General features: G+C 41.4%; 117 protein-coding genes, 1 pseudogene and 1 other annotated feature (2 of these 119 cut by a window edge). Of the genes and pseudogenes, 34 read left to right on the plus strand and 84 right to left on the minus strand.

The genetic code is table 11. The features are described from left to right. From G476_RS0110850 to G476_RS0110875, 6 genes are all read right to left on the minus strand, one after another. Nucleotides 1–26, minus strand: the 5' end (the start) of a protein-coding gene (locus tag G476_RS0110850; protein WP_026690138.1) for a gamma-glutamyl-gamma-aminobutyrate hydrolase family protein. 697 nt of this gene lie to the left of the window's left edge; only the first 26 of its 723 coding nucleotides appear in the window; the start codon lies at nt 24–26; the stop codon falls past the left edge of the window. Between the two features lie 135 nt (nt 27–161). Further along, complete coding sequence (locus tag G476_RS0110855; protein WP_026690139.1) at nt 162–1,817, minus strand: peptide ABC transporter substrate-binding protein; 1,656 nt, start codon at nt 1,815–1,817, stop codon at nt 162–164. Between the two features lie 86 nt (nt 1,818–1,903). Then, a complete protein-coding gene (locus tag G476_RS0110860; protein ID WP_026690140.1) occupies nt 1,904–2,896 on the minus strand; it encodes an ABC transporter ATP-binding protein in 993 nt (330 codons plus the stop codon). Nucleotides 2,897–2,899: 3 nt separating this feature from the next. Further along, nucleotides 2,900–3,847 (minus strand): ABC transporter permease, encoded by a 948-nt coding sequence (locus tag G476_RS0110865; RefSeq protein WP_026690141.1) that lies wholly within the window; start codon nt 3,845–3,847, stop codon nt 2,900–2,902. Between the two features lies 1 nt (nt 3,848). Beyond that, a complete protein-coding gene (locus G476_RS0110870; RefSeq protein WP_026690142.1) occupies nt 3,849–4,781 on the minus strand; it encodes an ABC transporter permease in 933 nt (310 codons plus the stop codon). Nucleotides 4,782–5,289: 508 nt separating this feature from the next. Beyond that, nucleotides 5,290–6,198 (minus strand): glycine betaine ABC transporter substrate-binding protein, encoded by a 909-nt coding sequence (locus G476_RS0110875; RefSeq protein ID WP_026690143.1) that lies wholly within the window; start codon nt 6,196–6,198, stop codon nt 5,290–5,292. Nucleotides 6,199–6,347: 149 nt separating this feature from the next. On the opposite strand from G476_RS0110875, the gene G476_RS0110885 reads away from it, so the two are divergent. Beyond that, entirely contained in the window at nt 6,348–7,040 is a 693-nt protein-coding gene (locus tag G476_RS0110885; protein ID WP_026690144.1) for a hypothetical protein, read from the plus strand. Nucleotides 7,041–7,115: 75 nt separating this feature from the next. Here the strand turns inward: G476_RS0110885 and yjcZ are convergent, their stop codons facing one another. Continuing rightward, nucleotides 7,116–7,241: a sporulation protein YjcZ gene (gene yjcZ, locus G476_RS24175; protein ID WP_084405705.1), complete on the minus strand. Its 126-nt coding sequence runs from the start codon at nt 7,239–7,241 to the stop codon at nt 7,116–7,118. Between the two features lie 92 nt (nt 7,242–7,333). Then, nucleotides 7,334–8,401 carry an acyltransferase family protein gene (locus tag G476_RS21740; protein WP_051314746.1) on the minus strand — a complete coding sequence of 356 codons (1,068 nt, stop codon included), beginning with the start codon at nt 8,399–8,401 and terminating at the stop codon, nt 7,334–7,336. Between the two features lie 206 nt (nt 8,402–8,607). On the opposite strand from G476_RS21740, the gene G476_RS21745 reads away from it, so the two are divergent. Continuing rightward, nucleotides 8,608–9,330: a LysE family translocator gene (locus G476_RS21745; protein ID WP_084405706.1), complete on the plus strand. Its 723-nt coding sequence runs from the start codon at nt 8,608–8,610 to the stop codon at nt 9,328–9,330. 77 nt (nt 9,331–9,407) lie between these two features. Here the strand turns inward: G476_RS21745 and G476_RS0110900 are convergent, their stop codons facing one another. After that, nucleotides 9,408–10,403 (minus strand): zinc-binding dehydrogenase, encoded by a 996-nt coding sequence (locus G476_RS0110900; protein ID WP_026690145.1) that lies wholly within the window; start codon nt 10,401–10,403, stop codon nt 9,408–9,410. Nucleotides 10,404–10,594: 191 nt separating this feature from the next. Between G476_RS0110900 and G476_RS21750 the strand changes: the two genes are divergently transcribed. The 3 genes from G476_RS21750 (at nt 10,595) to G476_RS0110920 (ending at nt 14,595) form a co-directional block, all read left to right on the plus strand. After that, nucleotides 10,595–12,124 (plus strand): spore germination protein, encoded by a 1,530-nt coding sequence (locus tag G476_RS21750; protein ID WP_051314747.1) that lies wholly within the window; start codon nt 10,595–10,597, stop codon nt 12,122–12,124. After that, a complete protein-coding gene (locus G476_RS0110910; protein WP_026690146.1) occupies nt 12,121–13,317 on the plus strand; it encodes a Ger(x)C family spore germination protein in 1,197 nt (398 codons plus the stop codon). Before G476_RS21750 ends, G476_RS0110910 begins: the two co-directional genes overlap by 4 nt. A 159-nt stretch (nt 13,318–13,476) precedes the next feature. Next, on the plus strand, nt 13,477–14,595 hold the full coding sequence (locus G476_RS0110920; protein ID WP_026690147.1) for a GerAB/ArcD/ProY family transporter: 1,119 nt from the start codon (nt 13,477–13,479) through the stop codon (nt 14,593–14,595). Here G476_RS0110920 and G476_RS0110925 read toward each other — a convergent pair. Continuing rightward, complete coding sequence (locus G476_RS0110925; protein ID WP_026690148.1) at nt 14,587–15,132, minus strand: NADPH-dependent FMN reductase; 546 nt, start codon at nt 15,130–15,132, stop codon at nt 14,587–14,589. The two genes, G476_RS0110920 and G476_RS0110925, sit on opposite strands and share 9 nt — an antisense overlap. A gap of 203 nt (nt 15,133–15,335) precedes the next feature. Between G476_RS0110925 and G476_RS0110930 the strand changes: the two genes are divergently transcribed. Continuing rightward, nucleotides 15,336–16,709 carry an MFS transporter gene (locus tag G476_RS0110930; protein WP_026690149.1) on the plus strand — a complete coding sequence of 458 codons (1,374 nt, stop codon included), beginning with the start codon at nt 15,336–15,338 and terminating at the stop codon, nt 16,707–16,709. A gap of 1,146 nt (nt 16,710–17,855) precedes the next feature. On the opposite strand, the gene G476_RS0110935 is transcribed toward G476_RS0110930, so the two are convergent. Continuing rightward, the gene (locus G476_RS0110935; RefSeq protein WP_026690150.1) at nt 17,856–18,074 is read right to left on the minus strand and encodes a hypothetical protein; all 219 of its coding nucleotides are present in this window, start codon (nt 18,072–18,074) and stop codon (nt 17,856–17,858) included. Between the two features lie 127 nt (nt 18,075–18,201). On the opposite strand from G476_RS0110935, the gene G476_RS0110940 reads away from it, so the two are divergent. Then, on the plus strand, nt 18,202–20,526 hold the full coding sequence (locus tag G476_RS0110940; RefSeq protein WP_026690151.1) for a UvrD-helicase domain-containing protein: 2,325 nt from the start codon (nt 18,202–18,204) through the stop codon (nt 20,524–20,526). A gap of 192 nt (nt 20,527–20,718) precedes the next feature. On the opposite strand, the gene G476_RS23540 is transcribed toward G476_RS0110940, so the two are convergent. The 3 genes from G476_RS23540 to G476_RS0110960 form a co-directional block, all read right to left on the minus strand. Then, nucleotides 20,719–20,892 (minus strand): hypothetical protein, encoded by a 174-nt coding sequence (locus G476_RS23540; protein WP_156906550.1) that lies wholly within the window; start codon nt 20,890–20,892, stop codon nt 20,719–20,721. Between the two features lie 80 nt (nt 20,893–20,972). Further along, complete coding sequence (locus tag G476_RS23545; RefSeq protein WP_156906551.1) at nt 20,973–21,131, minus strand: hypothetical protein; 159 nt, start codon at nt 21,129–21,131, stop codon at nt 20,973–20,975. A gap of 202 nt (nt 21,132–21,333) precedes the next feature. Continuing rightward, entirely contained in the window at nt 21,334–22,269 is a 936-nt protein-coding gene (locus G476_RS0110960) for a hypothetical protein (RefSeq protein WP_026690152.1), read from the minus strand. A 394-nt stretch (nt 22,270–22,663) separates the two neighbouring features. On the opposite strand from G476_RS0110960, the gene G476_RS21755 reads away from it, so the two are divergent. The 3 genes from G476_RS21755 (at nt 22,664) to G476_RS0110975 (ending at nt 25,357) form a co-directional block, all read left to right on the plus strand. Next, a complete protein-coding gene (locus G476_RS21755) occupies nt 22,664–23,344 on the plus strand; it encodes a BMQ_0737 family morphogenetic spore coat protein (RefSeq protein WP_051314748.1) in 681 nt (226 codons plus the stop codon). A 362-nt stretch (nt 23,345–23,706) separates the two neighbouring features. Further along, a complete protein-coding gene (locus G476_RS0110970) occupies nt 23,707–24,363 on the plus strand; it encodes a hypothetical protein (protein WP_026690153.1) in 657 nt (218 codons plus the stop codon). Nucleotides 24,364–24,370: 7 nt separating this feature from the next. Then, entirely contained in the window at nt 24,371–25,357 is a 987-nt protein-coding gene (locus G476_RS0110975; RefSeq protein WP_084405708.1) for a CgeB family protein, read from the plus strand. Here the strand turns inward: G476_RS0110975 and G476_RS0110980 are convergent. Further along, nucleotides 25,338–25,679: a DUF1360 domain-containing protein gene (locus tag G476_RS0110980; protein ID WP_245579652.1), complete on the minus strand. Its 342-nt coding sequence runs from the start codon at nt 25,677–25,679 to the stop codon at nt 25,338–25,340. The genes G476_RS0110975 and G476_RS0110980 overlap by 20 nt on opposite strands. A gap of 391 nt (nt 25,680–26,070) precedes the next feature. Between G476_RS0110980 and G476_RS0110985 the strand changes: the two genes are divergently transcribed. Further along, complete coding sequence (locus tag G476_RS0110985; protein WP_051314749.1) at nt 26,071–27,771, plus strand: hypothetical protein; 1,701 nt, start codon at nt 26,071–26,073, stop codon at nt 27,769–27,771. A gap of 65 nt (nt 27,772–27,836) precedes the next feature. Here the strand turns inward: G476_RS0110985 and G476_RS0110990 are convergent, their stop codons facing one another. The 5 genes from G476_RS0110990 to G476_RS0111005 form a co-directional block, all read right to left on the minus strand. Beyond that, nucleotides 27,837–28,883 (minus strand): M42 family metallopeptidase, encoded by a 1,047-nt coding sequence (locus G476_RS0110990; protein ID WP_026690157.1) that lies wholly within the window; start codon nt 28,881–28,883, stop codon nt 27,837–27,839. Nucleotides 28,884–29,056: 173 nt separating this feature from the next. Next, nucleotides 29,057–29,143 carry a YjcZ family sporulation protein gene (locus tag G476_RS23300; RefSeq protein WP_084405709.1) on the minus strand — a complete coding sequence of 29 codons (87 nt, stop codon included), beginning with the start codon at nt 29,141–29,143 and terminating at the stop codon, nt 29,057–29,059. Between the two features lie 102 nt (nt 29,144–29,245). Then, nucleotides 29,246–30,025, minus strand: coding sequence for an enoyl-ACP reductase FabI (gene fabI, locus G476_RS0110995; protein ID WP_026690158.1), 780 nt, complete (start codon nt 30,023–30,025; stop codon nt 29,246–29,248). A gap of 213 nt (nt 30,026–30,238) precedes the next feature. Beyond that, complete coding sequence (locus G476_RS23550) at nt 30,239–30,391, minus strand: hypothetical protein (RefSeq protein ID WP_156906552.1); 153 nt, start codon at nt 30,389–30,391, stop codon at nt 30,239–30,241. A gap of 113 nt (nt 30,392–30,504) precedes the next feature. Continuing rightward, nucleotides 30,505–32,553, minus strand: a complete 2,049-nt coding sequence (locus G476_RS0111005) for a cation:proton antiporter (RefSeq protein WP_026690159.1) — start codon at nt 32,551–32,553, stop codon at nt 30,505–30,507. 182 nt (nt 32,554–32,735) lie between these two features. Between G476_RS0111005 and prpE the strand changes: the two genes are divergently transcribed. Next, entirely contained in the window at nt 32,736–33,476 is a 741-nt protein-coding gene (gene prpE, locus G476_RS0111010; RefSeq protein WP_026690160.1) for a bis(5'-nucleosyl)-tetraphosphatase PrpE, read from the plus strand. Between the two features lie 178 nt (nt 33,477–33,654). Here prpE and G476_RS0111015 read toward each other — a convergent pair whose 3' ends face one another. Genes G476_RS0111015 through G476_RS21760 form a run of 4 tightly spaced genes read right to left on the minus strand, consistent with a single transcriptional unit; the run spans nt 33,655 to nt 36,441 of the window. Next, a complete protein-coding gene (locus G476_RS0111015) occupies nt 33,655–34,560 on the minus strand; it encodes an RluA family pseudouridine synthase (RefSeq protein ID WP_245579653.1) in 906 nt (301 codons plus the stop codon). Further along, entirely contained in the window at nt 34,553–35,347 is a 795-nt protein-coding gene (locus G476_RS0111020; protein WP_026690162.1) for an NAD kinase, read from the minus strand. The genes G476_RS0111015 and G476_RS0111020 overlap by 8 nt, the downstream gene beginning before the upstream one ends. Before the next feature lie 17 nt (nt 35,348–35,364). Then, the gene (gene yjbM / locus G476_RS0111025; RefSeq protein WP_026690163.1) at nt 35,365–36,003 is read right to left on the minus strand and encodes a GTP diphosphokinase; all 639 of its coding nucleotides are present in this window, start codon (nt 36,001–36,003) and stop codon (nt 35,365–35,367) included. A gap of 45 nt (nt 36,004–36,048) precedes the next feature. After that, a complete protein-coding gene (locus tag G476_RS21760; RefSeq protein WP_051314750.1) occupies nt 36,049–36,441 on the minus strand; it encodes a UPF0738 family protein in 393 nt (130 codons plus the stop codon). Nucleotides 36,442–36,605: 164 nt separating this feature from the next. Here G476_RS21760 and G476_RS0111035 point away from each other — a divergent pair, with 164 nt between their 5' ends. The 4 genes from G476_RS0111035 to G476_RS0111050 all read left to right on the plus strand — a co-directional run bounded on the left by G476_RS0111035 (nt 36,606) and on the right by G476_RS0111050 (nt 39,288). Next, nucleotides 36,606–37,187: a CYTH domain-containing protein gene (locus G476_RS0111035; protein WP_026690164.1), complete on the plus strand. Its 582-nt coding sequence runs from the start codon at nt 36,606–36,608 to the stop codon at nt 37,185–37,187. Nucleotides 37,188–37,199: 12 nt separating this feature from the next. Then, entirely contained in the window at nt 37,200–37,766 is a 567-nt protein-coding gene (locus G476_RS22865; protein ID WP_084405710.1) for a lytic transglycosylase domain-containing protein, read from the plus strand. A 201-nt stretch (nt 37,767–37,967) separates the two neighbouring features. Further along, a complete protein-coding gene (locus G476_RS0111045) occupies nt 37,968–38,336 on the plus strand; it encodes a globin domain-containing protein (protein ID WP_245579654.1) in 369 nt (122 codons plus the stop codon). Between the two features lie 28 nt (nt 38,337–38,364). After that, the gene (locus G476_RS0111050; RefSeq protein WP_026690167.1) at nt 38,365–39,288 is read left to right on the plus strand and encodes a ClpXP adapter SpxH family protein; all 924 of its coding nucleotides are present in this window, start codon (nt 38,365–38,367) and stop codon (nt 39,286–39,288) included. Nucleotides 39,289–39,670: 382 nt separating this feature from the next. Here the strand turns inward: G476_RS0111050 and pepF are convergent, their stop codons facing one another. The 4 genes from pepF to mecA form a co-directional block, all read right to left on the minus strand. Beyond that, nucleotides 39,671–41,485 carry an oligoendopeptidase F gene (pepF, locus tag G476_RS0111060; RefSeq protein ID WP_026690169.1) on the minus strand — a complete coding sequence of 605 codons (1,815 nt, stop codon included), beginning with the start codon at nt 41,483–41,485 and terminating at the stop codon, nt 39,671–39,673. A 335-nt stretch (nt 41,486–41,820) separates the two neighbouring features. Continuing rightward, nucleotides 41,821–43,050: a competence protein CoiA gene (locus G476_RS0111065; protein ID WP_026690170.1), complete on the minus strand. Its 1,230-nt coding sequence runs from the start codon at nt 43,048–43,050 to the stop codon at nt 41,821–41,823. Nucleotides 43,051–43,223: 173 nt separating this feature from the next. Continuing rightward, nucleotides 43,224–44,735 (minus strand): cardiolipin synthase, encoded by a 1,512-nt coding sequence (cls, locus tag G476_RS0111070; RefSeq protein WP_026690171.1) that lies wholly within the window; start codon nt 44,733–44,735, stop codon nt 43,224–43,226. A gap of 146 nt (nt 44,736–44,881) precedes the next feature. Further along, on the minus strand, nt 44,882–45,532 hold the full coding sequence (gene mecA, locus G476_RS0111075; RefSeq protein ID WP_026690172.1) for an adaptor protein MecA: 651 nt from the start codon (nt 45,530–45,532) through the stop codon (nt 44,882–44,884). A 329-nt stretch (nt 45,533–45,861) separates the two neighbouring features. Here mecA and G476_RS0111080 point away from each other — a divergent pair, with 329 nt between their 5' ends. After that, nucleotides 45,862–46,536, plus strand: coding sequence for a TerC family protein (locus G476_RS0111080; RefSeq protein WP_026690173.1), 675 nt, complete (start codon nt 45,862–45,864; stop codon nt 46,534–46,536). A gap of 68 nt (nt 46,537–46,604) precedes the next feature. Here G476_RS0111080 and spxA read toward each other — a convergent pair whose 3' ends face one another. The 13 genes from spxA to G476_RS0111145 form a co-directional block, all read right to left on the minus strand. Further along, the gene (gene spxA, locus G476_RS0111085; protein WP_026690174.1) at nt 46,605–47,006 is read right to left on the minus strand and encodes a transcriptional regulator SpxA; all 402 of its coding nucleotides are present in this window, start codon (nt 47,004–47,006) and stop codon (nt 46,605–46,607) included. Between the two features lie 378 nt (nt 47,007–47,384). Further along, a complete protein-coding gene (locus tag G476_RS24050) occupies nt 47,385–47,516 on the minus strand; it encodes a hypothetical protein (protein WP_281170448.1) in 132 nt (43 codons plus the stop codon). A gap of 25 nt (nt 47,517–47,541) precedes the next feature. Further along, nucleotides 47,542–48,111, minus strand: a complete 570-nt coding sequence (locus tag G476_RS0111095; RefSeq protein WP_026690175.1) for a GNAT family N-acetyltransferase — start codon at nt 48,109–48,111, stop codon at nt 47,542–47,544. Nucleotides 48,112–48,457: 346 nt separating this feature from the next. Continuing rightward, nucleotides 48,458–49,837, minus strand: a complete 1,380-nt coding sequence (gene argH, locus G476_RS0111100) for an argininosuccinate lyase (RefSeq protein WP_026690176.1) — start codon at nt 49,835–49,837, stop codon at nt 48,458–48,460. Nucleotides 49,838–49,839: 2 nt separating this feature from the next. Beyond that, nucleotides 49,840–51,066, minus strand: coding sequence for an argininosuccinate synthase (locus G476_RS0111105; RefSeq protein WP_026690177.1), 1,227 nt, complete (start codon nt 51,064–51,066; stop codon nt 49,840–49,842). Nucleotides 51,067–51,135: 69 nt separating this feature from the next. Then, nucleotides 51,136–52,104: an ornithine carbamoyltransferase gene (gene argF, locus G476_RS0111110; RefSeq protein WP_026690178.1), complete on the minus strand. Its 969-nt coding sequence runs from the start codon at nt 52,102–52,104 to the stop codon at nt 51,136–51,138. Nucleotides 52,105–52,108: 4 nt separating this feature from the next. Next, a complete protein-coding gene (gene carB, locus G476_RS0111115; protein WP_026690179.1) occupies nt 52,109–55,315 on the minus strand; it encodes a carbamoyl-phosphate synthase (glutamine-hydrolyzing) large subunit in 3,207 nt (1,068 codons plus the stop codon). Continuing rightward, nucleotides 55,308–56,357, minus strand: a complete 1,050-nt coding sequence (locus tag G476_RS0111120; RefSeq protein ID WP_026690180.1) for a carbamoyl phosphate synthase small subunit — start codon at nt 56,355–56,357, stop codon at nt 55,308–55,310. Before G476_RS0111120 ends, carB begins: the two co-directional genes overlap by 8 nt. Then, a complete protein-coding gene (locus tag G476_RS0111125; protein ID WP_026690181.1) occupies nt 56,354–57,550 on the minus strand; it encodes an acetylornithine transaminase in 1,197 nt (398 codons plus the stop codon). The genes G476_RS0111120 and G476_RS0111125 overlap by 4 nt, the downstream gene beginning before the upstream one ends. Then, entirely contained in the window at nt 57,540–58,346 is an 807-nt protein-coding gene (gene argB / locus G476_RS0111130) for an acetylglutamate kinase (protein ID WP_026690182.1), read from the minus strand. Before argB ends, G476_RS0111125 begins: the two co-directional genes overlap by 11 nt. 12 nt (nt 58,347–58,358) lie before the next feature. Next, on the minus strand, nt 58,359–59,588 hold the full coding sequence (gene argJ / locus G476_RS0111135; protein ID WP_035186401.1) for a bifunctional ornithine acetyltransferase/N-acetylglutamate synthase: 1,230 nt from the start codon (nt 59,586–59,588) through the stop codon (nt 58,359–58,361). Nucleotides 59,589–59,618: 30 nt separating this feature from the next. After that, nucleotides 59,619–60,656 carry an N-acetyl-gamma-glutamyl-phosphate reductase gene (gene argC / locus G476_RS0111140; protein ID WP_026690184.1) on the minus strand — a complete coding sequence of 346 codons (1,038 nt, stop codon included), beginning with the start codon at nt 60,654–60,656 and terminating at the stop codon, nt 59,619–59,621. A gap of 402 nt (nt 60,657–61,058) precedes the next feature. Beyond that, complete coding sequence (locus tag G476_RS0111145; protein WP_026690185.1) at nt 61,059–62,279, minus strand: putative glycoside hydrolase; 1,221 nt, start codon at nt 62,277–62,279, stop codon at nt 61,059–61,061. A gap of 225 nt (nt 62,280–62,504) precedes the next feature. Here G476_RS0111145 and G476_RS0111150 point away from each other — a divergent pair, with 225 nt between their 5' ends. After that, complete coding sequence (locus G476_RS0111150; RefSeq protein ID WP_026690186.1) at nt 62,505–64,265, plus strand: UbiD family decarboxylase; 1,761 nt, start codon at nt 62,505–62,507, stop codon at nt 64,263–64,265. Nucleotides 64,266–64,404: 139 nt separating this feature from the next. Next, on the plus strand, nt 64,405–65,436 hold the full coding sequence (locus tag G476_RS21770) for a hypothetical protein (RefSeq protein ID WP_051314752.1): 1,032 nt from the start codon (nt 64,405–64,407) through the stop codon (nt 65,434–65,436). A gap of 139 nt (nt 65,437–65,575) precedes the next feature. On the opposite strand, the gene G476_RS23555 is transcribed toward G476_RS21770, so the two are convergent. From G476_RS23555 to G476_RS0111180, 5 genes are read right to left on the minus strand one after another with little or no spacing between them, the layout of a single operon-like run. Next, nucleotides 65,576–65,776 carry a hypothetical protein gene (locus G476_RS23555; RefSeq protein WP_156906554.1) on the minus strand — a complete coding sequence of 67 codons (201 nt, stop codon included), beginning with the start codon at nt 65,774–65,776 and terminating at the stop codon, nt 65,576–65,578. Next, nucleotides 65,769–66,200 (minus strand): NUDIX domain-containing protein, encoded by a 432-nt coding sequence (locus tag G476_RS0111165; RefSeq protein ID WP_026690187.1) that lies wholly within the window; start codon nt 66,198–66,200, stop codon nt 65,769–65,771. The genes G476_RS23555 and G476_RS0111165 overlap by 8 nt, the downstream gene beginning before the upstream one ends. A 19-nt stretch (nt 66,201–66,219) precedes the next feature. Next, nucleotides 66,220–66,810 carry a DJ-1/PfpI family protein gene (locus G476_RS0111170; RefSeq protein ID WP_026690188.1) on the minus strand — a complete coding sequence of 197 codons (591 nt, stop codon included), beginning with the start codon at nt 66,808–66,810 and terminating at the stop codon, nt 66,220–66,222. 20 nt (nt 66,811–66,830) lie between these two features. After that, complete coding sequence (locus tag G476_RS0111175; protein ID WP_026690189.1) at nt 66,831–67,367, minus strand: hypothetical protein; 537 nt, start codon at nt 67,365–67,367, stop codon at nt 66,831–66,833. Continuing rightward, a complete protein-coding gene (locus G476_RS0111180) occupies nt 67,364–67,570 on the minus strand; it encodes a hypothetical protein (RefSeq protein WP_026690190.1) in 207 nt (68 codons plus the stop codon). The genes G476_RS0111175 and G476_RS0111180 overlap by 4 nt, the downstream gene beginning before the upstream one ends. A gap of 235 nt (nt 67,571–67,805) precedes the next feature. On the opposite strand from G476_RS0111180, the gene G476_RS0111185 reads away from it, so the two are divergent. Next, complete coding sequence (locus G476_RS0111185; protein WP_026690191.1) at nt 67,806–68,351, plus strand: HD domain-containing protein; 546 nt, start codon at nt 67,806–67,808, stop codon at nt 68,349–68,351. Between the two features lie 315 nt (nt 68,352–68,666). Then, nucleotides 68,667–69,665 carry a sodium:calcium antiporter gene (locus tag G476_RS0111190; RefSeq protein WP_026690192.1) on the plus strand — a complete coding sequence of 333 codons (999 nt, stop codon included), beginning with the start codon at nt 68,667–68,669 and terminating at the stop codon, nt 69,663–69,665. A 382-nt stretch (nt 69,666–70,047) separates the two neighbouring features. On the opposite strand, the gene G476_RS0111200 is transcribed toward G476_RS0111190, so the two are convergent. Continuing rightward, nucleotides 70,048–70,605 (minus strand): TlpA family protein disulfide reductase, encoded by a 558-nt coding sequence (locus G476_RS0111200; protein WP_026690193.1) that lies wholly within the window; start codon nt 70,603–70,605, stop codon nt 70,048–70,050. A gap of 141 nt (nt 70,606–70,746) precedes the next feature. Here G476_RS0111200 and G476_RS0111205 point away from each other — a divergent pair, with 141 nt between their 5' ends. Further along, a complete protein-coding gene (locus tag G476_RS0111205) occupies nt 70,747–71,094 on the plus strand; it encodes a hypothetical protein (protein ID WP_026690194.1) in 348 nt (115 codons plus the stop codon). A 111-nt stretch (nt 71,095–71,205) separates the two neighbouring features. Here the strand turns inward: G476_RS0111205 and G476_RS0111210 are convergent, their stop codons facing one another. Beyond that, nucleotides 71,206–72,360: a dicarboxylate/amino acid:cation symporter gene (locus G476_RS0111210; protein ID WP_026690195.1), complete on the minus strand. Its 1,155-nt coding sequence runs from the start codon at nt 72,358–72,360 to the stop codon at nt 71,206–71,208. Between the two features lie 195 nt (nt 72,361–72,555). Then, nucleotides 72,556–72,810: a binding site (T-box leader), on the plus strand. Nucleotides 72,811–72,882: 72 nt separating this feature from the next. On the opposite strand from G476_RS0111210, the gene trpS reads away from it, so the two are divergent. Further along, on the plus strand, nt 72,883–73,872 hold the full coding sequence (gene trpS / locus G476_RS0111215) for a tryptophan--tRNA ligase (protein ID WP_026690196.1): 990 nt from the start codon (nt 72,883–72,885) through the stop codon (nt 73,870–73,872). 250 nt (nt 73,873–74,122) lie between these two features. Here trpS and G476_RS0111220 read toward each other — a convergent pair whose 3' ends face one another. Both G476_RS0111220 and G476_RS0111225 read right to left on the minus strand, forming a co-directional pair. Next, nucleotides 74,123–74,875, minus strand: a complete 753-nt coding sequence (locus tag G476_RS0111220; protein WP_026690197.1) for a YjbA family protein — start codon at nt 74,873–74,875, stop codon at nt 74,123–74,125. Between the two features lie 78 nt (nt 74,876–74,953). Further along, nucleotides 74,954–75,178, minus strand: coding sequence for a YuzI family membrane protein (locus G476_RS0111225; RefSeq protein ID WP_026690198.1), 225 nt, complete (start codon nt 75,176–75,178; stop codon nt 74,954–74,956). A 148-nt stretch (nt 75,179–75,326) separates the two neighbouring features. Here G476_RS0111225 and cypC point away from each other — a divergent pair, with 148 nt between their 5' ends. Then, nucleotides 75,327–76,640 carry a CYP152 family fatty-acid peroxygenase CypC gene (gene cypC, locus G476_RS0111230; RefSeq protein WP_026690199.1) on the plus strand — a complete coding sequence of 438 codons (1,314 nt, stop codon included), beginning with the start codon at nt 75,327–75,329 and terminating at the stop codon, nt 76,638–76,640. A 42-nt stretch (nt 76,641–76,682) separates the two neighbouring features. On the opposite strand, the gene G476_RS0111235 is transcribed toward cypC, so the two are convergent. Then, a complete protein-coding gene (locus G476_RS0111235; RefSeq protein WP_026690200.1) occupies nt 76,683–77,096 on the minus strand; it encodes a VOC family protein in 414 nt (137 codons plus the stop codon). A gap of 113 nt (nt 77,097–77,209) precedes the next feature. On the opposite strand from G476_RS0111235, the gene G476_RS0111240 reads away from it, so the two are divergent. Continuing rightward, nucleotides 77,210–78,577 carry an amino acid permease gene (locus G476_RS0111240; protein WP_026690201.1) on the plus strand — a complete coding sequence of 456 codons (1,368 nt, stop codon included), beginning with the start codon at nt 77,210–77,212 and terminating at the stop codon, nt 78,575–78,577. On the opposite strand, the gene G476_RS0111245 is transcribed toward G476_RS0111240, so the two are convergent. The 3 genes from G476_RS0111245 to G476_RS0111260 form a co-directional block, all read right to left on the minus strand. Beyond that, nucleotides 78,558–79,190 carry a LysE family transporter gene (locus tag G476_RS0111245; protein WP_026690202.1) on the minus strand — a complete coding sequence of 211 codons (633 nt, stop codon included), beginning with the start codon at nt 79,188–79,190 and terminating at the stop codon, nt 78,558–78,560. The two genes, G476_RS0111240 and G476_RS0111245, sit on opposite strands and share 20 nt — an antisense overlap. A 131-nt stretch (nt 79,191–79,321) precedes the next feature. After that, a complete protein-coding gene (locus G476_RS0111250; RefSeq protein WP_026690203.1) occupies nt 79,322–79,612 on the minus strand; it encodes a hypothetical protein in 291 nt (96 codons plus the stop codon). Nucleotides 79,613–79,997: 385 nt separating this feature from the next. Then, nucleotides 79,998–80,663, minus strand: a complete 666-nt coding sequence (locus tag G476_RS0111260; RefSeq protein WP_026690204.1) for a potassium channel family protein — start codon at nt 80,661–80,663, stop codon at nt 79,998–80,000. Between the two features lie 293 nt (nt 80,664–80,956). Between G476_RS0111260 and G476_RS0111265 the strand changes: the two genes are divergently transcribed. The 3 genes from G476_RS0111265 (at nt 80,957) to G476_RS23305 (ending at nt 82,527) form a co-directional block, all read left to right on the plus strand. Further along, on the plus strand, nt 80,957–81,733 hold the full coding sequence (locus tag G476_RS0111265; RefSeq protein WP_026690205.1) for a class I SAM-dependent methyltransferase: 777 nt from the start codon (nt 80,957–80,959) through the stop codon (nt 81,731–81,733). A gap of 5 nt (nt 81,734–81,738) precedes the next feature. Further along, the gene (locus tag G476_RS0111270; protein ID WP_026690206.1) at nt 81,739–82,167 is read left to right on the plus strand and encodes a DUF1801 domain-containing protein; all 429 of its coding nucleotides are present in this window, start codon (nt 81,739–81,741) and stop codon (nt 82,165–82,167) included. Nucleotides 82,168–82,440: 273 nt separating this feature from the next. Then, nucleotides 82,441–82,527: a YjcZ family sporulation protein gene (locus G476_RS23305; protein WP_084405712.1), complete on the plus strand. Its 87-nt coding sequence runs from the start codon at nt 82,441–82,443 to the stop codon at nt 82,525–82,527. Between the two features lie 46 nt (nt 82,528–82,573). Here the strand turns inward: G476_RS23305 and G476_RS0111275 are convergent, their stop codons facing one another. The 4 genes from G476_RS0111275 to G476_RS0111290 form a co-directional block, all read right to left on the minus strand. Further along, nucleotides 82,574–83,206: an O-methyltransferase gene (locus tag G476_RS0111275; protein WP_026690207.1), complete on the minus strand. Its 633-nt coding sequence runs from the start codon at nt 83,204–83,206 to the stop codon at nt 82,574–82,576. Nucleotides 83,207–83,224: 18 nt separating this feature from the next. Then, the gene (locus G476_RS0111280) at nt 83,225–83,770 is read right to left on the minus strand and encodes a nitroreductase family protein (RefSeq protein WP_035186408.1); all 546 of its coding nucleotides are present in this window, start codon (nt 83,768–83,770) and stop codon (nt 83,225–83,227) included. Between the two features lie 229 nt (nt 83,771–83,999). After that, entirely contained in the window at nt 84,000–84,443 is a 444-nt protein-coding gene (locus G476_RS0111285) for an NUDIX hydrolase (protein ID WP_026690209.1), read from the minus strand. Nucleotides 84,444–84,446: 3 nt separating this feature from the next. Further along, nucleotides 84,447–85,208 carry a class I SAM-dependent methyltransferase gene (locus G476_RS0111290; RefSeq protein ID WP_026690210.1) on the minus strand — a complete coding sequence of 254 codons (762 nt, stop codon included), beginning with the start codon at nt 85,206–85,208 and terminating at the stop codon, nt 84,447–84,449. Between the two features lie 124 nt (nt 85,209–85,332). On the opposite strand from G476_RS0111290, the gene G476_RS21780 reads away from it, so the two are divergent. Beyond that, on the plus strand, nt 85,333–87,045 hold the full coding sequence (locus G476_RS21780) for a WG repeat-containing protein (protein ID WP_051314753.1): 1,713 nt from the start codon (nt 85,333–85,335) through the stop codon (nt 87,043–87,045). 45 nt (nt 87,046–87,090) lie between these two features. Here G476_RS21780 and G476_RS22870 read toward each other — a convergent pair whose 3' ends face one another. The 4 genes from G476_RS22870 to G476_RS0111315 are packed head-to-tail and all read right to left on the minus strand — an operon-like array spanning nt 87,091 to nt 89,679. Then, the gene (locus G476_RS22870; RefSeq protein WP_051314754.1) at nt 87,091–87,825 is read right to left on the minus strand and encodes a YheC/YheD family protein; all 735 of its coding nucleotides are present in this window, start codon (nt 87,823–87,825) and stop codon (nt 87,091–87,093) included. 60 nt (nt 87,826–87,885) lie between these two features. Then, nucleotides 87,886–88,356 (minus strand): GNAT family N-acetyltransferase, encoded by a 471-nt coding sequence (locus G476_RS0111305; protein WP_026690211.1) that lies wholly within the window; start codon nt 88,354–88,356, stop codon nt 87,886–87,888. 15 nt (nt 88,357–88,371) lie between these two features. Beyond that, nucleotides 88,372–88,851, minus strand: coding sequence for a tetratricopeptide repeat protein (locus G476_RS0111310; RefSeq protein WP_425387219.1), 480 nt, complete (start codon nt 88,849–88,851; stop codon nt 88,372–88,374). 12 nt (nt 88,852–88,863) lie between these two features. Beyond that, nucleotides 88,864–89,679: a lipid II flippase Amj family protein gene (locus tag G476_RS0111315; RefSeq protein WP_026690213.1), complete on the minus strand. Its 816-nt coding sequence runs from the start codon at nt 89,677–89,679 to the stop codon at nt 88,864–88,866. Between the two features lie 106 nt (nt 89,680–89,785). On the opposite strand from G476_RS0111315, the gene G476_RS22875 reads away from it, so the two are divergent. Continuing rightward, nucleotides 89,786–90,502, plus strand: coding sequence for a nucleotidyltransferase substrate binding protein (locus tag G476_RS22875; protein ID WP_051314755.1), 717 nt, complete (start codon nt 89,786–89,788; stop codon nt 90,500–90,502). Between the two features lie 47 nt (nt 90,503–90,549). Here the strand turns inward: G476_RS22875 and G476_RS21795 are convergent, their stop codons facing one another. The 8 genes from G476_RS21795 to dcd all read right to left on the minus strand — a co-directional run bounded on the left by G476_RS21795 (nt 90,550) and on the right by dcd (nt 96,678). Further along, nucleotides 90,550–91,461 (minus strand): YVTN family beta-propeller repeat protein, encoded by a 912-nt coding sequence (locus G476_RS21795; protein ID WP_035186410.1) that lies wholly within the window; start codon nt 91,459–91,461, stop codon nt 90,550–90,552. 17 nt (nt 91,462–91,478) lie between these two features. After that, nucleotides 91,479–92,036 (minus strand): choice-of-anchor W domain-containing protein, encoded by a 558-nt coding sequence (locus G476_RS0111335; RefSeq protein WP_026690214.1) that lies wholly within the window; start codon nt 92,034–92,036, stop codon nt 91,479–91,481. A gap of 158 nt (nt 92,037–92,194) precedes the next feature. Further along, nucleotides 92,195–92,857, minus strand: a complete 663-nt coding sequence (locus G476_RS0111340) for a carboxymuconolactone decarboxylase family protein (RefSeq protein WP_342664054.1) — start codon at nt 92,855–92,857, stop codon at nt 92,195–92,197. Between the two features lie 170 nt (nt 92,858–93,027). Continuing rightward, nucleotides 93,028–94,215 (minus strand): GTP-binding protein, encoded by a 1,188-nt coding sequence (locus tag G476_RS0111345; RefSeq protein ID WP_026690216.1) that lies wholly within the window; start codon nt 94,213–94,215, stop codon nt 93,028–93,030. 8 nt (nt 94,216–94,223) lie between these two features. Further along, nucleotides 94,224–94,679 carry a Fe-S cluster assembly sulfur transfer protein SufU gene (sufU, locus tag G476_RS0111350; RefSeq protein ID WP_026690217.1) on the minus strand — a complete coding sequence of 152 codons (456 nt, stop codon included), beginning with the start codon at nt 94,677–94,679 and terminating at the stop codon, nt 94,224–94,226. Nucleotides 94,680–94,763: 84 nt separating this feature from the next. Next, nucleotides 94,764–95,033: a 30S ribosomal protein S14 gene (rpsN, locus tag G476_RS0111355; RefSeq protein WP_026690218.1), complete on the minus strand. Its 270-nt coding sequence runs from the start codon at nt 95,031–95,033 to the stop codon at nt 94,764–94,766. A gap of 12 nt (nt 95,034–95,045) precedes the next feature. After that, entirely contained in the window at nt 95,046–96,035 is a 990-nt protein-coding gene (locus G476_RS0111360; RefSeq protein WP_026690219.1) for a CobW family GTP-binding protein, read from the minus strand. 109 nt (nt 96,036–96,144) lie between these two features. After that, nucleotides 96,145–96,678, minus strand: coding sequence for a dCTP deaminase (gene dcd, locus G476_RS0111365; protein WP_026690220.1), 534 nt, complete (start codon nt 96,676–96,678; stop codon nt 96,145–96,147). Between the two features lie 102 nt (nt 96,679–96,780). Here dcd and G476_RS22880 point away from each other — a divergent pair, with 102 nt between their 5' ends. Then, nucleotides 96,781–97,143 carry a hypothetical protein gene (locus tag G476_RS22880; RefSeq protein WP_051314756.1) on the plus strand — a complete coding sequence of 121 codons (363 nt, stop codon included), beginning with the start codon at nt 96,781–96,783 and terminating at the stop codon, nt 97,141–97,143. Between the two features lie 199 nt (nt 97,144–97,342). Here the strand turns inward: G476_RS22880 and G476_RS0111375 are convergent, their stop codons facing one another. After that, complete coding sequence (locus tag G476_RS0111375; RefSeq protein WP_026690221.1) at nt 97,343–98,080, minus strand: SDR family oxidoreductase; 738 nt, start codon at nt 98,078–98,080, stop codon at nt 97,343–97,345. 543 nt (nt 98,081–98,623) lie between these two features. Here G476_RS0111375 and G476_RS0111380 point away from each other — a divergent pair. Beyond that, nucleotides 98,624–99,199, plus strand: coding sequence for a hypothetical protein (locus tag G476_RS0111380; protein ID WP_026690222.1), 576 nt, complete (start codon nt 98,624–98,626; stop codon nt 99,197–99,199). A 12-nt stretch (nt 99,200–99,211) separates the two neighbouring features. Further along, a complete protein-coding gene (locus G476_RS0111385; protein WP_026690223.1) occupies nt 99,212–99,715 on the plus strand; it encodes a hypothetical protein in 504 nt (167 codons plus the stop codon). Nucleotides 99,716–99,912: 197 nt separating this feature from the next. On the opposite strand, the gene G476_RS21805 is transcribed toward G476_RS0111385, so the two are convergent. The 10 genes from G476_RS21805 to G476_RS0111440 form a co-directional block, all read right to left on the minus strand. After that, on the minus strand, nt 99,913–100,740 hold the full coding sequence (locus G476_RS21805; RefSeq protein WP_051314757.1) for a DUF2268 domain-containing putative Zn-dependent protease: 828 nt from the start codon (nt 100,738–100,740) through the stop codon (nt 99,913–99,915). A gap of 63 nt (nt 100,741–100,803) precedes the next feature. Beyond that, nucleotides 100,804–102,075, minus strand: a complete 1,272-nt coding sequence (locus tag G476_RS0111400; protein ID WP_026690224.1) for a GntP family permease — start codon at nt 102,073–102,075, stop codon at nt 100,804–100,806. A gap of 212 nt (nt 102,076–102,287) precedes the next feature. Beyond that, nucleotides 102,288–102,908: a response regulator gene (locus tag G476_RS0111405; protein WP_026690225.1), complete on the minus strand. Its 621-nt coding sequence runs from the start codon at nt 102,906–102,908 to the stop codon at nt 102,288–102,290. Continuing rightward, on the minus strand, nt 102,901–104,034 hold the full coding sequence (locus G476_RS21810) for a sensor histidine kinase (RefSeq protein ID WP_051314758.1): 1,134 nt from the start codon (nt 104,032–104,034) through the stop codon (nt 102,901–102,903). Before G476_RS21810 ends, G476_RS0111405 begins: the two co-directional genes overlap by 8 nt. Then, nucleotides 104,027–104,986: a cell wall-active antibiotics response protein LiaF gene (liaF, locus tag G476_RS0111415; RefSeq protein ID WP_026690226.1), complete on the minus strand. Its 960-nt coding sequence runs from the start codon at nt 104,984–104,986 to the stop codon at nt 104,027–104,029. The genes G476_RS21810 and liaF overlap by 8 nt, the downstream gene beginning before the upstream one ends. Before the next feature lie 73 nt (nt 104,987–105,059). Then, entirely contained in the window at nt 105,060–105,848 is a 789-nt protein-coding gene (locus G476_RS0111420) for an ABC transporter permease (RefSeq protein ID WP_051314759.1), read from the minus strand. Then, nucleotides 105,829–106,812, minus strand: coding sequence for an ABC transporter ATP-binding protein (locus tag G476_RS0111425; RefSeq protein ID WP_035186415.1), 984 nt, complete (start codon nt 106,810–106,812; stop codon nt 105,829–105,831). Before G476_RS0111425 ends, G476_RS0111420 begins: the two co-directional genes overlap by 20 nt. 231 nt (nt 106,813–107,043) lie before the next feature. Further along, nucleotides 107,044–107,907, minus strand: a complete 864-nt coding sequence (locus tag G476_RS0111430) for a VOC family protein (RefSeq protein WP_026690229.1) — start codon at nt 107,905–107,907, stop codon at nt 107,044–107,046. Nucleotides 107,908–108,092: 185 nt separating this feature from the next. After that, on the minus strand, nt 108,093–109,007 hold the full coding sequence (gene htpX, locus G476_RS0111435; protein ID WP_026690230.1) for a protease HtpX: 915 nt from the start codon (nt 109,005–109,007) through the stop codon (nt 108,093–108,095). A 411-nt stretch (nt 109,008–109,418) separates the two neighbouring features. Further along, complete coding sequence (locus G476_RS0111440; RefSeq protein ID WP_026690231.1) at nt 109,419–110,339, minus strand: ribonuclease H family protein; 921 nt, start codon at nt 110,337–110,339, stop codon at nt 109,419–109,421. 270 nt (nt 110,340–110,609) lie between these two features. Here G476_RS0111440 and G476_RS0111445 point away from each other — a divergent pair, with 270 nt between their 5' ends. Beyond that, nucleotides 110,610–111,863, plus strand: a complete 1,254-nt coding sequence (locus G476_RS0111445) for an L-lactate MFS transporter (protein WP_205620294.1) — start codon at nt 110,610–110,612, stop codon at nt 111,861–111,863. Between the two features lie 174 nt (nt 111,864–112,037). Here G476_RS0111445 and G476_RS21815 read toward each other — a convergent pair. The 3 genes and pseudogenes from G476_RS21815 to G476_RS0111460 all read right to left on the minus strand — a co-directional run. Continuing rightward, nucleotides 112,038–112,593: pseudogene (locus G476_RS21815) on the minus strand (DEAD/DEAH box helicase family protein). Nucleotides 112,594–112,909: 316 nt separating this feature from the next. Then, nucleotides 112,910–114,232 carry a S8 family serine peptidase gene (locus G476_RS21820; protein WP_051314760.1) on the minus strand — a complete coding sequence of 441 codons (1,323 nt, stop codon included), beginning with the start codon at nt 114,230–114,232 and terminating at the stop codon, nt 112,910–112,912. 162 nt (nt 114,233–114,394) lie between these two features. After that, nucleotides 114,395–115,343: the 3' portion of a S8 family serine peptidase gene (locus G476_RS0111460; RefSeq protein WP_026690233.1), read on the minus strand. Its footprint extends 548 nt past the window's final position; only the last 949 of its 1,497 coding nucleotides appear in the window; the start codon falls outside the window, past its right edge; its stop codon occupies nt 114,395–114,397.

A 115,343-nucleotide genomic window follows, 5' to 3' on the forward strand; every position in this document is an offset into this window, starting at 1 on the left:
GACGTAATGCCGATGATGGGTTTCATGGTGTTGTTGCCCCCTTCAGTTCATTTTTCCTTCCTTACTCTCTTACTCTATGTATATCGCAATCGATCATTCCTTATGTAAAGGGCTTCACCCCGGCAATCCATAAGGCACCGGGGTGAGAGACCTATATAACCTTATTCCATGCTAGCCCATTTGAATTCTACGAATCCTACTGGGTGTCTTACAACGTCTTCAACGTTGTCTTTTTTAACAAACGTTGTGTTGTAGTAGTAAAGTGGCACAATAACGTAGTCATCCATGAACACTTTTTCGGCTTCAATCATGAGGTCAAAACGTGCTTCAGGATCAGTTTCAGCCAAACTGTCAGATACAAGCTGGTCATACTCTTCGTTAGACCATCCCGTACGGTTCATCGGATTTCCTGTTGTAAAGTTATCCAAGTAGTTCATCGGGTCGTTGTACCCACCAAGGAAAGAAGAACGGGAATATTGTAGTTCCAGTTCACGCTGGGCATCAAGAAAAACGGCAAATTCCTGATTTTCAAGGCCTATCTCGACACCTAAGTTTTGTTGCAACATTTCTTGTACGGCTTGAGCTACGTTGTGGTTAACATCACCAGTGCTATAGGTTAAGTTTACTTCAGGTAGCTCATCGTATCCTTCTTCTTCCATACCTAACTCAAGTAGTTCTTGTGCTTCTTCTAAGTCAAACTCATGAAGATCACCAGCTTCTTCTCGGTAAGTTGAGCCGTTTGGGTGTTGGAAATCATCAAACACGTAACCAGTCATCACCGGTTGGTTTTCTTGCGTAATGTAGTCTACAATTTCTTGTGAGTTAATTGCTTTTGCGAAAGCTGCTCGAATGTTACGGTTTTGGAAAGGTTCCATTTCTACGTTAAAACGTTGGAACTCAATTCCAGAACGTGGGTATTGGATTGTTTCAGGACCACCTACAAGTTCCCCTGCCATATCGGATGGGATACCTGTCATGTGGATTTCATCGTTTCCATAGAGCTGATAAGCTGTATTCGCGTCTTCAATCATGACATATTCAACACCGTCCAGTTGTACAGTGTCTGCATCCCAATAATCCTCATTCTTTTCGATTAGAAGATACTCATCGGCTGCCCATTCACTGACTACAAACGGACCGTTCCCAACGAACGTATCTGCATTGTTCGCCCAGCTGTCATCACTTTCCACTGTATCTTTATGTACAGGGAAAAGTTGTGGCATCGCTACGATAGACGTAAAGAAATCAACTGGATTTTCCAATGTGACTTCAAGTGTTTTCTCGTCAATAGCCGTTACTTGAACATCGTCCTCAGAACCTTCACCTTCGTTAAACGCTTCTGCTCCTGCAATCCAGTAAGCATGGTGGGCAGCTGGCGAAGCTGTTTCCGGGTTTGCAAGGCGTTTGAATGCAAACTCAAAATCCTCTGCCGTTACAGGCTCCCCGTTGCTCCAATTCGCATCTTCGCGAATGTAAAATGTGTATGTAAGACCATCATCAGACACGTCCCAATCCTCAGCCATAGCCGGTTCCGGTGTCGCTTCGTCTTTTGCAAGTCTAGTCAGACCCTCCATCACATTGTTTAGAACCGCATAAGAAGGTTCGTCGTTTCCGATTGGCGGATCAAGCGAAGTTGGGTTTCCACTATTATAAATAAGAACGTTCCCTTCACCACCAGACTCTTCTGTAGCGGTATCTTCACCGTTACCCTCTTCGTCACCTGACGCTTCTTCTTCCCCTGAACACCCAGTTGCGATCATCGCTGTTGCCATTAAACCTGTACCGAGCAACCACTTCAAGTTTTTCGACTTTTTCATTGTGTTTCCCCCTTGTTTTCGTTTAATTATAATAAAAATGCGGTAAAGCTAGGCGGTAACACTCACCTCCTTTATAGAATCTACCTTTAAAACGGCTTCTGCGCTCGTTTGTCTTGAAGCCAGCATTTTGTGTAATGGTGATCCGTAAGCTTTGTATGTTCCGGGTCATGTGAAAGGCACACATCCATGGCATAGTCGCAACGAGCGGCAAAAGCACAACCTTCAGGTGGTGAAAAGAGATCCGGCGGGCTTCCTACAATCGGAATGAGCTTTTGAGTTCTGTCCCCATCCAGTCGTGGGACACTATCTAATAGGCCTCGTGTATACGGATGTTGAGGATCATAAAAGATCTCTTTCACTGTTCCCGTTTCTACAATTTCACCTGCGTACATTACGTTAATACGATCAGCTATTTGAGCAACAACACCGAGATCATGGGTAATAATAATAATGGCTACGCCTGTCTTCCTTTGAATCTCTTTAAATAAATCGATAATCTGGGCTTGAATTGTCACATCCAATGCGGTCGTCGGTTCGTCAGCAATAAGAAGTTCCGGCTTACACATGAGAGCCATGGCAATCATCAATCGTTGCCTCATTCCCCCACTAAATTGGTGAGGATACTGATTCAATCGTTCTTCAGGGTTCGCTATCCCTACAAGGTTTAGCAAATTGATCGCTTCTTGTTTCGCTTCGTTTTTACTGATTTTCTGATGAACAAGAATCCCTTCTGTGAGCTGATCCCCTACTTTTAGCGTCGGGTTCAGACTGGTCATTGGATCTTGAAAAATCATTCCAATCTGTTTTCCCCGCACCCCGCGCATTTGCTTTTCCGACAAGGAGGCAAGGTCTTTTCCATTCATGTGAATCGTTCCATTTTTTATTCGACCTGGCGGCTCTGGAATCAGGCGCATAATGCTTTGGGCCGTGACGCTCTTTCCGCATCCAGACTCGCCTACGATTGCTACGGTCTCACCTTTTTCAACGGCGAACGTAACACCTCTTACAGCTTGTACCTCTCCCCCTTGTGTGGAAAAAGATACAGCTAATTCGTTGATTTCAAGTAATGCTTGTCCCATCGGTTACCTCCTTAACTTCGGATCGAGTGCGTCTCTTAGTCCATCTCCAAATACGTTAAACGCAAGCATCGTCAATGAGATGAAGAAAGCAGGGAAAAACAAGCGCCACCAATATCCTGTATTTAGTACACCGAGTGCATCATTGGCCATGGACCCCCAGCTGGCTACTGGTGCAGATACACCCAAACCTAAGAAACTTAGAAATGCTTCTGCAAATATGGCACCTGGCACCGTAAGTGTCATAGAAACAATAACTGGTCCCATCGTATTTGGCAGAAGGTGTTTTCGAATAATCCTTGACGTATCAGCACCAAGAACTTTTGATGCTAGTACGTATTCATTTGTTTTCAATTGGAGAACTTGTCCCCGCACGATCCTCGCCATACCAATCCACCCTGTAAGAGTTAAGGCAACGATGATCGTAAATAATCCTGGCCCCATAATAACCATAAGAAGAATGACTACAAGAAGGTAAGGAAGACCATAAAGAATATCAATGATTCTCATCATGATGTTATCCGCTCTTCCGCCTTTATATCCGGAAATTCCTCCATAAATGACGCCAATGAAGAATTCAATCAGGGCAGCAGCAAAGCCAATAAACAATGAGATCCTGGCCCCATACCACGTTCGTGTAAACATGTCCCTTCCGAGATTGTCTGTACCGAACCAGTGTTCACGGGAAGGTCCCATATTTTGATTGCTTAAGGTTTGATCAGAGTAACTGTATGGCGTTAGCATGGGACCAATAATGGCCATGATTGTTAATGCGATGATCACGACGAGCCCACTAACCGCAAGCTTATTTTTTAATAGCCTTCGCCAAGCATCTTTCCAAAACCCAACACTCGGGCGGACAAGAGTATTCAGCTCAGCTTTGTTTTTGTCTATAGGCGCAAACAATCGATCTTCAATCACACGATTGGCGCTCTTCTTGGTTGTGACCGACATTCTAGTCCTCCTTCGAGTGTAGTTTGATTCTTGGATCAATTAGTCCGTATAAAATATCAACAATAAACATCATTACAACAAGGATCGTACTGTAAATAACGGTCGTTGCCATAATCATTGGATAATCACGGTTACTAATACTGTTTACAAAGTATTGGCCAATTCCCGGAATTGAGAAAATTCGTTCAATAACAAAGCTACCAGTCAATACAGCAGCTGTAAGTGCCCCCATAATCGTAACAACAGGTAAAAGTGCGTTTCTGAGGGCGTGCTTCACAACAATTTGAAATGATGTAAGCCCCTTCGCCTTAGCTGTACGTATGTAATCTTGCGTTAGTACTTCCAGCATGTTTGATCGGGTAAGTCTTGCAATAATAGCCATTGGACCTGAAGCTAAAGCTAATGCAGGTAATATCACATGTTGCCAAGTCCCCCAACGGGCGATCGGGAAAAAATCCACATTGACAGCGATGTAATTGATAAAGAGCATAGACTGAATAAAGTTCGGAATGGAAATACCGATAACAGCAATGATCATGGTAATATAATCGATCATTTTATTGTGTCTAAGAGCTGCAAATACACCTAAAAAGACACCTGAAATTACCGAGAATACCAATGAAGCAATCCCTAATTGAAGAGAAGCAGGAAACCCACTTTCAATCATGTCATTGACATCACGAGATCTCGATGTCATCGATGGACCAAAATCAAATGTAGCCACGTTCTTTAAATAGGTGACGTACTGAACGCCTAATGGCTGATCAAGATTATAATAAGCAGCCAAGTTTGCACTGGCAGCATCTGAACTTCCCGTATCACCCATGTCAAGCGGATCTCCCGGTATGGCATGCATAAGGAAGAAGGTCAGGGTAACGATGACCCAAATGGTCAGGATCATCCATAAAAACCGTTTTAATATGTATTTGAGCAAACCTTTTGTCCCTCCTGATGTTTTTTGTATGATCAGAATTTTCTAAACTTTTACGGTACACGTTAGGTAGTTATAACGTATTGTCGTCTAGTCCACTAGTACTATGAATCTCTTAACTTCCACTCCCCTCACATTAGCAATCTTTTGAAAAATCTAAAACTATTATATCAAAATATATTTCGTTTCACAAATAATTATAAGATGAGTCTTGCATTTATGCGATCTTTTTGTCAGATCATGTCCCAACGTTTTCTGAGCCGTTTTTGAATCACTTAGCCAATAAACCTCATAGGTACAATAAAGGAACCCCTTTCATTATTATCACTTGCTTCTTATCCAATTTTCTTACCAAAGAGAAAATGGAAGGAATTTGTAGAAATGAATGCATAAATACTATCTTCCATACTACTTGAAAACACCGCCTAACCGCGAGTGACTATAGGTCTAATTGTTTAACATAGTAGTCAGACCCTCTGTGAATTTTTCACAGAGGGTCTGACCCCAAGATTTACTCTGCCATCCATTCGTCGACCATGTCCCTGTTTTCTTCGATCCATTCTTTTGCGCCTTCATATGGATCATCAAGATCGTTGATCGTCGCCATTAAATCCCCTAGCGACTCATCGTCCATCATCCAATTGTCCATCCACTCCACAACCTCTGGATGGTCCTCTGCAAAGCCTTCTCTTGTCATATAATAAATGTCATCAGGATCGCCGAAAACGTTTTTCGGATCCTCCAAATATTTAATGTCGTAATCCGCAAACAGCCAATGAGGGCTCCAAAGGGTCACCACAATCGGCTCTTCATTGTTGTAGGCCTGCATAAACTCTGCATTCATGGCAGGGTCAGAACTTGTTACAAGGTCCAAGTCTAAGTCATACTCATCAATGGCGTCGCGGGCTAAATCCGTTAATGCAGCCCCTTCTTCAATTCCGACAATTTGTCCGTCAAACTCATCGGCCATATCATTTAACTCTTCAATGGAATCGATGTCCATATACTCTGGCACAGCAAAGCCCAGCTCCGTACCCTCGTACCACATTTCTCTCATATCAAGATCATCGCCATATTGATCATTATAGGACTCATCGGTATTTGGGAGCCACACTTCTGGTGCAATATCCAACTCACCTCTTGAAATGCCAAGCCAAACCGGGGCTTTGTCCATTGATTGAATGTCTACTTCATACCCTTCTTCTTCAAGGAGTATTTTCCACATGTTTGAAACAGCGATATTTTCAGCCCAGTTGTTTCGGCCAATCACAATTTCACCTTTTTCTTCCGTTGACTCTTCTACACCGCCATCAGTACCAACATCTCCGTCATCTTCAGTAGTACCTCCGTCACCGCCACAAGCGGACAAGGCTACCATTAGTCCCAAAGAAAACAAAAGTAATCCTTTATGTTTCTTCATTCTATACACCCTCTTTTTCCATTTTTAAGGTTCTTATCGTATTTTTTCCAAAAACACAGGTGTTATACTCCGTAGATTGGCTCCTCAAATGGTATGATGTATGATAAACGAAAATCTCAACGAAAACCAACCGAAAGGAGTCGTCCATTATGGAAAGCCCCCTTCACGCACACATAAAAAAACAAGCGCTTTATTGGCTTAAAGAGAAAGTAGTGGACCTTTGCGCGAGTGAAGTCAAGCTGTTTGTAAAGCGTAAAAAGCTTAAGGCCGATGCGATGGGTATTAACATTCGAAAAAGAGAGTCTCGTATTATTGAAGTAAAGGTTTCCAGAAGCGATTTTTTACGAGACAATGTCCTTCGTACCCCTTATGGCTATCATGACATTGCAGATTACGCCTACATTATGACCCCAAAAGAATTGATCGATCCTAGTGAAGTTCCCGAAGGATATGGCCTCCTTGAAATAGATGAATACGATCATGTTATTGTCAAAAAAAAGCCGATACGCAACCCAAATCCGGTAGTCGATTTAGATATTCTAATGAAGCGAACCGCACGTGCGGCCACAAATGAAGTGTTGTTCAAAGAACTAAGTAAAGAACAAAAGGACGTAACCAAAGGGACTTTTGCAAGAAACCCAAAAGTTCATCTTGTCAATGCCACGTGCCCGGTATGTAAAAAGAGACGTAAATATTTAATCAAGGCACAAGGACAAGAAGAAGTAACATGTAAAGGCAGAGGATGCAAAACCAACATACCGCTAAATAAAGCTCGCATCCACATCGTGACATCCTATAATGATCGATTCTACAAAGAATTACAAGAACTGATGGAAGAGTAAATCAAGAAACCATAATTCTCTAAAAAAATGACTGCGCCCCTAAAGGACGCAGTCATTTCCCCAATAAATCTCTTACTACCAAGAACACGAGCAAGCGATAATAACAAGAAGGATAAACAAGACAAGGATCAAGCCAATGCCATATCCGCCACCGCTTGTTGGTGCATATCCGTAATTACATCCACCATAACCCCAGCACATATGTGACACCTACCTTTATAAAGGATGTAATACAGTATAGTGGTGAAGCTTGAAACGGCTTGTTCATTCGCCCGTTTGTATCGAAAATTCCACTAGTATCCCTTCGACCTCCCCATTCTAGAGTGAAAAGGAGATGGAAGTGTTTTACCGATGATCCACTCCCCCTCGGACCATACATGTACGACACGAGCCACGAGGATCGACCCAAAAAGAGCCAAAATAAAGAGAAGCGCCGCATACACAAATGGATTCATTCCTTCCGAAGAAGGTACCGGATAAAGGACAAGGGTATGAAGTAGATAAATATTAAACGAGTATTTACTTATAAATAGGATCCACCCAGGTACACGATTCACCTTTGCAGCTACGAATAAAATAAAGGCAATCATAGACACCGTATAAAAGACGTTATCCAACCTTTTTGACGAGACGACCTCAATCACATCAGCACGAACATTTACAGTTATGATAAGGATGGAAATAACAGGTAAAACAAAGATCGTTTTCTTATGAGTAACGATCCATTTCTTTACGTTTTCATAGTTTCTGCCAACGTAGAAACCAAGAGCAAAGTAAAAAATCCATCCAGTAAATGGGAGCCAATGGCCCCGAAGCCAAATATATTCAGATACTTGATTTGATCTCGGTTCAGTAAAATTAAAAAACGCCAAGTACGTCATCTGAATAAAAAAAGCTACTAGCAGGACAGGGAGAGCCGGCCAATTACTCATCTTTTTGTGAAGTAAAGCATGAAGGATGTAAAACTGAAAAATAATCAATACAAAATATCCTGTATATCCACCAGCAAATAAGTTAAGCGACGCTTCTTGGAAAAAACCTATTAAATTTGAAGCTTGTATAGCCGCAAACAACAATCCCATCACGGCAAATGGAATAAGTAAAAAACGAACCCGTTTTGTAAAAAAACCATGTGGAAGCTGTTCAGGATAGGCTCTAGCCAAAAGGAGCTCCGAAATAAAAACAAAAGCCGGGGTGCCGTAAAAAGCGGCAAACCGTATAAAAATCAACATGTATTCTTCAAATTGGGTTAGAGAGCCTTCATAGTTTGCGAGTGTTGTGTTGACAGCATGAACCAATACAACAGCTAAACAGGCGAGGGCTCTGATCCAATAAACTTCGTATAAGATGTTTTTCTTCATGATGTGTAACTCCTTCTACATTGACTGAGTCCTATAAACTCTGCTCATATCCTTCGAAGTGCGTTTCTATTTTTGAAGGTTATGAATATGACAATTGAACAACAACTCAATCTCGTTCCCTCTTTACCGGTCTAAATTCAAACTAAGAGTCATTTATATGAATAAGACAAGCTACGATTCTGTGTCTTCGGTAAGGAGGAAAACAAGTGATCTTTTTACTAGTCCGCCAAGTCGTTTTAGGGCTGTCCATTGCAGCGCCAATTGGTCCGATCAACATTGAAATTATACGACGCGGCATTTACCAAGGGTTTTGGCCTTCTTTACTTGTTGGTGCTGGAGGGATGAGTGCAGATTTCATTCTAATGTTTTTGATGTACCAAGGATTGTCACTTTTTTTAACACTCGAAGCTGTTCAATTGTCTCTCCTTGTACTTGGAGCATTTATCTTGACTTACACAGGAGTAAAAGGATTACTCAGCTCAAACCAATCATTTACCGGCCCTGTTTTGGATATGCGAAACGATCCCGAGAACACCATAAGTTCGTCTCTTATCCATGCATACCTAACGGGCTTATCGATTGCGTCCTTTAATCCGTTAAATCTGTTATTTTGGCTCGGTATCTATGGATCTGTTCTTAGCGAAACATTTTCCGATGAGAATAGACTACGAGCTTTTATCATCAGCAGTGCCGTATTTTTGGGCATTGGTCTTTGGAACCTTAACCTTGCATGTACCGTTCACTTTGGCAAAAAACTTATGAGCCCTCGTGCACTTCATGGCATATGCTTAGGGTCTAGTGCAATTCTTATTGCTTTTGGTATGTATTTTATATGGAAAGCAGCAATAAGCTTCATGGCTTTCTTCACCGTTGAAAGCTCAACCTTCATTAACGTTTTAACAACCTCACTGCCGTTCTTTTCTAATTAACCAATAAATAAAATATGGAAAAAAGGAGAAATAAAAGAAAAGCTACCGGATACCATACTCAGTAGCTTTTCCCGATATTATGAAATTGTAAAAGCAATCTTACCAAATTGGTTAGCCTCTTGAAGTCGATCAAATGCATCTTGATACTTATGAAGAGGGTATACGCGATCCATTATCGGCTTAATACGATGAGTTTGAATAAAATCCAACATGGCAGAAAACTCTTCTCCACTCCCCATGGTGGACCCTAGCATGTTGAATTGACCATAGAAAAATTTCCTGAGATCAATTTCAATTTCATCGCCGGTAGAAGAACCAAAGGTAACAATCGTCCCTCCTTTTCTAAGGGTATCAAGGGACTTATTAAACGTAGCCGCCCCGACACACTCAATGACGAGATCCATTTTCGCGCGACCAAATTCTTGTGACCAATCCCCTTCAGAATCAACTGCTTGCACTGCTCCTAACTCAACCGCTCGCCTGCGCTTCTCTTCTGAACGACTGGATACATACACATTCGCTCCTTGTGCCTTTGCAAATTGAAGAAGAAATGTAGCTACACCGCTTCCTATCCCTGGGATAAACACATTCATCCCTTCTTTCAACTTTCCCCTCGTAAACAGGGCCCGATAAGCCGTAAGGGCAGCAAGGGAAAAGACACCGGCTTCTTCCCAGGATAAATAATCCGGTTTAGGTACAACGGCAGAAGCTGGGATTATCACGTAATCTGCAAACGTTCCATTGTTTGGAAATCCGAGAACTTCAAATCCCTCTGGTGGTGCGTCGCTTAATCTCTCCCAATATAACCCCGGGTTGATCATGACTTCCTCACCTGGTAAAAAGTCTGTTACCCCAACTCCTACTTGTTCTACCGTTCCAGCACCATCCGATCCGATCACGAATGGAGGGTCATCGGGGTTGTGACGGTCCAAAACAAACAAGTCCCTATGGTTAAGCCCCGCTGTCTTCAGTTTCACCTTCACTTCTCCCTCTTTCGGTGTCGGTTCTCTGAAATCTTCCACAAACGTAAGGCCGTTATATCCTTTCTTGTCTTTATGGATAACTGCTCTCATTGTTAGATCCTCCTCGATTTACTTTGATGTTTACAGTATAGTCCTTCCCCGGATTGTTTTCATTCCTAGGTGGATGTCCTTCTTTACATACCCTGTTTCTCTATGTTCATACCACTTTTTATGATCCGTGTATAATCCCCCATGGTTAGCAAAAACTACCTGTATCTATAAAAAGGATTGGAGGGATGAAGATGGATAAACGCAATCATGACATAGAAGAAACGATGTCCCAGTTCGATCAACCGTTATCAGACCATCTCGAGACAACCGTTGCTCAATTCCTTCAATACCTAGGCAATAGTGAAGACATTGAAGTTGCTCGGTTTATGGATCTTCCTGTTCCCTTTGTAGTCGTTCATTTTCAAGCGATGAACAACGAAGAAATGATTAGTGACATGATTAACAGCCCGATGATCAAAATCCAAAACCAACAATCCGACATTTTAATAAAAGAACCTTCATTGTTATTTTCAAAAATTGAAGGGACCAAATCCACTCCATTACAAACCTATAAAGATGCGATTGAGAACATGATCCATGGTAACGTAATCGTATTTGTCGCTGGTGTCGGCTACGCATATGCCATTTCCGGTCTTCTCGTTGAAACACGAAACGTAGACGAACCTCAAAACCAGACTGTCATTCGAGGACCAAAAGAAGGCTTTGTTGAAAATATTAATGTTAATACTTCTTTAATTCGTAGAAGAGTTCGAAATCCCCAACTCCGATTTAAAACCATGACGGTCGGCCGAAGTACACAAACAGAAATACGTCTATGTTACTTGGAAGATGAAGTTGATAAAAAAGTGCTCAATGAAGTGATTCGCCGTATTGAGTCCGTGCGCACAGAAGAAGTGTACGAAAGCGGCATGCTTGAAGAGCTGATTGATGATTACGGCAGAAAACATCGATGGTACAGCCCCTTCCCTGTAGCTCAGGTTGTTGAACGACCTGATACTGTCGCTTCTGAAGTACAGGAAGGAAAAGTCGCCGTCATTGTTGACGGCACTCCGTTTATCATTGTGTATCCCATGACGTTTCTCGCTTATTTTCAAGCAGCAGAAGATTATTATCAGCGCTTTGACTTTGCATCCTTCATCCGTATTATCCGATTAGGCGCTTATGCCATAAGCTTGTACTTGCCTTCTCTCTATATTGCTATTACAACCTTTCATCCTGAGCTTGTTGCAACCGACTTGCTTATAAATCTTGCTGCTCAACGTGAAGGGATTCCTTTTCCTGCCTTCATTGAAACCTTATTAATGGAAGTAATTTTTGAAATTCTACGAGAAGGGGGCGTTCGGATGCCGCGAACGATCGGGCCTGCCATTTCCATCGTAGGAGCGATCGTTCTAGGTGACTCGGCTGTTCGTGCCGGTCTTGTAAGCCCTGCTATTGTTATCGTAGTATCATTGACGGCCATCTCAAGCTTCGTAGCGCCTGCATATAACTTCTCTATCTCTGCTAGAATTCTTCGTTTTATTATGATGATTTGTGCAGCTACTACAGGCCTTTATGGTGTCATGTTTTTCTCAACGGTTCTTCTGATCCATCTTTGTTCCCTTGAGTCGATGGGGAAACCGTTCTTCTCACCAATCGCGCCAATGAATTTCAAGCATCACAAGGACGGGTTTTTCCGTTTTCCATTATGGGTAAAAAACGTGCCGTTCCTTCGCCCCTGGATTCAACATAAGGCGAAAAAGGAGAATACCGGATCATGAAACGATTACTTTTTCTTTTTCTCATGCTACTCTCAGTCTCCTCTGGTTGTGGAGACAAAATGGAGCTCGATCAATTGGCCATTGTCGTAGCTATGGGAGTTGATCAAATTAAAGAATCAGATGACCTTGAAGTGTCCTTTCAAGTTATCAACCCACACGGGGCCTCTGCACGAGTAGCTACAGAAGGGGGCGGAAGTGAAGATGCCTCCGTATATACGTTTACCACAAGAGGAAAGACGCTCGTCGAAGCCATCGACCATGCAAAAAATATTGCCCCGAGGCGGCTTTTCTTTTCTCATATGTACTACATGATCGTCGGTGAAGAGTTTGCAAGGGAAACAGGAATTAAACGAATTTTTGATTTTGTAGAGCGAGACGAGCAAATGCGCATGCAATTTCTAACCTTTGTTGCAAAAGAAACAACGGCAAAAGATTTAATGTCCGTCTTTACACCTTTGGATGAAAACCCTGCGAAATCGGTAAGAGACCGAGTTAGAATCGCGTCAGGTTCACTTGGGATTTCTGGTCACATTAACTTAGCTGATGCCATTCGGGCATATGTGCGTGAAGATCACCACCCTATCTTGCTTGGCTTAAAAGATATATCAAGTGAAGGAAGTGATAATACGGATATTTTGAAAGGTATAAATGAACATTCCTTTTCACTCGACGGATTGGCTGTGTTTAAAGACGATAAGCTCATTGATTGGATGAACACAAAAGAATCACAAGGCTGGGTTTTTCTTAACAACATGGTTAAAGACCGGACGATCTTTGATGCAAAATGTGAGGGAGGATTTGCCGGAGTGCGTATCCACTCCCTAAACGAATCAATCGAGGTAAATTTAAAAGACAATAAACCTCACTTCACCGTTCACCTAGATGGAAAAGGATACTTACTCGAAACCAGTTGTGACATGAATATCAGTAATCCCGATGACTTTAAGAAGCTGAGATTAGCTGTAAATAATGAACTGACAGAAGAAATACAATTGGCAATCGATAAATCGATGGACCTTGGCTTTGATGTAGTCGGGTTTTCAGAATGGTTCCACAATCAAGAGCCGGAAAAGTGGAAGGAATGGAAAGAGGATTGGTTTTCTCATTTAAAAGAGGCTGAGATTGAACTAAATATAGATATTGATATTACCAATACAGGAATGAGGTACGATGCTGTTAATGAAGACGAATAAAGGAAAAAAAAATTCTCATCTGACCCTTATTCTCACTTGGGGATTTACAGGTGTGTATACCCTTTCTTTTTTAAACGAAAAAAATTGGATCCCATTGACTGAGTGGGTTAGGAAACTGTACGAACCGCTTTATCACTATTTCTTTGGAGGATAACCGTTATGAGCCATGAAATCAATCGTTGGCAGTTTGCTTTATTAATCGTTAATTTCATCGTTGGAAGCTCCCTTCTCATGGCTCCTACAACAGCTACGATGATTGCCAAGCAAGACGCTTGGATCAGCATGGGAATAGCGACGCTAATTGGACTTGGGGTCAACGTCGTATTATATTTGTTTTTAAAAAAATACAATTACACGTCCATTTTCCGGATTAATGAATTAGTAGGTGGTAAAGTAATTGGAACGTTTCTGAACATGATTTTGATTTTCTCAGGCATTCACCTTACTGCGTTAATCGTAAGGAATTTTTCCAACTTTGTTAACACTGTAGCCTTACCTGAGACATCCACTCATGTGATCGTCGTAATGGTCCTTTTTCTCGTCGTTTACTCTGTCAGTAAAGGGGTCCAAAACTTGGGACGAGTAAATGAAGTCATTCTCCCGATTATGATCCTGGTTGTCATTGCTACCCTACTATTTGTATTAAACAAGTTTGAAGGAGATCTTCTTGTTCCAATTTTAGAAAATGGATGGTTTCCTATTCTTCATGCCGCTCACCCAATTATCGGATTTCCGTTTATTGAAATGCTATTATTCTCCGCACTCGCAACCTATGTTTCCGATAAAAAACACTTACTTTTTTATGTACTCGCAGCCATTGCATTTTCAGGGATCGTTTTGTCTCTTGCTATAGCAGTCACAGTTGGTGTGGAAGGCGCTTTTTTCGCAGGTCGAGAGACATACGCTACCTATTCAATGGCCAGAAATATTGAAGTAGGTGAACTATTCCAGCGCGTTGAAGCAGCCATTGGGATTGTTTGGCTCCTTTCCCTATTTGCCAAAATATCGGTATGTGTAATGGCTGTCGTACTTGGTCTGCAGCATATAAGTAAAAAGAAAACATATACCTCTTTTATTTTCCCCATTGCCATTTTAGTTTGGGCGATGAGCTTTCATTTACACCCGGATATCGTTGATTTCGGGGATTTCGTGTTAAAGAACTGGACATTTTATTGGCTTTCCATTTACATTATCGTCATTTCAGTCCTTACAATAGGAATCCTCATGAAAAAACACCGCCTCACTAAAGAAGAGACGGCGCATCAAAAGTCAATGTAAGAATCGTTTGATCCAGTTCGAAAATTTAAGGTTCACATCTTTAAGAATGGAAATGGTGTCTTCATCTGTCACTCGCCCATCCCCGATCCTCTCGTGGGCGGTACCGATGAACACCTCTGGTTGTGGCAACACGTAGGCACCACATGCAGATAGGGTTTGTTTGATTTGAACTTGTGACAAGGCAGTGCCAACTGCGCTTGGTGAGGCCCCGATCACCATTGCTGGCTTTTTGTCAAGGACGTTTACATTCGTCATGCTTCCAGCCCAATCCAGGGCGTTCTTTAAGACTCCGGGAACCCCATGACTGTATTCCGGTGAAACGATCAAAAGGCCGTCAGCTTGCGCAAGCTGATCTTTAAATCGATGTACGACACTCGGATCGCCCCCCTCTTCTAAGTCTCCATTAAATAAAGGTAGGTCTCCAATGGAAACCACTTCAACAGTAAAAGTATCGGAACTTAACTCTTTTAATTCATTTATAACAACTTTATTCAATGAATTGTTCCTTAAACTACCGCAAATGCCGATCACTTTCATCGATTCTCCTCCAATTGTTTTCTTTTTTTCTATCTATTCCCACTGGCACCACCTGTAAAACAAAGACCTTTTCATTGACGCATTTCTGTTGTTTCGATACGATGTAAGTATGGTTTATTTCCGAACTCGAAATACCTAGATGATTAGGCTCGACCGCCATAAAGGTTGTGCCTTTTCTTATGCGCAGAAAGAAGGATGAATTGATGAACAACAGCTCTAACGTTGACCCAAGACTCACGTCACGCCTCATATTACTTTTATGTATTCTACTTATTTTTACAGTTATGAATGGAACCATGTTTAATGTGGCCATTCCAGATATAGCGGAACATTTTGATCTTCTACCCTCTCAAGTGAGCTGGGTCATGACTGGATATATTCTCGTGTTTTCCATTGGTTCTTTAATGTATGGAAAACTTGCTGATATTTATCCGATTAAAAACATTCTTACATTGGGATTGATCCTTTTCGCCACAGGAGCGACACTCGGGCTGTTGGCACCGAATTATCCCACCCTTCTTGCAGCCCGCATTATTCAGGCGATGGGCGGCGCTACGATCCCTGCCCTTGCCTTTATCATACCTGCACGGTTTATTCCTGGTGAAAGAGGGCGGGTATTTGGCATTATCTCTTCAACTGTAGCCTTCGCTTCGGGTATAGGACCCATTGCTGGGGGTATCATTGGCGGAATACTAAGCTGGCGATTTTTATTTGTTTTCTCCATGCTTGCCGTTTTCGCCATCCCTCTCTTAAGAAGGTGGATTCCGGATGAAGAAAAGCGGGACGGTGTAGTCGACGTTCCCGGTGCTTTGTTTATAGCAACAACTGTAGCATTCCTTCTTGTCTTTATTACGACAGGACTGTGGTGGGCACCGCTAATCTTTATCGGTAGTTTAGCGTTGTTTATATGGAGAACGGCTACTGCAAAACACCCGTTTATACAGCCTAGTTTGCTAAAAAACAAAAACTATACAATCACGGTAGCTACAAGTTTTATGGGTACGAGTGTCTTGTTCGGAATGATTTTCATTATCCCAATTATGCTAAGGGACCTATACGAACTGAACACGCTAGCCATTGGTCTTGTGCTGTTTCCAGGAGCCATGGCAGCTGGATTAATTGGTCAAGCCGGCGGAAGACTCGTGGACAAAAAGGGAAGTGTACCTGTCGTTAAGCTGGCCCTTCTTTTAGTAGCCGGTGGAACATTCTTTATATCAACATTTGCCGGCTTCCATCCGCTTGTCATCGCATGTTGTCTTTTAGTCACCTATTTAGGCTTCCCTCTTATTCAGAGCTCTACGGCAAACCTCCTGTCTATTATTGTTCCCAAAAAGGAAACAGGTGTCGGGATCGGTATGTTCAACTTGCTCAACTTCATGAGTGCGGCGATTGGAAGTGCCGTTTATGGAAGGATTCTAGATATAGAATCCACAACTGTTCTTCTCAACCCCCTCGCTCTTAACGAAGCCAACGTGATCTATACCAATTTGTTTTTGAGCCTTACAGTAATCGCCCTTCTTGCCTTTACATTGTTTTCTCAAAAATTCAAACAAAATCCCCCTCCTCTTGAGGAGTAAAGGCATTGGGAAAAGTTTTTAAGACTTTTCCCAATGCTTTTTTGCATAGAAATTTACGGTCACTTTTTATAAAAGCCGGTTACGTTTTGTAATCGAAGCTTCATTCTGTAGAGGTACTTTACTTGCTTTATAATAAAAGGACCTTTCATCTATAATGCTGCTAACTAAAAGACAGGCTCGTTAGCATGGTTATATGCAAAGAATGTCAAAAGAAAACGAAAAGTATTCCTGTTATTTCATGTTGGAAGCGCTTTACAATAGACGTAAATCATCTGTGGTCTAGGGGGAATTACACAATGAAAAAGACGTTATTTTTCCTTAGCGTTATCTTTTTGTTTGCTATTGTAGGGCATTTCTTTTCATAAATGTAAGTGAGCCTTAAAAGATCAACATAAAAAAGAGAGTCGCCTCTGCGTAACGGGTTCTGTTAACGATCGCAAACATTAAAAATGTTAAGCAAAATGACCTTCAAATTGTACGGAAATTTGAAGGTCTATTTTTGATGATATAAAGGGATTTCGATCATGATTTTTGGGGGATTTGTAATGCAGTTTGCTATTTTAATGCGGGGATACAATAGCCAATGTATCGCAGCAAAAGACACTACATTTTTACTTACAAATTGATATACAGAAATATTGGGTAAGCACTGTTATAAGTGGATGATCATTTCACTGTGTTTGAAAAATAAAGGGAGAAATTCCGGCTAAATTGGTAAATACCCATTTTTCTATAATAATAAGGGGAATTTTTCCGCTTATATATCCAAAACCTTTAGATTTTGTCTTATTTAGTGCAGTTAACCGGAATATCTCAGCTTATCTCCGCATCTTAACCTCGTTTATCTACATTAGGAGGAAATTCTCCGCCTATTTCATACCTAACCAAAAGTTGATATGAGCGGGCGGAATTGGTATGCAAACTTCGTCATACATAAGCAATTAAAAGCAAAATAGCAAGGGTAGAAACCCTTGCTATTTCTATTGATTTTAATCCTCTAGCCTAACAAATTACCCTACATTTTTTTGGTTTGGATTTCCCTTTGCTAATTGACGTTTTGTGATAGGAAATGGAACCCGTTAGCCTCTGCGATTCTCTTTTTATGTTGACATTTTCATCAAGCTCTTCATACCTTCATGATCATCTTTATCTGGATTGATCGAATTGCTGACCTTTTCCTGTTAACTGTGCTATCATCTGTTTTCTTCGTTCCATGTTTTCTACTTGTCGTTCGAAATGATTTCGACTTCGTATCGGATCTACTCTTTCCGGTTTTGGCACGTTGTAAATCAAAGGTGTGCATTGACTCTGCCGACTCGCATAAACAAGACGCTGTTCATCCATTGCAGGTGGGACATACCCCATAACCAATCACCTCTTAATTAAAAAATACCCATTTCCTCAATACTCAAACACTTAGTGAATCCACTCCAATTCTTTGGTAAGATAGTAAGGCTATTTGATTTCCTTATAGAAAGTCCGGGGTGAAACAATGCAACGCGCAAAACATATGAACACTACATACGAGCTCACTTCTCTAGACCGAGGAAAGCTCCATACTGTTTATCAAAAAAGCAAAAAAGGGGAACTCACCTGCCCATATTGCGGCGAACCAGTGACTCTTAAACTTCATATAAACACTATACCGTTATTTACTCACAGAAAGCCGTCTCTTGTTTGTGAGGAAAAGGATACAGAAACAGACAGAAACAAGACACAAGAACCAGGCGAGGCTTTAGCAAAAGAGACAGCTTCTGCAACTGTCGGCTCGTTTTCTTTACCTATAAAGAAAACAATTTCTTCTATATCAAGTGAACCAACGAATAAAAAACATTGCTTTAAATTACCACTTCGATTTTCAACCCAGGATCGAGTGAACACGAACAGTAAAGAACCATCTTATTCCGTCGATCCTGTTCTTAAAAGAATCGAAGAACAGGGAACGCCGCTAAATGAAAAGCAACAAAAAGCGGTTACGACAATTGACGGACCAGTCCTGTTACTAGCCGGAGCAGGGAGTGGTAAGACCCGTGTTCTCACTTCTAGGGCTGCTTATATGATCCTATCCGGTCACGTTGGCCCAGGAAACATGATGCTTGTCACTTTTACACAAAAAGCCGCTCAGGAGATGAAAGAACGACTCTCAACAAAATTTGGCCTTCCCGGTCATGACGTCCGAAACCTGGTATGCGGAACGTTTCATAGCCTTTTTTATAAAATGCTCATGCATCATGATCCTTCCAATTGGCGCCCTGAACAATTGTTAAACGCTCAGTGGCAAAAGGAAAAGATCGTGCACCAAGCCCTTCGTGAGCTATCCATAGATGAAAAAGAGTTTGCAATCGATCAAGCCATCACAACAATCAGTGCTTGGAAAAATGAAGGTCTTTCTCCTTCAGATGTAAAGCCACAAGATCATTTTGAAAATGAATTAAAAGATGTTTTTGCAATCTATGAACGTGAAAAAGCATCAAAAAACATGTTTGACTTTGATGATATGTTACTCGGTTGCTACCAAATGCTAAAAGAAGACCCTGACCTTTTATCTAAATATCAGTCTAGGTTTACTCACTTTATGATTGATGAGTTTCAAGATATAAATCGAATACAATATGACATTATGCAGTTGCTCGTCACCCCTCAAAATCATTTATGCGTAGTTGGAGATGATGACCAATCGATTTATCGCTTCCGAGGGAGCGATCCTTCGTATATCTTGAATTTTAAGGATCAATACCCGAATGCAACTATCCTACATTTGGAACAGAACTACCGGTCAGAGCAAAATATTGTAGATTTGGCGAATGCGGTTATTTGTCGAAACACTAGTCGGTTCGAGAAAAAAATGAGTCCGGTCAAAGTGAACACAAACGAACCTCTCCTCTTCTTTCCTTACGATGAAGAGGAAGAAGCGATTTATATTATTGAGCATATCAAAGAAAAATTGAAAACCTCGTCGAAACCTGAAGACATCGCAATTTTATATCGAACTCATGTTCAAGCCCGTGCTATCTTTGAACAGCTGTTGGAGAGCGGCCTTCCGTTTTCCATGGAATACGCTGGAGATTCCTTTTACGATCGCCAAGTAGTCAGAAAAGCTCTTTCCTTTCTTCGCCTGGCATTAAATGGTGATGATGTAGAAGCTATAGAAGATTGGATCCGAGTGATGTTCTTCAAACAATCCATCCTCCGCGACCTTAAGCGCCATACGATCTTTCATGATGAAACAATGCTCGAAGCCACGCGGCGGATTGAGGAAACGCTCCCTCCATTTCAAAGGAAGAAGCTCGGAAGTTGCTTAAACGAGTTTCCTAAGCTCAAAGGAATGAAGCCAAAAGATGCGCTTCACCATGCATTTGTAAAAATGGGGCTAGAGGATTACATCAAGAAAAACGGTAAGGAAGGAAATAAGATGGAGCGTGGTTCCGACGACTACCACGAGCTCGTGTCAATCGCTTCCAATTATGAGACGATCGAGGAGTTCGTCACATACGTTGATCATATTAGAGCAAAGATCAAGGCTCACAAAAAGGATAATCAAAAATCAGCCGTTCAGCTCATGACGATCCACCGGGCAAAGGGATTGGAGTTTCCGACTGTCTACGTGCTAGGGTGCAACGAAGGCTCCCTCCCCCATGAATACGCCCTTGAAAAATCCAGAGAAGGTGACGACTCCTTTTTGGAGGAAGAACGCCGTCTTATGTATGTAGCTTTGACTCGTGCTGAACATCAGTTGTTTTTATCAACTACAGACATGCGTCGCGGAAAAAAGTCCTATCGTTCCAGGTTTCTCCGTGACATTCGATTTAAAAATTAAGAAAAAAATGAAGCTGGGCTAAACATGTGTTGAATGGATAGCATGTTTGCACCAGCTTTTTTATATAGGTATTAAAATAAAAGCAGCAAAAAATTCAGGCTGTACATTTTCAGTGGTTTTCTTCACCAGGAGCCTAAGCGTTATTCGTACGAAGATAGGCAAACAAAAAAACACGCCATCTTCTGGCATGTTTTAAATCCACCAAAAAGGTGGTTGGTCTTCTTTTGCTTCCTTGTCTTCTTTTTTTGCTTCACCTTGGTTTTCATTATTTCCAAGCATGAATTTGTTCCAATAACTCCAACGTGTTTTTTCCTTTTCCTCTTCTTGGCGTTTTAGTGGAACATCCGGTTTCTTTTTCTTACTCAATGTTTAGCCCCCCCACTCCCTCGATCCTGATACCAGTGTATGCGGGTACCTCTATTTGGGTTTGGGCATGAAGCTGAATATTATGATGGTTTTGCTTTTTTGCCAGCGCAGCCACAGCCTCGTTTTTTTACTTTTTGAACACCGGGTGTTTGTTTCCCTTTATATACATATTCATGATTTGATCCGATCACTCGATTAGCAGCACTGATTTTTTTCCCGACTCGATTATTGTTGTCCACCGAAAGCGCCCCTTTCATAGTCACATAGCATGCTTGCTATACAGTATGACTCTAAGGGGCAGTTTGTCTAAGCACCTGCGGATATAATCACATTTTGTTTCAAAGTCTTTTCTTAGATGAGTATCTCCATGCTAAGTGTATAAGGTTCACTGATTAAGAGGCATTATCATTTAATAAGGTGAAAGTATTAATCATAACTTAATTATGGATAGTCATCACTATCTGGTAGATCGCCCTGCTCATTTCCCCTTGGCATTTCATCCATCTCCAAGGCTTTTTTTCTTGGGTTTGCCTTTGGTTTAAACCAATCCTTGTCTTCTTGTTTTAAACGTTTCTTTTGTTGAGGTTTCTCGATTTTGGGCATTTGGATTGGCGCATTAATGGTTGTGAAAAATGGAAATACATCAGGGTCTTTCTCCATCTCCTTAAGCAATTCTTCTGTTGGTGGTTGCTCGTATTGTGCTTCTTTTTGCTGTTTTGCGATCTCTTTTCGATTCATCTCAGGTATAAATGGCTGAACTGACTTTCCTTGAGGGTGCTGTCCTGATTCATTTTTATAAGATCTTTTTTGTTGTTTCGGTACTTCCTCTTCCTTCTTTTGTGCTTCCAGCAAACGGAGATACTCCTTTAATTCATCTGCCTCTCTTTTGTATGACTGCATGGCATTTAATTCTTCTTTTAACAATGCAATTTCATTTTCGTATTCTTGTTTGTTTACTTCATTCAAAAGGAGCTCTGCTCTTTCTTGTTCCCATTGACTCTTTTCATTAGCAAATGCTTCATTTACTTGTTCAAGTTCTAGGTCAGCTGCGGATTTCAGCAGACGCATAGCTTCAAACTCACTGCTGACTCTGTCACAGTTTTCTTTATATTTGGCTGCTTTTTCACTCCAGACACCTATTTCATCGTTCGCTTTTTCAATGACAGTCTCTTTCTCTTCGTACTTCTCTAACAAATCTTGATATCGATTTTTCAACGTGATGTTTTCTTCTTTTAAAGCTTCCAACTCGTTAATCACACGATCCCTTTTGTAACTTTCCAATTTTCTGTAGCATTCTTTCACCTCTGACTGAAGGTGAATAATGCGTTGTTTCAATTGAACGGTTGAAAGTTTTTCGAGTGACATGACTTTCTTCATTTCTTTTTCCTCCCTTTTTTACTCATGTATGCATTCGTTAAAGCATTTAATGAGTATACCCTTGCGACAATCAGTGTGTAAGTTGCTTCACGCTATTCGCTCCCTTTTTCGCGGTGGTGACCCTTTAGAAAACAGCTTTTATGAACGAATCCGTACGTGCGGACTGTGTAACAAAAAATAAGAACGGTCATTATAGGCAATGGAACTCATGGAATCACATTTGGTTTAGTAAAAAATCATCCAATACATGCATATGTAAGAAAATCTTAATCTTTCTTAAAAAAGCCCAACAATTGTTTTTCACTCTGGGATTATGCACAATTTTTAGCCCACCTCATACTATGAAGTAGTCCCCGATAAAGGAACTACCATGAATGAAAGGATGATATAAGGGATGTCAAGTTTGGAACGCCTATGTATTGAAGTAAATAAACTGTACGATTGGGTTACGCGTAGCACAACGAAGACACTTACGTTTTCAGGAGAAGCAGGTTTAGCAGAACTTGATTTCGATTGTGATGGAGAAGAAGGAGCAGATCCTTGCGAATTCCTTCCAGAAGACGGAGATTACATCGTTAACGTTGTAGCAAACGACGACCTCGACTGCACACAAGTTGGGCCGCGACGAGATGTGTTTTTCCCTGAACTCGGAATCGAGCTTCAAGAAGTGAAAATTCGAAAACAAGGTTCATTCTTTGTAGAGCTTCGTTTAGAAGAAGGCGGAGACGTCGTATGTACATCAGGAGACATCGACTTCTGCTTATTTGAAACGTTCTACCTCTGCGCGCCGGAAGGAACCGACGTTGAATGTGAAATCTATGACTTTTTTGGGGACGGAGTTATCTGCTGTACCAATGGTCAATTTAGTTCACTTGAACTTAGCTTGTTGATTTGTCAGCAAGTAAAAGTTACCGGTACAGTCATTATCGAAATCGAAGGTAAATACTGCAAACCGCGTCAACACATCATGCCACAACCAATCGATATCGAGTGTCCAAAAATTGTATTCCCGAAACAGTGCCCAGAGATCTTCCCTGGACCACACCGTCACGACGATAGCCACCACACGGTTTAATGGTTTACCTGTAATCATGATCAGATTGATGATATCCATCAATCTGATTTTTTTATTGCCTAAAATGAAATACTTTCTCACATGTGGAGTGGGGAAGAGTTTTTGTGTAAATCTCTTAGTCACCCAGCTTAATCCCCTTCAAAGTTCGAGTGCCAGTACCTCAATATCGTCATAAAGCAGCTTAATATGATGGCCTGAATTGCGTAACGCGCTTGATATGACAGTCGCGCTTTTGTTTACATGAATTTAGGGTGGTTTCCTACATTTGTATCAATACCTGCCTGGTGATTTTTATTTTACTTCTGACTGCAAACAGACGTGCATACACATTTTGTATCAAGGCTTAATCCGGGGTGATTGAAATGAAGTCAAAACAACCATATCAAACTCGTAAACAAGATGATTCCAAGCTTCAGCTTGAACAGAAAGTTCTACATTATCGTTCTGAAGTAGCTAAATATAAACAACAGGCTGAAGAGTTGAAAGTCTTATTGAAGGCATCCAAACAGAGCGACCAAGGCCTATCAATTGAGACCACTCCCCCACCAACGACCACACATGCAAAAGCTTATTTCAGCTACTCTACTTTTTTACCTAAGGAAAACGAACAACAAGATAACCAAATTCACGTCATTGGTCATTATGTATTTGAAAATACGGGCAATCAAATTCTGCATGATCCTGTTTTTTGTTTTCGAACAAAGCCCGCCAATCGCGTTCATATCGGTGGGAAGATCAGAATGAACCAAACGCATGATCAAACGTGGATGACACCGAAAGAAGAATGGATTTATGTACAAAATGATTGGAAGGAATGGGTTAAAACCAAGGGGGAGCACTGGTTAAAGCCCGTTCACATGGATACGATCAAACCCGGTGAAAAGGCCACTTTCTCAAATTTTGATATGGTCATCTCTCCAGGGAAACAAGATGAGCATGTTCTCATTGAAGGGTTTTGCTATGCACGAGAGTTACAAAAAGGGATTGCAAGTGTAAATACGATCAGTATTTATTTATAGGGGGAGCATGATGAAGATCGCATATATAAAAAACGAAAACCTCCCTTACGATAACCACGAGATTATTCAAACATTTAAAGAGAACGGTGTAGCAGTTGTTTCCACAACACAACAAAACTCCGAAGACAATATCATTGAATGCCTTAACCAGGAACGTCCCGCTTTTGCTTTTTGTGTATTCCAAAAAGGAAAGTGGGATGGCTTTTTTTCAGCCGTTAAACAAGCATGTGTGCCAGTGGTTGCTTGGACTACTGACGACCCGTACAGCTTGGATTACACCAAGCGGAGAATTCACCACTTTGACTACTTATTTTCACCGGACAAATACGCGGCTACTGTATACAGGAAGCTTGGTCACCAACGTACTTATGTGTTACCTTACGGGACTTTACCAAACCTCTTCTACCATGATCCTTCAAAAAAAAGAATCTATGAAAGTGATGTCTGTTTGATTGGAGATGCCGACGACAAAAGAGCATCTTATGTGGAATATCTCTATCGTCAAACCGATTGGACGATCCGAGTCGTGGGAAGGGGCTGGAAAGAAGCAATAATGAACTTCAAGCCATCTACTAGGCTTTTAGCGGTGAATTACTGGGTCCCTCCTTCAATTGCGAGATTATTTTACTCAAATTCTAAAATTGTACTTAACATTCCTCCAGTCTATAAAACCTTGGATAATGCTACAGGCTTTCCAGCACACGGACCCTCAAGTGACTTTTATCAAATTGCTGGATGCAAAGCATTTCAGATTGCGGAAAAAAGAAAAGGGATTAGCGAACTTTTTCATTCGCCTAAAACCATTGTGCAAATGAACTCGAAAGAAGAATGTCTGGCTTTCGCAAGCCATTACCTAAGAAACGAAGAAGACCGTACCTTAATGGCAGAAGCTGCCTTTAATGAAGTCACAAGTCGCCATTTACTCTCTCATCGCCTTCAATCGCTTATAGAGACCATTCAAGAACAGTTCGTAACTAATCCAGAAAGAATTTAGCTGTAATAGCTTCGATCAGAGCAGCCACTCCCGCCACAGCTAAAATGACGATAAGGATGAAGAAGAAAGAAGGTAAGACGACATAACCACCTGTAAGGATCATCGCTGCCCAAACAGATGTACACCAATGACATGTAATCACTTCACCAATAAAGCGTTTAATTATACCGTCTTTCGGCACATAATATTCTTCTCCACCTTCTTCAATAACGTCAAGAAACAGCAGGCGAAGTGGAAGGGTAATCTTATCGTATACAAACAAATGTGTTAAACGAAACGATGCGAGTGAGAGCAACAAAAAAGTTAAAAATGACATTTCCATTTAAATCCCCCCTAAAAACGATTGTCTTCTTCACTGTATGAAGGACATTCTCTTTTTGATTGGGACAGTTGAAACAATTGTTTTAAAAACTAAACCACAATCGTGTATCATCACACGGTGATTGCAATGAAACGTTTTGGTTATGTCAAGCAACTTCTCGTCTATAAATAAAACGACCTACTCTAAGTCGTTTAAATGCTTTTATTTATAGACAAGACAGTGCCGATAATCATCCCCTCCACCTTCTATTATGAGAATGGTCTCCTCGATCTTGCTGGAACATCTCTTTCTAATAATCGAGGTATAATCATATTCTTTGAAACCTTTATTCGTTATTTTCGTATATACTAGAGAATGTTATTCGACAAAAACAATGGGGGAATTGTTACACATGTTTATTTACAGTTTGTTAGGAGCACTTCTTTTCTTGAACCCTATTATAGGACAATGGGTTTCATCCTTTAAGAAAAAGAAAACCGCTCAATTCTTCATCTATGAAAACGTTACACGCTACGTAGTTGGCGTCATCATTAGTTTCTTTATTTTTTATGTAGGCCTAATTGATGTCACTTGGCACGGAATTTTAAGTAGCTTCGCCATTATTATTATTATTAACTTATTGTTTTCTGCTTCACTGTCTTATTACTATGAAAAAAAAGCAACATTATCCAACAGAGGTGCTTTTATATTGGGGTGCTTGTTAGCCGTTGGTATGGCTTACATGTGGATGGTTTACCCTATTCAAACAGCTCAAGATCGTCATCATTTACCAAACGCAACCGTTGAGATGGATGTAATGGAAAGTGCAAATGAAGAGAATATTCGTGTGGTTCCTTATGGTAATGCTCGTTATCGTTCCGAAATCGTTTTCGGAGAACTGGACAACTCCGCTCGGTATCATTTAGGTGAGTCAAGTATTCAAAAGATTGATAATGAACTTTTCTGGGTTAGCCCTATTGAATATGATGGACTGTTTCGTTGGTTTACTACGGACCATGTACCAGGATATATTAAAGTATCAGCGGAAAACCCGAACGACCAAGCTGAGCTTGTAGATACTTATGAAATGACGTATGTACCAAGTGCTTACTTCGGTGAAAATGCCAAACGAATGGTGAGAAGTGAATTTGATGACATCATCATTGTAAGTGAATCCTTTGAGCCAGATGAAGATGGTCATCCTTACTATGTATTTTCATATGGCTACTATGAATTTTTCCGACATGGCAACAAAGCCCATGGCGTCGTTGTACTTGATGCCGTAACCGGGGAAATGGAGCGGTATGACCTTGCCGACATGCCTGCATTCATCGATCAAGGTGTGGCAGAACGAACAGCATTGAATTATGCTACTTGGTTCGGTCAATACGGTGGCGGTTTTATTAATCGTTTCATAGGACGTGATGGTGTACACGAACCGAGACGAAATGAAATGATTGGTGTTTTTGGCTCAGATCAAGATATGTATTGGTTTGTAGACCATGAACGTCCAAGAGGTTCGGGAAATACGATGGTCGGCTTTTCCATGGTTAATGCTCGTACCGGGGAAATGACCTATTACGGCGGTCAGGACGCTCGCGGTATTTTAAACGGTAATGCTGCGAGAGATCGGGTCGATCGTGCCTTTGAGCGTGAGCAATGGGTTGGAACACAACCGGTTCTTTACTCCATTTATGGTCAGTACACATGGGTAGTACCTGTAGTGGACCGAAACAATGGTTTCCAAAAAATCGCATTGGTTCACGCAGATTCAGGTAGAGTCGTACACGGGGATTCACGCCGGGAAGTATTCAATGACTATCAAAACTTCCTTGCTACTGGCCTTGACCGAGATGTGGATATCCCGACAGATGTAGCCAATGAAATTGAAGAAACCGTTACCGTACAGCGCGTTACGCAATCAACAGACGAAGATGGCACGATTGTTATGATTTTATTCGAAGGAAAAGACCAAGTATTTACAGTCCCTGTCAATCGCTCTCAACTGGCTTTGTTTATAGAGCCTGGGGACGAATTGCTCATTCAATATATCGATACAGAAGAAAATACCATAGCCATACAAAATTACCGCAATTTATCGTTAGATGAATAAGTAAATAAAAGAAAGAGGCTAGGACAGAAGTTCTTGATGTCCTAGCCTCTTTCCTATGATTAAAACTAAACTAATTCTGATTCAAGATAATGATATAACAGCTTTGTTGTTTCTTCGATCGAGTCTCGATGGGTTCTTTCATAAGCATGAGAAGAATCAATTCCTGGCCCTACAAGACCATGGACGATATCATGACCTGATCGAATCGCGGCAGAGGCATCGGAACCGTAATATGGGTATATATCAAGCTTGTACGCGATGTCGTTTCTTTCAGCCAATTCAACAAGGTTTTTACGTAGACCGTAATGATAAGGGCCACTTGAATCTTTTACACAAATGGAAACGGTATATTCGTCCGTTTGCTGTCCATCCCCCATCGCTCCCATGTCAACAGCTAAGTACTCAATCGTTTCAGGCGTGATGTTCGAGTTTCCACCGTAACCGATCTCTTCATTATTTGAAATCAAAAAGTGTGTCGTATAAGGTAGTGTAGTCCCCTCCTCTTTCACTTGTTGGATCAGTTGAAGAAGGATGCCTACACTTGCTTTATCATCAAGATGTCTCGATTTTATAAACCCACTTGAAAGCACCTGTACCCGTGGATCAAGGGAAACAAAATCCCCGACTTCAATGCCTAGTGCCCGCACATCTTCTGGATTATGAACCTTTTCATCAAGTCGCACTTCCATGTTGTCTTGATTCCGTTCTGCTTTACCTGCCTCTTTGTAAACGTGAACGGACGTTTGGTGCATTAAAATAGTTCCGGAAAACGTTTTACCATTGGACGATTCAATCTCGCAATACTCCCCTTCAATTGCGTTAAATTTATATCCTCCAATCAAGTCAAGTTTTAACCGCCCGCTTGGCTTGATTTCTTTTACCATCGCACCTAACGTATCAACGTGGGCTGTAAGCATGCGATGCTTTGTGTCGTTCTTCCCGGGAAGTGTGGCAATTAGACCCCCTTTTCTATTTCGCTTCGTTTCTACTTGTAACGATGAGAGAAACTCCTCTACATATGTAATCACGCGATCTGTATTCCCCGAAGGGCTAGGAATGGAAACCAGTTCTTTAATCATTGTTAACGTTTCATCTACATTCGGGTATCCCATAATGATCTCTCCCTTGTCCAATTGTAGCCTGCCATAATCTTGTGAAAGTATCACAAAGGGTCAGACCCCAATATCATTATAACCGAAACGCACACGAACGGTCATGACTCCGGGTGAGTTACAAAAAAGGATCAAAAAAAGAGCATCTCGTATGAGACACTCGTTTCCTTTTCTTAGTATACGTAGGCTGAACCTACGATTACTAGCAAAATGAATAGAACTACAAGTAGTGTAAATCCGCTACCGCTGCCGTAACCCATTCCATCCACCTCCAGACACCTGACTCGTTTGAGATCCCTCTCTGTATAAGCATATGTCCGGTATCTGGATTTGGATTGGACTCGTTCACTAATTTAAGCCGATTACATTAGGCCGATCGTACTGTACCCACCATCAACGTGAAGCATTTCTCCTGTAATGGCACGAGACATGTCACTCATCAGAAATAGAGCTGTATCCCCAACTTCTTCTTGAGTCACTGTACGTTTTAAAGGAGCTTTCTCTTCGATTTCACGAAGAACTTCGTTAAATCCACCAATACCTTTTGCAGCTAGCGTTCGGATTGGTCCTGCAGAAATGGCATTCACACGAATGTTTTCTTTGCCTAAGTCATTTGCTAAATATTTCATACTTGCATCAAGAGATGCTTTAGCAACTCCCATGACATTGTAGTTTTTCACAACACGCTCACCACCTAAGTACGTGAGCGTCACAATACTACCTCCTTCTTTCATCAAAGGACGAGCTGCCTTGGCTACTGCCGTCAAGGAGTATGCACTAATGTTTTGGGCTAATAAAAACCCTTCACGAGTCGTGTTCAGATATTCTCCTTCCAACTCCTCGCGATTAGCAAATGCAATACAATGAGCAATTCCGTGGATCACGCCTACTTCTTTTTCAATATCTTGAAAAGTCTTTTCAACCTCATCGTCTTTTGTCACGTCACATGGAAGAATAACGTAATCATCACGCTGCAATGTTTCTGCAAGTTGTCTAACATTACGCTCAAGGCGCTCCCCTGCATATGTAAAGATCAATCTAGCTCCAGCGTTTGACAGGGATTGGGCAATTCCCCAAGCAATACTACGTTTATTCGCAACCCCCATCACAACATATGTACGGTTAGATAAATCAAGATTCATCATAAATATGAGCCTCCTCATTATTTTATATAGCTAGTATTATTAGTTGGTACTAATCTTTGTCTATTATATCACACGTAAAGAGGTTTGTTTAATAAAAATCCACATGAGTAGAGGAAGAAAGATGGCTAAATTCGTCCTTAACCTGAGCCCTCTATAGACAAAATCACCTGTTCTCTATCTCATCACCAACCGTACCTCTAACCCACTTCTTTACCCTTTACTCGTTAGTATATTTCTCTTTTCATACCCACATTTAGGACATTCAAAAATAACGTTTTGATTGGATTGAGCAGTAAGTACACTTTGAATTGGGTGTTCTTCGCCACACTTCGGACAGTGTACAAGAGGTTCTTCCATATTCATATCCATTCGCCTCCTTTTCTGCTTTAGTTTGTGTCCTGCTTCAAAAAACATTCCTTCTCTATCTAAACAAAAACAAGGCTAGAACATTGTCTCTGTCCCAGCCTTGTTTCCATTTATTTGTTCGTAAAATCAGGGCTCATGACCGTTCCTTTTGTGCCTCGATCGTCAATGGCGGCTTCTTTGGTGAATAACACAATAAAGCTGACGATCTTTGTCTTTTGAATATAATGAGGCAATCGTTCCAAACGGTGGTGCCAGCTTACGGTACCGCGACGGGCACTCAAAATAAAGAGAAGGTCCGTTTCCCTAAATGTATCGTAATACTGTTCTTTTAAATCAATCCAATCATCGATTTCTCCCGCTTCCATGGACATGGTCGGCTTAATGGAAGCAAAGATCTTCATGTACTTTTCTTTTTTATCACCAACAATGATAAGAAACAGTTCCGCACCAATTCGACTAGCAAGTGTTTTTGTTGTTCGAAACGCTTCATCAGCTCCACTCATGTGATCAAAGCCTTTTGGAATCACTACGATCATTCTTCTCGTTACATTTAATGGGTGCGATAGCTTTGAAACTAACACTTGTCGGTCTGTGAATTCGACCACATCATCAATCACACTTCCGAACGTGTGACTCCCTTTGTTTCTTTGCCCATTCCAACCGACAATAATGGTGGAAATTCGGTTGTCTGTTACTGCATAAGAAATGCGCTTTGCCGGATTATCTCCAACCCGCGTCATAGGTCGGACGGATACATCAGCTGCAGATGCATACAGAACTGCATGTCCGAGCATTTTTTCCGCTTGAGCGACTTTGAGCTCCATGTCCTCGTTGCCACCTTTCACCACGGTCATGGGGTACAAAGGCTCAGTAGACAGAGGATCCTTGATTGTAATGGCCAATTCCAACAGATTATCCATGGTTTGGGGATTGGCCATTGGTATGAGTAAACGTTCGGGTAACTGTTCTTCTTTAATAGGACCATTGTCTTCTACATAAGCAAGCTTTCGACCATAAAATTCGGTCATCGTAGGACCGATGATACAAGTGATTAAAATCATAATAATCACTCCGTTAACAACAGCTACATCAAACAATCCAAGTTCATATCCTACAAGAGTAGCAGCCAAAGTCGCAGCGGCTTGGGGAATACTTAACCCGTACATGACTTCACGTTCTAATTGTGTGTATCCGTACATTCTTGACGTAATATAGGTTGCCAGCCATTTTCCGCCGTTTACAAATGCTACGATGGCAATTGCTAAAAATACGGACGAGGGATGATCAATGAGCACTCTGAAGTCCATAAGCATTCCTACTGAGAGTAAGAAAAACGGAATAAAGAGGGCATTGCCTACAAATTTAATACGGTTCATAAGAGCGCCGTTTTCCAGTATCAGTCGATTAAGTGCCAAACCAGCAAGGAATGCCCCAATAATCGGCTCCACACCTGCGATGATGGCCAACAGAGCACACAAAAACATAATACTCATCACAAAAACATAGTCAATGGAGCCTCCCCCACTGAATTTAATGAAAAAACGCTTACTGATGTATGGCACTCCAAAAATGACCACAGTGGAAAAGATCCCTAAGCTTAGTATGAGTTGCACCCAAAAAACAAACGTCAACTCCCCTTGAACTGCACCAGCTACGATCGCAAGAACAAGCATTGCTAATATATCGGTAAGGATCGTTCCTCCAACCGTTGTCGTTACTGCCCTGTTTTTCGCTATCCCCATTCGACTGGCGATCGGATATGCTAACAAAGTATGAGAACCAAGAAGAGAGCCGAGCAATACCGCTGACAAAATTGAAAAACCGAATACAAAACCAAGGACAGCTCCCAAAACAAAAGGAATGAAAAACGATAGCAAACCAAACTCAATGCTTCTTCGACGGTATTTTTTAAAACCATCGAGGTCAATTTCAAGCCCGGCAATAAAAATAATATATAAAAGTCCCACCGTTCCTAAGATAACGATGGTTTCATTTCTCTCAAGCACGCCAAGACCATTTGGTCCGATAATCATACCCGCAATGAGAATGCCAATAATTCCAGGAATCCTAATCCGAGTCATAATGAGTGGGGAAATGAGAAATATAATCATAGCAATGGCAAAAATAAATACAGGATGAGTTGTGAATTCAGTGACCATCTCATTCTCCTTTTATACGATACTTCCACGGTTCACTGAAGTCACATGACTATACAAGTACCGAGGTGTAAAAACGTTTCAATCGTAAGCTAAACGAAGCTTGTTTGTCAACGTTCGTCCTCATAAACATTCCATGATAGGATAAAAGTAGTAAAATTCAAACCTGTAGGAGGAAGATCCCTTTGATAGATATTATCGGTGATGTGCACGGTTGTTATGACGAAATGATCGCTTTATTAAAAAAAACTGGTTATTCCGTTGGGGATGACGAACTCCTTTCAAGCCCGGAAGGCCGAAAACTCGCCTTCCTTGGAGATCTAACAGACCGAGGACCTAATTCTGTTGGTGTACTCCGCTTTGCGATAAAAAACTGGAAAGAAGATCGGATTCTCTATTGCCCTGGCAACCATTGTGATAAGCTTTACCGCTATTTTTTAGGGCGAAATGTCCAACAAAAACATGGGCTTGAGACAACCGTCGAAGAGCTTAAAAGCTTGAATAAAAAAGAGTATACATTTATATCTGAAGGGTTTAAACGTATGGTGGAAAACTCTCCTCTTTATTTAACCTTAGATGAAGGTAAACTCGTGGTGGCACATGCAGGGATCCGCGGGGACTTGATTGGCAAAACAAATAAGAAGGTAAAGACGTTTGTCCTTTATGGTGACATCACTGGAGAAACACATGCTGATGGCCGACCTGTAAGACGGGATTGGGCGAAAGCATACACCCATGACACGTTCGTTATATATGGACATACACCGGTAAACGAACCGAGATTTCTAAACCATACGGTCAACATTGATACGGGATGCGTGTTCGGAAACAGACTCACTCTCTTGCGGTGGCCGGAAAAAAAAATCGTAGATGTGCCTTCAGAGCAACCTTTCGTTGAGGAGAAGTTCAGACCGCTCGGGGAATAGTGCTTAAAAAGAAGCCTTTTCGTTTACGAAATCCGAACAACTAGGTGTGGTAATCATCAATCCCTGCTGTTCGGATTTTTAGTTTAACACCTCCATACGATCTCAGCCTATGTAAAGAGGTTTGAAAATCAATGAGTCACTCACTTACTCTTATCTTTTTTGCTACATTAAGCAATCTCTACTTATTTATATTCCCCTCTTCCATCCATGCCTGTTCCATGTCATGTGGAACCTTACTTTCATACCGATGATGTTCGCCTGTAAATGGGTGAGTAAAGGACAAACAAGCAGAATGCAGTGCTTGGCGACTGATTTTATGAGTATGCCCACCATAAAGCGTATCACCAGCCAAAGGAAAGCCGAGATGAGAAAAGTGGACACGGATTTGGTGTGTCCTACCTGTTTCAAGACGCACTTTTACCTTCGTAAGCCTCTTATTTTTTTCCAACACTTCAAAATGTGTAACAGCATGTTGCCCATCCTCTCGTACTTCACGTTCAATAATACTCGAGCCTTTCCGTCCGATCGGATATTTAACGGTCCCTTCATTCCTTGGCAAAGAACCTTCAAGAAGTACTTCATATTCCCTCTTTAATCCAGCTTTCACAAATTGATCATGAGCGTATCGATGTTTGGCAACCAGCAAAAGACCTGACGTATTTCGATCCAAACGTGTAACACCATGAAACGTTGCAGGAATGTGCTGTTGTTGATAATAATGAATCACACCGTGAGCCAACGATAGTCCAGGCTCCCGGGATGAGGGCACCGTAGGTAATCCTGCTGGTTTATCGATCACAAGCATATGATCATCTTCCGCAACAATCGTGAGTGGGATCTCCAATGGCTCGAGTGCCTCACTTGCCTGTTCAGGTGGAAATAAAACCAGTACGTGGTCTTTACCACGTAAAATGGTGCGTACATCTGATTCTTTTCCATTAACAAAGAGCCCACCGCCACGTAATTTAATCTCGGCCAAGGCTTTTCTAGACATCTGTTTATGTTTTCTTAGAAACGTACGAAGGAGCTCCCCGTCAAGTGAGACAGGGACCTCCCAAGTAATCTTCATTCGATTGTCAATCATTAATGAACGACTCCTTTACACGTTTCCAGAACGGAAAGGGCCTAAAGCGTGCAAAACGTACTTTTTGCTCGGCAACGCGACATTGAATCGACTTTACGTCTTGTTGCAGCAAAGTTAAGTGGTCGATCGTGACTTGAAAATCCACATCGTTTTTAGGCTTTAACAAGCATGTATGATGTTGAGGCAGCACGAGTGGTGAACCAATTGTTCTGTACACACGGTTATTAATGGATGCCATTTCAGCAAGCTGAATCGATGCTAATGATGGGTGTAAGATTGCACCACCGAGAGCTTTATTATAAGCGGTACTTCCAGAAGGTGTACTCAGACAGAGTCCATCTCCTCTAAACGTTTCAAACAACTCTCCTTTAATCTCGATATCCATGACAAGGGAGCCTTCCGTACTTTTTACAGAACATTCATTGAGAGCAAGGAAGCGCTCGGACTTTCGATCTCCGTTATGTCGTACAATCACTTCAAGGAGAGGATATTCAACTACCTTAAAAGGTGTCTTCGCAATGTGAATGACCAATTTTTCCACTTCATCTGGCTGCCAATCCGCATAAAAACCTAGGTGTCCCGTATGGACTCCCACAAAAGCTGTATCCTCAAGTCGATGAGCATATTGGTGAAACGCTTCTAATAAAGTACCATCTCCCCCTACACTAATAACGATGTCTGGCTCTTTATTGTCGTAGGAAAGGGCAAATTCATTTAAATAGGTTTTTACTTTTTGAGCGATCCGATTGGAAGTGGTGTCGCCTCTTGACGTAACCATAAATTTCATCAGCTATTATCCTTTCATTACGAATTCGGTTTATGGATGGAATCAGTGGTTGATGAAATAATCTTTTGCGCTTCCCTAACTTCGCCTCGAATTTGAGACATTTCTTCGTCAAGTCTAAACGCCGCTTCGGATGCACGGTGTAGCCGCTCTTCAATTTCTCTCGGGATTTGACCCGAATACTTATACTGTAAGGAATGCTCAATCGTAGCCCAAAAATTCATAGCAAGCGTTCGAATTTGAAGTTCAACCAAAACCGGCTTCTCTCCATCAATGGTTTGAACTGGATACTCCAAGACCATGTGATAAGACCGGTAACCACTTTCTTTTTTGTGCTTGACGTAATCAATTTCTTCCACGATTTTAAAGTCGTTTCTAATTTTGATTAAGTCTACAACCGTGTCGATATCACCGACGAATTGACACATAATTCGAATGCCCGCAAGGTCTTGCATTGTCCCTTCCAATTCATTTAAGGGAATGTTTTTTCTTTTTGCTTTTTGCAAAATACTGGATACGGGTTTGACACGGCCTGTAACGAATTCAATAGGGGTATGACGAGGAGAATGTTTAAATTGCTCACGCACACCTTTAAATTTCACTTTTAGTTCGTCTACTGCTTGCTTGTATGGGGCAAGCATCACGTCCCACTCTTTCAATCCAACTCACCACCGCGCTTGGTTTGACTTACCGTGTTCATTACGTTAATGGTTAAATGTTTTTTCTACGGCCTCCACCATTTCGTCACCGTAATTTGTGTTTCCTTCAATGTTTTCTACTAAGTAGTCAATCTCAGTCCAAAAATCGGTCAGCTCAAGTTGAACGTTCTCGTTATCTTTAGAAGTCATTTCAAGTACGACAGGTAGGTCATGTCTGACACTATTAAGGGCTTCCCAAGACTCGACTGGAAAGCGAATATATGTAAAAGAACTGTCGTCTTCTATTATGTAAATAAATGTTTTCGCATCACTGTCAGCAAGCATTTGTGAACTGGCTTTAAGTGAGTGTAAAGCACTCGTATCAAGATTCGTATCCACTTTCACACTCAACATTGAATCAGTTCGCTCCAACTCTTTTATGGTCCATGAATTATTCATTGTACATTCCTCCAAAACATAAATCATTTTGTTCATAAGTTTATCATAATTCCCATCCCTACGTTAATAATACCCTGTTTTATCGAAAAAAAAGCCTCATTGTATTCAACCTGTCCATATGAAATAATAACGTAGGACAACTTTTATGAAAAGGTGAACTAACCATGAATCAAGAAATTGAAATTGAATTTAAAAATCTTCTGACAAAAGAAGAATACATACGACTTAAACACGCTTTTTTTGAAACAAACGACCAGCCGTTTTCCCAAAGCAACCATTATTTTGACACTGCGGATCTTTTGCTTAAAGACAATGGTTCGGCTTTACGAATCCGCAAAAAGAACGACCGATACGTTTTAACATTAAAGCAACCCCTAGAAACCGGACTACTCGAAACACATCAAACCATTACAAAACACGAAGCTGAAATAGCTTTCAAGAATGGATCGCTCCCTTTAGGAGACGTCATTAACCATCTGAAAAAAACATTACCGGTAACAGAGAACTCTTTTACCTTTCTCGGAAGCTTAGCCACGGATCGCTTGGAAAAAGACATCCCCGGTGGTTTACTTGTTTTGGATAAAAGTTCTTATTTAAACGAAACGGATTATGAGCTTGAGTTTGAATGCACAAATGCAGACGAAGGTAAAAAAGTCTTTCACTCTTTACTACAAGATTACGATATACAAAAGAAGGACACCGAGAGTAAAATACATCGTTTCTTTAACACGTTGCACCATCAATAAACGAAGGAGCGGATGAACGTGAACATTCGTAACGATACGTATCAATGGCAAGCCTTAAAGCAGTTTGCGGACCGTCTTCAAACATCCATGACAACAAAAACAAAGCAATCCTTCCATGACATGCTAATGACTACTTCTTCCTCCGAACCAAAAGTGGTAGTGAAAGAACCACCTCCTGTTCTTACTAAGGGGGAAAAAACGGGAAACTTTTCTAATCTTATTGAAAGCACAGGAAAGAAACACGGAGTCGACCCTAGCCTTATTTACGCCATCATTAAACATGAATCCAACTTTAAGCCAGATGCAGTAAGCCACGCTGGGGCTCGAGGATTGATGCAACTCATGCCAAACACAGCAAAGGGGCTAGGTGTCACGAACATCTTCGATCCTAAAGAAAACGTCGATGCTGGTACTCGTTATATTAAAGCGATGCTCAACAAATACAACGGAAACACAGAACTCGCATTAGCCGCTTACAACGCTGGACCTGGCAATGTTGATAAATACGGAGGAATTCCCCCATTCAAAGAAACACAATCCTATGTTCCAAAGGTAATGGCAACGTTTAAAAAAGCATAGATTAAAAGGTTCGGTCAAGCCCGAACCTTTTTTTGTTGCGCAAAATGAGGCCGCAATCAAGTCAAAGCACTTATGACTTGTACTGTCGAACTCCCACTCTATTGCACACTATCTCACAATCACATTTGTTGCCCATGTGTCATATGCTTGCTACAATAAGTTTACATTAACGTTGACTGTATGAAAAAAAGGGGTTTACGCATGAAGGTACCTTACGACATCATTGGAGAAGAAAAACTGGAAGAACTCGTCGATGTGTTCTATACTAACGTAGCACTTGATAAAGAACTTGCCCCTCTATTTCCGGAGGATTTCACAGAAACGGCAAGAAAGCAAAAGCAGTTTTTAACGCAGTTCCTGGGCGGGCCGCAGCTCTATACAGAAGAACACGGTCACCCCATGTTACGTGCTAGACACATGCCTTTTTCCATCACCCCAAAACATGCTAAAGCATGGTTGTCATGTATGGAACAAGCGATGGATGAAGTGAAATTGGAAGAGCCTTTTCGTTCTGCATTCTTAGAAAGACTCACACAAACAGCCAACCATATGGTAAATACAATGGAGTAAGACACTCCTTTACAAGGAGGGACGACACGTGAAAACCAAAGAAGGAAACTTCGTATGCTATGACGACTTAGGGATCTGTTGTCCAGAGGAGCCATCCTCATTCTATGTTCCAGATCAGGGGAAAAAGCCCCTTGAAATATATATGTTTATCGATCCCCTTTGCCCTGAATGCTGGGCGTTGGAGCCCATTATAAAAAAGCTCCAAATGGAATATGCGAACTACTTCAAAATCCGTACGTTCCTTGGCTATGAGCTTAAAAAAATGAACCCTTGCTCAAACTCTAAAAATGACCGTTACCAAAAGAATATGGCACAGTCTTATGATGAAACAGCTACTCGTACTGGTATGCCATGCGACGGGGACGTTTGGTACGAACAATCGATCTCCATGCCGTATGCTGCATCACTTGCCATTAAAGCAGCTGAGCTTCAAGGTGGAGCCATCGGTTCGAAGTATTTACGACTGTTACGAGAAGCGTTATTTCTTCACAAGAAAAACATTGCCGAAGAACAAGTACTCATTGACTGCGCGAAAAAAATAAAAGGTCTCGATTTGTGCGAATTCAAATGCGACCTCCACTCTCAAAGCGCGACAAAAGCCTTGCAATCTGACGCATGTACGACGAAGGAAATGGACGTGCAATCACTTCCAACGCTCGTATTCTTCAATGACAACGTAGATGAACCGGGATTAAGTGTTCCTGGTTTGTACGACTACTCGGTTTATGTTGAAATTATCACTGACATGCTCGGGTTTAAGCCTGAGAAATGTCCTCCTATATCCATTGAACGTTTCGTAAAATTTTACACACTCGTTGCATCAAAAGAGATTGCTGTCGTTTTTGACATGACCTGTGAAGAAGCCGATCGAGAAATGAAAAAGCTTCAAATTCAACAAAAAGTGGAATGTGTTCCGGTCAAGTTCGGTAACCTTTGGCGTTATATTGGATAAAAAAAGTCAGGCATTGTGCCTGACTTTTTTTATCCATACCCTCTTTTTTATTGTTTCACTCAACATTTAGGTTGTACTAAAAATAAAAGAGGTTCATAAAGTAGTAGAGAAAATCATGTTTTATAGGAGTGACATTGAATGCAAACCACTCTTGTTTTCATAGGCATTGTTTTTATACTCTTAAGCTTTTGCCTTCTCATCCTAAGTTTAATGGGCCTCTTCCCAAAGTGGATTAGCATTCCATTACTATTAGGTACCATCCTATTTACAGTAAACATGTTAAATCACAGGCACCGCTTTAAAGGATTTAATTTGGCTCATCAAACACGAAACAATAAATAAGCAAGAGGCTGGGACATGTCCCAGCCTCTGATTGTTTTGTTTATTTTTCAAATAAAAGGGTTTCAAGCTCTGTGAGTGTCTCTTCAAACACCTTCATGGCTTCTTCAATTGGTTCTGGAGAGGTCATATCTACTCCTGCTTTCTTGAGTACTTCGATCGGGTAATCAGAGCTTCCAGCTTTTAAGAAGTCAATATATCTTGTTACTGCCGGATCTTCTTCTTCAAGGATTTGTTTGGCAAGTGCCGTAGCTGCACTATAGCCTGTAGCATATTGATATACATAGAAATTGTAATAGAAGTGTGGAATACGCGCCCATTCTAATCCAATCTCTTCATCAATCACAATATTGTCACCAAAGTATTTCTTATTTAGCTCGTAATAGGTATTTGTAAGAAGGTCAGGAGTGAGAGATTCTCCGCTCGCTGCTTTTTCGTGGATCAATTTCTCAAATTCAGCGAACATGGTCTGTCTGAATACAGTACCTCTAAAGCCCTCAAGGAAATGATTTAATAAGTATAAACGTTCCTGCTTATCTTCTGTCACATTGAGCATGTGATTATTTAGTAAGGCTTCATTACAGGTGGAAGCCACTTCAGCTACGAAAATGGAATAATTCGCATATGGGAACGGCTGATATTTTCTCGTGTAGTAGCTGTGTACAGAGTGTCCGAACTCATGAGTCAATGTAAACAAATTATTGACGTTGTTTTGCCAATTCATAAGGATATATGGCATTGTTCCAAAAGCACCGGATGAATATGCGCCACTTCTTTTGCCTTTGTTCTCTTCTACATCGACCCAACGTTTATCAAAACCTTCTTGAACGATGCTCACGTACTCGTCTCCAAGAGGCTCTGCACCTTTCTTCACAAGCTCTTTTGCTTCCTCATAAGGGATATCCATCTTCACTTCTTTAACAAGTGGTGTATATAGATCGTACATATGAAGTTCGTCTACGCCTAAAGCACGCTTTCTTAAATCCACATAACGATGTAGCAGGTGCAGATTATCATTTACTGTATCAACTAGCTGATCATAGACAACTTCAGGGATATGGTTGTTACTAAGAGCAGCTTGACGTGCTGAATCAAATTTGCGTACGTTGGCATTGAATAAGTTTTTCTTAACGTTTCCGCTTAACGTACTAGCGAACGTGTTTTTATACTTGTCATAGGTGCTGTAAACAGCTTTAAACGCTTCTTCCCGCACTTTTCGATCTGGGCTCTCAAGGAAACGAAGGTATCGACCATGAGTGACCTCCATTTTCTTTCCGTTCTCGTCTTCCACTTCAGGAAACGTCATGTCTGCGTTATTTAACATTCCAAACGTATTAGAAGGCGAATTCGTCACTTCCCCTACCTGAGCTAATAATGCTTCTTCTTTTTCACTTAATACATGTGGACGGTTTTCGTTTAATTCATTGAGCATATGTCTATAGAGTTGTAGCTCACGATGCTCGTCCAAAAAGCGTGAAAGCTCTCCTTCAGGGATCGAGAGTATTTCAGGAGTAATAAATGAAGACTCGCTACTTGCTACAGAAACAAGCTGGGATGCACGGTCATTTAAGCCCTGATAAAATGAATTTGTTGTGTCTTGATCATAGCGCATGTGGGAATATGTATACACGCGACCAAGCTTTTCAGAGATTTTGTCTTGAAGTTGCAAAGCTTCATAAAGTGTTTCCGGAGAATCACCAAGTTTTCCTTTAAACTCTTTAATCGTTGGAATCAGTTCTTTCAACTCTTTGAAAGCTTCTTCCCATTTGTCATCCGTTTCAAAAATATCTTCTAAATCCCACGTCAGTTCCTTAGGAATTTCATCACGTTTCGGTAACGCTGTTGATTGTTCTGTCATGATTTGACCCCTCCATTATTATATAAGTACTTTTTTTCCTTCTTAAATCCTTGTTTTGGTCTTTATGGTGCTCATTGAACAGCCTCTAGGCGGATGCTGCCACGCCTTCCCTTCATAGGAAAAAGCGAGGCGAAGGTATCGCCAGCCTCCTATGCCCTGCATTTTTAGGACACCTCGGATTCATTACTTTCACTTCGTATGTGAAAACAATAAGACTTTACAAAACCACATATAAAAAAGGACAGAATGGTGCATTATACGTATTCTAGTCTTTTCCTAAAAACCCTTTTAAAATATGAAATTTATTTTTATAATCGAAATATTGCACGCTCCTTTCATATCGTTTCTAACCATTTCTCCTCCCAATATCCTTTGACAATTTTAAGAATATATTCATCATCTCTAAGCAACTGGTCCGGTGATTTACGAACGGTAATATGTGAAACGACTGTAAATGAGCGGCGATTATCGGTGTGTACTACACCAAACAGACTGAGCACATCCAAGTACTCCAACAGCAAACGTTGAACCATGTTTTGCTTACTAAATGGTAAGAGCCTTAAGTGAAAAGTGTGAAGTTCCTTCATAAACGTCCGGAGAAGGTGATCGATTGAAAATCGCGAGCCTGGAGTAAAGGTATGGATATACGCGAGGATGACCCATGTTTGCCATAACTGTGGTGGTGTATCCAAGAAGATTTGTGACGGTAACGGGATCCGTGTAAGAGAAGGAAACATGGTGAGGTTTAAGTTGTACTGATAAAGAAGAGTGGCAACTTGTTTTTCTGCCTTGTTTTTTTGAGCAAACCTGGGCCTTTTTCTTTCTTTTCTCGTCTGTGTGTTCCACACTTGAAAATAGTGCTGAAGAGAATGTTTTGATAATGGTGGATTTCGATCCTTACTAAGGTCGAACAACGAACGATAGGAATAGGAAGATTGAAAAGTAGTAATTCGTGAGAAGGTCTTTCGAGGCGATACGTAAAGTTGTGGACAAAATTTAAAGAACATACCAGTGTATGGGTTTAAAAGGGTTGATGTGAGCGTGAGAGGATGTTCCTCTTTTGGAAAAGATAGAAAGAATCCGTCGAGGGTAGAAAAAGTGACAATGTTATGTTGAGGCATCGAAGCCTCCGTTGTTAAACCGAGCCACCTTACATTATAACTCGCATTTATATATCGTTGATGTCTGCTTTTGAATTGTTCAAAGGGAATGGAAGAGTGTTGGAGTTCAATGATGTTTCGTCCAAACATCAAGTCTGGTCTCAGGTTAAGGTCGGGGATTATTTTCTCAATTTTCGGGTGCAGCAGTTGATTTTTTAACCAGTTGTACAAAAACCACTTTCCTTGAATATGGTCGTCGGTTTCACACTTGAATGTCTGTATGCAAGATGTAGATCGAAGATGCGCAAAATGCCATGCTTTCACTGATCCGAGTTTCATTTGAAGAGGCTCTTTGCAGTCGGGGCAAAAAAAAGTATTGTTGTTACGAGCCTTTTCCAATTCCGCCTTGGTCCAGCCGTCACATAGAGACACGAGTTTCCCATTTTGACTGATTGCAGTTAACATGAAGTCCCCCTTTCCATGGTTAAATTTAGTATACATAAAGGGGAACGTATGTTCAAGTCGTGGTGGTAAATAAATACACGGACCAAAGTTAGACTTCGAGGTTGGTCCTAAAGGCAGCGTTTCACCACCTAGGACCAAACTCTTAAGGGTATAGCTGTATTCGCGAGTACCTCTTATAAAAGAGGCGACATAAGCCTTGAAGTGGATTCTACAAGTTTGTAGTAAAATGAACGTTTCACAAATGCTTCTTGACGAATAATTGTAGAGTGCTCCATATCGTAAATAAAATCACTAGCAAGTGTTTCTACACTTCTCGTTCGATATAAGAAGGCATTCACCTCAAAATTCAAGTGAAAACTACGCATATCCATATTTGCTGTTCCGATAGAAGCAATTTCATTATCTACAATGATAATTTTACTGTGCATGAATCCCCTGTGATATTCGTAAACTTTCACACCAGCTTCCAATAGCTCGGGGAAATATGACCTGGAAGCATGGAAAACGATTTTTTTATCAGGTCTGCTCGGAACAAGAATACGAACGTCAATTCCACCCAGTGCTGCAATTTTAATAGCTGAAAGCATGTCTTCATCGGGAATGAAATAAGGGCTTGCAATCCATATTGATTTTTTTGCCGAAGTAATCATGGTAAAAAACAGCTTTTTAATCACTTCCCAACGGCTATCAGGTCCGCTAGCGATCATTTGAACGCCGCCTTTAGGCTCCCCATCAGGAAGTGCTGGTGAAAGATATCCAGGCTTCAGCGCCGCCTCTCCTGTAGCGTAATACCAGTCTCTTAAAAAGATGAGCTGAAGGCTTCGTACCGCTTCTCCTCTGACTAATAAATGGGTATCACGCCAGTGGCCAAAATAGCTACTTTTCCCTAAGTACTCGTCTCCAATATTTAAACCTCCAATAAAGGCATAGTTAGTGTCTACAACAATAATCTTTCTATGATTCCGGTAGTTAATTTTGTTCGTGAAAAACGGAAGTCGAACAGGTGAAAAAGCTACCATTTGTACCCCGGCATTTCGCAGATCGGATATGTAAGACTTCGAGAGCTTCCAACACCCAACTGCATCGAACAAGAAACGAACTTCTACCCCTTCCTTTGCTTTTTGGATCAGGATATTTTTGATTTCGCAACCAAGCTCATCGTCTCGGACAATGTAGTATTCTAAATGTATGTGGTCTGTGGCCGAGTTAAGCGCTCGTTTAATATGATGATACGTTTCTTTACCGTCTGTCAACACACGAGTGTCTGTTTGAAAAGAAATGGGGTTATTCGCCAGACGATGTGCCAATCGGAATAGTTTCTGTTGATTTTCCCGCATCATTCCCAGTTGTGCTTCGTCCAAAGGTCTGTTTCCTTCAATCTTATTAAAAGCTTGTTCATCCATAATCGCTTTTTTAGTAAAAGATTTCCTTTTGCGATGGTTTTGTCCGAACATGAGATAGAATACAAAACCCAAGAGAGGAAAAATCCCTAATACCATTAACCAAGCAAGGGTTTTTGTTGGATTTCGATTCTCCAGGAAGATGACAACAGCAATAAAAAATGCCGTTAATGAAAAGAAAATAGAGGCCCACCCTACGAGCCAGCCCTCCCAAAATTGTCTTGTTAGATACAAACTTGTAAATATTATTGCTAAAAACAGAATTACTTGCAGCCGTTTTAACATGAGTTTTCTCCCTCTTCTCTTTAATCTATTTAAGGAGATGCTTTACGTTCATTATAACCGAAAAAGAGGTTTGTATCTGTCCTAACCTTATTCCCTATCCATTGAGTTTAAAATCACAAAAAAAGAAGCCGATAAAAATCGACTCCTTAACTAAACTTTTCACGGATTACGCGAAGGGCATCTTCAGCGATGATTTCTTTACCATATTCTTTAATACGATAGATTGTCGTGTCAGACTCGTAACCGAATTCGAGCATACGGCTTAAATGATTATCTTGCTCTTCGTCCGTATACGTTTCATCAAGAGTCACATAAATATAATAGCGATTTTCGAAGTGGTGAAGGCTTGTTTCGATCGCTTCGTCAAAGCTTTTGCTTAACGAGATCACATCCTCGAAATCGTTAAAACCGATTACAAGGCTTAAGATGAGATCCTTTTCTCCGTCTTCATCTTCACCGCGAAAACGACTGTCCAGCATATCTGCAATATTTTCATCGACCGCTTGGTCATGTTTATCGTCACCTACAGGAATTTCAAGTTTCACATTACCGTCGTTTACCTGACCGCGGGTGACAATGACCTCAAGACCTCGATCTAATGCATGAACCTGAACCCATAGAGGACCGTCAATTTCAAAGTTTTCTTGGTCATTGGCTTCGTTCATCATTTCGAAGAATAGCTCTTCGCCACGCTCACGATTATACCAAATTTCATCTTTATCAAAACCACGTTTTTCAATATCTTTATATGTGATGAAAAACTTTAGCGTTGTATCATTCACGCGTTCGATATCCATTCATCGTTCACCCTTCCATTCGAGATTTGGTGTACTCCAATTAGTCTCTTCTATTGTTGTTGATTTACCCAATGTGATCACTCTTCAATCAGCCTAAATGAGTAGTAGTTCCTATTTTAAAAGAAGTTGCTCTGAATTGAAATAGTCCTGCTCATGATTTTATCTTTGTTCCATCAGAATACGAAATCCAGTTCTGAACAACTGGGGACATGTATACATTATTATGACATCACATTTAAGGACCAGCCATGTTCTTTATCTTATGATTTAACCCTCGAATAAAGAATGGTTTAACTGATTTTATCGTTTATGAAGGGAGGAATCAACCGTTGAATTCTGATTTTTTTGTCGCTTTGCTTACCGTCATAGGAATCGATTTAATTTTGGGCGGTGACAACGCGATTGTCGTTGCTATGGCATGCCGTAAGCTTCCTCCACCACTTAGAAATAAAGCGATTATCATCGGTATTGCTTTCGCTATCCTCGCTAGAGGTTTTTTAACCATTATCGCACTTCACTTATTATCTATACCCTATTTAATGGGGATTGGAGGTATTCTCTTATTTTGGATATCATACCGCCTTCTCACCTCTACTGAAGGAGAGCAAAATATTAAAGGGTCAGTCACGATTTTTGCTGCCATTAAAACCATTGTCATTGCTGATATCGTTATGGGATTTGATAACGTACTAGCTGTAGCCGGTGCTGCAAAAGGAGATATGCTCATCGTTTTCTTAGGATTGTTGATTTCCGTACCTATTTTAATATGGGGAAGCAAGATCATCCTGTTCTTGATGAAACGTTTCCCATTTATTCTCTATATTGGAGCTGGGATACTCACCCTTACCGCATCAACAATGATAACACACGAACCAATGGTTTATTTTTTCTTAGCAGATACGGGAATTCCACCATTGTTATTCTCCATTATATTAATTATTGCCGTTATCGTTGCCGGATGGCTTCGAAACAGAGTCCAAGATATCACCTATATTAGATACTAGAACGAGCATTGTATCAAGAGGATAAAGAAAAAAGGCCTCTGCCAAGAAGACAGAAGGCCCGAACTATATTATTCGTTTACGAGCTTTTTCGCAGCTTCCTGAAGTTGAAAAGTACGTACTTTTCGAGGTAGAAATCGGCGAATTTCAGCTTCGTTGTAACCAACTTGAATACGCTTTTCATCCATAATAATCGGTCGTCTCAAGAGACCCGGGTGATCGCTAATAAGCTGGAATAGGTCTTGAAGTGGCATATCATTAATGTCTACTTCAAGCTCTTGAAATACTTTGGATCGTGTGGAGATAATTTCGTCTGTGCCGTCTTCTGTCATACGGACAACTTCCTTTACCTCTTCTACTGATAATGGTTCGGAAAAGATGTTACGTTCCACAAATGCGATATCGTGCTCTTGAAGCCATGCTTTTGCTTTACGGCAAGACGTACAACTAGGCGATGTGAACAACGTTACCATGAAAACCATTTCTCCCTTCCAATTAGGTTTATAATTTATAAGTACATTTCTTTATTCTGCTAAGTTCGTTGATTACTACATCACTTATTATACAATAATAATTTTAATTTGACTAGTGGGTAATCTAAAAAACTTATACGTTAGCTATACAACGTGTACAACTTAATGAAAGCAGATATAATAAAGAAATACCACGAAAGTTGACATGTTAAACATAAAATATGTAGAAAGTTATAATAAATGTTGAACATTTGTCCAAGAATACTATACTTCCTTTTCTCACTCATTATCAATTATGAATGAGTGTTCTCATTTTATTTTACCATTAAGAAAAACTGCCCTACACATGTGTGGGCAGTTTTTCACTATTTTTTAGATTTAAGCGATGGTTTTCGACTGAGATTGCGGTTGACGTCTTGGGATGCGGTTTACATCATTCCATTTTTTCTTTAACAGGTCTTGCCATAGCTGCTTTTTTCTTTTTCGACGCTGTTTCCCTTTACCTTTCATCGATCAACACCCCTTTACCTTATTCTTACATTGGCGGTTGAGCTTTTTCATCTTCCTCTTCAAAACTGAACACCTTATCTGTTTCATCATAGGATTCACCATAAATCTGCTCGTCTTTATACGTGTGGATCGTTTCATACGTATGTCTCATCTTATTATAGATGCTTTCTTCCGATTCGTTCGATGGTGACCAGTAGAGAATTTCCATTTCATTTATTTCACCTGTATCAAGTGAACGTCTGCGATAGCCAATCGATTTAGCGTGTTCAAATCCTTCCCTCTTGTAAAACTTCTGACGTTTTTCCGTATCCGTATCATCATAATCAATTGGTTCTACTTCAAGAATAATCGGCTTGTTCTTTTCTTTTAAAGTATTCAACAATTTCTTTCCGATTCCTTTGCCCCGTGCTGCTTTTGAAACGAACAAGTAGTCAATAAAAATGAAATCATCCATTTCTGCATACATCATCACGTGATATTCACTTTCGTCTTTTTTGTAGACTTCTTTTTTTTCTTTTAAAAGTAAATCCATGTGCTCTTTTGATTTCATCTCTTCAACAGGGAAATACTGATTGAGTTTTTCATACCAGTTCATTGTCCGTTACCTCCATTAGTTTCTTTCGCACGGTTTTTTACTTGTGCAAAACTTTCCTACCTATAGTATAAGCTAAAACGCAAAATAGATAAAACGGTAACATCAGCACCATACCTAGAATAATGACCATCTTTACAACTAAGGTAATAAGAGTGACACACAGAGTAAAAAAACGCTATCATCCTTTAAATTCCTTTCATTCACAACATTTATTCATGAAATTTTTTACATTTCATCACCAAGGATTACGAAAGACTAAAGTGAGGGTCTTGAGATGGGGGGTCTGACCCTCAGGCTATCCAAAACGCTTCGGGGACTGTCCCCATCTTACGCAAAAAAACCGGACCTAGCTATGGTCCAGTTTTTTCTTTGCTTGATCAAATTGTTTAACCACTTGTTTTGGTGCCGTCCCCCCTGCACTGTTGCGGGCTGCAACAACGTTTTCTGGGGCAAGTACCGTATAAATGTCATCTTCGAATAACTCACTGAACGACTTATACTCCTCCAAATCGAGTTGAAGCAGAAACTTTTTCTTTCCAATCGCATAGAGCACGACTTGACCGATAACCGAGTGAGCTTCTCTAAAGGGCATCCCCTTTGTCACTAAGTAGTCAGCAATATCTGTCGCATTTGAATAATCTTGGTTGACCGCTTGACGCATGGCGTCTTTCTTTACGGTCATCGTCTCAATCATTGGTGCCAGCATCTTCAAAGATCCACTTACCGTTTCAACCGTATCAAACATTCCCTCTTTATCCTCTTGCATGTCTTTGTTATACGCCAGAGGCAGTCCTTTAAGAACCGTTAACAAGCTCATCAAATTTCCATACACTCGCCCGGTTTTTGCTCGAAGCAATTCCGGAACGTCAGGATTTTTCTTTTGTGGCATAATGCTTGATCCTGTGCAAAAAGAATCGTCTAATTCAATGAACCCGAATTCTTCGCTGCTCCAGATTACAAGTTCCTCACTCAATCTGGAAATATGCATCATCATGATTGATGCAGCCGACAAGTATTCCAATATGAAATCACGATCACTAACCGCATCCATACTATTTGGATAGATGTCTTCAAACCCTAAGATTTCTGCAACGCGTGCTCGGTTAATCGGAAACGTGGTTCCTGCCATCGCTCCTGCTCCGAGAGGGAGAACATCCACACGTTCTAAGCTATCAATGAATCGCTGTTTGTCTCGCTCCAACATCCAAAAGTAAGCGAGAATATGGTGAGCAAAAGACACTGGCTGCGCTCTTTGAAGGTGGGTGTATCCTGGAATCATCGTATCAACGTGAACTTCAGCCTGTTCAACAATCGCTCCTTGGACACTTTCAATAAGAGCAATCGTTTCTTTAGTATGTTTTTTCAAATATAGATGCATGTCTGTAGCCACTTGGTCATTTCGACTGCGCCCCGTATGGAGTTTTCCTCCCACCGGACCAATCTCTTCTATTAAGAACTTCTCGATATTCATATGAATATCTTCATCAGCAACCGAGTACTCAAGCTCCCCGGCATGGAGCTTCTGTTTCACTTTATGAAGCCCCTCCGTTATTTTCATAGCATCATCGTCAGAAATCACACCTTGCTCCGAAAGCATTTGCACATGGGCCAGGCTGCCTTCGATGTCTTCATCTGCAAGCTTTTGATCAAATTCGATCGATGCTGTTAGCTCTTCAACCAATTTGTTCGTTTCTTTAGTAAAGCGCCCTCCCCATAATTTAGACACGGTTACACTTCCTCCTTCACGACAACAGGCTTCTCTTCTTTATGCACATCGGCATAGACTTTCGTTGATAAACCAAACAGTTTAATGAAACCTTCGGCCGCTTTATGATCAAATGCATCCCCTTTAGAATAGGTAGCGAGATCGGCATTGTATAAGCTATTCGGTGATTTTCTGGCAACCACTTGATAATTCCCTTTGAAAAGTTTTACTTTAATTGTTCCTGAAACGACGTTCTGAGTCTCATCAATAAAGGACTCCAAGGCGTTCTTCAATGGTGAGAACCATAACCCCTCATAAATGAGCTCCGTCATTTTATTGTCAACTTGTGTTTTAAATTGGGTTACTTCTCTCGGAAGTGTTAACAGTTCGAGTTCTTTATGAGCATGAATGAGAATAAGTGCTGCTGCATTTTCGTATACTTCACGACTTTTGATTCCGACGAGACGATTTTCAACATGGTCAATTCTTCCAACCCCGTGAGTACCACCGATTGCATTTAACTTTTCAATAATCGAAACAAAGTCCATTTTCTCTCCGTTTAAAGCCACGGGGAGCCCTTGTTCAAATTCAATATCGATGTACTCAGCTTGATCTGGTGTCATTGTAATCGGCGCTGTCCATTCGAAGGCGTCTTCCGGTGCTTCTGCCCACGTATCTTCAAGAACTCCCGCTTCACAAGCGCGTCCCCAAATGTTTGCATCGATTGAATATGGTTTATCTACATTTACAGGAACATCGATTCCTTTTTCCTTTGCATACTCAATTTCTTCGTCTCGGTTCATTCCCCACTCACGTACTGGAGCGATCACTTTAAGATCTGGGTTTAATGCTTGAATCGATACATCAAAACGAACTTGGTCGTTTCCTTTACCTGTACAGCCATGAGCAACAGCCACAGCCCCTTCTTGCTCTGCTACTTCCACAAGAAGTTTTGCTATAAGAGGGCGAGAGAGAGCAGAGCTCAATGGATATTTCCCTTCATACAAGCAATTGGATTTTAGAGCCGGTGCTAAGTACCCTTTTGCAAGGAGTTCCTTTCCTTCAATCATGATCGCTTTTACCGCACCTGTATCCAACGCTTTTTGTTTAATGGCTTCGAGATCCTTCCCTTCACCAACGTCAATGCCTAGGGCAATGACTTCATAACCGTATTTTTCCTCAATCCATTTAATTGACACGCTTGTATCTAAACCTCCGGAATACGCAAGAACAACTTTCCCTTTACTCATGCTATCCACTCCTTATATATGAATTATTATTTACTTTAAAGAATTTTTATACATTCATAGTATAAAAAATTAGTTGCTCATCGTCAACCATAATAATGCTTTTTGTGCATGTAATCGATTTTCAGCTTCATCAAATACGACCGAATGAACCCCGTCAATGACTGTTGTATCAACCTCTTCCCCTCTGTGGGCAGGTAGACAATGAAGAAAAATAAAATTTTTATTCGCGTGTTTGCATAATTCATCATTCACTTGATAAGGTGAAAAAACGGTGCATCGCTCTTCCATTTGACCTTCATCTCCCATACTTGCCCATACATCGGTCACAACTACATCAGCACCTTCAATCGCAGTAACGGGATCCTCAGTAACCTCAATGGTTGAACCAGTCTTTACTGCTATCCTCTTTGCATTCGATACGATTGTACTCTTCGGCTGATAGCCACTAGGACTTGCTACAGAGATATTCATCCCGGTAAGAGCTGCACCTTCAATTAAGGAATGGGTCATATTATTGTTTCCGTCACCAACGAAACAAAGCTTTAATCCCTTTAGTTTCCCTTTGTTTTCAACGATCGTCATCAAGTCTGCCAGTACTTGAGCAGGGTGGTGGTCGTCTGTTAGACCGTTGATAATCGGTACGGTGGCATGTTGTGCCAGTTCTTCTACTTTTTCATGAGCAAAAGTACGTATCATAATGCCGTCTACATATCGAGACAGGACTTTGGCAGTGTCTGCAATCGACTCCCCTCTTCCTAACTGGATGTCTCTTGAACTTAAAAAGATCGCATCTCCACCTAGCTGTTTCATCCCAATTTCAAAGCTTAATCGTGTTCGGGTAGATGATTTCTCAAAAATCATTCCGAGCGTTTTTCCTTTTAGAAACTTGTGCTCGATTCCTTGTTTTTGTTTATGTTTTAACGAGATCGCTTCATCGATCAAGTATCCGATTTCTTCCTCTGTAAAGTCCGCCAAGGTTAAAAAATCTCTCCCGATAAACGAAGGTCTGATATCTTTTACTTTTTCAATAGATTGCATGCTGTCACCCCATCTTTAGTGTTGTTTTACTGATCCACTCTTGAACCGACTTAGGTTCAACATTTTTTTTCGTTTCATTTAGCGTATCAAGCCATGCGTTGAACGATTCCAATGCTGTAAAACAAGGAACATCGTACGTAATGGCCATTTCTCTAATCGTAAAACCAGATCGTTCTTTTCGTCGTCCTACAGTAGGTATATTTAACACTGTGTCTGGTTGGTGTTTCTTCCACCACTCACGTAGCTCTTCATCAACCACAGCAATACAGCTTACATTGTTTTCGTTTAAAAAGCGTGCCGTTCCTTTTGTTCCAGCAATAGAAAAGCCCATATTAGAGCATGCTTGAATAAAGAACAAAGCATCTTTTTTCCTTTGATCCGTAATGGAACAGAAAAGGAGGGGCTGCGGTTTATGAACGCGTTGTCCAAAGACTTTGCTTAAGGCCGCTTCTTTTGTCGCACCTAAACCAAGGGTTTCTCCAGTGGATTTCATTTCAGGGCCTAGGACATGATCAACGTCCGGTAGTTTTCCGGCTGAAAAAACCGGCGCTTTTACGGTGAAATAAGAAGGCTCTCCTAACAATCCGGTCAATGGTTTGGGAATATTTTCACCGAGTTGAACTCTCGTTGCCCACTCGATCATCGGAACACCGGTTACTTTACTCATAATCGGCACCGTTCTCGATGCTCTTGGATTCACTTCGAGTACGTACACCGTGTCCTCGTTAACGACGAACTGGATGTTCATGATCCCTCTTACAGGCAACACGGATGCCAGTGTTTCGGCATACTCCATCATGACCTTTTTCGTATTTTCACCTATGTTGATTGGCGGAAAATAGGCTGTACTGTCTCCGGAATGAACACCGGCCTTTTCCACATGCTCAAAAATTCCCGGAACCAAGATGCTCTCTCCGTCACTAATGACGTCCATTTCACACTCAACCCCTGGAATAAAACGGTCAACTAAAAGGGGCCATCCTCTTTCATTTTCGGATAAAATAAACTGCTCCACGTTTCGTTTGAGTTCATCATGATTTTTACAAACAAACATGGATTGGCCACCGATCACGTAAGAAGGACGAATCATCACAGGAAATCCGAGGCTTTCTGCCGCTTCCTTCAATTCATCAATACCCTTTACTGTCTTCCCTGGGATATGTGGGATCTCGTTGTCATGCAATAATCTATAAAACTTCTCCCGGTCCTCCACACAATCAATCGCGCTAAGGGAAGTACCTAAAACTTTAATCCCTTCATTCTCCAGCTGTTCGGCTACATTGATGGCCGTTTGACCACCGAACTGAACAAGAACGCCTTCAACTTGTTCCTTTTGTGCCACTGCTAAGATATCCTCTACAGCTAACGGTTCAAAATAAAGACGGTCAGCTACCGTATAATCCGTACTCACCGTTTCAGGGTTATTATTCATTACCACAGCTTCATAACCGTATTTCTGAACAGCCTGAGCAGCGTGAACAGAACAATAGTCAAACTCAACACCTTGGCCGATTCGAATTGGCCCTGATCCGATCACGAGAATTTTCTTCGTCTGTGTTGAAGTTACTTCATCGCTCCCATGATAAGTAGCATAGTAATACGGGGTCACCGCATCAAATTCTGCCGCACACGTATCTACCTGCTTAAAGCCTCTCTTAATACCTAAGCTTTTTTGTTTTTGACGGACCGTTTGTTCTGTAACCCCAAATAATGAAGCGATCCATCGGTCACCCATGTTCATTTTTTTCGCTTTAATAAAAAGGGAGTCAGGCACATGATTCCAAGTATAAGATGCGAGTTCTGATTCGCATTCGAGAATCATCTTTATCTTCTTCAAAAACCAGCCATGAATGTTGGTCACTTCTTTTACTGTGTCCAAACTCATTCCTCGTTTAAGAGCTTTTGCAATCACAAACAATCGAAGGTCTGTGGGCTCTGCCAGCTCTTTCAATAGTTGGTCATCAGTCATGCTATCCACCAAATGATGATTCATTGAATATACATTCATTTCAAGGGATCGGATTGCTTTATTTAAGGCTCCTTCGAACGAGCGGTCGATCGCCATCACTTCTCCTGTTGCTTTCATTTGTGTGCCTAGTGAGCGATCCCCTTCAGGAAATTTGTCAAACGGAAAACGAGGAAGCTTCACGACAATATAGTCCAATGCCGGTTCAAATGAAGCGAATGTATTCGCCGTTATCGGGTTGATAATTTCATCCAAATGATAACCAATCGCACATTTTGCTGCGATTTTTGCAATTGGATAACCAGTCGCTTTCGATGCTAAAGCCGAAGATCGGCTTACTCGTGGGTTCACTTCAATGATGGCGTACTCGTTTGTATGAGGATGAAGGGCAAACTGAATGTTGCATCCTCCGATTACCCCTAAAGCCCGAATCACTTTTAACGATGAGTCACGAAGAATATGATACTGTTCATCGGTTAACGTTTGTGAAGGGGCAACGACGATAGAATCTCCAGTGTGAACTCCGACAGCGTCCATGTTTTCCATATTACAAACGATCGTACATGTATCATTACCATCACGCATCACTTCGTACTCGACTTCTTTCCAACCTTTAATGCTCTGTTCAACTAGCACTTGATTGATCGGGCTTAACGAAAGTCCTCTTCTTAGCACCTGTTCAAACTCTTGATCGTTCTCAGCGAATCCTCCCCCGGCACCACCAAGTGTATACGCCGGACGAATGATAACCGGGTACCCTGTTGACTGAGTAAACGTTAGCCCCTCTTCTATGGACTGAACAATTGTAGAATCAGGTACTGGCTCTCCAATGTCCATCATCAGCTTACGGAACTTCTCTCGATCTTCCCCCTTTTGAATCCCTTCAACGGCAGTACCAAGAACCTCTACTCCGTATTTATTAAAAATCCCTTTCTCATAAAGCTCAACGGTTAAATTAAGGCCCGTTTGTCCCCCTAACGTCCCGATCACCCCATCCGGAGTTTCCTTTTTAATGATCTGTTCAATACTCTCGGCAGTCAGAGGTTCCATATACACACGATCTGCAATTCGTTCATCAGTCATAATCGTTGCCGGATTGTTATTTACAAGTACAACTTCTATCCCTTCTTCTTTTAGAGATAAACAAGCTTGTGTACCTGCATAGTCAAACTCGGCAGCCTGACCGATTACAATCGGACCGGACCCAATGACAAGGACTTTCTTGATGTTGTCTTTCTTAGGCATATACGTTTCCTCCTGTTGCAACTTGCGCTATGAATTGGTCAAATACGTAATCCGTATCACTTGGCCCCGGGTGCGCTTCCGGATGAAATTGTACACTTTCGATAGGAAGGCTCTTGTGCTTGATTCCTTCAATGGTTTTATCGTTGACATTCACATACGTCACATTAAATCCTAAAGGTAACCCCTCATCCGCGATCACATAACCATGATTCTGTGATGTGATCATCACCTTTCCCGACTGGAGATCTTTGACGGGATGATTGCTTCCTCTGTGACCATTTAGCTGTTTCTTGGTTTCTCCGCCGAACGCAAGTGCGATAAGCTGATTACCAAGACAAATCCCGAGCGTAGGCCACTTCTCCGTTATTTTTTTAAGTTGGGTAAAATACGGCGCAAGTGCTTTTGGATCACCAGGTCCGTTACTTAAAACAATGCCATCAGGCTTTAAACGTTCCACTTGTTTAAAGCTATAGGAAAATGGCACGACCGTGACAAAACATCCTCGCTTCACTAAAGCCTCGAGTATGGATTTTTTGTACCCAAAATCAACCATTACAATATGTGTCGTTCCATTTCCGTACGTTTTAGGATGAGTCACTGTGGTTCTTTGCATAAGCGTGAGGGAACCCTCTGTTTCCCAAGTATTCGACACATTCGCTTCTGCTGAAATGACTCCGATAACTGTGTCGTACTGACGGATGGTTTTCACAAGAGCACGTGTGTCAATCCCGCTAAGTCCCGGAATGCCCCAACTAGATAAAAATGATTTAAGCTTGTCATCTTCATCCCACAACTCTCCTGTAACCACACCTTTCACAAATGGTTTCACACTCTCACTGGCTGTGTCATGTAAACCATAATTTCCGATCATCGGATAACAAAATGTAAGAACCTGTCCAGCATAGGATGGGTCTGTTAAGGTTTCTTGGTAGCCTGTCATACTCGTCGTAAATACCACTTCACCTGTTTGGCCGCAGTCTGCGCCAATCATGTCACCTTCGAATACGTGACCGGTATTTAAATGCAAATAACCTTTTGTCACTGTTTTACACCATCCTTTTCCTCCATGTGCATAAGGACCTTTTGAAGGACTTTCAGCACCCGATCGACTTCCTCTTCAGTAAGTGTAAGTGGCGGTAATAGACGAACCACGTTTGCTCCTGCTGTTAATAATAGGACACCGTGCTCAAGAGCTTCTACCACGATGTTTTTAGCCGGGCAAGTCACTTCAATCCCAATTAGAAGCCCTTTTCCTCTTACTGCTTTCAAAATGTCGTAATCTTCTTGAAGCTTTTTGAGCTCTTCAAATAGATAAGTAGATTGTTTATTGGCGTTATCAAGTACACCATTTTGAGTGATTTCATTTAACGTTGCAAGCCCCGCTGTAGAAGCAAGTGGGTTTCCTCCAAATGTGGTGCCGTGGGAACCTGGTGTAAAGGCCGCAGCTACTTCCTCTTTGGCAATCACCGCCCCAATAGGAAATCCTGATCCTAAACCTTTTGCTATCGTCATCACATCAGGGATTATGTTGTAATGTTCGTAAGCAAATAGCTTCCCCGTACGCCCCATACCCGTTTGTACTTCATCAATCATAAATAAGATTTGGTTTTCATTACAGAAGTGAGCAAGCTCTTGTACCCAAGTTGGGTCTGCGGGAACAACGCCTCCTTCTCCTTGGACAAGTTCCAGAAGAACAGCGCATGTACGGTCTTTATCAATGCCTTTCAAGGCATCTATGTCGTTATATGGTAAATGGTTAAACCCCTTCGGCAAAGGATCAAAATCACTCTTTACATGCTGTTGACCAGTGGCCGTAAGAGTTGCCAGTGTTCTACCATGAAAAGATTGAGTAAACGTCACGACTTCATGTGCTTCAGGCTTATTATTTTTCTTTGCATGCTTTCTTGCCAGCTTGATTGCCCCTTCGTTCGCTTCAGCCCCACTGTTGCAAAAGAATACGCGATCCCCAAATGTGACTTCGGTAAGCCTTTGGGCCAACTCTTCTTGAACGGGAATATGATAAAGGTTTGAGCAGTGCCATAGCGTTTCAAGTTGCGCTGAGACTGCTACTTTTACACGATTAGGAACGTGCCCCAGATTACAAGTGGCAATGCCTGAAGTGAAATCTACATATGTTTTGTTGTTTGAATCCCAAACGTAAGAGCCTTTTCCTTTAACCATTTGAACTGGAAAACGCTGATACGTTTCCATAAGTGATTGATTGTTAACCAACACGAGACCCCTCTCTATCCACAATGATTTTGGTACCTGCTACTTTTCCTTTTAAAAAGTCCGAAAGGCTTGAAGAACACATTCCGTTCACAATGCCAACTCGAGAAACACCGGCTCTAAGGCCGTCAAGAGCAGAACGAACTTTTGGGATCATCCCACCGGTAATGTCTTCGTTTTTAATGAACGCTTCTGCTTCAACATTGGTCATCTCGTGAATGACTTTTGTTTGTCCGTTTTCTTCTATATAAATACCGTTAATGTCACTGATGTAACAAAGCTCTCCTTTTAAAGCTGCCGCAACTGCAGCCGCAGCCACATCTCCATTGATGTTGTAGGTATCACCTTTTTTGTTTCCACCAACCGGAGAAATAACAGGGATACTCCCTTGCGAAGCAATCATTTCTATCCACTTCACATCCACATCTGTTACTTTCCCAACAAGACCAAGAGAGCGGTCCTCCATGAGCTCTGTTGTGAAGAGTCCCCCGTCTATACCACTAAAGCCAAACCCATTCCCTCCTGCTCTTTGAAGCGAGCTCACGATTCTTTTATTGATAGAACCACTCAATACCATCTCCACAACTTCCAACACTTCGGGAGTCGTGACTCTCATGCCGGACATAAACGTCGTCTTCACCTCATGTTTTTCTAGAAGTTCGGATATGAGTGGGCCTCCCCCATGAACAATCACAGGCTGCCAACAAGTTGATTCTTGCAAATCCACAATCATGTTATAAAAAGAAGGAGGTAATTTGTCTAGGATACTCCCACCACATTTAATGACAATATAGTTCTTCATCTTCCACCCTCCTCACGTTCGATATGATGCATTAATCTTCACATAATCGTATGTGAGGTCACACCCCCACGCCTTCGCCTCACCAGACCCTTGACCGAGATCAACATGAATCTCAATGGTTTTCTCGTTTAAATACGCTTTGCCCTTTTCCTCATCAAATTCCAATGGAAGTCCTTGTTTGACAACAGGAATGGACCCTAAGCTAACGTTGACCTTTTCCGGAACGATCGGCTGCTCACTATACCCAATGGCACATACGATTCTTCCCCAGTTAGGGTCACTTCCAAAAACCGCTGTCTTTACGAGATTTGAAGAGATAATTGCTTTTCCTACCTTTTTTGCCGCCTCAGTATCGCTTGCGCCTGATACAGAAACTTCGATGAGCTTCGTTGCTCCTTCTCCATCTTTTGCAATCGCTTTTGCTAAGTACTCACACACAAGTTGTAAGCTTAAGCAAAATTCGTTCCACTGAGGGTGTGCTTCATTGATAAGATTGGTTTTCGCTTTTCCGTTAGCCATGACTAGAACCATATCGTTCGTACTTGAATCTCCATCAACAGTGATCATGTTGAACGTTTTATCGATGGTCATTTTCAAAGCCTTTTGCAGACTCGAATGATCCAAATCCGCATCTGTAGTTAAAAAAGCGAGCATGGTTGCCATATTTGGATGAATCATTCCTGACCCTTTTGCTGCTCCTCCAATCTGTACGACTTTCCCGTCAATGAGTAGTTCGACTGAGACCGATTTTTCACATGTGTCGGTTGTTAAAATGGCCTGTTGAAATCGCGGTGCTCCTTCATTTTCTTCTTCATGTAAGTGAGAAAGTCCATTAATGATTTTATCCAAAGGTAAGGGAACACCGATAACCCCAGTGGAAGCCACTGCCACATGATCCGGGTTCATGTTTGCCTTTTGTGCAAAAGAACGCCTCATCTCATATGCGTCTATCAGCCCTTGCTCTCCTGTACATGCATTTGCAACGCCCGAATTTACGAGGATACCTTGAATCTTGTGATCTGTGAAAATACTTTCTTTCGTTACTTTTAGAGGAGGTGCCTGAAATTGATTCGTTGTATAAACTGCTCCGGCAGTAGCTGGAACATCAGACATAAGCCAGCCTAAATCAAGCTTTTTCCTACGTATGCCACAGTGAACACCTCCAGCTTTAAACCCTTTTGGTGAAGTAACGCCACCTTGAGTATTGAGTTCACATATAGGTTTACTTGCAATTGTTTTCAAACGAGCACCACCTTTAACATTTTTTTATTATTAAGGATAAATTGGAACATGATGAAGCCCTGTTTGCTCCTCAAACCCAAACATGACGTTTGCATTTTGAATGGCCTGACCAGCTGCCCCTTTACCTAAATTGTCAATCGCCGATACGATTGTGAGCCTCCCCGTTCTGTGATCTGAGTAACATCCGATGTCACAGTAGTTACTACCATAGACATGTTTGGTAGACGGCAGCTCCCCTTCAGAACAGATTCTGACGAAAGGGTCATTTTCATAAAACGATTTATAATAGTTGATAACGTCCTCTGTAGTAACCTGTTCATGCAGTTGTGCACTTATCGTGCATAAAAGCCCTCTTGTCATAGGTACAAGGTGAGGAGTAAACGTGACGAGAACTTCTTCATCTGATCCTTTATTTAAAAGCTGTTCAATTTCTGGAATATGCTGATGTATGCCTGGCTTGTAAGCTTTTAAACTTTCATTAGTCTCAGAGAAATGCGTATTCATCGATAAGCCCCTCCCAGCACCGGATACACCGGACATTCCATCTATAACAATCCCTTTTCCTTTCACCCAATTCTTTTTAAACAAAGGAAGTAGTGCTAATAAGGTAGCAGTCGGATAACATCCTGGATTGGCGATGAGACTACTTTCTGCGATTTCCTTTCGGTTGATTTCGGTCAAACCGTATACGGCCTTTTGTTGAATAGCTGAGTCCGGAGGGGTCCCTTTATACCACTTTTCATATTGTTCACCATCGTTCAACCTGAAGTCCCCACTCAAATCAATGCACTTCAATCCTGCCTCAAGGCATTCGGGAATCAATTCCTTACTAACCCCGGCCGGTGTTGCAAAAAAGACTGCGTCTACCTCCTCTTTCAAAGTATGTATATTGTATTCATTCAAAACAGAGGTAGCGATGTTCTTCAGGTGTGGATATGCTTCTTGTATATGCGTCCCTGACCGGGAATTTGAAATCATCAATTTCAGCTTTAAGTGTGGGTGATTGTTCAATAACCGAAATAATTCAACAGCACCGTAGCCGGTACCTCCAATAACCGCAACATTCATTTCCGCTCATCACCTTTCGTTCGAATTAATTCATTATTATACTTACGGTTTTATTTTTATGCAACCGTTTTTTAGGAAATTGTTTAATGTAGATTTAATTATGCTAAGGTGAACTCGGTGGAGACATACACATTGAAGAGGGGTTAATATGCGTCTGTTCAGTCGGAGACAGGTTCTGTAGGGGTGAGATTCGCAACCTTGGAATTACTTTTGAGGAGGTTGTTCATCACTTTCGGAATTTATCAATCACTTCCTTCGGTTGTTCATCACTTTTGGCATTTATCAATCACTTTCCTTCCGTTTTCCATCACTTTTGCAACCTGCTCACCCCTCCCTACAGAACTTAAAACACAAAAAAAGGCAGATGCATGTTTTCTGCATCTGCCTATTATCACAGTTAGATTAATTCTCTTTTCCGATCAAGTAATCCACGCCTTCACTATAGCGGTTTCCAGCGTTCCATAGGAGGAACTCGTCCACACCGTTTTCGTATAGAGCTTTAATTTGCGCCTCAACTTCAGGTGCTCGGTAAGGAATGTAGTTTCCAGATCCTAAGTAGGAAGCGGTGAAGTCTTGTAGCCAAGGACGAGACACCGGTGGGTTTTCCAACTCGGCCAACTTCTCGTTTTCAATCTTAATGTATTCTGTGACAAGTTCATATGGGTATAGATCTGGCTTATCCAAGCCAAAATGTGCTGTCCAGTGACTTGGGTAGATCATGGAAGAGATAACGTCTACATTTTCAGAGATACGAGTGAAATTCTGACCAATTCCCGGTGCTTCCGGCAGTGTTGCCGTGTAGCCGAAAATGTCGACGGATACATCCACATCGTAAAGAGCAAGTCGTTCTCGCGCATAAGCAACAAAATCCGTGACCGCATCCACGCGACGTTGAACATTGTCTCCCTCACTATTCTTGTATTCACCTACGTCATAGTTCAATTCCTCGTCTCGTCTTTCAAATCCTTCAGGATAACGAACGTAGTCAAATTGAATTTCCTTAAATCCCATTTCGGCAGCTTTAATGGCAATATCGATGTTATAGTCCCAAACCTCTTTTAAGAATGGGTTCACAAATGCTTCTCCGCGATTGTTTTTCCACACTTCGCCACTGTCTGTTGTAAATGACCATTCAGGCTTTTCTTCTGCGAGGAGCGTATCTTTAAACACAACCACTCGTGCGATTGGATAAACTTCATGTTCTTCGAGACGGCTCATCATGGCTTCAGGGTCGCTAATAAAAGGCCGGGAAATGTCATAAAAAGGACTGTCTTCTTCAGGTTTGTACGTTAAAAATCCATCGTCGTCCTTAACGTCAATGACCATGGAATTAAGGTCGGTCGTATCCATCAGTTCAAGTAACGAATCCATTCGCGCTCCACCTGCAGAGTGAGCGGTTACAAAAACCCCTCTGACGGCATCCGGATATTCAAATGTGTAACCAGAATCGAATGAAAAGCGGGCCACACGATCGGGCCACTCTCTCGCTTCAAGTGCACTTACTTTTTCACCGTGAACATTCATCGATACTGTTTCTTCTTCTGCGATCACTTGTCCGCTTGCTACAAACAATGACACCCCTGCAACAAGTGCCGCTACCGTGCTTTTGCCCAATTTCCCCATTTTTTCACTACCTTTTCTCACAGATTATGTACGTACACTATTTCCTATATTTTATCCGATTACCTACATTATACAACGGAATGAGTCGAAACCCAATCACATTCCTATATGCAATTTGTCGGATTTTGGTTTGTTCAATGGTTTGTCATTCACCTTACACCCCTTTTTCCTTTATAATAGATAAAGATTGTCGTATATAAGACTATAATTGAGGTGGAACGATTTATGCATCGCAACCTAAGATCCTTTATGGATCAGTTAAAAAAAGAAAACGATCTCGTTGAAATTCAGGCGGAGGTCGATCCTTATCTAGAAATTCCTGAGATTCATCGGCGTGTGATCGATGAACAAGGACCTGCTCTTTTATTTACAAACGTAAAAGGAAGCAATACCCCTGTCGTTACAAATCTGTTCGGAACCGTTAATCGAGTAGATATGGCTTTTGGCACAAAGCCTGAAGCATTCGTAAAACAAGCTGTTGGTGCGTTGGACAAGCTTATGCCTCCAACACTTGGCTCGTTGTGGAATGAAAAAAACCTGTTTACCGATGTTCTTAAAATGGGAACTAAAGGGGTTAGTCAATCAAAAGCCCCTGTTATGGAGCACCATACGACAGATGTGAATATGAAAGAGCTGCCTGCCTTGACTGGATGGCACCATGACAGTAACCCGTTCGTTACTCTCCCCCTAGTTTATACGGAGCATCCTGACCATAACGAACATAATCTTGGTATGTACCGCATTGAGATTAAGGAAGCTAAGAAGACCGGTATGCATTGGCAAATTCATAAAGGTGGAGGCTTCCATCATAGTGTAGCCGAGCAAAAGAACCAGGCTTTGCCTGTCTCCCTCTTTGTAGGAGGACCACCGGCACTTATCGTTTCAGCCATCGCGCCACTACCTGAGGCTGTACCTGAACTTATGTTTTCTTCCTTACTCATGGGTGAAAAGTTGAATGTAGTCAACGTGGACAACCATCCGCATCCGATTATTGCTGAAGCGGAATTTGCTTTTGCTGGTGAAGTCCCTCCTCATGTAAGAGAGCCTGAAGGACCATTTGGTGACCATTATGGCTATTACTCCTTGGAACATGATTTCCCAGTTTTTAATGTGAAGCAAATGTGGAAACGAAAAGACGCTATTTATCCAGCAACAGTAGTAGGTAAGCCGAGACAAGAAGACTACTTTATCGGGGAATACTTACAGCGCCTCATGAGTCCGATCTTCCCTGTTGTTATGAACGGGGTTAAAGATCTATGGACTTACGGAGAAACTGGGTTCCATTCCTTGGCAGGCGCTGTTGTTCGTGAGAGCTATTATAAAGAAGGCCTGGCTCACGCTTTAAGAATCATGGGTGAAGGGCAACTCACACTAACCAAGTTTTTGATGGTTACAAATAAACCGGTAGACCTTTCAAATTTCTCGGAATTATTGGAAGGAGTATTGGAACGATTCCAACCGGAGCGAGATCTTCTCATTTTAAATGACACGTCTATGGATACCCTTGACTACACCGGACGCAAATTCAATGTGGGAAGTAAAGCTATAATGACAGGTCTCGGCGAACCGATTCGCGAACTTTCCCACACATACGAAGGAGGTACCATTCCTGGTGCCAAAGACGTGAAACCATACTGCGGAGGGTGCCTTGTTGTTAGCGGACCAACTTTTGAACAAGACCCGGAATTTGGAGAAGCATTAGTGAAGCACGCACAAAGTCAGCTAGGTGATTGGCAACTTGTATTCCTAGTAGATGACACGAATATCGTTGAGTCACAGCAGCAAATGCTCTGGACTACCTTCACTAGGTTTGATCCTTCGTACGATTTGTATGCAGACCGCGACATTGTAAGAAACAATATTCGTTATAAAGGACCTGTTGTCATTGACGCAAGAATGAAACCATTTTACCCTGACGAGGTCGAAACAAGAGAAGACATCGATCAACTCGTGACTGATCGTTGGAAGGAATACTTCCCTAAATAACCTTAAGCGCCGGCCCTCAATGAACCGGCGCTTTCTTTCTCTTGTAAGAAATAGACATTTTTTAACGAAATCCGTCATACATTTACTATAGTGACCATTCTTGTGTAAAGGAGTGACTTTCATAAAAGAGAAAATCAATTTGCTCACGCGAGAGTTGGACTCCCTCTTAAATAAGCTTTATGAACATAGTAAAACGTCACTACCGGCAAACGAAAGGTTGATTGTTAAAAATACAGCTCTATTTTTATTCGAAAAAACAAGAACCCTTTTATCCATAAAGGGGATACTTGCGGCGTTAATCGTGCTCGTTCCTGGCTCTATTCTATCCATGACTACAACGGTTTTCGAACCTGTTCGGCACCTCCCCCTAGGAACGTTGCTTGTCGTTGTTTTATCAATACTGCTCCCACTCTACCTCTTGACTCGAAAGATCGTCATGTTTGAAATGACGAAAATAGACAGTCCTTTTTTTCACATCAGCCTATTTGAAAAGCTCCGCCCCGTGGAATATCGAGCACTCATTCCGTTGGCTACGCAGAAGGATTTTATCAACTCTTTACGAGACGATCTCGTTGCCTTGATCGATACGCCCCACCGATATGATGCTCTTCTAGATGAAAAGAATAAAGCCATTCGAAAGCTCATTGTTCAGCTCGATTCAACAGAGGAAAAAGTGGTGTTAATTAAAGAAAAATATGACGTCCTTCTCCAATTTCTATTTCAACTTAAAAGAAAGCTGAACCTATTAGTAAACGACCGTTTCTCTCTGGACAGCATAAACTTCGGCACGAATTACTCTCTTTATAAAGTTACAAAGGACGGTCTTACATTCATTGATTCATACGGTGTAAACAAAGCAGAGCTGAGTGAAACGATTTGCTTCACTCAATCGGACCACCCATTGGTTCAAGCAATGTGCTACTCCTATCATACCCCTTTGATTACCGACCACCTTGTAAGCTGGAAACGAACTCTTCAAGATCATTCTGAATGGGTTTTATCCCTTCACCTGGATGAATCAAACCGGAACCGTTTTCTTCAGACCCATGTTGCAAAATTAAACCTGACCATCACACAAGAGCTTCTATGGATTTGTTGCGAGCTTGTCAATAAGTTTAAGAACAAAAGCACCACAATCACGAGCGACAAGCATTTCAGGCCCTCAGATTGAAGCTGCTCTATGGCTTCGTCTGATGGAATGAAATGACCTCGAGCACGTAGGTCCTGGAGCTGGACCCTGAAGAGCTTTTCCCATTTCCTGGACAAAAAAAGGATGATCAAAGGTTCGTAATCACCTTCCATCATCCTTTTTATTTATCCAGCGCCTCTTTTGCTTCTTCTTTTGCTTTTTCATTGTCCTTTTGAAGATCATTAATCATAGCATCCAGCAATTGTGATGACTCCGCTTCTCCCACAGCTATTCCCTCCAGTACGATAGTGGTTGTCCATTTCAGTGTATCCTGTTCTTTTTCACTATATACTAGACCGTTAAGAAGTGTGCTTTCACTCAATCACGTTTAAAATCCCTTCAGGTACAACGTTAAATGTTTTTGATTTCGCCTCATCGATCGTTATCCAGAGTAAGGTGAACACCTCACCATTACTTTCTACACCTTCAAAAGAGGCCTTCTCATAAAAGGATTTGTCAATAAACCGTGCATCAAAGACTTGAACAAGTTCATGTCCGATTGTGCCATTAAACGTAAATATATTCTCTATTGTGCCAACATACGTAATGTCCTCTATTAAAGCACCTATTTCTTCTTGAACCTCTCGTTCAATGGCAACACGACCTTCCTCTCCAAACTCAACTCCTCCACCAATGGGACGATAAAAAAACTCGTCTTTTTTGGGATCGTATCCTTTTGCCACCAATATGGAACCGTTATATGAAAAGAGACAAATGGCTTTTACTCTTATCAGTTTTTCTTTCATTCATTAACCGCCTTTCTCATCACAGGTTGATGTCATATTCCATTTCTTTGGCGGTCTTCCTTGCAATCTCTGCACCCAAAAGACGTTTAACCAAATGAAAGCTCATATCGATTCCAGCAGAAATACCGGCAGCCGTGATGACACTACCTTCGTCAACAAATTTCACTCCGGTTTTAACAGTCAAATTTGGGAATTGAAGCCCCATCCTTTCGGCACTTTCCCAATGGGTCGTCGCTGATTTACCATTTAAAAGACCTGCTTTAGCAAGTAAAAATGAGCCTGTACACACGCTTACAACAAGCTCGACTTTTTCACTTTGAGCTTTAATCCATTTAATCATTTGCTCGTTAGACTCAATATCTCGTGTGCCATAGCCTCCAGGAACAATCAAGATGTCAAGGGGCGGGGCATGTTTCATATCGAAATCGGACAAAACCCGAAGGCCGTTACGTGCCTGGATTTGCCCGCCCTTCTCAGAAATGGTATGTACACAAAAGGGCTGTTGACCATGGTCATCCACCGTTACAGAAAACACCTCGAATGGTCCTGCAAAATCAAGCACTTCCACTTCATCGAACAAAAAGATCCCTACGCTCCACTCTTTTGTCATCCCTTCCACTCCTTTTCTTGTTAGTCGATCACGAGACGGCCGGAATCCATAAATGTTTCAACCAAACCGTCAAGATGACTCTCCACTTCTTGCGTCCACTTAGACACATCATCTGCTTCAGAAATACTTCCAAAATGCTTTGACACATAAGCTTGGACGTAACTCTCCGTAGTATGGTAGCTCTCGTTCCACATGGAAAAATAAGTGACAGGAGTCATACCGAGCTTCTCTCCTTGTTCTTCATAAAAAGAACGCTCAACGATATTGCCATACATCTCTTGTTGGGTTTCACCAGGAAACGTAGACTTCATCCGCACCGTTATTTCTTCAGATGTAATTGTAATCCCATCTTCTTTGGCTTGAGTGACCGTCACTTCCTCTTTTAAGAAGGTTTGTTTGTTTTCTTCACTTATTTGGTACCGAATCATGACATCTTTGTAGGTAATTGCCTCACCGTCTAACTTAGCAAACATTTGGGAATAATCCATTTGCTGGTTGGTACAACCTATTAAGAGGATCATTAGTGCCATCACAGGTATAAGCTTGTATAACCTCATTCCTTTTTTTCCTTCTCTTTTACGGAAGCAAGAAAGAGAACAATCATAAGGGGTACAAACAAGTACCAATGCACAAAGGCATCCGCACCAGTTTCTCCCGTTTGCATATACTGATAAATACTATTCAACACCATTAAACCGACAAAGATGCCGATTACTACTTTAAAAGCCCACATAGGAATGGGTCTTAACAATTCTTTCATTCGCCATGCTCTCCTTTATTTCATCTCTCTCATTAGTTTAGCATAATCATATATGTACAAGCATGGACAAAGGGACAAGCGAACCTTTACGGCATGCATATACTAGAAGAAATAGATGTTGACATGGACCAGGATTTCTCCGTATAATCTATAACAATATACTTCTTTATGGAAGCAATAAAGGTTTCACATTTTGTGGACCGTGATAAATAAAAGATAAAGGAGGTTTTTGGTTATGACTCGAGTAACGTTACTTGATATTTTAAACCATGACATTACACAAAAATTCGTTAAACGATCCGGACTTGCCCATGCTGTCGCAACCGCCGAGTATGCTTTCAAATTGTCAAAAGTGCACGGTGTCAATCCCGATTTAGCCGTCAAGGCTGCATTCTTGCATGACATCGGTCATTATACGTGGTACCGTAACGGAAAATGGGATTATTCTTTGTATAAAGAAAATGACATTCATGCCATTAAAGGAGCCGAAAGAGCCCACAAGTTGCTTATTCGCCTCGGTGAGCATCCCGTAAATGCAAAAAAGATCGCCTTAGCAGTCCTTTTGCACACGGATTCTTATTTACCGGACGGTGAATTAACCCTTGATCCTCTTCAACATGTTGTCGCACTCGCAGATAAATGTGACGAAGAACCAGGTGGTAACCACCACTATAAAACAATATCCGATAACGATGCCGAAGTGCGCCTTAGCAAACTCGACAAGCAAGTGGAGAAGGCCCTTGAAGCAGATACGAATGCTCAATCAGCCTCAGTGTCCTGATTGGGCATTTCATTTTTGCAGACAAAAAATACCGTTGACGACCCTTGAGGTTCGTGATACATTTTGTTTAAGAGAACATTCCTTTGTAAAAAGGGGAGTAGCGACCGGGAAACCGGTTAGCGAGTCGTCACTTCAGTGCTTTTTAAGCACTCGGTTCGCTAAGCTTGCTGGCTTTCTATGAAACATTGAAAGTAGCCTGTACGCAAGACCTTTTTATGAAATGAACGTCTGATTTTTTTCAGGCTTGATTTCATAAGAAGGTCTGTTTTTATTTTATCGGGGCTTGTCCCCCGAAAATAAAAGGAGAATGTCCGCATGTTTCCATTCATCTTGTTTTTTTTAGCCGCAGCAATAACCGTCATCGCTGCCGTTCGCTTATCGACTTACGCTGATGTCATTAGTGAAAAGACATCCTTAGGAGGAATGATGGTTGGCACGCTCTTACTTGCCGGCGCTACATCCCTCCCGGAAGTTACGACGAGTGCAACAGCTGTATTTGTAGGAAGTCCTGATATTGCTGTTGGAAACGTACTCGGTAGTAACTTGTTCAACCTGATGATTCTCGCAAGCTTCGATATTATGTATCGCAAAAAAAGACTTCTTGGAAATATCCATGCCGGACATCAAATGAGTGGATTTGTAAGCCTTGGTTTGACCGCTCTTGTCATGATTATGATTTTGGCACCTACAGGAGTGACCATCCTCGGTGTCGGGCTCGAAATGTATTTGATGGTTCTGTTTTATGTGTATAGTCTACGCAAAATGAATGAACAGGAAAAAGCCGTACCTGAAATTGCTGCAGCAAATGAAGAAGGCGAAGCCGCTCTTCAAAGAACCACCAACCATATTCCGTTAAAAACCGCCAAAATTGGTTTTGTAATAAGTGCATTAGTCATCTTTGTTGCCGGGTCATTGTTAACCATTGCCGGTGATCAAATCGCAACCATTACCGGACTAGAAGCAAGCTTTGTTGGTAGCTTCTTTATTGCAGCAGCTACATCCTTACCTGAAGTCGTAACGGTTATGGTGGCCCTTCAATTAGCCAATTATAATTTAGCTGTCGGAAATATTCTCGGAAGTAACGTATTCAACATGATGATTCTCGTTGTATCGGACGTCCTGTTCCGCTCAGGAGCGATTTTAGGCTCTGTAAGTCCCGTTCTCGCTTTAACGGCGTTCTTTGCCATCGTTTTAAATTTGATTGTTCTAGGACACATCGTCTACTTGAGGCAAAAAAGCCCAAGCCGCTTCTACATTGTACCGTCAATTGTTTTATTGATCGTTTATTTTGTAGCTAGTATCATGATGTTCTAAGAAAAAACGCTCGAGCTTGATGAAGAGATTCTACCCGTAACTTGTTTTTGATGATAGAAATAACATACATTCAAGGCAAACAAAAAGCCCTTTTTTTAGAGGGCTTTTTGTTTTATCTCTTATATTTTTTTAAGATGGACTTTGCATGTAAAGTAACAAATACGAACCCCCAACATAACAACATGATTAGCAAGGAATCAAAAAGGAAGTTATAATCGAGTTCCCGTATCTGTCGCTCTATTTGACCGTCTGCATCGAAGTGAACAATCGTCCATCCATTATAATCGAGTATAAAGTATGAGATACCCAAACCAAGCGCTATGCCCCAGATAAGCGATTTTGTTCGTTTGGTCACTGACTACTCTCCCAAGTTGACGATAATTTATTGACTAAAAAAAGCGTCTGCTTCCATCAAATCTGGAGTAAGCATCCCCAACACTCGTTTATGAACCTGTTTGTTTTCATCCACAAGGTAAACGGTAGGCATTCCTACGATTTCAAATTCTTGTTTGATTGTCCCATCTCCATCAACAAAAACCGGAAGTGACTCCCATCCACTAAAGTACTCGCTCAAATTTGCATCTGGATCTAGGTCCTTTAAATGCACACCGACAATTTGAATGTCAGTTAACCCCCCTGCTTCTTTCATTTCTTTAAGATTCGTCCAATGTTCCGAGCATACTTCACACCACGTTGTAAAGAAAATCACAATCGTTTTTTGTTCACCTAAAATATCATAAAGCTCCTGCTCTTCTCCATATTTGTCAGGCAAACGAAAATTAACAATCTTATTCCCTTCATGAACCCCTTCATCCGCTGCTACCATCGCTCGTTGTGATAGTGCCCACTCATGCTGAGATTCACTAGCCCAGAATGCCCCCCCTGCTAAAAGTAAACACGTAAGTACAAGAGGCCACTGCCGAAAACGTTTAATACCCACAACCGGTTCCCTCCTTCAAAAGACTTGTCTCCTTCATGGTATGTCCAACTTCAGTTGATCATGAATAATTCCTAAATCGTAAAAATGTCGAATGGTTAACTTATTGAAGATGGGGAAAACCAATAATAAGGAGGGATAAGAATGTCAAAAAATCATAATCACGAGGTTCACGAAAATCACCCACACAAACATAGCATTGCGTGTGGCCATACAAAGATCCGCCACGATGACCACATTGATTACGTTCATAACGGTCATTTGCATCACGAACATAATGGACATTGGGACGAGTGCACGATTCCTGTAAGTGAAACCAATCCTGATGAATGTATCAAAATTAGTTGTGGTTGCAACCATGAAGAGGACTGCGGACACGAAATGGTTCCCCATGGTGACCATATGGATTACTTAGTTGACGGAAGGCTTCACCATGTGCATGGAGACCACTGCGATGATCACGGACCTGTGGAATTAGTAAATGTAAAATAGCGTACAAAAAAGCCCAGCACAAAGCCGGGCTTTTTTCATTACATTGTGCGGGGACAATCCCCCTCCACTGTTCAGTGAAAAAGAGCCGCCCGGATTGGGCGACTCCTCTTTTTATTGTTCTACACTGCTTTTTTTGCTGAATTTGTTTACGATCATGTTAATAGCACCATCACCTGTTACATTCGTAGCTGTACCGAAACTATCTTGTGCCATGTAAAGCGCAATCATTAAACCAATTGCAGCTTCAGAAAAGCCAAGCTGTGTGGTTAGAACACCTAGTGCTGCCATAATCGCTCCACCAGGTACACCAGGTGCTGCGATCATGATCACACCAAGCATCAAGATGACCGGAACCATTTGTACAAAGGATGGTACTGAGTAGTCACCTAATACGCTCATCACAGCTACAGCTGTCGTTACGATTGTGATGACACTTCCACTTAAATGAATAGTCGCACATAACGGAACACCAAAATTCGCTACGTCTTCTCGAACATTATTTTTCTTTGCCTGAGCCAGTGTTACCGGAATTGTTGCTGCACTACTCATTGTCCCGAGACCTGTAAAGTAAGCCGGTAGCATCGTTTTTAACGCCTTAAATGGATTCTGACCAGTAAGGGCACCAGCTACACTAAATTGAATAACCAACCATAACCAGTGAGTCGTAATAGCAACAAGAAGAACTACGCCAAATACGCTAAGGGTATTAAAGACTTCCCCTTCTGCTGCAATCTCTACGAAAATACTTGCGATATATATTGGTAAGAACGGAATAATGATCTTTCGAATCACAAGATCAATAATATCCTTACCTTCATCAAACACTTTCATTAACATCTGACTGTTTGTCTTCGCGATCCCGATACCAAAAAGGAATGCTGCGACAAGTGCTGTTACTACACCCATTAACGGTTCAATTTCAAATGCTAAAAAAGGTTGAAGCCCTTCACCTTCTGCTACAGGTGCTTGTTCAGTCGATAGCATTGGAACGATAGCAACAGCAATAAAGAATGCGAAAATACCGGCTAGGAATGTAGAGAGATAAGCCGTCCCTACTGTCGTACCCACCATTTTTCCTGACTCTCCACCGAGTTTTGAAACCCCGGCTGCAATAAAGAATAAAATAATAAATGGAATAACAAAATTAATAAATTGCCCGAATAGTTCTTTTATGGTTACAAAGAGTTGTGTAACCACGTCGATATTCATGAGTCCGATCAAAATACCCGCAACAATACCGATTACGAGTTTGAGTATAAGCTTCATCTCCTGCTCCCCCTGTCCTGTCTCTGTTGTTAAGGCCTGTCCACCTCTCATGGACAAGTGTCTTTCCTGATTACATGCCTTATATCTTGCACCCTTTTTGGGTAAAATGCAAGTACTAATAAGAAAGTTTTAAATTTCTGTCAATTCAGCCTGTTGCTTATTAACTATAGTTTCGCTATAATAACGACAATACATACGATTGCGATGAGAAAGAAGAGTACGCTTTTCCATGCATTACCAGAGAGTCTGCGGTTGGTGCAAGCAGACAATGCACAAAGCGGAATGGACTTTCGAGCATTCAAACCGAACAGCTTTGCGATGAGCTCAGTAGGCTTTGACGTTACTCATACGTTACCATGAGACCCCTTAGCGTCACGTACGGCCGAGGGTATTGAGTGATTTTTCTATTGAAAAATAACCAGGGTGGCAACGCGGTCCATCGTCCCTGTAAACAGGGATGATGGGCTTTTTTTGTATGCTCTCGCAACCGTAAATCACCACATTCTGAAAGGAAGATGCAAAATGAAAACCATTTTTTCAGGCATCCAGCCAAGCGGCACACTCACAATCGGGAATTATTTAGGAGCGATGAAGCACTTCGTCGATCTCCAAGATGAAAACCACTGTTACTTCTGTATCGTAAACCAACACGCCATCACGGTCCCACAAGACAAAGCTGCGCTAAAAAAGCAAACACGATCTCTTGCAGCCCTCTATTTAGCGGTTGGGATTGATCCAGAAAAATCTACGTTATTTATCCAATCTGAAGTACCTGGACACGCCCAGCTAGCTTGGATGCTTCAATGTGTGAGCTACATCGGTGAGCTCGAGCGCATGACCCAATTTAAAGATAAATCCGCCGGTAAAGAAGGCGTCTCGGCCGGACTTTTAACCTATCCACCATTGATGGCTGCAGATATTCTTCTATATAACACGGATATTGTACCTGTTGGAGAAGACCAAAAGCAGCATTTAGAGCTCACTCGTAATTTGGCAGAACGCTTCAATAACAAATTCAACGATATTTTCACGGTTCCAGAAGTACGCATTCCAAAAGTTGGCGCGCGCATTATGTCTTTAACTGAGCCAACGAAAAAGATGAGCAAGTCTGCTGAAAATCAAAAAAGCTTTATTTCCATGCTTGATGACGAGAAGACCATCACGAAGAAAATCAAGAGTGCCGTTACTGACTCTGAAGGAGTTGTTCGTTACGATAAAGAAAACAAGCCAGGGGTCTCAAACTTGTTATCCATCTATTCTTTGTTCTCCGAAATGACAATTGAAGAGATTGAAACGAAATATGAAGGAAAAGGTTACGGAGATTTCAAAGGAGACTTAGCTGAAGTTGTCGTTGCTGCATTAAAGCCCATTCAGGAACGCTACAACGAATTAATTGAAAGTGATGAGTTGGATCGTATCTTGGATGATGGTGCTGAGAAAGCGAATCGTCATGCTCGAAAGACTCTTGCAAAAGCGGAACGAGCGATGGGGCTAGAGAGAAAACGTAGGTAAGAGGTATCGTAGGACCGCACAGCATGGGTGCGGTTCTTTTTTCTACGTTTATCGACCCTTGTTTGTGATTTATCGAGCCTTAAGTTGGATTTATCAACCATTAATAGGAATTTATCGTCCACTACTTCATTTTTATCGACCCTTAAGGAGAATATATCGACCAATCGGCAAGATCCGACACTATCCACGCACAAAAAAACAACCGGCCAAGAGAAACACACACTCTCCTGCCGGCTGTAACACGTCTCTTCTATTTCACACTCTCACCTTGTTGCAAGTCCCAAAGCTTCTCAAAGAACGGCTGTCCTTTTATCATCGCCTGGCAATAGTCATCGTGCTTCTTTGACCAACCCTCTTTAATGTCTTCAAACAACCCTTCCCAACACTCATCAAAGCTGCAATTTTGAATAAAAGCATATTTTTCCGGAGCCCACTCTGTGTACCAATAACGAAGCTCTGCAAGCGTTGCTTCTGCATAAAGCTGGTCGAGTGCCATGAACAAAATTTGCTTTACTTGGCGCTCACGACGGATGAGACCGTGCATAAACGACGGATCAGGAGAAAGGATGTGATACTCTTTTTCCGGCTCACCATTGTAATAGCCCATGAAGTACTGACGCATCGGCTCGTCCTTTACCAGTTCCAGCACTTGTCCCTCTTGCCTTGGAACCATTCGACTCTTACGAACAGGCGTGTGGTACCCCATCGTATCGACAACGAGGCAACGATCACCATCTGTTGCAACAAAACAATAATCCAATTCCAGGCGCTGACTGTTTTTTCTAACGTAACTCTGCTGGTGAACATCTGCCAGAAGCTCTTCTGGCAATTCTTGAAGTGAATTCTCTATGTAGTCAAAAAGATCCTCACTCAGCTTAATGATGACCGCTTGATCAAGAAGCTCAATTCGGTCTTCTTTTCTCCATTCAAAAAACTCGCACACATTATAACCGTTCTCTTCACCTTCAAACCAGTTTACCCATACATCCCTAAGGTGCAACATAGCTTTAGAACCCCCTTGCGCAGTCGCTTTTTTGTTATTCATAAGTATGGGCAGACCCTATCCAGTTTATTCCACACTCTACACTTTTTTCTCTTCATCCTCTTTTTTCTCCGGGTAGTAAAGAGAGAGCCAAACCATCAAGACACCAAAAATAAACAAGTACGATTCCGGGCGAAAAGCCATAAACAAGAGATATTTCGCAACTGTAAAACCTACTGTGAACAAGTTCAAGTACGCAACGAATGCAATACCGCCGAGCACTGAAAAACCAAATCCTACGAGTAGAACGACGATCCGAAACATGTTACGCACCTCCTATTCTTCATCCTATGTGGAAATTAATGAAGCATGTCCTAATGTTTTTTCTTTTTATCCAAAGGGAATACAAACCTATATGAACGGCACACGACTATACATACATTCCATAAACACAAACAAAGGAGATGAACAAATGAACGTTAAAACTCCAATCCCGAAAGCAAAAGGCTTTGATAACACACTTAAACTACTCAAAGAAGGATTTTATTTTTTGCCGAAAAGACGACAAGAACTAGGTTCTGATATGTTTGAAACAAGGCTTTTAGGAAAAAAAGTGGTCTGCATGGGTGGTGAAGAAGCTGCGAAAGTGTTTTATGACAACAACCTCTTTAAACGCGAAGGCGCTGCACCGGCACCTCTAAAGAAATCGCTTCTTGGTGAAGGAGGCGCTCATGGCATGGACGGAGAATCCCATAAGCAACGTAAACGAATGTTCCTATCCATGATGACTCCAGATCGTCTTGAAGACTTTCGACGCATTTGTATTCAAACATTAGATGAAAAAGTCTCAGAGTGGGAAAAGATGGACAAAGTCGTATTCTTTGATGAGATGGAAGAAGTGCTTACACGTGCCGGTTGTGAATGGGCCGGGGTACCATTGAAGGAACAAGAAGTGAAGCAACGTACGAAAGAGCTTGGAGCTATGGTCGATTCATTTGGAGGATCAATTTCTCGTTTTCAAGCAGGGAAAAAGGCTCGTGAAAGTCAGGAGAAGTGGTTGGAAGACATTATTAAATCTATACGTAAAGGGAAATTGGAAGTAGCCTCATACACCCCCGCATATATTATTGCTAACCACCGTGAAATGAATGGGAAGCTTCTAGATGTTAACACCGCCGCAGTAGAGTTAAACAATGTGATTCGCCCTCTCATTGCAACATCATATTATTTAACATTCGGTGCTGTTGCCTTGTTTGAGCATCCGCAAGTCGTTCAAAAAGTAAAAGAAGATAAAGATAACTATAGCCATATGTTCGCACAAGAAGTAAGACGTTTCTATCCATTTGCACCTGCTATGGCTGCAAAAGTGAAGAAAGACTTCACGTGGCACGAGTATCGATTCAAAAAAAATATGCTGGTTGTTCTTGATATATTCGGTACAAACCGTCACCCTAATTCTTGGGATCAACCAGATGAATTTCGTCCGGAACGCTTTAAAAACTGGAAAGAAAGCCCCTTTTCCCTTATCCCTCAAGGGGGTGGCGACCATTACATCGGTCACCGCTGTGCCGGAGAGTGGATGACCGTTCTCGTCATGCGAGCTTTCTTTAACTATATTAGTCATTATGTTTCTTACACCGTACCTAAACAAGACCTTTCTTATAGCTTGACAAGGATGCCGACTGTGCCAAAAAGCGGCTTTGTTATAACAGAAGTAAAGAAAACCAAATCCTCTACAAAAGAGTTAGAACGTACAACAAAAACCGAAACCGTTATGAAATCTTAAAAAAATGAGGCCACATGAATCAAATCCGTGTGGCCTCGTTTTTTATTTTGATTTCGAAAAGTTCAAATCCCAAATCACATCAAAAGGATCTTTCACTTTTGCATACTTGGCATCCCAAAACGTATCTTGAAGCTCCATTAATACAGAGCCTTCTTCACTGAGCTTGTCATACAACGATTGAATTTCCACTTCGCTGTTCAATTCAAAAACGAGTGCCATGTGATTGCCCTTTACAACTGGTTGATCGGGAAACGTGTCTGACACCATGAACACAAGATTGCCTTTTTTAAACCGAGCATGAAGTATTCGATTTTCTGCATCCGGAGGTGTAGGAAAATCCGCTTCCCCGAATGTTTGCTTTTCCACAACTTCCCCCTCGAACACCTGAGTATAATAGGCAAGTGCCTCTTCCCCTTGTCCATCAAACGTAAAATATGGCGTAGCTTGATGCTTCATATAAAACCCTCCCGTTATTATTTTTTTACACTTTACAACTATACGAGAAACCTTTACATAAACCCTCCTCTTTTTCCTAAAAATAAACGAGTCGGAATAAGTGGAGGTTCAACATGGGTTCAAATGCTGAAAAAAATGCGGAAAAGAAGATTAATTGGTTACAGCTTGCCCTGCTTGGTGTGGCAGCTACGATTGGAACAGGTTTTTTCCTAGGATCGAGCATTGCCATTCAACTAGCCGGGCCTTCAGCGATTTTTGCCTATATTATCGCAGCGATTGGTACCTACTTTGTTTACGAAGCTTTAGCAAAAATGACGATTGCCGATCCGCAAACGGGATCATTCCGGACCTATGCTAGTAAAGCTTTCGGTCACTGGGCTGGTTTTACAAGTGGTTGGGTTTATTGGGGTTCAGAGATTCTCATTATGGGAAGTCAACTAACAGCATTGGGGATCTTTACTCAGTTTTGGCTGCCTGGTGTTCCCCTTTGGATTTTTGCAGCGGTGTACGCTGCATTGGGGATTCTCGTCATTCTTCTCGGGTCAGCAAGCTTTGATCGTGTGGAAAATGTTCTTGCTGTGATGAAGGTAGCAGCCATTTTAATGTTTATTATTCTTGCCATTATAGCCCTATTAGGGTTTATTGGGGTAAAGCCACCTGAAAAACTTACTGTCCCCCATACATATGGAGGAATCTTTCCCAATGGAGCTAAAGGATTACTACCAGCACTTATCTATGGATTTTACGGATTTGGTGGGATTGAAATCGTCGGACTCCTGACCGTCCGATTAAAGAAAATGACCGATGCCACACTTACTGGAAAAGTCATGCTTTCTACTCTCACCATTATTTATGTCACGTCAATCGGCCTAGCTATCTTGATGGTACCTTGGGATACGATATCAACTGAAGAAAGTCCTTTTGTCTCTGCACTCACTAGATACCGGATTCCTTTTGTAGTTAATATCTTTAACGGCGTTTTCATCATTGCTGGTTTTTCTACAATGGTTGCTTCCATGTTTGCCGTAGTAAGAATCTCTACCGTTCTCGCTCAAGATAACGACGCACCTGCTTTTTTGGGCAAAAAAATTCACGATAAAGTCGCCCTTCCAGCCATTACGTTTATGGCATTTTGGGTTATCGTGAGTGTGGTATTGTCACTATTAATGCCAGGTAAAGTGTATGAGTACTTTACAACAGCCGCAGGCATTATGCTTTTATACAATTGGTTGTTTATACTCGCATCCTATGGTCGCCTAGAGGAGCTAACCGGCTTTCAACAGTTTAAGCGCTTTAGCGGAATTATTTTAGTCGGTCTCGTCATTTTCGGTACATTGTTTCATACGACGAGTCGCCCGGGCTTTTTTATCAGTATTGTTTTTGTTGCGATTGTAGCGATTATTACGTTTTTTATGCGTAACCATTGGAATAAGCCAAAGACACCGGAAGCACCTAGCCTATTTACGAAAATAAAACGTTGAATGCTTGAATGGCGAAGTAGATCCCAAATCCAATTAAACTTGTGCCTGATAATATGGAGACAAAAAACAAAAAACGATCTGTCATCATTCGTTTTAAACTACTCGATAAAAAGGCCATTGTAAGGTCCCAGCAGACAATTCCTAAGAATATTGCCCCTGTATAAAGAATGACCTGTTCGATTCCATAGTCACTTACGGTTTTCGCAAGAACCGAGCCGAAAATGCCAAGCCAAAACAAGATGGTAAGAGGATTAAACAACGACATCATAAAACCTGAAAAGAAAGACTTAATATGCGTTTGTTTTTTTCGATAGTCGTCATGAATCATGGTGATTTCTCTCGCGCCAAGTAGGCTTTCAATACCTGTATAAACAAGAACAAAGAATCCGAACAACCACAAAAACACTTGAATAAAAGGGATATCCATCAGATGTACGAATCCGAGAAACACAAGGAGCATGTAAAAACCGTCGGCGACAGTAGCCCCAAGGCCGACTAGCCAAGAGTGAAGAAATCCATTTTTTATTCCCCTATCTAATTGTGCCGCGTTAACTGGACCGATTGGGGCTGCAAGTGATAAACCGAGTAACATATACGTAACAAAAACCGCCATGAACTGCCCTCCCCTAAAAGAAGCGTTGCTTGTACATCTTATTAGGACAAGGCGGTTGTTAGCACATGAAGTTTTATTTGCTCTGTACTTTCGTTTCAAAAAGAAAAAAGCCGGACACCTTGTCCCGCTTTTTACGTTCCTTTCTTCTTTCCTTCGAACTCTACATCCAGCTTTTTTCCTCCGGCTACGAGGTATGAATAGACATCCATTTCAGGATCAATTTTGAGAAGCCCTTGAACGTATGGTTTTATAAGATCTTTAAAATCTTCCGTAACTCCTTCATTTTCTAAGACACCAAACAGGTACATTTTTTTTTCTTTCATTAAAAAAGTCAAGTACCCGACGGGTTCGTTGTTTTGTGTAACGATATTCAATACTTGTGAATCTTCTTTAAAAAATTCCGGCGAAAAATAGATTTGCAAGGCAAGCCCTCCCTCACCCTACATTATTTCCCATCTGAAAACAGTTCATGTATGAATGAGTTAACTTAATCCCCGAATAAGGCGGAACAGGAGACGGGGGATAAAGAGAACCACTTCCATAATGAGATCAAACATCAAATGGTCTCGCATCGTTCTCTCATTATTTTTCTTTTTCAAACAAACCCTCTCCTTAGCGGTTATAGTTAAGTTCAACCCTTTGATTTCAACGATCCATCTTTACATTCTACTCAAAATGGCGGATATTCAAAAGATTTCAGTTAAGCATGTTTGTCTACTTCACAGTCTATTTACGCTTGAATGTACCTATCGGTTTCAAAAAAGCTGGGATGTGGTTTAACCAACCACATCCCAGCTTCTTTCATCTTTATAACCCTTCATCCTCAAATCGGTCAAGGTCGTTTTTATGACCCATAACAATTAAAATGTCTCCTTCATAAACTTTATCATCCGGTAGAGGGGCAATGTTCATATCGTCGCCTCTTTTAATCGCCAAGATCGTCACGCCGTATTTCGCTCGGACATTTAAGTCGATCAAGGTTTGATTGCTTACTTTTTTCGACGCTAACAACTCCACAATGCTGTAATCATCGGACAAATCAATAAAGTCGATTATTTTTTCAGAACTCATGTTGTGAGCAATCCGTTTCCCCATATCAAACTCCGGGTGAACGACGAGATCTGCACCAATCTTATCGAGTACTTTTTGGTGATAACTGTTTTGTGCTTTCACCCATACTTTCTCAATACCCATCTCTTTTAACACAAGCGTAGTCAAAATGCTTGCTTGAATGTTATCACCAATGGCCACAACAACATGATCAAAGTTGCCGATGCCAATACTTCTCAACGCTTGCTCATCCGTACTATCCAACTGCACCGCATGGGTAGCATATTTAGCATATTCATTGATCTTCTCTTCTTCTTTATCAACCGCAAGGACTTCGTGCCCCATCTCATAAAGCTCTTTACAGACACTTCCGCCAAAACGACCAAGGCCAATAACTGCGAACTGCTTTTTCTTTTTTGACATACCTTCCACTCCTTTTGTTAAACAAGAAACAAACCCGTAATGAAATCACTTTTTTCTTAAGGATTCTTGTTCTTTCTATATATACCCTTTTGCTTCATCCACTACTTCATAAAATTTTTTGTTCTGATCAGCTTTCCTACTTAAACCTCATTCATTATGTAAGTGTCAGCCAAAGTTAAGACCGTTTTGAGTATTCTGTTTGAATGTACCCTTGAGCAGAAAAGAAGTCAATTATCCTTCTAAATGTCTGAATAATCGATCAACTGGTGGTAAAATAATGAAGGGAGGGATCCATGATGAATAAAGATACTAAACGTAAAGTCATTGATCAGTTCGGAAAAAATGCGCAAAAATACGTTACCAGTGAAACCCATGCAAAAGGTAAGGATTTGCCGATCATAGTTGAATGGTTAAACCCTAAGAAATCGGATGTCGTGCTCGACATTGCTACAGGAGGTGGCCATGTGGCCAACGTCCTTTCTCCTTACGTAAAGGAAGTCTATGCAACGGATTTGACAAAAAATATGCTTGCCAATACAAGAAACCACCTGAGTAAGAGTTGTGACAACATTTCTTATGTGATTGCCGATGCCGAGTCACTCCCTTTTTTGGACAATTCATTTGATACGGTTACGTGTCGGATTGCTCCTCACCACTTCCCAAATCCAGAAGCCTTTATAAAGGAATCAGCTCGGGTGCTTAAGCCCGGCGGTTCGTTTTTAATGATCGATAACGTCTCACCAGACGAACAAGAGCTTGCCATGTTTATGAATAAAATGGAATATTTAAGAGATCCAAGTCACCATCGTTGCCTTTCTGTAAATGAATGGCGTGCCCTATTTTCCCGGAATAACCTTACCGAGAAGCAGTCACATCTTCGTAAAAAGATCTATACGTTTCCTTCTTGGGTTGAGCGTACTTCGGAATCGGACCCTCAAACCCATTCCGTTTACAAGCACATTATGAATGGTCAAAAAAAGATGCAAGATTACTTCAACGTCACATATGAAAACAATACATTAAAAACGGTGTCTATCGATGAATGGATGACATTATGTCGTAAGGAGTGAAGACAATGGCTTATAAACTTAAAACTAAACAAACAGATCGTAGTGTGGTCGAATTCATTGAATCAGTAGAGAATTCAAAAAAACGTGAAGACGCATATAAACTACTCGATGTTTTTACCCAATCAACTGGCTATGAAGCTAAGATGTGGGGTACTAGTATGATCGGATTTGGGAGATATCATTATAAATACCCTTCCGGTCACGAAGGAGATATGTTCTTAGTCGGCTTTGCCCCACGCAAATCAAAGATAAGCTTGTATTTTGCTACGGGAGACGAGAAAAGAGAAGAATTGTTAAAAAACTTCGGTAAACACACAACGGGGAAGGCATGTGTGTATATCAACAAGCTAGAAGATATTGATCAAGAGATTCTTAAGTCACTCATTTCTCAATCCGTCCACTTTCTGCAGACTAAATATCCTGATAAAAACTAAAGTGTACGCTACTTTTATGGCATACTACGACCATTCAAGGAGTTCATATTCATAAGATTGAAGCTATTAAGGCTTTGAGTTATCATAGCAATCTACAAGAGATATGATTGATTAAAACAAAAAAAAGAAGACTGCCAATGGGCGGTCTTCTTTTTCTTGGCTACTTTATTTAATAAATAGACAAACGTTTGTTTTACTCGCTACATCGCCATATACCTAAGCATGTCTCCTTTTTTTACATAGTTTATTACTATACGAAAGGAGGCGTTCTACATGAGCCACAAAAATAACAACGTATTTGGTTTGCTTGTTGTGTTGTTCGTATTATTAGTTATTGTTGGTTGCGCTTGCTACTACTAAGTAATAACATCGGCCGATTCCTTAAATATGAATCGGTCATTTCTTTTTACTTTATCACTCTGCTCACCATGACCCCATCACCGACTGGTAATATAGTAGCTTCAAGACGAGGATCCTCAGAAACAAACCGGTTAAACGCTCTGATGGCCTCAGTTTGTTCGTCGTCATTGGTTTCGTCTGTTACTTTCCCTCCCCATAGCACGTTATCCGCTACAATTAAGGCACCAGGTTCCGCACACAAAAGAGCTGATTCTACATAAGCCACATAGTTTTCTTTGTCAGCATCAATGAAGAAAAAATCGAATGTTTCACCTGATGAAACCAATTCTGTAAAGCTTTCCATCGCATCTCCAACAAGGTATTCTACTTTATCGTCCAACCCTGCTTTTTTCATGTTCAACTTCGCTACATCCACGTGCTTTTCATCGAGTTCAAGAGAAGTCAAAGACCCGTCCTCAGGTATTGCACGTCCCATCCAGATTCCACTGTATCCGCCTAATGCACCTACTTCGAGTACTTTTTTTGCGTTTGCGATTTTCACTAATAAATAGAGTAGCTTCCCCGCGTCACTAGGTACGGAAATCGTGGGCATGTTGTTTTCCTTAAGTGAATCAATCACATCTAACAAAACCTCATCTTCTTTTGCAAAATGCTTCTTAATATAATCATTCACTTCCACAGTGCTCACCTCACTTGTTTATGAATAAATCGTTAGTTTTTCTTTTGCGCTTGTTCGCTTTTTCGGTGCAGGAATATCTTCTTCTTTAAAGTATCCTAGATGAAGGAAGCCTACAACTTTTTCATCTTTATCAATATTTAAAATCTCGTGTACTTTAGGCTCGTATATATGAGGGTTGGTTTTCCAAACGACCCCTAATCGTTGTTCCCATGCAAGCAGTTGGAAGTTTTGAATCATGCTGCATACAGCCCCGAAATTCTCATCCCATTGCTTTTGTCTTGGGTCCTCTTTCATGACAACAATGAGGAACGCGGCTGGCTGACTGAAGTAGTGTCGTCGATTATCTTGCTTCTCTTTTGGAAATGTGGAAACAAGCTTCTCTATAAATGCGTCTTTTTTTTCCGCAGGTACAAAGATAAAGCGCCATGGCTCTCTTAGCCCGTGGTTCGGAGCAAAAATCGCACTTTCTAAAAGGTGGACAACCGTTTCTTCTTTTACTTCCTCGGTTGTATACCCTGATTTTATGGATCGACGCTCTCGAATCATTTTTTCTAGTGAAGTCATGATTGTTCCCCCAGTGTATGTATTCTTTAATTGAGATCCATTCTCAATACATTCATTTTAGTGAGAATCAAACGGTCTGTCAAATAAAAAAAGGCCGGTAAAGAATAGAATCAACTCCTTAACCAACCTATGTAGAATTGTGGAAATCATGTTTCCTTAATTATATGGCTGTTGTCGTCACAACCAGATTTCATCATATCAATCACTACTATTTGTGAACGAAGCCACTTTAACCAACTACGCTTTCTGTTGCCTCTTTTACCGCCCATGCTTGGTGCTCGTGAAACAGTTTGGCAATGGCTTCATCAGGGGATAGCCACGCGAGGTTATGGTCTTCTTCAGAAGGTTCGGCTACTTTTTCACCGACTTCGCAAAGATAGAAATGGCCTTCACTCAAATAATAAACAAACTCGCTTGTTGAATAAAAGTACCTCTCTGCATGTCCTACACATGCTCCCACTTTCACAGTTATCCCAAGCTCTTCGATCATCTCCCGCTTTAAGCAATCTTGGTCATTTTCATTCTCTTCAATACCTCCACCAGGTAGAAAGTACTTCAAATCACTAGTATGGAGAACGGCCAATTTATCTTTTGACTCATTGAAGATGATGCCATAAGCTGCAGGTCTTCTTTTGTATGAGACTCCGCGTTTTTTCTCACCGAAAACAATCATTTGCTACTCTCCTCCTTTTATTGCTTCATATGTAATCGATTGAGTATCCTTTTCAGGGAATTTACCATATTCATAGTCCGACGAGAGAACGACGCTAGTAAAACCAATCTCCTTAAGAAGAAGAATAAATTCTTCTACACCGTACCAACGAAGACAAAATTGTTCTAATTCTGTTAACTCAAGACGACCTTTTTGCCATAATTCATATCGATTTAGGGATATGAAGTATTGATTAATCCGGTCAACCTCAATTGTCTTCGTTTCCAATGTAATAACGTCTCCGTTGAATTTCTCCCATGTTCTAGTAGATACGTGACCTACATGAAGGTCACTCGGTAAAAATAAATCAACTATCAAGCGCCCTCCCTCTTCAAGGTGGTCATAAAAATTCGTTAAGGCCTTGATGGACTTTTCCCGTTCGTGAAGAAGTAAAAAGCTACCTGTTGGAATAATAACTGCACCGTATTTCTTATTCGATTGATACGATTCCATTTCACCTTTAAAAAGCGTCGCACTTAGGTTACGCTCCTCAAGATTTCTTCTGCATATCGCTAACATCTCTTCAGATAAATCAAAACCATCTACTTGAAAGCCCTTTTCGAGCAAAGGAATAAGGATTCTTCCCGTTCCAACAGCCGGCTCCAAAATGGGGCCCTTCGATTTGCTCAGCCGCTCCGTATAATACTCCACATCACCAAACGAATGACCGATTGGCTTATCCAAGCTATATACCTCAGACGATAATGTGCTGTAAAAATTCAACATTCACTCTTCCTCCTCTGCATCTCACTTATTATTGTAGCAAATACCGGTAAAAAATTCCCTTAACCCAAGCACTTCTCTCTTTTAAGCCCATAAAATAAGAAAAACGAGCAGGGAGTTTTAAATCATGGCCAATTTATATCCAGCTTCATTAAACACGACAAACGGAAGACAATGGGGCTATATTAATGATCAAGGTAATTTTGTCTTTTCTCCCCAATTCGACTTTGCCAATGATTTTCAAGATAACGATTTAGCCATCGTCGCTACAATGTCAGGAACCGGGATTATTAATAGAGAAGGAATATATGTGGTCGCACCAGAGTATAGTTCCATCTTTCCCTTTACAGAAGGTCGTGCAATCGTGATGGAGGAAACCGGTGGCTCCCAGGTCATTGATGAAGAGGGGAACGTACTAACACAAAAGCCTTACGATTTTATCAGCCCTTATGTCGGTGAACGTGCTGTATTTTTAGAAACCAGTAACAGCACATCTGTTTACGGCTATTTAAACCGAGACGTAGTGCCCGTAATTCCTGCACAATACCGTTATGCGTTTGACTTTACCGATAACGGTTTGGCTCTCGTGCAAAAAGAAGATAACCTCTATGCTTTGATCGACAAAGAGGGCAACGACATTCAAACGTTCCCTTATGCTCAAATGAATGGTTTAGGAAATGGACTTCTTCCTTTTAAAGAAACCTTTTCTGATCCCTTCGGATATGTAGATGTAAGAGGGCAAGTTGTTCTTGAACCCCGATATCAAATGGCACTACCCTTTGAAGGTGGAAGAGCCATTGTAAATATGTCTAATTCCGTTCAAAATAAATACGGTTTGATTGACCGTAAGGGATCGTTCATTATTCCCGCTGTTTACAATGACATCCGACTCTTAGGAGAAGACAGGGCAGCAGTTGGTATCGCCATTGATCCGACAGGGCCATTTCTAGGCTCCTACTATGGAATTGCAAATTCCCAAACAGGCGAGATGTTGACGGACTTTTTTTACAATACGGTGAATGATTACCAAGAGGGCTACAGCTCTGTTACACAAGGGATTCGCACCTTTTTTATTACTACAAATGGTATTCTTGCACCAAACCTCCCAAATATCGATGGAATCGGTACGCTAACCCTTGAAAGGGAGCTAGTGAAAGCTTTTGTAGACCAGCGACTCACCTATTATGATAGAAACGGTAAGCTAGTGTGGTCAGAAAATACCCAGATCCCCCTTACTAATTCCATTTATATTCAACAAGTAAAATACCGACCGAACAAAGATTATCTTGTCTACTACCCACAATTAAGAGGGATGACAGATGCTGTTGCCCAAACCCGTGTTAATCAAGTATTAAGAGAGAAATCTGAAGTTAAACCAATTCCTACTGGCGTTCAGTTTGATTATTCCTATACAGGTGACTTCAGTGTGAAGTTCTTTAAAAAAGACCTTCTTGTATTGGAGCTAGTAGGCTACAACTATCCGTTCGGTGCTGCTCACGGCATGCCTACAAAAATAAATGTTCCGATTAATATCTTGACAGGTGAGATTTATACCCTTGAAGATTTATTCAAGCCTGGAAGTGATTACATTACTATATTAAGTGAGATTGTTGGAAAGGAGATTGAAGACTCAGAGGATGGGTATTACTTTCCAAACGCATATGAAGAAATACGGGAGGATCAACCCTTCTATGTAACCGAGAACGCTTTGGTTTTATATTTTACTCCTTATGAAATTGCACCATATGCGGCAGGGTTTCCTTCTTTCACCATTCCATTCGAAGACATCATGGACGTGATTGATACAAAAGGCTCATTTTGGAAGGCGTTTCATTTATGAAAAATAACCGAATGGGATAAACAGATCCCATTCGGTATTTGACATTTATCCATCCTTATATTCTTTAATACGACTAATCACCTCATGGTCCCTTAAATACTGAAACATAAGGATCGTACCTCGTGTATTTACCTCAATAATCCACAAATTCCCCTTCTCGTCAATTCCAATATCAAGGCCTAACCGTCGACGCTTCGGATAATGGGGTCTTAAATAAGATGCGGTTGTTAGAGAGATCTGTGACATGAGATGTTGTATCAACAATCTATTCTTTGTACTTACGTTGAGTTTTACATAAGCATCTTCTAATGAGAGTACGTCGCTTGCTACATTTGTTATAAAGTATTTTTTTGCAGCTACTTTAACTGCGATTCCGGTCACCACCCATTTGGATGATTTCTTTTTTCGTTGAACCATTACTCTAACATCAAAGGGGGATCCGTTGATCTTCTGAAGGTGGATATATTGTTGAACAATGTAAACTTTTTTGTCTTTTAATACGTGGTCCACCAAGTAATCATAGGATTGCCTTAATCCTTCTTTTACGGTTGTTGATTGTCCTACATGGATTTCGTAACCGCCTTCTGGTAATGATGAGACTTTTAAAACACCGTTTCCTCGTCGCCCTTTGGTTGGCTTGATTACAACGATGCTATAGCTTTTCAATAGACGTCGATAGGATTTATAGTTCAGAACCTGTGTATGTGGTAAGTATGGTGCTAATTGAGGATGTTGCTTTAAAAGTTCATATTTTGTAAGTTTGTCTGTCTTCTTCCCCATAAGATACCTCCATACTAATCTTTTCTATCAGTGTATGAACGTACCTACGAGATGCTTGGACTATAGCAACTGTTGTAAAATATACTGTTCTCCTACAGGACCTGTTATCGTTTTCCCTGTTTTTTTAAAACCCACTTTCTCATATAACTGTTGAGCCGCTTGATTTTTCTTGTTAACAGATAGGACTACCTCGTCACAAGCAGGAAACTCTCTTTTGATAAACTTTTTCAACTGGTGCATGCCAGCAGATGCAATACCTTTACGTTGAAAAGGTTCGTTAATGGACAAAGACGTCAGAAGCATGGCGCACGGGTTTTCTGTAAAGCGTTTGACCTTTTCTGTTCGGGTTAGAATAAAAAAACCTGCAGGATCTTTGTTAGAAAGAATGACGATTCGGTGCTGCCCCTTTGATACTTGTAAAGCATCTTTTGGTAAAGATGTATACTTCGCCTGCTCTCTCGGAAGGTGAAAGTTCATAAGTTGAAATAAATAATCCGGGCTGTAGTGAACTAATTCTGTTTGATCATTCATCGAGGTACAACCTTCCTACCATGTTTTGTCTAGTTTATCTCTGTAAAAGGATATGGCCTTTTCATAGTCTCGTACATGATTATCACTGCTTGTCTTTATAACTACGTTTAATAGGACTTCCATTGCGTGGCTGTGTTCATTTAAATTATAAAGGACCATCGCATAAAACATATTCAATGCCTGATTCTCGGGGAAACGGTTCCTTCCTTCTTCAAATATGGTCTTCGCTCTATCATAATGGCCATTGGCCCGATAGGAACTCCCTGCATTTGTATAAGCTTTAACTAATACTTCAGGCTCCAACCCAAGTTTTATTGCTTTTTCGTAATAAGGAATAGCCTTCCGCTCATCTCCTAAGGCATCAAAGCTTGCTGCACACTCGTAATATAAGTACCCGTTATTAGGATCTAGTTGGACCAGCTGTTCTAAAAGCTCCGCCGACTCTTCCACATGGCCTTCGTTTCTTAATTCGATCCCCTTTTTAAACTGTTCCAATTCCATCTCTCCTTAAACAATATAGGTTGTCAACCAAGCGATATAGTGCGCTCCTGGAATAAACAAAATTTGTGCAAGAATGGTCCCTAAAAGCCTGGATGAGACCATTAAAATCGACATGGCTTTTAATGATAAATAACTCCCTTTTTGATTAATCACACGATCGGCAAGGATGGATATCTTCGGATCCACAAAGATGATAAGGAGCACTGTTGCAATGCCGTTGATTAAGCCTGAGGCCATGATAGCTGTAGAGGCCCTTTCAGGAGCAATTAGCGCCGCATATAGAGCTGACAATACACCGATTGTATAGATGGCGGTGATCACCATATTTAAAAGGAATAGTTTTAAAGGAAAGTCCTGAAATGTTAAACCTTTTAAGTATAAAATTTTTGGAATACGAATCTTTGTTAAGATACGTTTTATGTATGAAGGTGTGAGCGCTTTTTTTAAGAGAATCGGGATGGATCCTTTAGCTTCTCCTAAATGAATAATCGCTCTTGAGAAGATGGCAATAAAGGTCGGCAACAACAGAATACCGACAATTGTTCCTATTGAAGATGCCCCTATGAGAAAACGAAATTGAGCTTCCACAACTTGCATAGGCTGGTCTTGCGGAGCTGTATCAATCAAGCTTCCTGTAAAAGGTTGCTGCATCATATTCGCTGTCCGAGATACGATAACCATTAAATTAAAAAGAGAAAGAGCGGTTGCGATCATTTTTACACGTGCTCCTGATATTCTTACCGCATATGCCAATGTTTCAATACAATGAATCACAAGAATGAAAAAAGAGATCAATATCACTTTCTCGGTTATGAATTCCATTATTAACCTTCTTTTCTTAAGACATGACATGACACCTACTCTCATAGTGTATCATAACAACGTTTTTTCCAGTACGTAAGGGACTGATGAGTTAGGAGGGATTTTTATGAGCGGCAATCGTCATAGAGAGTTACCATGGAAGGAAAAACTAGAGGAATTTCAAAAAGTGTATCAGTTATTAGAAAATTACGCATCAAAAGAAATCGATAATGACTTGGAACGAGCAGGCATTGTTTATCTTTTTGATACGGCATTTACTCTATGCGTAATGATCATTCAAGAGTACTTGGAATCCCAAGGTTATACGGCAAAGAACGATCGACACACGATAAAAAAGGCATTTCAACACGACATAATCCATAATGGGCACGTTTGGATGGAGGCTTCTTCCAAGCGATCAATTGGTAGCCCTTTTGATAAGAACCACGCCAAAGAAGTCGTCCAATTTTTTCAGCATGACTTTCTGCCGGAGCTCACTTTTCTTTTTCATAAGCTGAACCGTAGTCAGTCTCGCTTCGGATTAACGGAACGAGACTTTAATTATATGGAGAAGACGTTTAAGAGGGATGGTCGAATTGAGAAAGTGACGTTATATGGCAACAGGGCGCAGGGATCATACAAAAGGGAAACTGCCGTTGAGCTGGCTGTGTTTGGAGAAGAAGTAAATCGAAATATTATTCAAGACGTTCAACATCAGTTAAATGATATTCTCCCTCTTCCATATTATTTCCACATCCTTCATTATGAAGGGTTAATCAACAGCGATTTGGTTCAGATCATTGATGGACATGGGGTTGTTTTGTACGAAAAAGAGACCCCCTAATTTTAAATAACAAAAGAGACTTCTACAATCTTAGAAGTCTCTTTTCCTTATACATTCGTTACGTTTCCTATAGTAATATCTAACGGTAAATTTCCGATTGAAATGGTTTCAATGACTTCAAGACTTACGGTATCGATCACACTCATCGTATCATCTCCCACATTGGTTACGTAAGCTCTCGAACCGTTCGGCGTAATGGCAATTCCTCCTGGCACGTTTCCGACTGTAATTGTATTTATGACTGTATCCGTTAACGTGTTTACAACTGAGACTGTCCCACTGTTTGTATTCGATACGAATAATCTTATACCATCTGGAGTAATGGAAAGCCCGAACGGTCGATCACCTACCGGAATCGTTCCAATCACAGTAGATGATGCTGTATCAATCACATCAACTGCCCCTCCATCAAATAACCCTACATACGCTTTTGAACCATCAGGAGTAAAAATTACACGATAAGGGTTTGCTCCTACATTAATCGTGCCAACTACAGTGTCATTCACTAGGTCAATTACGGTTACAGTATCATCAACTAAAGAGGTCACATAGGCAACCGTATCATCAGGTGAAATTCCAACTCCATACGGTTCTTGCCCAGTTGGAAAAGTATTCATAAGAGCATTTGAATTGACCGACACCATGTTGGCCTCATTGTCCGTCTCAATTGCTACCAGTAATCGAGACGAATCTGATGTTATCGCTATATCTCGAGGCGTATTTCCTACAGATATGGTTTCCACAACCTGGTTTGTTGTCGTATCAATTTTAGAAATTGCTGCTTCTCCAAAGTTTGATACATACACAAATTGTCCATCAGGTGTAATGGTAATCGCATTAACTGAATCAAACCCGGTTATTGTTGTTATCAAACTATTCGTGGTTATGTCATAAACCGATATCGTATCATCCCCGACATTGGATATATAAGCAATTGTACGAAAAGGGATTATTCCCATTGTACATCTCCTTTCTATTATTGTAACTGTGTAAAATAATTGTCCGCCACCAAAATTTCAAAACGACTCGCCTCTTGTGAAGGGTTTTGAGGTCCAATTAAGAACAAATTTCCTTCTAATGTAAAGCCACCCTCCTCATTGGCTAAATCACATAAAATGTCATATTGAAGCTCGTTTGTTGCTCCCGGAAATATTCCCGGAAGTGAAGTACCATTTAACGTTAAATTAGTTACAAAGACTTCACTACCTTCAGGAGATCGATCCCGAATGAAGATCTGAACCACATCAAAGCTTTGGTTTACTAGTGTTTGAAAATTGATTGTAACCCCGTTTACTGTAGACGTTAAAATGCCGGTTTGAGCATTATACGAAAAAAGGAAAGGGTTGTTTTCTACCCATGTAACATTGGCTTGCGCCCTTGCAGGTGGAGGAAATGCCAAGTTAGCAATATTGTTTGAAAGGAACATATCTAATCCTGAACCATCACTAAAGTTACGATAACGAACCGCTCCAAAAATATCTTGAGCTTTCTCTACACCAGGTACAATTACTGGACCGTGTACACATATACCCACAATCATAGCCTCCTTTCTAGTCTATGATTAGTCTATGAGACTGATCGAAGAGACGGACTAGGGTAAGAGTGGAAAAACCTGTGTGTTGATATGTAGGATACAAATGTGGTGAAACAAAAAGAACCCTAAAAGGATGAGCTCCTTAGGGTTCTTTTTACTTATCGATCGTATGCATTTAACGCATTAATACCGTGAGCGAGTGCTGATCCTGCGTTTAAAGTCGTGGCTACCATGATCGCTTCCGAGATTTCCTTAAAAGAAGCGCCTGCTTTTTTCGCCCCTTTAGTGTGGACATGGATACAGTAGGCACACCCTGTGGTATGAGCAACAGCGACCGCTACAAGCTCTTTTTCTTTTACAGTAAGTCGCCCTTCATCCATCACTTGCTTATCAAATGCCATAAACGCCTGAACCGATTCTCCGTTGATATCAGCAAACTCCCTTAATCGTTCGAAATAGGCACCTTTATAAAGTTCGTCTTGTCCTTTTTCGTCATAAGCATTCAAACTGTTTACACTGTGTGCCAGTGCAGCACCTGCTTTTAGCGTGGTTGCTACCATGATCGCTTCTGTCACTTCTTCTTTTGATGCTTCTTGCTCTTTCACATTCGCAATGTGGAGTTCAATACAATAAGCACAGCCTGTCGTATGGGCAACCGCAACCGCAATCAACTCTTTTTGCTTCGCTGTCAACGTCTCTGAAGCTAATGCTTTGTTATTCACATTTAAATACGCTTCATATGACTCAGGGGCAAGGTTTTTCAACTCTTCCAATCTACCGATCGATGATTTTTTGTACAACACGTCGTCTGACATCATCATCCTCCTAAGATTAGTCGTATTCATGTATTCATGTATTCATGTTTCCATTACCCCTTATCTCTTTAACAAAACGGGGAAAAATGGCCTTATTATACTTTTTAGACTTACGTTAAAGAATCTGAAAACTGCGGTTTCCTCGTCTCAGTTGCTTCATATATTTTTTAAATCTGTTACCTCTCTACTTTCTCTTCTTCAAACGGGTTCGGCAATTCACTCCAATCGGATACGAATTCATCCGGGGTTAAAAGACATTTGTCCAGCTCGGCTGCAATCTTCTTCCGTTCAAGGTCGATACCAATAACGACTAATTCAATCTTTCTGTCCCCAAATTCGGGATCCCATTCTTGACGTAATATTTCATTACCTTTCAAATACTCCTGTTGTTCTGATTGTTTTAATGTAGCTACCCAATAAGCAACGGGATTTATGGAAATGGAAGGTCCGGCTTGGGATAACATTAATGCATACTGGTTATGAGTAGCACACCAAATGACTCCCTTAGCCCTAACAACTTGAGGGTGCTTTTTGTTAAGCCATGTGGCTAACCTTAAAGAGTGAAATGGTAGCCTTCTACGGTAAACAAAGCTAGAAATGCCGTATTCCTCGGTTTCTGGGGTGTGTTCAGGTGCTTCAATCTCTCGAATCCATCCGGCGGATTGGCTTGCTTTTTCAAAATCAAACCGAGTAGCATTTAACAATTCACTAACATCAACTTCTCCGTAATTTGTTTTTATCAATTCTGCATCAGGTTGAAGTGTACGAAGGACCTTTTCCAATTCATTTACTTGCCCTTCGTTTACCATATCTACTTTATTCATAATTAATAGATTACAAAACTCAATTTGGTCAATTAATAAATCTACCACTTCACGACGGTCATCTTCACCAAGGGCTTCCGCTCGATCGAGTAACGTTTCTCCTGACCTAAAGTCATCCCAAAACCGGTACGTATCAACGACGGTAACCATATTATTCAGATAACAAAAACGAGTCAGATCAATACCTGTTTCTTCGTCTATATATGAAAATGTCTGAGCCACCGGTATCGGTTCACTAATTCCAGTTGATTCGATTACAATATGATCAATATCTCCTTGTTTCACTAGTGATTCAACTTCAACGAGCAAATCTTCACGAAGGGTGCAGCAAATACAACCATTCGACATTTCTACGAGCTTTTCTTCGGTACGTTTAAATCCACCATTTTCAATTAAGTCTGCGTCCACATTAATCTCACTCATATCGTTTACAATTACCGCTACTCGTAGGTGTTCCCGATTATTCAAAATATGATTTAACATGGTCGTTTTTCCCGCACCAAGATATCCACTAAGAACGGTTACAGGAATCTTTTTCATTGTTCTCATCACTCCCCATTCACCCTATTTTCGGTTCTATGTCTTCGCTCTTCATCCATTAAAAAAGCCCGGTCTAATGCTTGCCACGGCATAAGGGCACAGTTGTGACGAGCTTTCAGTTTGTGGACCCCTTCAAGGGAGAGAGCATCCCCTAAATCCACATTTGGTTGCTCACCTTTACGGATCAGCTGTTCCATCCCCTTTCTCATACTTTGAATTTCCTCAACACGTTTTCCTTTGATCATTTCAGTCATCATTGAACACGAAGCCATACTGATGCTACAACCTTCTCCAATAAAACTCACATCCTCCACTTCATCAAACTCATTTAGTATCCAATATAATGTCATCACATCACCACATGTAGGATTTTTATAATGCACATGACTTCCTTGACCTTTTCTGAAATTTCGTTTTGATTTGGCGTGATCCATAATAAGCTTTCGATACAAGTCATCTAGCATCGTTATTAACCTCCCTTTATGAAAAAGAGAGCTGAGTGTTAAAAACACTCAGCCAAAAAATCGATATAGAGGGGGGAACCGTACTTACCAACTTGATTTTTTCACACCTGGTATTTGGCCTTTATGGGCCAGTTCCCTAAATGCAATACGAGACATTTCGAATTTTCGCAGATATCCTCTTGGTCTTCCGTTTACTCGACAACGATTATTCAGCCGAGTAGCAGAAGAGTTGCGGGGTAACTTTGCTAAAGCAGCATAATCACCTTTTTCCTTTAACTCTCTTCTTTTTTCTGCATACTTTTCAACTAATTTTTCACGTTTCTTTTGACGCTCAACCATTGCTTTTTTAGCCATGTCATCTTCCTCCTATTGAATGTTTATTTTTTTTGATTCACAAAAAATGAACTGGGATTGAAACCAATCATAGTCAAGATCTTTACCGATAATCACAAATTCGCTAATACGACTTTCTCCCGTTTTCCAAGGTGAACCCACTACACCGCCAAAAAGCATGTGAACACCTTGAAACACGACACGCTTTGGAAATCCTTCGATTGAGAGAATTCCTTTATACCGGTACATTTGCTCACCTTTTTCATCCACGATACGATTAAACCACTGCTCGAAGGCCTGCAAGTCCATGTCATTTTCACTTTTTAAAAGAATGGAAGAAATGTCCTCATCGTGACTGTGTGCTACATCTACGTTCATCTTTTTACTTAATCGTTTTTCACCCATATCGAAAGAAAAATGATTAAACAGTGGCCTCAAGTCTGCTTTACTGTAAAGAGTGGTTTGAATCTGAGCTTCGGGATTCATCGCATTTAGCTTCTTCTTAACTTGATCCATCGTAACTTTTGAAACAAGATCGGTTTTGTTAAGGATAAATTGATCGGCAAAAGCTACTTGCTTCCTTACTTCTTCATGACTTTGAACATGTTTAAGAAAGTGATAACTGTCAATGACGGTTACAATCGTGTCCAAGTGATAGACCTCTGACAATTCAGGATCCACAAAAAAAGATTGGGCAATTGGAGCGGGCTCCGCTAACCCTGACGTTTCAATGAGCACACGGTCAAAAGGAGTATGCCCCTTCTCTTCCACCGCTTGAATAAGAGCATATAGAGTATTGATTAGGTCTGTTCGTACTTTACAACACAAGCACCCGTTATTGAGCTCAAAAATATCTTCCTCAGTCCCGATTACCAGCTGTTGATCAATACCGACCTTCCCAAATTCATTTACAATCACTGCAATGCGTTCTTCTTGTTTCGTCGACAAAATCTCATTTACCAATGTAGTTTTTCCTGAGCCGAGAAAACCTGTCAAAATTGAAACCGGAATCCTTTTAGCCAATTTTCTTTCACCTGCTTTTTTATGGACACTTGTGTCACTTCGTAATCATTACGATTTACAGCCTAAATATATCGTAATCATTACGTTTTGTCAAAGGGGTGTTCTTATTTTACTTTATTTCATGATCTTTATAAATCAAGCTTCCAACTGCACCTGTTTGGTGCTGGTACTTACCTTGATACGGTTTTATACAAGGCCGATCCATCTTCGCAAACACGAGCTGGCATATGCGCCTTCCTGATACAATTTCAATTGGAACATGATTTGCATTAAACAGTTCCAACGTTATTTCACCTTTAAAGCCTGGATCCACCCATCCAGCATTTTGAATAAATAACCCCATTCTTCCAATACTGCTCCTCCCTTCTACAAAAGCGGATAGATCGTTTGGTAGTGAGACTCGTTGTTCTGTTGTGGCTAATAGAAAGGTTTGTGGAGGAATCGTCACCCGCTTACTCTCGAATGAGACCTCATGTGCTGACTCCTCAAGAGTAATAGGCCCTCCATGTTCATGTATTTTCCTAAAGTTTGTACCTAACGTTAAGTCAACGGATGCAGGCTGAATTTGACCCTCCATTAATGGGGTTATGATTAACCCTTTTTCTTGCATATACTGTTTTATCCCTTGGTCAGATAAGATCATAAATATCCCCTTTACAAGTTTGAATGGAATGTGATTAAATACTATTATAAAACGTAACTATTACGATTTAAACCAGAAATTTTGATAAGGGGATGTTATACAATGAGCGAACGACGATATGAATACGCTCGAGCCAGGTGTATCTCTCAATTACCTGAGCCAGACCGGAGCTTGTTTCGATTTGTGGAAAATGCAGAGTTATCACTCGCTGACGAAGCCATAAATGAAAATCATTATGTTCAGCTCCTTCAACAACAATCTCCTATATACCAAGCCGCTGAGGCCTTCAATTTAGATCCTGTCACTGTTTTTAACTCCGTGCAAAGAATTGAAGCATCATTGGAGGATGCTATATCCGATTACGCACGCCGACTTTCATTGATTGATTATACAGATGAGTTTCGACTACAAGGATTATGTAACTTGAACGACAAAGTTAAATATTTTGTGTTGATGGAGGGGTAGGTTTAATTTGTGGAAGATGATTAAAATTTAACGGCTTGGATGACGGCTTTAACGGATAAATGTCAGGTATTCACAGCTACCGTTTCATTCTTTTCCATACAACTTCTTTTATTTACGGCTTGTACATGCTTTCTTACGGCTTAATACGAACAACTAAAAAACGAGCAGAGAATGCCTTCCCTGCTCGTTTTTTTATTCATTATGATTGCATCGGCCTCACAACGACTTCGTTCACATTCACAGTTGATGGTTGACCAATCGCGTAAACGACCGCATTGGCAATGTCTTCTGCCTTTAGCTTCTTCATTTCTCGATCTTTAAACATACCAAGTACATCTTCATCCGTAATGTGCTCTGTGAGCTCCGATTCCACTGCTCCAGGAGAAATATTCGTCACTCTCACACCGGCTTTTGAGAGCTCTTTTTCCATTCCCATTGACAGGGCTCGTACGGCGTATTTTGTTGCACTGTAAACAGCACTGGATGGGAACACTTCGTGACCGGCCACGCTCGAGACGTTTATGACCTGTCCGCCACCTTGCTCAAGCATGGAAGGAAGAGCAGCATGAATACCAAACAATACCCCTTTTATATTAACATCGACCATTCTTTCCCATTCGTCTACTTTATCATTTTTCATAAATGACAATTGCATAACACCGGCATTATTAATTAAAACATCAACAGCTCCGAATTCCGCTTTTGCTTTCTCAACGAGTTGCTCAACGTCCCCTTTGTTCGTCACATCCGTTTTTACAACGAGAGACTCTTGTCCGGTTTCTGACTTGATTCGAGATGACAATTGTTCTAGCTTGTCCGTCCTACGAGCAGCGAGTACCACTTTCGCCCCCGCTTCTGCTGATTTTAAAGCGATGGCCTCACCTATTCCGCTACTTGCTCCAGTAATAACGACAACCTTGTCTTTTACGTTTTCCATTAGACACCTCTCCTTTACCATCATGTGTTGAGCGGTTCACTCACTCTCTCACATTAGCACGAGAAGAATGTGAACGGAAATAATCTGCTTTTTAAGTCTGTCGGCCATTCGAATATCCCGCCTTTTAGCCATCCTAGTGATTTTTATTCACCGGTTATCAATCACTTCGAATAAATTCCCTTGTAGAAAAGCTAAGTCATAGACAATACTACCTGTGTCCTTTTAGCTTGATCTTTTTATACATAATTTGAAAAAGGGCCCATTTGACTAGAAAAATAAATCTCATTCTTCCTTGGATGCAAGTATATCAACGGTCCTTCATCAAAACCTTTATCACTTCTACAAATGCTATTCGGGTCTTTAAACATAGAGTATCCCAACATTCCCCACATCGTGTATCTTTTTTATTATTTTTATGATGTGACTTCTTACCTCTTTCTCTACTATGTTCATATCCTTTGTTTTTTCTTAACTTTCATTATTTTCAAAGTTTGCTATATTTAAAGAGTTCAAATTGACATTTATTTAAAAGGAGAGAAAAACATGTATCCATTCACAAAACGCTTGTTGATTACCTTTTTTGCCTTTATGATGATCTTTGTCGCCCTGCCTGTATCGGACATTGAAGCGAATACCTTTGATTGGAAAATTTATTCAAATTCCATCGAGTATAACCAAACAGGCCAATCCTTTACCAATCGCTCATGCGGTCAAGTAAACAATGCAACCCAAGGATTTTTCCGCCTTCCTAATACCTCTTCCTCTCAAACAATTGCAAGCTATCCCATAGACCACCGAAGTGTCGATCTCGATTTTGGCAGTTGTTCTACATATGGAATGACTCATGTGTTGGCTCGACACGCTCCCGAACACTTTATCGGTAACCCAACTCCGGTACAATCGTTCTTTAACCCTGGCCGATCATTAGGCAATTACGAAACCATCATCGCTGATATCGTTGCACAAAATCGCACTCAAATTGCGAACTACGGATTTACAAGTAACGGTACTGTCGTATATGGTAATGTAAATCAAGGCTCTGTTCGCCTCGTTATTAAAGGAGGCAAAATCATCACAATGTACCCATCTGGGTGGGGGCTTGGAGAACATCAATCGTAAGAGGTGATAGCCGTGATTGAAGTGAAAAGCTACTTCACTTTTATGCATAAAAAGAAAAAATTCATGATTTCATGTGCGGATATTCCATCATTAGCTGAGCACATCAACGTAACTGAACCGGTATTTCCGGGATTTGTGGAGATTCAAGATTCAGGTCAAACCGCATTTGGAAGTCCGTATGAAGATAGCATAGACCATATATGGCTAGGGCTTCTTCATGGTCTTGAACATCTAGATGAAGATGTACAGACCCCTTTTGTTTACCAGCCGATCGACTTTTGTCTGAAAGAGGTCAATCAAAAGTTGGTTATATCGGTTCATCACAACCAAGTCGTGATAAAAGAATGGGCGTTTCCTTTTGATCAAGGAGTTCAAGCTATTTTAACAGGAGCAGAAGAATTCTTTGCTGTAGTAAAAAGGTTGAACTTGCACCTGTTTAAAGATGAAATCGATACGATTGAAGCCCGGTTGACAAATTTAAAAGCCTTTCACAAAAAAAGAAGCGACTCATCATGAGTTTCGCTTCTTTTTAATTCATAAAAATGTGTCCATCAGTGAGTATGGTCAATGTTATAAAATACAAGAATGTGGCTGCGGCCAAACAGATACCTACATATAAGTAAAAGTTCACGTTCGTCTTTCCTTCAGGTCACGAACAGAAGGAATGATATGAGCCCAAAAGCCAAAATAATCTCCCCCTCTTCCTTTCAGTATCATTCACCCCAGCCTGAGCCCTTTAACCAGTCGCTTGCCTCTTTTTTTAGCCATTCCCTTTCGCTTTCAGGCGGATTTCTATTAAGATAATCATCGACGATAAAAAATCCGGTCACATAGCCAATCATTTTCGGCATGTCTCTCCCGCCAAACATCCAATGCTCGTGGAACTTCCGCCCTTTCACGTCTTTTTTATATGACAATACCTCTTTCCACCAATCGGCACAAACATCCTTAGATAAGGTTTTTGTCCACGGAGCCAACTCCTTTTTCCCAAGATGCTTGTTCACTGATGCTTCGGCAAGACCCTCCATGACCATCGACTCTAATAGCGTGACTGTCTCTTCGTTATTTTTCTGATGAAAAAGGCGGCACGCATGGTTGTACTCGTGTGTCAAAAGAGCTTTCATTGATTCTAGTGACAAATCTTCACTTATAAAGAGGACAATCAACTTTGTAAAGGTCACACCGTTTTTTCCGGCCAACCGTTCCATCAATTCTTCGTTTGTAAGGTCGATTGGCAAAAGAAAAACCGGCAAGTCGGGTCCGGCCCAACGTTTTTTTAATTGGAGATAGTATTTTTGCAATTCTTTGATGTACCCTCTTTTATGGAGAACCACTCCGAATTTCTCCCAGTTTCCCGATGGTTTTCGCAACCCTTGTGCAAGTAGATAGTGGTGCCACTCTAAAAGTGGCACGTCTTTAAAATGACGAAGCAATGGCTCAGAGATCATGTCAGCTTGCAGCTTAAAGGCTTCCTCTCTATAGACATTCTTTGCTTTTTTATGAAAGGACGAATATGTTGTAATATCGCACTTTAATCCCACAAAAACACCCCCTGCGTAAAGTGTATGCACACAAACAGGGGGATTTGTTTTTTCATATGGATTTTAGAACAATAAAAAGCCAAATACTCCGAATATCAAAGTGGAAACAAGTGCTATAATCATCCCGATTGCAGTCTCGTGAGGAAGGATTTTAAATCGTTCTCTCATGGACATATTGACACTTGCTCTCGTTACGTGGAAATAGGTTCCGTGAGGTAAATGGTCGAGCACCGTTGCTCCCGAGTTTACCATTGCCGCTGCTGCCAACGCGGGAATACCGGCCTCTAGCATTGTTGGAGCAAACACTTGCCCTGCAACCGCTGTGCCGGCCGCTGTTGAACCAGTCGCGCCACTCATCGTAATTCCTGATATAGGGGCTAGGAAATAGGAGGGCATGTTCAAGGCATCAATGGCATTTAATATATGTACAATTACAACAGAATTGGCAATGACTCCGGCAAGTGTTCCAGTTCCAATTAGCAAAATCGCCACAGGCGCCATTTTCTCCAATCCAGATTTCACAAAAAAATTGATGTGACTTCCCTTCCCCATGGCAAGAGCACCTATAATGCCCCCAATTGGCAGAGCAAATATAGGATCAATTGTAATGCCTGCTAGTGGCTGTAAAAGAAGCAAAAAGATAGCCACAACAGGACCGCTAAGGGATTGAGCCAATGTGGGTGAGTCCCCTTCAATTGGTGTTGGCAATTCATGATCACTTACCTTTGCTCCTACTGTTTTCATTTTTTTGGCGATCACATACGTTATACCAATTCCGGCTATGGCTGGGATGATGCCTGCAAACATAACAGAAGTAAGGGGTACATGGAAAGAGTCTGCCACTGCGATGGAGTTGGGGTTTGGAGAGATGATATTTCCTGCTTTTCCTCCACCAGAAATGGCCAACAAGATCGCGATTTTTGACATCCCTGTCCTTTTGGCAATCGAGAGGGCGATAGGGGCAATGGTGAGAATAGCAACACCAATAAACACCCCCACTCCTGTAAGGACCATGGTTGCAAAAGAAACGGCCACGATCGCTTTTGTTTCCCCAAGGCCATTTAGAATTGATTCAGCAATCTTTTTTGCAGCACCCGATTCAATTAACACACCGGCAAGGACACCTGCTGCCAAGACTCTTAGGACGACCCCGGTCATCCCCTCGGCACCTGAAATCATAATTTCCGCCGTTTCAGTCAGTGCAGCCCCGCCTACCAAGCCTCCTATGAATGCACCAGCCATCATAGCATAAGCAGGTGCTACCCGAATTAAAATGAGACCGATTGTAACAATGAGTGCAAGTATCGTTCCAAATGACGTTAATTGAATGTCCATATATACACCGACCTGTCCTCATGACTTTCTCCTATCATACTTCATGATTCGACCAAAAAAGAAGGGAAATGGTTCGGAATCGTTCTCGAGTACTACTCAAAGTATGACATAGCCTAACGTACATAGGCGCGCTTCACTTAGATGAAAGTTGAGCCCTTCAGGATCGTATCCATCACAAAAGAAGGCGCTCCCACATTTCGGAGCCCCTCTTGTTACACCAGTGAATGCTTATTCGCATAAATAGCCGCCTGCGTTCGGTCATCTAATTCCAACTTCGTGAGGATATGACTCACATGTGTTTTTACTGTCTTAATTCCAATATGAAGACGTTCACCGATTTCTTTATTGGAAAGACCTTGACCAATAAGAGCGAGCACTTCTTTTTCTCTGCGGGTTAATTCGTCGTGCTTCGGTTTATGACGCATTTGATTAAACATCTTTTGCGTGACTTGCCCTTCAAACGTGGCTTCGCCTTTGTATGCTTTGCGAATACAGTTGGCGATTTCCACAGCGCTTGACGTTTTCAGTATGTAACTAAACGCCCCCGCTTCCATTACCGGAAAAAGCATTTCATCATCCATGTAACTCGTTAAAACAATTATTTTAGCCGAGTGCGCTTCTAACGCTTTCGTTGCTTCCACACCGTTCATGTCGTCCATCAACAAATCCATTAAAATCACATCAGGCTTAAGTTCATTCGCCTTTTCAACGGCTTCTCGTCCACTTTTCCCTTCTCCGACTACGTCAATATCTGGTTCCGTTTGCAAATATGTACGAAGACCCATTCGTACCATTTCATGATCATCAACAATTAACACGCGGATCTTATTCACCTTGTTCTCCTCCTTTTTGTACACGTAAAGGGACACGGAGTTTAATTGTGGTCCCTTTAGATGGATAGGAAAGTAACGAAAAGTGTCCACCTAACTCTTCAATTCGCTCTTTCATGGTTGCGAGGCCGTATGACATGTTCTTGTCCTCTTTCTCACTCATATCAAACCCTATCCCATCGTCACTAATGGTCATAATCAACACTTGATCCGATTGGTCAGCTGAAAATCTGACATGTTGGGCTTTACTGTGACGCAAGATATTGGATAACGCTTCTTGAATCACTCGAAACAGTTGGTCTTCTATTCCTGGGTCAAGAGAAAGAAGCTCTTCTGTTTTCCACTCAAAGCGTATTCCGTTATTTTTGCCGGAAAGTTCAGTAAATAAAGCGTCTAGTGCTTCTTTTAGGCCTTTCCCTTCGAGGGTGATGGGGCGAAGATGCATAATCAAAGCGCGTAGCTCCTGTTGAGAAGCGTGAATCATCCCCTCTACTTGACTTACGAGCTCTTTTGCCTGCTGTGGATTCGTATCTAACAATCGTGGTATCGCCCCAAGACTCATGGATACCGCAAAAAGCTGCTGACTTACCGCGTCATGTAAATCTCGAGCGAGCTTACGACGCTCTTCCAACCCTGCCGCTCGCTCCTTTTCATCAATAAGAGCCGCATTTTCATTCAACACTCTGTGCATGGACCGAATTTGTTTTTCATACCCGGCAGTCATGTCATTTAGTTCACCGGCCAAACGCTTCAATTCATCCTCTCGGTTCGATTGGATCCGATTATCCAACGCTCCCCGTTGCACTTGCTTAAGCTGATAAATAAGATGGGTAATTCCTTTTTTAAGATCACTCGTATATGAAAAGGAGAAAGCAAAACTTATAAGCAGAAAAAGAAGCGATCCGATGACCAACACAAGGAGAACCACTTCCACATCTGATGCAACCTGATATAGCCGGGCCGGAAGCGTTGGTCCATCTGTAGGACCTCTATACAATTGTCCGTAAATCCATGCGATAACCCATCCTCCAAGAAAAGAAACACCTGCGATCTTTGCTTGGAGCCTGAGGCCATCCCATATGACACCATGAAGTTTTTTTTCTTTTTGTGTGGCTTGTTGTTTAGTCAACGGCCATAACCTCCACACTTCCGATGCTGTTTCGTACATTTAAAATGACACGGTGCTCGGCTTCATAAAAGTTCTCGCTCGTATAGGTAGCGTTTCGACCCGTACCTGCGACATTGTCGTCAAACAAGGTCGCATCACCTAAACTTACCCCTACGTGGGCTTGGATTGCCATGTCTTTTGGTACAGTAATCTCAACCGATCCGATCCACATGCTAATGTCGAGATAATTGTCTCCTTCTTTTAACACAGCAGTTGTAAGATCCACTTCTACACTTCCGATGGTCGCTCGAATATCGGAGTTTTCCAATGTCCATGGATTCTTCCCAATCACGACCTCACCAACGAAGAGCCTCACGTTGGAGTAATCTCCACCATGTTTATGTTGGTTGGTTTTCGACCGCTTTCTTTGTTCTTTTTTGACCTTTTCGTCATCCCAGTTGTACAAAGAGCTCGTGGCCTCTTCGACGGTTTTCTCTACGGTTTGTTGGATGTATTCACCGAAGTCTTCAGAGTTATAGGGTTTCTTCTTTGATTGTTTCTTAGAGTGTTCTTCGTTCCAGTCGTCATCGTCTTTACTAAAGTCCACTTTTACTGACGAGGTGTTACTACGTAAAAGTTGAAACCCTACAAAGATGATAATTAACGGCCAAGTCCAGCTCCAAAGATCTGCTAACGTATAATAAAACAACCCTGCTCGATTTCCTGTAAGAATCACGCCAATCGCAATGACGATCAGTCCAAAGAAGACTGTGCCAAAATCCCATTTATCCCGCTTCAATCCTTGATAAGCACGGAAGATTCCGTCGAATAGAATCTTCAAGCCCACTACTACAAAGATAAGGGGCCAATAGGTGGAGACCATTTGACCGAAGCTCGCTTCAATAACCCCAGTGTTGTTTAATAAATATAAAATACCAATGGCTAAAATGATCATTCCAATTGTTTTATTCATCTCGGTTTAGTCTCCTTTTCCAACCCCACCTAATTTTGAGGTTAAAAATACCAGTCTTTTTCATTCTATCGTGTCATCCCTCTTTGCGCCAATGGATTTTTTTCAAAATTAACGTGTACGAGACAAGGGTGTATAAAAGAAGCATTAGCATGTTTTGCCCTACAGAGTAGGTAAATCCAACGGCTAGTAAATCTCGCAAACCGGCTGCTGCATACGTTGTTGGCACCAAGTAAGAGAACCATTGCAACACGATGGGAAGCTGCGACATCTCCACTAACACCGGTGTCATGAAGCTAATGATCATCATTAAGCCTTGAACGAGAAGGTTCGTCAGCTGCATGTTCGGTGACCAAAAGCCGAGGAAAACACCTAACCCGACGACGCTTAAGATCGTAAGGGTGACAAACGGGATGAGCCAAAAGCTGAAACTAAAGGTAATACCATACACCCACTGACCTACAAACGCCATAATGAAAAAAGAAGGAAAGCTTACAATCATGCCTCTCAGTAGGTTCGCGAAAATGAAATTCACTTTTTCGATTGGCAAAGACGCATAAAAAGTGAAGTGCCCCTGGTGCTTTTGAAACGATATCTCTTGGGCCATTACATTCATCCCCATAATAATAAGAGCAAACAACATGTTCCCAGTAATGATCCTGATAATCATGGCTTCTGTGGGATTGATCGTAAAGAAATGCAAAAACATGAGCGTCGCAAAAGGGAATATGGATGCGAGAATGAAAATGAGTGGCCATTGTTCCCTAATTATTGAAAACTGAATACGAAACAAAATCCATACCTCTGCAATAAATTGCTTCACAGATGACGTTTCATAGCTCGTATTAACCACCGGTTGCTGCATACTCGTTCACCTCACCCTTTTGTGTTTGTAGGCTTTTTTCTTCGTTATCAATATGAAAATAGACATCTTCCAAGCTTGGCGGCACAATTGAATAGCTTTTTACTTCCTCATACTTGTTAAGAATATTTAGCAAAGTGGGTGCACCTTCTTTCGAAATAAGGAGGCGACTTCGGTTGTCGGATAAAGGTGTGAGTGTCCCCCACCCCGCAAGTTCATCAGTGAGAGCTACACTCGCAGCCCCGTTAGTCGTGATTTCGCATTTAAGCCTTTGGTCAACCTCACCTTTAAGTTCCGTTACGTGATTAATCGCTAGAAGGCGTCCGTGATTAATGACGGCGACTCGGTCTACCACTTGTTCTGCTTCAAGAATGTTGTGAGTCACCAAAATGACCGTTGCTCCTTTACGGTTTCTTTGTTGAATGAGGTCCCACACTAGCCTGCGCTTTTTGGGATCCAGTTCGTTCGTCGGTTCGTCAAAAATGTAGACACCTGCTCCTCCGATTAACGTCGTTCCAATTCCTGTGAGACGTTTTTGACCACCGGAGATGTTTTTAAGTAGTTTGTTTGCTACCTCTGTAAGTTCCAGTTCTTCAAGAAGCTTTGCTGTTTCTTCCAATGCCGGCTTTCTTTTCATGCCTCTTAGACGCCCGGAGTAGTAAATCGCTTCTCTCACCTTCAGGCTGGTTAAGGCGTGGGGCTCTTGTGAGTAGTACGCCACCTCACGAGCCACTCGTTTGTTTTGCTCTACTACATTTCTTCCTTTGTAAATGACTTCACCTTCAGTCGGTTTTACATGAGCAACGATTTGCTTAATAAGCGTCGATTTGCCGGCTCCATTCGGTCCGAGAAGTCCAAGGATTTCACCCTCATTAATTGTAAAAGAAATGCCTTCATTTGCTTTCACCTTCCCTTTTTTGTACGTCTTTGATACGTTTCTCACTTCAAACAACGGTTGTTGATCCACGTTATGCCGCCTCCTCACTGGTCGTTTTTGTTATCTGCTTCTATCATAAGGCGTACAGCGTTCCTCCCAAACAGGCGGCAGACCGTTATCCTCTCAGTCTCAAGACTGATTTTTAGAAGGATTGATTTGTAAAATGATGAGCGTAGGGTCTGTCACTGTGTGAAGTGATGAGCGAATTGGTTGGTTACAGACAAAAGAAAAGGTTACGAGGTGGTAGCCTCGTAACCTTTGTCAATATTCTTTAAGTAGAATTCCGTTTCCTGACGGATCTTCTAGTTCAATTTCATCACTTGTTCTTTGGTTGTATGGATAGGAACGTAGATTGAGATGTTCTTTTACGGATGTAAACTCCTCATTTGTAAGAATGATGGTGAAGGTTCGCAGTCCTGTCGCCTCTTTTGGTGGACGAGGCAAATTTGTACCTGCCCATGTGTTCAAACCGATGTGGTGATGATAGCCGTCTTTTGAAACAAACAACATCCGATCATCTTTAGCCACGATATCTAACCCTAGTGTATCCACATAAAAGGTTTCAGCTTCTTGTAAATCTGCTACTTGAAGGTGCATATGTCCAAGCTTTGCGTTCGGTGACAAAGCGTTCCAATCTTTAGGTGGAGCTTCATTCAAAATCTCTTCAACGTTCATTGGATACGTGCCGCCTACATACCACCCGTTTTCTTCTTGTTTCCATACCTCAGGATCTGTATCGGCATATAGCTCAATCCCGTTTCCGTCTGGATCTGACAAGTAAACAGCTTCGCTGAATTGATGATCGGATGCTCCTTGCAAAGGATATCCGGAGGCGAGTAAATGTTTTAACGTATGGCCAAGCTCCGCTCTAGAAGGTAGTAGAATGGCCAAATGGAAAAGCCCTGTTGTACGAGATAGGCGATCCACAACTCTATCATTTGCATGCAATTTAATGAGGGGACTGGTATGATCCGCACTTAACACAAGTGAATTTTCATGTTCCGTAAGAACGGTCAGTCCAATTACCTTTTCATAATAGTTGCGTGATTTCTCCAAATCTTTAACGTACAACTCTAGATGACTTATCCTTTCAGATAACTTTGGCACGTATTTTATTTTGCCCATAAAAAACGCCTCCTTTTAATGTTTTTATTGTAGCACAATTCACTTACTTTTAGTAAGTGAATGTGCCTGACCCTGTGTGAAGTAATGATCAGGGGTCAGGCACTGTGTTTACCATTTCACGAGGTGTCAGGCACCACAAACGACAAAAAGAGGATGCCACCTGTATAGGTGACACCCTCTTTGAATTATCTTTCTTCGAGTCGAGCGATACGCTCGTCAAGATCCGGGTGGGAGGAGAATAGTTTTGCTACTCCGCCTTTACCGTTAATTTTCATCGTTTGGATTGCACTATCATCTGTGCGGTCGTTTACGTTTGCACGATCAACGTATGACTTAAGTGAGCGAAGCGCGTGGGCCATCTTATCACGGCCAGCCAAGTCCGCTCCGCCTTGGTCTGCATGAAACTCGCGGTAGCGTGAGAAAGCCATAACAACCAAACTTCCGAGAATCGAGAATAGAATCTGGAAGATAATGATTGATGCAAAACGTACAACGGTCTGCATTTCAGAACGCACGAGACGGGATACAAGAATCGCTGCAATTCGAGAGAAGAACACAACGAACGTGTTGACCACACCTTGAAGTAACGTCATCGTAACCATATCACCGTTTGCTACGTGAGCCACCTCGTGAGCGATAACTCCCTCAACAGCGTCGTCGTCCATCGTTTGAAGAAGACCAGAAGATACAGCTACGAGAGAACGCTTTTTCGAAGGACCTGTGGCAAAGGCATTTACCTCAGGAGACTGGTAGATCCCCACTTCCGGCATGTGCATAAGACCAGCTGCACGAGAAAGACGATGTACTTTTTCCACAACGGCACGCTCTTGTGAAGAGAGCGGTCCATCAGGATCGAGAACTTTTACGTTCATCATTTTTTTAGCTACAAAACGTGACATGGCTAGGGAAATAAACGATCCCATGAAACCGACGAGTAAACTAAATACGCCGAGTGACACATAATCAATCCCAAGACCCGATCCTCCTGTTTCAAAGGACCCGCTAATATCTGTGAAATGCGTAATGACAGACCATACAATGACGATTGTCGTCATTACGAGAATGTTCGTTAAAATAAAAAATAAAATCCGTTTTCCCATTCCTACGCCTCCAATTTTAAAATCTGCTCATCTATTTTACCATCTTTTTAGTAGGAATGGCAGAGATGTACGATAGATTTACAATCCTGACACAATTACGATCACTTTGGGGCTTATTTCGATAGATGGGATAGTGTTTATGTACATTGTTCGTGCTTTTCATCCTGCATGTTTTCTGAGGGTTTCTGTTGATAAAAGTTAACATTACCAACCGAACTATGTTGTGATTATGGAGAATTACATCAATGACACCTTATCTCATATCAACCGTGATCCTTCTATATTGAAAGGAAATTAAGGTCTCATAATGAATGACGAAAAAGCTCTCTATTCTATACTAATGAATGGGAGCTTTTCTTTTGGAATCTATTATCCTTCAATTCACTCACCATCAAACCATCTACTTCACTCTTACCCCAGCTCCCTCTTTATGTAATGAGACGTGGGGCCAAAGCGCTCAACTTCTTGCAGCTCACCATCATAACCGTTAAAGGGAAAATCTTTAAAAGTCGCTATTGAGAAAAGCATCATTCTCGATACGAGAGTCACAAAGGCTTCACTTGATTGCTCCTCTCTTCCTTCTTCAAGCACATGCATAGCATGTTCATTCATTCGTACAGGGCTTGGAGAGGGATTGATTGAAAAGAAAACGGTGTTCATCAACTCCACGAGGGTCCGTCCTTTTAGAAGTAGCCTTACATCCCGGTCAAAAACTCCCCACTCATCAGATGATACTTTTTGAAAAATAAAAGTATAGTCACAATCTTGGTTCACGGATCGTTCATCGTAAACACACGTGGGAATACTCGCTGTTTCACGAATCAATCTTATGTTTTCTTCAAATATACTTTCATTAGAAGTAGCACCCATTGATATAACCGCTGCCACCTCTGTCACCGAATCCAATAGATCAGAAGAAACCACCTCCCCCCGCTTGTACGCCCGACTTAACCGGTGAGAAGCTGCAAAGTCTGGGATATTCACGATGTCTTTACGGTGTCGAAGATGAATGTCAACACGTTGATTACGAAGGTCTTTTAGATCACACAATGCTCGAATCACCCACGGTGGAACGGGACGTACGGGAATTCGTTTTCCGTAGTACAAGTCGATAATATGCTGAAAATCAGTCACAATAGTAGCATGCCTGTCCTGAAATTTTCGAATTAACTCTGTTACTTTGTGTATAGCAAAACACTCTGCCCCAACCGACTGGTGAGAGCGTGTATCGGTCGTAAATGTATAATACGATTTTGTAAACCCTTCTGTGCGGATGATCCCCGCTCCAAGCTTCCTTTCCGATGAACTGCCATCACACACATAAAACGCCATGTGAGTACCCTCCCTATTCTACTTATCTCAATAACTATGCAAAAAAAGAACAAACGATACCACCAAACCTATGCTCATAAATGCACAGAGGGCCAGACCCCAGGAAATCATTTCCTGGGGTCTGGCCCTCTGTGATCCTTTTCACAACAGGCTTATTTAAATTATTTTATTTTTATGAATCGTTTGATTTTTACAGATTAAGACTTTATTCTAGTATTTATAGTTAAAATTTTCTGAAATTTAACAATAGCACCATAGAGGAGGCAAATAATGAAGAACAGATGGCTTATTGCACTATCCGCAATTGCGATTCACCTATCGATCGGTGCTGCCTATGCTTACAGCGTGTATACGATGCCGATTCATAACGAGGTGGGTTGGTCCACGTCAGGGATTACGGTAGCATTCACTATTATGATGGCGCTCGCAGGTATTTCAGCAGCATTCTTCGGAAGTTTTGTAGAGAAGCAAGGTCCAAGACGATCAGCAATCTTAGCCGCAATCCTTTTTGGATTAGGACAAGCAGGTTCAGGATTGGCGATCGCTATTGACTCTCTACCACTCTTCTTGTTCACATATGGACTAGCCAGTGGTTTGGGTCTTGGACTTGGATATATTGCACCTGTGTCTACCCTTGTGAAATGGTTCCCAGACCGCCGAGGACTGGCAACAGGGATGGCTGTAATGGGCTTTGGTGCCGGCGCTCTTATTACCGCTCCAGTCGCAGCATCAATGATGGGATCAATAGGGATTACCTCTACCTTCTATATACTAGGTGCCTCTTACTTTGTGATCATTATCTTAGGTGCATCCTACATCGCACCGCCACCTGAAGGATGGATGCCAGCCGGCATGAAAAAGGACATTGCATCTGGTAAAAAAGTCGTTAAAAAAGATTTGTCTCAACTTACGGCAAAGCAAGCTGTTAAAACACGACGTTTTTGGATGCTTTGGACAATGATGCTCATTAATACAAGTGCCGGGATTATGATGATTTCCGTCGCCTCTCCTATGGCACAAGAAGTTGTCGGACTTACGGCAGCTGCGGCAGCTACAATGGTAGGTGTGATGGGTATCTTTAACGGTGGCGGACGCCTTGCCTGGGCCGCTATTTCCGACTACATCGGACGCCCAACCGTCTTCATGATTTTCTTTGTATTACAAATTATTGCCTTTATTATGATGCCGAACATTACAAATGTTCTCGTATTCCAAGCATTAATTCTGGTTGTAGTTAGCTGTTACGGAGGTGGATTTTCCAACTTGCCTGCCTTTATCGGTGACCTTTTTGGAACAAAGCAATTAGGCGCCATTCATGGGTACCTATTAACAACTTGGTCACTCGGCGGTATTTTAGGACCGTTCATTGTCACACAGCTTTACGATCGAACCGGAAGTTACATTCCCGTGTTTTACGTTTTTACAGGCTTAATTGTAATCGCTTTCTTTATATCACTCTTGATTCGTATGGACATTAAGAGCATTGAAAAACAACACGAAAAGCAAAAAGAAGGAGTTGCATAATAGGAAACGAACATACCACCCCGCATCATTTATAATTGATCGGGTTTAAAAGTAAAAATTCCAAAAAGCAATGATAAAAGCAAACTAAAAAGGAGCTTGGATAGATAAGCTCCTTTTTAGTGTTAATTGAATGCCTTCTTCAACTAACACTCCACTATTGTGAAAACCTTGAAACTATAATTGAAACTTAGTTTTAATAATTTGAGCTACTTCTTCAGCACTTCTGTTTGTGTTGTCTATTCTGAGATAATTTTCCCACTTGATTTCACCTTCGTTTGAATTTAATCGATGGCTTTCCACCGTGCTAAGTAAATGATGTTCCGATTGCTCGATGTCTCTTTTTGTTGGCTTATGTTCAAGTCTATGTGGTGTCTTATTCCGTTTAAGCCTTTCTTCAATATCAGCCTCTAACTCAATGAAGTAAAGTTCCGCCTTTAGAACGAAAGATATTACACATCTTCTCGACGCTATCCCAGTCATCTTTCTCGTTAAATGCCCATACATAAGGGAAGATCATCCCATAGTTATCGCTTTTAGAGAAGGACTTAAATATTTCCTCTCGAAACAAGTTTGTTAGTCTCCACATTTCTGGATTAAATCCATAAAGTGGTTCAACTAAATCAATTGTCATGTGATTATGGAAAAGCTTTAACCCAGTAATCTTTGCTAATTCTTGCCCAATAGTCATTTTACCAACTGCTTGGGGTCCAAATAATAATACAAACTTCATTACACTTCCCCCTACCTTGTTACAAGCAACACTCATTATTAAATATGTTAAGCTAAACTACCCAAAACAGTAGCCATACCTTCTTGTTTTTTCGTACCAATTTGTTAAAAAACATTATTTCACAATCTATTGCCTCACTTCAACATAAATTTTCCAATCAATACTTCAAAATCACAATCTCCTTACGACAGTTAATAGAATATCAATAAAGTCTTCCGCACCTATTTTCAGTGGTAAAATCCTTTACTACCAGATAGCACTGACATGAAAAACCCTCTAGCAGGGTAGGTTCTCCTGCTAGAGGGTTAAAATCATCTTATTTCAACGCTTCATACGCATCAACTAAGCCGTGACCAAAATATTCATCGTGACCGTTTTTACCAAGGTCATCAGCCGTTTGCTGAAGATGGGTTATAATACGAGATCTCGAGAAGCTTGGGTTTTCGACCTTTACAAGAGCTGCTGCCGCTGCCACTTTAGGAGCGGCCATGCTCGTTCCCATTGCCCAACCATAACTGCCTCGGTCGACCGGGATCGTGCTGAAAGCTCGTGATTCCGGTTCAAGCAAAGACTGGTCACCGTCCTCATTCGGCCAGTTCGGACCATAGTCTCCACCTGGTGCAGCCAAATTCACATTGGAAGAACCATAGTTAGAGTAGTACGCCAATGTATCACGATCCGTTGTTGCAGATACACTCACCACTCCGGGAATATCAGTGAATGTGTCAAATAGAGGACCATAAATCTTTCCTATCCCTTTTTCCGTTTCAACCGCTTTTCCTAAATCAAGACCGTTATTTCCGTTTGCACCAACAATAATCATCCCTTGACGGTGTGCGTATTGCACAGCGCGCTTGGAAGATAAATGGAGAAGACGATCTTGTTCTTGGTTAATAAAAGAATAGGTGCCGAGACTTAGGTTCGCTACATCGACTCCGTCATCTGCTGCAGTTGTAATTGCATTTAAGATGCCTGTCCAATTCATACGCCCTTGATCGTTTGTCACACGATAAGATGCAAGGCCAAGCTCTGGTCCTACTCCCATTACACGCCCGTTTGCGGCAATCGAGCCGGCTACGTGTGTCCCGTGCGTTCCTGAATCTCTGTAGGCGTCTTTTTCAATTGTATCAGGGTGAAAGGTCTTCCCATACAACAAATTGTCCACTAAGTCAGGATGGGTAAAATCTACACCTGTATCAATAACACCGACGATAATAGAATGTTCTCCTTTTGTAATATCCCATGCTGCGCCATCACCGGTTACTCGCTTGATGTCCCATTGATATTGTTCAAATAAGTCCGCTTCTACTTCGTCATCACGAGGAGAAACTTCTTCTTTTGCTTCAAGAGCAAGCTCATTTGTTTTTAACTCCATATTTTGCGATACATGAGCCACACCTCGGATTCCCTCCACTTGCTCTAAAGAACCACCTTTAACGAGGACAAGCCCAACCTGTGGGGATTCGTCCAACACTTCGATCCCAAGAGATTGCATCTCGGAAACTGCAGATTGATTAATCCGATTTCCATTGAAAAGAACGAGGAACTCCTCGTCTTCTCCTTCCGCAATTGCAGGTTGTCCAAAAGTAGACATTGTAAGAGCCACCACAAGTGACCATATGAATAATGTTTTCTTCACCGTTTTTCCCCCTCTATATAAAAGGTCGATTCATTAGAATACTTCATTTATAATCAACCGTTTGGTAAGCAAAAGCGCAGCCCTTTTAAATGGAACTCTCGTAGCTCCACTAAAAGGGCCACGCTATCGCCATCCCATGTGAATGTTAGCTATTGCACTTTCTTATCTAGTTAACGCATTGTATGCATCGACACGACCGTGACCGTAGTAACGGCTATATCCGTTTGAATCGACACTTGCCGCAGATTGCTGGAGACGATTTTGCACCTGACGAGGCGTCGGTTTTTTGCCCGTTTCTTCATATACCTGAGAAATATAGGCTGCTGCAACACCAGCTACTTGAGGTGACGCCATGGACGTACCGCCTTTCCAACCATAACCATTTTCACCAAAGTACTCATTTCCTCGGGCTGACTGTCCGTCCATGTAAGTCGGTACAGTACTTAACACAAGGAATTTGAAGTCATCATTAGCTTCATACCCCTCTGGTCCAAGGTCTCCACCAGGTGCACCTAAATCAATCGCGCCGTTACCGTAGTTTGAGTAGAACGCCAAACGATCTTCCGTTCCGAATCCACCACCCATAGCCGATACGGTAATCACACCGGGAATGGAGGCTGGCACAAACCAGGCTGCTCCGCGAACATCATATTCAGGGCCAGCATTTCCTTCGATCCAATCTGCAACCTTGGAAGGATTGCTCATGTCTTGAGCTGAATTTCCTGCAGAAGAAACAATCGTTACGCCTTTCTTCACAGCATAGTCAATCGCACGCTTATAGGCTACTATGTCTGCCGCTTGGTTATTTCCTAAACGTACACGTTCGCCCGTCGCAGGGTCCGTATAGAACCATTGACCAACCACCCGTGTTCCACCTAGACTCATGTTAATCACGTCAACACCATCATCGGTTGCTGAAATAATAGCATCCGTAATCCAGATTTGCTGAGCGCTTCCAGTATCAAAAACTCTGTACGATTTTAACCCAACATCAGGTGCAACACCTTTCATACGGCCGTTACCTGCAATGGTCCCTGCTACGTGAGTTCCGTGACTCTGGTTATCCCAGCTGTCTTCTGTGCCCGGTACAAATGTACGAGAGCCCTCCGGT

Origin of the sequence: Alteribacter aurantiacus DSM 18675 (genome assembly GCF_000429705.1) — a bacterium.
In the GTDB taxonomy this organism is placed as follows: domain Bacteria; phylum Bacillota; class Bacilli; order Bacillales; family Salisediminibacteriaceae; genus Alteribacter; species Alteribacter aurantiacus.

What these genes read in the sequence shown, in the direction of transcription:
- G476_RS0111005 (WP_026690159.1), bottom strand. Translation starts at nt 32,553, where the DNA reads ATGGTCACTGAATTCACAACTCATCCTGTATTTATTTTTGCCATTGCT.
- G476_RS0111345 (WP_026690216.1), bottom strand. Translation starts at nt 94,215, where the DNA reads ATGAAAAAGATTCCTGTAACCGTTCTTAGTGGATATCTTGGTGCGGGA.
- G476_RS0111205 (WP_026690194.1), top strand. Translation starts at nt 70,747, where the DNA reads ATGTCAAAAAATCATAATCACGAGGTTCACGAAAATCACCCACACAAA.
- G476_RS21755 (WP_051314748.1), top strand. Translation starts at nt 22,664, where the DNA reads ATGTCAAGTTTGGAACGCCTATGTATTGAAGTAAATAAACTGTACGAT.
- G476_RS0110985 (WP_051314749.1), top strand. Translation starts at nt 26,071, where the DNA reads ATGTTTATTTACAGTTTGTTAGGAGCACTTCTTTTCTTGAACCCTATT.
- argB (WP_026690182.1), bottom strand. Translation starts at nt 58,346, where the DNA reads ATGAAGAACTATATTGTCATTAAATGTGGTGGGAGTATCCTAGACAAA.
- G476_RS0111020 (WP_026690162.1), bottom strand. Translation starts at nt 35,347, where the DNA reads ATGAAATTTATGGTTACGTCAAGAGGCGACACCACTTCCAATCGGATC.
- fabI (WP_026690158.1), bottom strand. Translation starts at nt 30,025, where the DNA reads ATGAATCTTGATTTATCTAACCGTACATATGTTGTGATGGGGGTTGCG.
- rpsN (WP_026690218.1), bottom strand. Translation starts at nt 95,033, where the DNA reads ATGGCTAAAAAAGCAATGGTTGAGCGTCAAAAGAAACGTGAAAAATTA.
- G476_RS0111190 (WP_026690192.1), top strand. Translation starts at nt 68,667, where the DNA reads ATGTTTCCATTCATCTTGTTTTTTTTAGCCGCAGCAATAACCGTCATC.
- G476_RS0111145 (WP_026690185.1), bottom strand. Translation starts at nt 62,279, where the DNA reads ATGGGGAAATTGGGCAAAAGCACGGTAGCGGCACTTGTTGCAGGGGTG.
- G476_RS0110935 (WP_026690150.1), bottom strand. Translation starts at nt 18,074, where the DNA reads ATGGGGTATGTCCCACCTGCAATGGATGAACAGCGTCTTGTTTATGCG.
- sufU (WP_026690217.1), bottom strand. Translation starts at nt 94,679, where the DNA reads ATGCTAGATGACTTGTATCGAAAGCTTATTATGGATCACGCCAAATCA.
- G476_RS0111185 (WP_026690191.1), top strand. Translation starts at nt 67,806, where the DNA reads ATGACTCGAGTAACGTTACTTGATATTTTAAACCATGACATTACACAA.
- G476_RS0110855 (WP_026690139.1), bottom strand. Translation starts at nt 1,817, where the DNA reads ATGAAAAAGTCGAAAAACTTGAAGTGGTTGCTCGGTACAGGTTTAATG.
- G476_RS23300 (WP_084405709.1), bottom strand. Translation starts at nt 29,143, where the DNA reads ATGGGTTACGGCAGCGGTAGCGGATTTACACTACTTGTAGTTCTATTC.
- G476_RS0111175 (WP_026690189.1), bottom strand. Translation starts at nt 67,367, where the DNA reads ATGAGGTTATACAAGCTTATACCTGTGATGGCACTAATGATCCTCTTA.
- G476_RS0110910 (WP_026690146.1), top strand. Translation starts at nt 12,121, where the DNA reads ATGAAACGATTACTTTTTCTTTTTCTCATGCTACTCTCAGTCTCCTCT.
- G476_RS0111225 (WP_026690198.1), bottom strand. Translation starts at nt 75,178, where the DNA reads ATGTTTCGGATCGTCGTTCTACTCGTAGGATTTGGTTTTTCAGTGCTC.
- mecA (WP_026690172.1), bottom strand. Translation starts at nt 45,532, where the DNA reads ATGGATATCGAACGCGTGAATGATACAACGCTAAAGTTTTTCATCACA.
- G476_RS0110860 (WP_026690140.1), bottom strand. Translation starts at nt 2,896, where the DNA reads ATGGGACAAGCATTACTTGAAATCAACGAATTAGCTGTATCTTTTTCC.
- G476_RS0111265 (WP_026690205.1), top strand. Translation starts at nt 80,957, where the DNA reads ATGATGAATAAAGATACTAAACGTAAAGTCATTGATCAGTTCGGAAAA.
- G476_RS0110970 (WP_026690153.1), top strand. Translation starts at nt 23,707, where the DNA reads ATGAAGTCAAAACAACCATATCAAACTCGTAAACAAGATGATTCCAAG.
- G476_RS0111165 (WP_026690187.1), bottom strand. Translation starts at nt 66,200, where the DNA reads ATGAAAGAAAAACTGATAAGAGTAAAAGCCATTTGTCTCTTTTCATAT.
- G476_RS0111015 (WP_245579653.1), bottom strand. Translation starts at nt 34,560, where the DNA reads ATGATTGACAATCGAATGAAGATTACTTGGGAGGTCCCTGTCTCACTT.
- G476_RS0110925 (WP_026690148.1), bottom strand. Translation starts at nt 15,132, where the DNA reads ATGAAAGTGATCGGCATTTGCGGTAGTTTAAGGAACAATTCATTGAAT.
- G476_RS0111380 (WP_026690222.1), top strand. Translation starts at nt 98,624, where the DNA reads ATGTATCCATTCACAAAACGCTTGTTGATTACCTTTTTTGCCTTTATG.
- G476_RS0111045 (WP_245579654.1), top strand. Translation starts at nt 37,968, where the DNA reads ATGAAGGTACCTTACGACATCATTGGAGAAGAAAAACTGGAAGAACTC.
- G476_RS0111260 (WP_026690204.1), bottom strand. Translation starts at nt 80,663, where the DNA reads ATGTCAAAAAAGAAAAAGCAGTTCGCAGTTATTGGCCTTGGTCGTTTT.
- G476_RS24050 (WP_281170448.1), bottom strand. Translation starts at nt 47,516, where the DNA reads ATGAAAGGTAAAGGGAAACAGCGTCGAAAAAGAAAAAAGCAGCTATGG.
- G476_RS0111315 (WP_026690213.1), bottom strand. Translation starts at nt 89,679, where the DNA reads ATGGAATTCATAACCGAGAAAGTGATATTGATCTCTTTTTTCATTCTT.
- G476_RS0110990 (WP_026690157.1), bottom strand. Translation starts at nt 28,883, where the DNA reads ATGGGATACCCGAATGTAGATGAAACGTTAACAATGATTAAAGAACTG.
- pepF (WP_026690169.1), bottom strand. Translation starts at nt 41,485, where the DNA reads ATGACAGAACAATCAACAGCGTTACCGAAACGTGATGAAATTCCTAAG.
- argC (WP_026690184.1), bottom strand. Translation starts at nt 60,656, where the DNA reads ATGAATGTTGCGGTTATTGGAGGTACCGGCTACGGTGCTGTTGAATTA.
- cls (WP_026690171.1), bottom strand. Translation starts at nt 44,735, where the DNA reads ATGTTAAAACGGCTGCAAGTAATTCTGTTTTTAGCAATAATATTTACA.
- G476_RS0111290 (WP_026690210.1), bottom strand. Translation starts at nt 85,208, where the DNA reads ATGTTGAATTTTTACAGCACATTATCGTCTGAGGTATATAGCTTGGAT.
- G476_RS0111375 (WP_026690221.1), bottom strand. Translation starts at nt 98,080, where the DNA reads ATGGAAAACGTAAAAGACAAGGTTGTCGTTATTACTGGAGCAAGTAGC.
- htpX (WP_026690230.1), bottom strand. Translation starts at nt 109,007, where the DNA reads ATGGGAAAACGGATTTTATTTTTTATTTTAACGAACATTCTCGTAATG.
- G476_RS0111065 (WP_026690170.1), bottom strand. Translation starts at nt 43,050, where the DNA reads ATGTTAACTGCAATCAGTCAAAATGGGAAACTCGTGTCTCTATGTGAC.
- G476_RS0110875 (WP_026690143.1), bottom strand. Translation starts at nt 6,198, where the DNA reads ATGAAGAAACATAAAGGATTACTTTTGTTTTCTTTGGGACTAATGGTA.
- G476_RS0111245 (WP_026690202.1), bottom strand. Translation starts at nt 79,190, where the DNA reads ATGGCGGTTTTTGTTACGTATATGTTACTCGGTTTATCACTTGCAGCC.
- G476_RS0111430 (WP_026690229.1), bottom strand. Translation starts at nt 107,907, where the DNA reads ATGGGCAAAATAAAATACGTGCCAAAGTTATCTGAAAGGATAAGTCAT.
- G476_RS23305 (WP_084405712.1), top strand. Translation starts at nt 82,441, where the DNA reads ATGAGCCACAAAAATAACAACGTATTTGGTTTGCTTGTTGTGTTGTTC.
- liaF (WP_026690226.1), bottom strand. Translation starts at nt 104,986, where the DNA reads ATGAATAAAACAATTGGAATGATCATTTTAGCCATTGGTATTTTATAT.
- dcd (WP_026690220.1), bottom strand. Translation starts at nt 96,678, where the DNA reads ATGATCTTATCTGACCAAGGGATAAAACAGTATATGCAAGAAAAAGGG.
- yjcZ (WP_084405705.1), bottom strand. Translation starts at nt 7,241, where the DNA reads ATGTGCTGGGGTTATGGTGGATGTAATTACGGATATGCACCAACAAGC.
- G476_RS0111180 (WP_026690190.1), bottom strand. Translation starts at nt 67,570, where the DNA reads ATGAAAGAATTGTTAAGACCCATTCCTATGTGGGCTTTTAAAGTAGTA.
- G476_RS0111280 (WP_035186408.1), bottom strand. Translation starts at nt 83,770, where the DNA reads ATGACTTCACTAGAAAAAATGATTCGAGAGCGTCGATCCATAAAATCA.
- cypC (WP_026690199.1), top strand. Translation starts at nt 75,327, where the DNA reads ATGAACGTTAAAACTCCAATCCCGAAAGCAAAAGGCTTTGATAACACA.
- G476_RS0110980 (WP_245579652.1), bottom strand. Translation starts at nt 25,679, where the DNA reads ATGGAAATGTCATTTTTAACTTTTTTGTTGCTCTCACTCGCATCGTTT.
- G476_RS0111105 (WP_026690177.1), bottom strand. Translation starts at nt 51,066, where the DNA reads ATGAGTAAAGGGAAAGTTGTTCTTGCGTATTCCGGAGGTTTAGATACA.
- G476_RS0110865 (WP_026690141.1), bottom strand. Translation starts at nt 3,847, where the DNA reads ATGTCGGTCACAACCAAGAAGAGCGCCAATCGTGTGATTGAAGATCGA.
- G476_RS23550 (WP_156906552.1), bottom strand. Translation starts at nt 30,391, where the DNA reads ATGAATATGGAAGAACCTCTTGTACACTGTCCGAAGTGTGGCGAAGAA.
- G476_RS0111420 (WP_051314759.1), bottom strand. Translation starts at nt 105,848, where the DNA reads ATGCAGCAACCGGTGGTTAATACGAGCTATGAAACGTCATCTGTGAAG.
- G476_RS0111445 (WP_205620294.1), top strand. Translation starts at nt 110,610, where the DNA reads ATGAAGAACAGATGGCTTATTGCACTATCCGCAATTGCGATTCACCTA.
- G476_RS22870 (WP_051314754.1), bottom strand. Translation starts at nt 87,825, where the DNA reads ATGGGGAAGAAGACAGACAAACTTACAAAATATGAACTTTTAAAGCAA.
- G476_RS0111340 (WP_342664054.1), bottom strand. Translation starts at nt 92,857, where the DNA reads ATGATGATGTCAGACGACGTGTTGTACAAAAAATCATCGATCGGTAGA.
- spxA (WP_026690174.1), bottom strand. Translation starts at nt 47,006, where the DNA reads ATGGTAACGTTGTTCACATCGCCTAGTTGTACGTCTTGCCGTAAAGCA.
- G476_RS0110975 (WP_084405708.1), top strand. Translation starts at nt 24,371, where the DNA reads ATGATGAAGATCGCATATATAAAAAACGAAAACCTCCCTTACGATAAC.
- G476_RS21760 (WP_051314750.1), bottom strand. Translation starts at nt 36,441, where the DNA reads ATGAATAATTCATGGACCATAAAAGAGTTGGAGCGAACTGATTCAATG.
- trpS (WP_026690196.1), top strand. Translation starts at nt 72,883, where the DNA reads ATGAAAACCATTTTTTCAGGCATCCAGCCAAGCGGCACACTCACAATC.
- G476_RS0110900 (WP_026690145.1), bottom strand. Translation starts at nt 10,403, where the DNA reads ATGAGAGCAGTTATCCATAAAGACAAGAAAGGATATAACGGCCTTACG.
- G476_RS0111440 (WP_026690231.1), bottom strand. Translation starts at nt 110,339, where the DNA reads ATGGCGTTTTATGTGTGTGATGGCAGTTCATCGGAAAGGAAGCTTGGA.
- G476_RS22875 (WP_051314755.1), top strand. Translation starts at nt 89,786, where the DNA reads ATGAGCGGCAATCGTCATAGAGAGTTACCATGGAAGGAAAAACTAGAG.
- G476_RS0111220 (WP_026690197.1), bottom strand. Translation starts at nt 74,875, where the DNA reads ATGTTGCACCTTAGGGATGTATGGGTAAACTGGTTTGAAGGTGAAGAG.
- G476_RS0111305 (WP_026690211.1), bottom strand. Translation starts at nt 88,356, where the DNA reads ATGAATGATCAAACAGAATTAGTTCACTACAGCCCGGATTATTTATTT.
- argF (WP_026690178.1), bottom strand. Translation starts at nt 52,104, where the DNA reads ATGCAATCTATTGAAAAAGTAAAAGATATCAGACCTTCGTTTATCGGG.
- G476_RS0110940 (WP_026690151.1), top strand. Translation starts at nt 18,202, where the DNA reads ATGCAACGCGCAAAACATATGAACACTACATACGAGCTCACTTCTCTA.
- G476_RS0110930 (WP_026690149.1), top strand. Translation starts at nt 15,336, where the DNA reads ATGAACAACAGCTCTAACGTTGACCCAAGACTCACGTCACGCCTCATA.
- G476_RS0111240 (WP_026690201.1), top strand. Translation starts at nt 77,210, where the DNA reads ATGGGTTCAAATGCTGAAAAAAATGCGGAAAAGAAGATTAATTGGTTA.
- G476_RS21795 (WP_035186410.1), bottom strand. Translation starts at nt 91,461, where the DNA reads ATGGGAATAATCCCTTTTCGTACAATTGCTTATATATCCAATGTCGGG.
- G476_RS0110920 (WP_026690147.1), top strand. Translation starts at nt 13,477, where the DNA reads ATGAGCCATGAAATCAATCGTTGGCAGTTTGCTTTATTAATCGTTAAT.
- G476_RS22880 (WP_051314756.1), top strand. Translation starts at nt 96,781, where the DNA reads ATGAGCGAACGACGATATGAATACGCTCGAGCCAGGTGTATCTCTCAA.
- G476_RS21750 (WP_051314747.1), top strand. Translation starts at nt 10,595, where the DNA reads ATGGATAAACGCAATCATGACATAGAAGAAACGATGTCCCAGTTCGAT.
- G476_RS0110960 (WP_026690152.1), bottom strand. Translation starts at nt 22,269, where the DNA reads ATGAAGAAAGTCATGTCACTCGAAAAACTTTCAACCGTTCAATTGAAA.
- G476_RS0111095 (WP_026690175.1), bottom strand. Translation starts at nt 48,111, where the DNA reads ATGAACTGGTATGAAAAACTCAATCAGTATTTCCCTGTTGAAGAGATG.
- G476_RS0111035 (WP_026690164.1), top strand. Translation starts at nt 36,606, where the DNA reads ATGAATCAAGAAATTGAAATTGAATTTAAAAATCTTCTGACAAAAGAA.
- G476_RS0111235 (WP_026690200.1), bottom strand. Translation starts at nt 77,096, where the DNA reads ATGAAGCATCAAGCTACGCCATATTTTACGTTTGATGGACAAGGGGAA.
- G476_RS21780 (WP_051314753.1), top strand. Translation starts at nt 85,333, where the DNA reads ATGGCCAATTTATATCCAGCTTCATTAAACACGACAAACGGAAGACAA.
- G476_RS0110885 (WP_026690144.1), top strand. Translation starts at nt 6,348, where the DNA reads ATGGAAAGCCCCCTTCACGCACACATAAAAAAACAAGCGCTTTATTGG.
- G476_RS22865 (WP_084405710.1), top strand. Translation starts at nt 37,200, where the DNA reads ATGAACGTGAACATTCGTAACGATACGTATCAATGGCAAGCCTTAAAG.
- G476_RS21740 (WP_051314746.1), bottom strand. Translation starts at nt 8,401, where the DNA reads ATGAAGAAAAACATCTTATACGAAGTTTATTGGATCAGAGCCCTCGCC.
- G476_RS0111210 (WP_026690195.1), bottom strand. Translation starts at nt 72,360, where the DNA reads ATGAAGCTTATACTCAAACTCGTAATCGGTATTGTTGCGGGTATTTTG.
- carB (WP_026690179.1), bottom strand. Translation starts at nt 55,315, where the DNA reads ATGCCTAAGAAAGACAACATCAAGAAAGTCCTTGTCATTGGGTCCGGT.
- G476_RS0111150 (WP_026690186.1), top strand. Translation starts at nt 62,505, where the DNA reads ATGCATCGCAACCTAAGATCCTTTATGGATCAGTTAAAAAAAGAAAAC.
- G476_RS0111400 (WP_026690224.1), bottom strand. Translation starts at nt 102,075, where the DNA reads ATGGACATTCAATTAACGTCATTTGGAACGATACTTGCACTCATTGTT.
- G476_RS0111285 (WP_026690209.1), bottom strand. Translation starts at nt 84,443, where the DNA reads ATGATTGTTTTCGGTGAGAAAAAACGCGGAGTCTCATACAAAAGAAGA.
- G476_RS0111170 (WP_026690188.1), bottom strand. Translation starts at nt 66,810, where the DNA reads ATGACAAAAGAGTGGAGCGTAGGGATCTTTTTGTTCGATGAAGTGGAA.
- G476_RS0111270 (WP_026690206.1), top strand. Translation starts at nt 81,739, where the DNA reads ATGGCTTATAAACTTAAAACTAAACAAACAGATCGTAGTGTGGTCGAA.